The organism is Anaerococcus kampingae, from assembly GCF_046365475.1.
Lineage (GTDB): Bacteria > Bacillota > Clostridia > Tissierellales > Peptoniphilaceae > Anaerococcus > Anaerococcus kampingae.
In genome coordinates, this window is the sequence record NZ_JBGMEF010000019.1 from 1 (window position 1) to 115343 (window position 115343).

Genomic DNA, 115343 nt, shown 5'->3' on the forward strand with positions numbered 1-115343 from the left:
GGGCTAGATCTTAGCCCCTATTCGATTGGTCAAGTGACCAAGGTCACATACAAGAAAACTTTTTCCATATATAATATAGACAGAAAATAAAAAAGCATTGCTTTTAAAAAATATATTAGGAGGAAGTATGGAAAAATTAGCATACGATGGATTTAAAGGACAAAAGTGGAAGGATGAAATTAACGTTCGTGATTTTATCCAAGAAAACTACACACCTTATGAGGGAAGTGATGAGTTTTTAGCTCCAAAGAGTGAGAGAACAAGGAAACTGTTTGACCAAGTAGAAGAATTAATTAATAAAGAAATAAGAGATTCTTACAGAAATGCAGATACAAGCAGGTTTTCTTCTATAGATGGGTTTGACGCAGGCTATATTGACAAGGAAAACGAAGTTATAGTTGGTCTGCAAACTGATGAAGTCCTTAAAAGAATAGTTAACCCTTATGGTGGCTACAGGATGGTTGAGCAGTCTCTTGAAGCTTATGGTCAAGAGATGGATCCTGTTCAAGCTAAGTATTTTAAAGAATTTAGAAAAACTCATAATGAGGGTGTTTTCGATGCCTATACAAAAGATATGAGAAAGGCAAGAACTGTGGGACTTTTGACAGGTTTACCAGATGCCTATGGTCGTGGTAGGATAATCGGCGATTACAGGAGAGTTGCCCTTTATGGTATCGACAGGCTAGTTGAAGAGAAGAAAAAAGACTTAGATAAGATTGAAATTGACGAAAATAACCTAGAAGCAAGTATAAGACTTAGGGAAGAAGTTAGTGAGCAAATAAGAGCCCTTGGCAAGATCAAAAATATGGCGGCTAAATATGGTATTGATATTTCAAATCCAGCTACAGATGCTAGGGAAGCTGCACAATTTTTATACTTTGGCTACCTAGCAGCTGTTAAAGAAAACAATGGGGCTGCCATGTCAATTGGTAGAAATGCAGGTTTCTTAGATATTTATATCAAAAGAGATATGGACAGGGGAATCCTAGATGAACTTGGTGCCCAAGAAATAATTGACCAACTTGTTATCAAACTAAGACTTGTTCGCCACCTTAGAACTCCAGACTATGATGAAGTTTTCGGAGGAGACCCAACTTGGGTAACAGAATCAATTGGTGGTATGGGTCTAGATGGAAGGACTCTTGTTACAAAGACAGCCTTCAGATACCTAAATACCCTTATTAACCTAGGATCTGCACCAGAACCAAACATGACGATTCTTTGGGCTGAAAAACTTCCTGAAGGTTGGAAGAAGTTTTGTTCTAAGGTTTCAATTCTTACAGATTCTATCCAATACGAAAATGATGACTTAATGAGAAATATGTATGGGGATGACTATGCCATAGCTTGCTGTGTATCAGCCATGGAAGTGGGCAAGGAAATGCAATTTTTCGGAGCCCGTGCTAACCTTGCAAAATCATTGCTATATTCAATAAATGGAGCAGTTGATGAAAAGAAAGGGAATAAGGATGGCAGCCTAATAAGAGTATTTGAAGATATTGAGCCAATAACAAGTGAATATCTAGACTATGATCAAGTCCTCACAAATTATAAGAAAGTCTTATCAGAATTAGCAGGACTTTATGTTAAAACCCTAAATGTTATCCACTTTATGCATGACAAATACGCTTATGAAGCTGGACAAATGGCCCTTCATGATACCTATGTAAAGAGGAATCTTGCGACAGGAGTGGCTGGACTTTCAATAGTAGCTGATTCCCTATCTGCAATAAAATATGCCAAAGTTAAAGCAGTAAGGGATGAAAATGGAATAGCTGTAGACTTTGAAACTGAGGGAGACTTCCCTAAATATGGCAATGATGATGATAGGGTAGATGAAATAGCTGTAGAAATATTAACCTACTTTAGCAATGAGCTTAAAAAACACGCAACCTATAAAAATTCTAAGATAACCCTGTCAGCCTTAACCATAACATCAAATGTAATGTATGGTAAGAAAACTGGATCAACACCAGATGGAAGAAAGGCAGGAGAAGCCTTTGCACCAGGTGCAAACCCAATGCATGGTAGGGATGAGTCAGGTGCACTAGCAAGTCTAAACTCAGTAGCTAAGCTTCCTTACGAATGTGTATGTGAAGATGGCATTTCAAATACCTTCTCTATAGTGCCAGATGCCCTAGGTAAGGAAGAAGAGGTAAGGATAGAAAATCTAGTAAATATAATGGATGGCTACTTCGGCCAAGACGCCTTCCACCTAAATGTAAACGTCCTACAAAGGGAAAAATTACTAGATGCCTACCATAACCCAGATAAATATCCAAACTTAACAATCAGAGTGTCAGGATATGCTGTTCACTTTAACAGGCTCACAGATGAGCAAAAGAGAGAAGTCCTAGAAAGAACCTTCCATCAAACAAGATAGGAAAATATTTTAAAAATAAATGTAAGGGGGACTCAGTAGAGTCCCTTGGACTTTTCTTTTATAAGATAAGTAGATTTTACTATATACAAGAGAAATAATTTTAAATAAGGATAATTTTAAGGAGTTTATATGAAAGTTCATTCTATAGAAACAATGGGACTAGTTGATGGACCTGGGATTAGGACTGTATTTTTCCTATCAGGTTGCCCTTTAAGATGTGCTTTTTGTCACAATCCCGACACCCAATCTCCTACTTTTGGTAGGGAATTTAGCCTGGATGAATTGGTAAAGATGGCCCTTAGGATGAAACCTTATTATAAAAATGGAGGCGGCGTTACCTTATCAGGTGGTGAGCCTCTTTTTAGTGGAGAATTTGTCCTTGATGCCATAAGAGCTCTTCATAAGGAAGGAATCCATGTGGCAATTGACACTTCAGGTATAGGAAATCCAAAATATAATAGGGATATAGTAAGGGAAGCTGACCTCATTATCCTTGATATAAAACACTATGACCCTTACTTTTTTAAGGCCCTTACAGGAATTGACCAAAAGCCTCTTCGCGAATTTATGAAACTAATAGAAGACTCTTCTACCAGGATTTGGATTAGGCATGTAATGATGCCTTTTGTGACAGATACAAAAGATGATATGGAAAAACTTATCGAATTTATATCTCCCCTCAAGAAGAATATTGATAAGTTTGAAATCTTGCCTTACCATACCATGGGTGTCGATAAATACAAACTTTTGGGGAGAGATTATAGGCTTAAAAATATGGAGCCTATGGATAAGGATAAGGCTAAGGACCTTGAAAAATATGCTAGAGATATGATAAAATCCTTATAGGAGTATTTTATGGATAGAAATGAAATAAAAATTTTATCATATCTTGATGAAAAAGAATTAAATAGCTTTCGAATAAGGCCTCAGATTTTAGAATATAGGAAGGGAGATATCATATTTTCCTTTGGTGATGAGCCTAATTTTATGTATGTCATAATAGAGGGTTTTGTAAAAATTTCTATGTATCTTACAGATGGAAGGGAGCAGATTTTATATACTTACAAGAAGGATGATTTTGTAGGGGCCCACAATCTGTTGACTGATGAGAATTATTTATATGAGGCCACAGCCCTTGATAAGACAAGGGTTCTTCTTATATCAAAAATGGATTTTGATAATATTTTAAAAAAGAACAATGACATCCTCCTTAAGATTTTGGACCAATCCTTTAGGAGGATTAGGAGGAGTGAGGAGCTTATTGATAGGCTGGTTGGCCTAAATGCTGATATGAAGGTGGCCAAGCTCTTGCTTGATCTGGCCTATGATATAGGAGTTGTCAAAAAGGATGGGGTTTTGATTAGATCTCACCTAAGCCGTGAGGAACTTGGCTCTTATTCGGGAGTTGTGAGGGAGACCTTATCTAGGAAGCTTTCTAGCTTTGAAGATAGGGGTCTTATCAAGATTATTGCTAGGGGTAAGATTTTAATTACAAATATAGAAGCTCTAGAAAAGATGACTTCATAATTTGTATAAATGAGGGGAGATGATTTTATGAATTATTACATAGGATATTTTTTTGTCTATGCCTTTATCGGTTGGATAATGGAGGTGGCCTTTCAAGGAGTCCACAGGGGTAGGTTTATCAATAGGGGTTTTTTGAATGGCCCTCTTTGCCCAATTTATGGCTTTGGGGCGTTGGGAGTTATTTATTTTCTGACAGATATAGCAAAGACTAATAAGTTAATCTTATTTCTGGGTTCAGTCTTTATTGCCACAGCCCTAGAACTTGTGGGAGGTTTTTTGCTTGAAAAAATCTTTCATAAGAAGTGGTGGGACTATTCTGGGATGCGTTTTAACCTTGGTGGCTACATATGCCTTGAGTTTTCAATACTTTGGGGCCTAGCTTGTTTTGTCTTATATGAGGCAGTCCATCCTATGGTTGTAAGGTTTTTTACATTCTTGCATCCTAAATTTATTTTTTACACCAATCTCATCTTACTTATAATTTTTGCTATAGACCTTGCCCAAACTATCCTCACCCTTGTCGGCTTAAATAAGAAGTTTAAGAAGCTAGAAGCAGCTAGTAAGGATATTAGGGAAGTTTCTGATGATATTGGTAAGCGTGTCTATGATAGGACTATGGCTATAAAAGAAAAGGGCGAAGAGATTTCTGAAAGACCTGAAATCAAAGAACTTGAAGGAAGGCGTGCTAAGGTTCGCTCTGACCTTAAGGACATAGAAGCAAGGAGAGCTAAGCTTCGTGCTGACCTTATTGATAAATTTGATAAGATGGGTGAGAGAAGAATTATTAAGGCCTTCCCTAACTTACTAGATGATTTGCTTGATAAGATAGATAAGAAATAAACTTAAATATATAATATCTTTGAAATATAGGCAAAAACAAGTATTATCGTTAAGTGGAGGAATTATGAATAAGAAAACAATAACGATAATGCTTGCCTATGTGGGAGTCTTGACCGGAGCAGGACTTGCATCTGGCCAAGAACTCATGCAATATTTTGTATCCTTAGGGATTTCAGGCATGGTCGGCATATCTATAGTAGCAGTTTTACATATGCTCATAGGTGGCGTCCTACTTATACTAGGAAGTCATTATCTAGCAACAGACCATTCAGATGTTTTTAGCAAAATAACTAACCAAGTTATTTCGAAATTTATGGACTTTTCTCTTATATTTACCTGTTTTGTAATAGGTTTTGTAATGATAGCAGGGGCAGGTTCTAACCTTAACCAGGCCTTTGGAGTAAATATAAATGTCGGTAGGGTAATATGTGCCTTAATGATTGTAATAATAGGCATGATGGACTTTGATAAGGTTAGTAAGATAATCGGATCCTTTACACCTTTTATTGTCGTGCTTAGCCTAATTGGAGGAATTTATACCTTTACAACAGCTGATATCAATTGGCAAGAACTTGATAATTTCGCAAGGACCCTACCATCAAATTTCAACTCACTTAGCCTTACAGTTTTAAACTATTTTGGTATGTGCCTGATGACAGCGGTATCAATGGGCTTTGTCCTAGGTGGAGATGAACTTGCAAGCGAAGATGCAGGTAGGGGCGGCCTTTTAGGAGGAGCCATAGCTGGAATCATGGGTATAATCATTGCCTTTACCTTATTTATCAGGATAGAAGATGTTTATAGTCTTGATATACCAATGCTTGAAATAATCAAGGAAATCAATCCATATCTTGGAATCTTCATGGCCCTTATAATTTTTGGCATGATTTTTAATACAGGAATTTCTTTGTTTTATGCCCTTGCCAGAAGATTTTCAAAGGGAGAAGAAAAGAGATTTAGGCTAATGCTTATAGGCCTTACCTTAGTAGGCTTTATCCTATCTTTTGCAGGCTTTAAGAAGTTGGTTTCTATATTTTATCCAATAATCGGCTATGTGGGAATCTTTATGATAGGCCTTTTAGTCTATGCCTACTTTAAGGAAAGACAAGAAATCAAAAAAGAATCCCTAAAAAGAGTCGGAATTAAGCACTATATGAGAAAGAAGCTTGATGAAGATGTAGAATTTACAGAAAATGATGAGTTTAGGCTAAAGAAGCTTATAAACTCTTCTCATATTGATAATAAGGAAATCCTCGAAAAGGCAGAAGAAACTGTACAAGAAGAAATCGACGCTGAAAATGAAGATTATGATATAGAAGATGCCAAAGAAGAAATTTCAGATCTTAAAGAAGAGATTAGTAAACTAAAAGAAGAAATTGACCTTCTTAAAGAAGGCAAATAAAAAGAAGCTTAAGCTAGTGGCCCAACCCTTATTTGGATTGGGACCACCGGTTTGGCTTCTTTTTTATTCAGCAGATAAGGCTTCCACTGGGTCCTTGTTTGCAGCTATCCTTGATGGGATGAGCCCTGCTATTAGGCTTAAGGCTACCGAGATTAGGATTAAGATAAGGGCTGCTTCTAGAGGAAGTTTTGCTCCGATATCAGCAAATCCTGACATTTTTACCATTATCCTTGTTATAAAGATATTTAATATATAGGATAGGCCGACTCCTATGAGACCTGATAAGAGGCCTATTATCATGGTTTCTGCCATAAAGACCTTGTAGATATCTTTTTTGCTAGCACCGATTGCCCTTAGAATTCCAATTTCTTTGGTTCTTTCAAAGACTGAGATATAGGTGATAATTCCAATCATGATTGATGAAACTATTAGGGAAACTCCCACAAAGGCTATGAGTATATAGGAAATTGCTCCAATTATATCTGTGATAGACTTTGAAATTATCCCGATTAGGTCGGTAAAGGAGATTTGATTTTCAATATCTTTTCCTTGGTTATATTCGTCGATAAAGACTTTGACCTTGTCCCTATTTTCAAAATTGTCTACATAGATTGAAATCTTTGATGGATTTTTTTCTTCTATATATCCTAGGTTTTCCAGGTTTTTCTTGTAGGAAAAGTCTTTTAGAAACTCATCGTAAATTTCAAGGAAGGTATTTTTATCATCTTCTTTTAAAAGATAATCTACCATTTGCTTGTTATTTTGAGACTCGTTTGTACTAGCAAGACCCTTGCCTGCCATGGCAAGTTTTTTGCTTTCCTCTTGCATTTTCTTCACCAAATCTTCCTTATTTTGAAGAATCCATCCATTGACTCTTGCAAGGTCAGTTTCGGTTAAATTATTTAGGTAGTCCTTACTTTGCTTTATTTTTTCATCGTCATTTGCTGCCCTAAATTTTAGGCCGTTTAGGACATTGGTATCTTGGTTTTCTATTTGTTTTTTGATAATCTCCTGATTATTTACATAGGCAATCATATCCTTGGTAAAGCCCTCCGTATAGGCTAGGGGAGTTTGAATTATCCTATTGTCATCGTCCTTTGTCTTTTTTGCTATGCCTACGATTTTAAGGGTCTTGGCGTCTTTGATTTTCTCATCTACTTTTGCCTGATTCTCCTTAATAGATACAAAGTTATTGCCTTCTTTTTCGTAATAATCGGAAGGGCTTAGGATTTTATATTCCTTGCCGAGGATTTCTTTTGAATCTAGACTGACCTTTTTGATGTCAACTTTTTTCTTATCATCCAAATCTCTTAGTATATCTTCATATTCTTTTTTTGGAAGAAAGCCTAATTCATAAAATTTGGACCTTAGGATCTGATTGTTGTAGTCGGTGAAAAGGATTAGTTCATTAGGATTTTCTGGCCAATGACCTGCTACAATCTCGTATTCATCCTTGACCATAGGGGAGATTTGTCCATCCTTAGTAGTAATTAGTTGGGATATATTTGGGTTTTGCTTAGAAGCTCCAAAGGCAAATGGAAAATTAAAACCAGCAGGTCTTGAATTTTCAAAATCAGACCCATCTGTATTTACAAGCTCTCCCTTAGGGTCCTTTGTGAAGATGTCAAATTTGCCATCGTAGGTGTAGGAGATAAAGTGGTTTCCGACTTCATTAGATAATTTTTGGTCATTAGCCTCTAAATATGACTTGAATTTCTCAAGGTCATTTTCTAAGCCGCTGCCAGAAAGCTTGGACCTATTTTTAAGGCCTATGTCATTTGATGCGACCTTACTTTGATCTGTGTTTTTATTTTCATCTTCTCCCATTTGGCCGAGGGAAGCTAAGTCGACTGAGCTCTTCTCAATTTCTATAGGATAGGATTTGAGGGCATTTTTCTGGTTTTCTTCGATAAAGTCGCTTGCCCCATTTGATATAGATAAGATTAGAGCAATGCCTATTATCCCGATTGATCCAGCAAAGGCTGTAAGGAGGGTCCTGGCTTTTTTGTTTAGAAGATTGTTAAAAGAAAGGCCTAGGGCTGTCTTAAGCTTTAGGGCAATCTTAGAAATCTTGAAATTATCGGATGTATCAGTATCCTCGTAAGGATTTGAATCTGATATAATTTGACCATCTTTGATACCGATTATTCTTGTTGAATACTCTTCGGCAAGGGACTGGTTGTGGGTTACCATGATTACAAGCTTATCCTTAGCAATTTCCTTTAAAAGGTCCATGATGGCAAGGGATGTTTCGCTATCAAGGGCACCTGTAGGCTCATCAGCCAGAAGGATTTGTGGGTCATTTACTAGGGCCCTGGCAATGGCGACACGTTGCATCTGTCCACCGGAAAGCTCTGAGGGCTTCTTATAAATATGGTCTTTTAAGCCAACTCTTTCTAGGGCTTTGATGGCCTTATCCTTCATATTACCCGTATCCTTATTAGATAGGGTAAGGGAAAGAATTACATTATCAAGGACCGTTTGGTGGGAAATAAGGTTATAGGATTGGAAAATAAAACCTATTCTAACATTCCTATAAAAATCCCAATCCTTGTCGGTAAATTTCTTAGTTGATCTTCCGTCTATAATAAGATCACCTTCATCATAACGCATAAGACCGCCAATTATATTAAGGAGGGTAGTCTTGCCGCCTCCAGACTGGCCTAAGATTGAAACAAATTCATTTTCTCTAAAAGAAATAGATACACCATCAAGGGCCTTTTGTGAAAAGCCTTGAGTGTGATAAATTTTTGATATATTTTTAAGTTTTAACATATTTTTCCTTTCTGGTCTATTATACATTTTTTCAAACTTATGCAAAGGAGTATAATCTAAGCAAAAAGTACTTATAATAAGTGAGTTTTAATCTTGGAGGAGACAATGCTAGATAATAAAGGCTTTGACTTATGGGCAGGAACTTATGATCAGACAGTAGAAGAAACTGATGATGAAAAGTCCTATCCCTTTGCCGGTTATAAGGAAATTATAAATGAGATTTATAAGAGGATTTTAAATTCTAAAGTTCATAGAGTATTAGACCTGGGCTTTGGCACAGGAAGGTTAGCTAAGGCCCTATATGACCAGGGTCTTGAAATTTTCGGTCAAGATTTTTCAGAAGAGATGTTAAAGCTAGCTAAAGAAAAGATGCCAAAGGGAAATTTATACCTAGGAAATCTTGCTGATGGCCTAGCTAGTGATTTGATTGATAAAAAATATGATGCCATTGTTGGAACATATTCCCTCCACCATTTGGATGATAAGGAGAAAGTAGTCCTCATAAAGTTTTTACTTACTCTCCTTAATGATGGCGGAAAAATATATATTGGTGATGTGACCTTTGAAAGCCGTAGGGATTTGGACGCTTGCAAGAGAGAAGCGGAAAAATATTGGGATGATGATGAGATTTATTTTGTATATGATGAAATAAAAAAATCCTTTCCTGATATAAACTTTGAAAAATTTTCCTTTTGCGCAGGTCTTTTGACTCTTGCTAAATAAATTTAAGAAAAATAGAAAGATGATATGGGCGATATAATAATTATAGGGACTGATCTAAAAGATTTTAAGAAATTACAAGTAAATACAAGGTTTTATAAGTCTTTGGGTGCTGATTATATAATTTTAAGGCTCTCTGATAAGCTTAATGAGGCAGGGATAAAAGAACTTTTTAATCTTAATGATTATTATAATAAGCAAGGTCTGGGGCTCGGCCTAGGCTTCGACCTTAGGGATTTGATGGCAGCTTTACTTTCTAAACCTGCTTCAGCCATTGATTTTTCTGATCCGAAAATTAGAAAAAGCCTTTATCATTTTATTGAATATTTAATTAAGCATGGGATTTCATTTTTAAATTTAGAAGGTCTGGAAAATTTAAAAAGTTCTAGTTTGGGACTTTTTGAAGCTATAAGAGAGCTTAACAAAAATACCTTTTTTAATAAGGAAATTACAAGCCTTGGAACCTTTAAAAATCAGAATCTAAGTATGAGGTCCCTATCAAATCCCAAGCTTCCTGGCCTAAGCCTAATTGGCTATGATGGGCAGGTAAGAGATTTACTTAAGCTTAGTTTAAATTTTAGGGAAACTGGGTCTGGACTTTGTTTGACTTATTCAAATTTTTGGCAGGATGGAATTAATTACCGAAATTATCCAATCTATGCTAAGAGGATGATTTACATGACCTTATTTTTCCTGAAATCTAGCCTTTATGTAAATGAGAGTGATTTAGATTTTGATGATGTGATATTTTTACGAAAGCTATTTGATCTTAAAAGCAAAATCGCTAGGGTAAGAGGCCTTAGGAAAATTCTCCCAAAAGAATCTGAAATTATAGCCTTTATTAGGCAGCAAGATGACGAAAAGATTTTATTCTTAGCAAATAGGGGCCAAAATGAAGTCTTAATTGATATAGGCTACCAGGTTATGGATTACAAAGAATATAAATATTTGCTAGGTTCTTATACATCAAGGAGTCTTTATAGAAATATCCTCTTAAGACCCTACGAAGCTGTCGCTTTTATAAGGTCTAAATAATTGTAAAAGTCGCTAAATATTGTAAAATCTAATATAGATAAGTCAGAAGACATCAGGAGGAAATATGAAAATTGTTGTACTTGGCATGGGCTATGTGGGCCTTTCAAATGCTATTTTGCTAGCTCAATCAGAAGAGGTGGTTGGGGTAGATATAAGTAAAGAAAAAGTTGACCTTATCAATAACAATATATCACCAATTAAGGATGATTACATAGAAAACTATCTTAAGAACAAAGAATTAAATCTAGTGGCAAAGACTAGTGGAGTAGATGATTTTAAGGACAGCGACCTAGTAATCCTTGCTCTTCCTACAAATTATGATGAGGAGGAATCTTATTTTGACACATCTTTCTTAGACGATGCTATAAAGGAGATTAAGGCTATAAGGAAAGACTTGCCAATTCTTATAAAATCAACTATACCAATAGGCTACACCAAAAAAATAAATGACTTATATGGATGTGACAATATAATATTTTCGCCAGAATTTTTAAGAGAGGGCAGGGCACTTTACGATTCTTTGAATCCTTCTAGGATTATTGTTTCAAATGAAGGGGGCTTTGGAGAGAAAATCGGAAGTCTTTATAAGAAAGAAGCCCTAAATGACCCAGAACTTATTCTTATGGGCTCAAGCGAGGCTGAGGCTGTAAAGCTATTTGCCAATACTTACCTTGCCCTAAGGGTGGCCTTTTTTAATGAGCTAGACTCCTTTAGCTTGGCCAAGGGACTTGACTCTAAAAATATTATAAGGGGTGTCTCAGCTGATCCAAGGATTGGCGACCATTACAATAACCCATCATTTGGTTATGGCGGTTATTGCTTGCCAAAGGACACCAAGCAGCTTTATGCCAACTTTGCCGGCATACCAAATGCCTTATTTAAGGCAATTATTGATTCCAATGATATCAGAAAAGATTATCTAAGCAAGGACATTATGGATAAGAAGCCAAACTTAATCGGCATCTATAGGTTGGTTATGAAAAAGGGTTCAGATAATTTTAGAAAGTCTGCTATCTTTGATGTGATTGAAAATCTCAAAAAAGAGGGAGCAAATTTAATTATATATGAGCCAAATATTGACGGCGATGATTTTGAAGGCATGAAGGTCGTTAATAATTTAGAAGATTTTAAAAAGGCAGACCTAATCTTAGCAAATAGGCTTGAAGACGAGCTTATAGATGTAAGAGAAAGGGTCTACACTAGAGATTTATTTAACAGGGATTAATATTATGACAGATAAAAAATTCGTACCCGAGGTACATTCCAAACTTAGAAAATCATTTATATCAGTACCAGAAGAAATTTATAAGGCAAGCGGGATCAAGATTTTTGATAAGAGAATTAAATCTCTGCTATTTACGACAGACCTTGCAATAATTAGAAATTCAAACGCCGACTCAATTATGGCAGTATATCCATACACACCCCTTAATTCTATAACAGAATCTATAATTTCTATTGCAAGCGTGCCTTGCTTTATAGGAGTGGGTGGGGGAACAACTCAAGGACCAAGGTCAAGGGCGATAGCCTATTATGCTGAGCTTGCAGGAGCCTATGGAGTGGTAGTAAATGGGCCAATTCCTCACGAAGATATAGAAGAGATTTCTAAATTTGTAGACATACCAGTCATAGCCACTGTGACATCCCTTAAGGATGATTACAAGGCAAAAATTGCGGCAGGAGCAGAGATTTTAAATGTATCAGGGGGCAAGTATACAGCAGATTTAGTTGCCCACATTAGGGCTGATATTGGAGATAAGTTCCCTATAATTGCCACTGGTGGTAAGGACGGCAAATCCATCCTAGAGACCATCGATGCAGGGGCAAATGCTATTTCCTACACCCCACCTTCATCATCAGATGTCTTTGGGTCAATGATGGATAAGTATAGAAACGAGGATATCTAATGTATGGTGGATATTTTACTGATGTTGGAAATATAAAATTAGGTCACGCCCAAGACTTAGAGGGAGGCACAGGCCTAAGCATAATCCTTCCAGATCCAGGTAATACCGCAGGAGTTGATGTAAGGGGAGGGGCGCCAGGCACTAGAGAGACTGACCTATTAAATCCTCTAAACCAAGTTTCAGAGCTAAGCGGCCTTATCCTTTCAGGAGGGTCTGCCTATGGACTTGAGGCTTCCTCGGCTTTGATGAAAATCCTTGAAAATGAAGGGATTGGTTTTAATGTAGGTGTGGGAGTCGTGCCAATAATTAGCCAGGCGGTTTTATTTGACCTAGCCTATAAAAGTTCTAAGGCAAGACCAAACAAAGCCATGACTCAAAAGGCTTATGAAAATGCAAACTATGAAGATAAGAGCCAGGGACTAGTTGGAGCAGGGACTGGAGCAACAGTTGCCAAGGGCCTTGGTCCAGACCATTTGATGAAATCAGGTCTTGGCCAAGCTTCAATAAAAAGGGGTGACCTAGTTGTATCTGCAATCGTTGCTGTAAATGCCTTTGGAGATATCTATGACTACCATAAGGGCCTTCAAATCGCAGGACCAACTATAGATGGCAAGATGGTAAAAACCATGGATTACCTAGACCAAATCCTAGGATCTTTTGCTGATATCAAGCCAACTAACACAACAATTGGGGCAGTAGCAACCAATGCGACCTTTACTAAGACTGAGCTTACAAAAATTGCCGGCATGGCCCATGATGGCTATGCTAGATCGATTAATCCAGTCCACACAATGATGGATGGGGATACAATATTCTCCTTAGCTACCAATAAAATCAAGGCAGATATTAACCTGGTTGGCGCCTTGGCAGCTGATGTCATGAGCAAAGCCATTGCCAATGCTATTTATAGCTTAGGAGAAATTGAAAATTAATGCTGATATTCAAGAGGCTAGGAACTCCTAGTCTTTTTCTTTGCCTATAAATTGACAAGATTAGCTTATATTTACTTAAATAGTATAATATATATGTATTATAATATATCTTATAAAATTATGAAATAAGGATGGAGGAGGATTTTATTGGATATTCAGATTAAATTAGCCCTGATGATTTTTTTGGGAATTATTGGAGGCAAGATTTCACGAAGGTTTAAATTGCCAAATGTCACAGGTTATATAGTGGCTGGTTTGTTATTAGGACCTTCATTTTTAAATGTTTTAAGTGAGGCTAACCAGCCTATGGTCGACTTTGTAAATGAGTTTGCCCTAGGAATTATTGCCTTTTCGATTGGAAGTGAGTTTAGGCTAGAAGATTTGAAAAAGCTTGGCAAGGACGTCTTTGTAATCACTGTTTTTGAGGTCCTTGGGGTCTTGATTTTAGTATTTTCAGTCATGTATTTTATTTTGGACAAGTCCTTTGTTTTTTCAATTATCATAGCTTCTATGTCAGCAGCTACTGCTCCAGCAGGGACAATGATGGTTATTAGGCAATTTAGAGCCTATGGGCCACTTACCAAGACAATTTTACCAGTTGCAGCCCTTGATGATGTCCTTGGAATTATAAGCTTTGGAGTTTCTATGTCCTTGGCCAAATTTGCCATTGGAGAAAAGAGCTTATCAATACCTATGATGATACTTAGTCCGCTGATAGAAATTGCCCTGTCATTTTTATTAGGACTTTTAATTGGCTTAGTATTTACCTATTTAATTAAGAAAGTTAGGTCAAAGGATGATGAGCTTTCGGCAATTATTACAGTAATTTTATTATCAACTGGTCTTGCAAATTTCTTCAAGCTTTCATCACTTTTGGTGAATATGGTTGTGGGTGGAGTGCTTGTAAATTATCATAACAATTCAAGAAAGGTTTTTGATAATATAAATAATTTTGCCCCACCTATCAATCTCTTGTTTTTCACTTTTGCAGGGGCTAAGCTTGACTTATCAGTCCTTATGTCAATAGGATCACTTGGAATATTTTATGCCCTGTCTAGAGCAGCTGGAAAAATATCTGGAGCATCGCTTGGCGCTAAGCTTGTGGGTGCCGAAGAGACAGTTGTCAAATGGCTAGGTCTATCTCTCTTATCCCAAGGCGGGATTTCTATTGGTTTATCAATGATTGTAGCAAGAGAATTACCAGACTTTGCGAACGAGATAATTACAGTTATTTTATTTTCAGTCTTGATATTTGAAATCCTAGGGCCAATCCTTGCCAAGGTATCAATTACAAAGGCAGGCGAAGTGGACGGTTTAAAAAGAAAGCTAGTAAAGGAGAAAAAGTCATGAAGGCGTTATTTTTAGTTTTAAATAAGACAGAAAAATTAAATGACATCTTAGAAAAATTTGTGGATGTGGGTGTTACAGGGGCGACAATCCTTGATTCTCAGGGTATGGGATCAGCCCTTATTGAGGGAGATATACCGCTTTTTGGTGGGGTTTTAAGGTCGGTTATGGATAATAATAGACCTTATAATAAGACGATTTTTACCCTTCTTGATGATGAAGATCTAAGGGCTGCCAAGGATGCTGTTAAGGAAGTCCTAGGAGATATGAATCAGCCTGGAGTAGGCTTGATGTTTAGTATAGATGTGGGAGATGTTGTTGGAATATAAAGATTAAGAGGCTTGGGCCTCTTTTTTCTTGCCCAAATAAAAAATTCCTAATCCAAAAATGGACCTAGGAATTTTTAAATAAAAGCTACATAAAGGTTGCCCCGTCACAGTAGAGGATTTCTCCTGATACGTAGGAAGCCATATCGCTTGCTAAAAATAGGACGGCATTTGCCACATCTTCTGGTTCGCCAATCCTTTTTAGTGGAATCATTTGTTTGACAGGTTCGATTTGGTCTTTAGGAAGGACTTTTACCATGTCTGTGTTTGTAACACCAGGAGCAACTGCATTTACCCTAATTCCATAAGGACCAAGCTCTCTAGCAAGGGATATGGTTAGGCCATTTATAGCAAATTTACTTGCCGGATAGGCAACTCCAAGTTGTTGGCCATTTTTACTTACCATTGATGAGAAGTTTACAATTACCCCACCCTTCTTCTCTATGAAATGAGGAAGGATCTTGTGGATCATATTGTAGGTTCCATTTACATTTATATTCATTACATTGGCAAAATGAGCAAGGTCAGCATCAAGGCTTGGGATATTATCTGAAACTCCTGCACAGTTTACTAGGATATCAACCTTGCCGAAGTCACTTAGGACTTTTTCTACAAATTCTTTTACACTTTCTTCATCGGTAAGCTTTGGCCAGTAACCCTTAAAATTTTCCTGATCATATTTTTCACTTAAGCTTGCAAGAGCCTTGTTAGCAGATTCTTCTTTTGAACCAAGAACAGCAACTTTTGCTCCATTATCTAAAAATTTTTCCGCAACAGCATAACCAATACCTCTTGATGAGCCAGTTATGATTGCAACTTTTCCTTCTAATAATTTCATATTTGCCTCCTTTATTTCTTAATTAATACTTACCCCTTTTAGAAAATAAATATCCCTAAAGATATTATTTGACATAAGGATGCTAAAGGAGTATTATTACTAGGAATTCTCTACTCCGTAGTATAAACGGGGTCAATAGTCCATAGGGAGGTGAAAATATGAATATATATGAAGCAGTATTGATTTTCAAAACTGACTTAGCTGATGCTGACAGAGTAGCTCTTCTTGATAGATTTAAAGGTCATATCGAAGAAAATGGCGAAGTTGTATCAGTTGATGATTGGGGAAAGAGAAGACTAGCATATGAGATTAACGATCTTAAAGATGGTTACTACTATATCGTAGACTTCAAAGCTGAACCAGATCACATCAAAGAATTCGAAAGAAGATTAAGACTATCTGATTCAATTCTTAGATACATGGTTATAAGAAAAGAGGACTAATTTGAATAAGGTTATACTGATAGGTCGCCTAACAAGGGACCCAGAGTTAAGGTACACACAATCAAACCAAGCGGTTTGTACATTCAATTTAGCTATTGATAGAAGATTAAGCAGAGAAAGAAGAGAAGAAGCGGAAGCATCTAATCGTCAAACAGCGGATTTTCCAAGAATCACAGTTTGGGGTAGACAAGGCGAAAATGCCTCTAAATACCTCAGCAAAGGAAGTCAATGTGCAGTAGAAGGTAGGATTCAAACAGGAAGCTACCAAGATAGAGAAACAGGTAAGACTGTTTATACAACAGATGTTGTTGCTGATAATGTTGAGTTTTTAGGCTCAAGAAATGACGGTCAAAGATCAGCTAATAGTGGATCTTTCCCAGGTGACAACCAAGATACCTATAATAACAATTATTCTCAAACTAACAACTACCAGAATCAAAATTATAATCAACAAAACCAAGGCTCAAATAACTTTGGCGGCAATGATGACTTTTTTGATGATGACTTTACTGAAATCCAAGACGATGGTAGAATTCCCTTCTAGATTATAGAGAAAGGAATAACAATGGCAGTAAGAAGATTTAAACCAAGAAAAAAGGTTGATCCATTTGTTAAAGACCCATCTAAAGTAATAGATTACAAAGATATCGAAACTCTTAAAAGATTTATTACTGACAGAGGTAAGATTCTTCCAAGAAGAGTTACAGGTCTTAACGCTAAACACCAAAGAGAAATAACAAGAGCAATCAAAAGAGCTAGACAAGTAGCTTTATTGCCTTACGAAGAACAATAAGAATAATAAAAAATATATAAATTTCAATAAGCAATTAGAAGGGGTGCGCCGGCATCCTTTTTTATTTGTGACATTTAGTTTTTTTAAGAAAAATCTTAAATTTATCAAAAACTTTCACTTTTATGATAGTTTTTGGTTAAAAAATAAGTATAATTAAGTATATAATATGAGGCAGTATGATTTTAAGGATTTTTCTTTTTGGAATATTATTAAGAAATTTCTTTTTGGAAACTTTTATATTTATAATTTGAATCATACAGCCCATAAAAATTTAATAACATTAGGAGGAAATATGTTTATAGAAATTTTATCCCTCTTTGTAGCTATTTTGGCTTTAGTCCTAATGGCTTTCAACATAAGAGAGAGGATATTACCTGTTTCTAAAGGCTCAGAAAGAATGAGCGAGATATCAGGTTATATCAAAAATGGAGCTATGACTTTTATTTCAAGTGAGTATAAGTTTATCGCTATTTTTGTAGTTGTAGTTTCAATCCTTATAGCTATTTTCCTAGATTATAGGATTATGATTTGCTATATAGTAGGTTCAGCTTTTTCAATGCTAACAGGCTTTATAGGAATGCTTACAGCTACAGAATCTAACGCAAGATGCACTAACGAAGCTATGGAGGGTGGTAGATCTAGAGCCCTAAAGCTTGCCTTTACAGGTGGTTCAGTAATGGGACTTGCTGTTACAGGACTTGGATTTTTAGGTCTTGTAGTAAGCTTTATGATCTTTAGAGATCCAGCAATTGTAATGGGTTATTCCCTAGGTGCCTCATCTGTAGCTCTATTTGCTAGAGTTGGTGGTGGTATTTATACAAAGGCTGCTGACCTTGGTGCAGACCTTGTAGGTAAGGTTGAAGCAGGAATTCCAGAAGATGACCCAAGAAATCCAGCAGTAATTGCAGATAACGTTGGAGATAACGTAGGTGATGTTGCAGGTATGGGAGCAGACTTATTTGAATCCTATGCAGGAGCAATCATCTCAGCCATAACCCTAGGTCTTGTATCTTATGGTGAAGTAGGACTTAAATTTACCCTACTATTAGTATCAATCGGAATCCTTGCATCAATTGCATCAACAATTCTTTTCCTAGGAAAGAAACACAAGAGTCCACAATCAGCTTTAATGCAAACAATCTACTTATCAGGATCTATAGTTATTGTAGCAGCCCTTATCCTTTCCTTATCATATTTTGGAAACTTAAGAGCAGCCCTAGCTATAATTACAGGCATCATAGTAGGTATTTTGATAGGACTATTGACAGAAATTTATACATCAGACCATTATAAATTTGTAAAAAATATAGCAGAAGAATCAAAAACAGGTGTTGCAACAAACATCATAGCAGGTCTATCAACAGGAATGCTTTCAACAGTTTATCCAATAATCCTTATAGGACTTGGAATAATCGTAGCCTTCTGGGCAGATGGAGTCTTTGGTATAGCCCTATCAGCAGTAGGAATGCTTTCAACAACAGCAACAACTGTAACAGTAGATGCTTACGGACCAATCACAGATAATGCTGGAGGAATCGCCGAAATGGCAAAACTTCCAAGTCATGTTAGAGATATAACAGACGAATTAGACTCAATTGGTAATACAACAGCAGCCATAGGTAAGGGTTTTGCCATAGGATCAGCAGCCCTAACAGCCCTATCACTTTTTGTAACATATTCTGAAACTCTAAAGCTAGAAACAATCTCAATCCTAGATTCTAAGGTAGTAGCAGGAATGTTCGTAGGTGGTATGCTACCATTCTTATTCTCAGCCCTAACCATGAACTCAGTAGGTAAGGCTGCAACAGAAATGATTGAAGAAGTAAGAAGACAATTTAAAAACGACCCAGGTCTACTAGAAGGAACAAGCGAACCAGATTATCAAAAATGTATTGAAATCTCAACAGCAGCATCCCTAAAAGAAATGATTATACCAGGCGTACTTGCTATAGTAGTGCCAATATTTGTAGGCAAGGTCTTTGGACCAGAAACCCTAGGCGGCCTTCTTGCAGGAGCTTTAGTAACAGGAGTATTACTTGCAATATTCATGTCAAATGCAGGTGGTGCTTGGGACAATGCTAAAAAACACATCGAAACACTTGATGGAGAATTTGGTAAAGGTTCAGAAGCTCACAAGGCAAGCGTAGTGGGAGATACAGTAGGTGATCCATTCAAAGACACCTCAGGCCCATCACTAAACATCCTAATCAAGCTAATGACAGTAGTATCAGTAGTTTGTGCAGGCTTATTTATCTAAAACATCAAACGGCGGTTTAAAAACTGCCGTTTTTTTGATATAATCAAATAAAGGAGCAAGTCATGAGCATATATTTATTTGAATACCTAGTCCAAATCCTAGGTGGCCTTGGCCTAAGCTATTTTAGGGGCTATAGAGACCTAGAATTCATATTTTTTATCATATACATAGCAGGCATCATAATGATGGTCTATCACAACTACAAAATCATGGACAAAAGCTGGATGGCCTATATAAACTTTGATCTAATCTTTGTAATAATAGTAATAGGAATCCCCAAATTATTTGATTTAAACGGATTTGAAATCCCAATCATGGTAATTGTGGGCCTAATCTATGCCTATTTGATGGATAAGAAGAAGCATAAAGAAGTTGAAGATAAGGGTGATATTTAAATTAGATATAGATTAATTTTATGTAAAATATTGTAAATAGGAAAAACTTTATCTAGGTTTAAAATATGGCGAATTAAAAAATGTAAATACATTAGCAAATTATAAAATTAGAAATATAACTACAAAAAAAGAAGGTCAACGCCTTCTTTTTTTATGTTAATTAAGTTTGGTGCGGGATAGAAGATTTGAACTTCCACGACCTAAAATCGGTCACAAGATCCTTAGTCTTGCGCGTCTGCCAATTCCGCCAATCCCGCTTAGTATCACTATTAAATGATACTATGATTTTTATCTTTTGTCAAATTATTTTTCCTAAGAAATCTTTAGCCCTATCTGTTTTTGGATTTGCAAAGAAGTCCTTTGGGTCCTTACTTTCTTCGATAATTTTTCCTGCATCCATAAAGATTAGCCTGTTTGATACTTCTCTTGCAAAGGCCATTTCGTGGGTTACTACAAGCATTGTCATGGCATCATTTGCAAGATCTGCCATTAGATTTAGGACTTCTCCTACCATTTCTGGATCGAGGGCGCTGGTTGGTTCATCAAAGAGCATGATTTTTGGATTCATCATGAGAGCTCTTATTATTGCTATCCTTTGCTTCTGACCACCTGAAAGCTCATCTGGATAGGAGTCTTTCTTATCTGATAGACCGATTCTTTCTAGGAGCTCTTTTGCCTTTAATTGGGCTTGCTCCTTATCTAGCTTGCCCCTTAGGACTGGAGCTAGGGTTAGGTTGTCTATTATTGTCAAGTGAGAAAAGAGGTTGAAATTTTGAAATACCATACCTATTTCTTCTCTAAGACTATTTATATTTATATCTTTTACATTTTCTCCTAAAAATAATATCTCGCCGCTATCTATCTCTTCTAGGAGGTTTAGGCTTCTTAAGAAGGTTGATTTTCCTGAGCCTGAAGGGCCAATTATTGATATTACATCACCCTTATTGACTTTTAAGTCTATTCCTTTTAGAACTTCGTTGTTTGCAAAGGACTTGTGGAGATTTTTAACTTCTAACATGTTTTACCTTCCTTTCCATGGCTTTGAAGGCTTGCTCTATTAGAATTACTATAATTAGATAGATTAGGGCTGCCGCAAGGTAAGGGACACTGGCCTTAAAGGTTTTGGATATTATTATTGATGCCCCACGAGTTAGGTCTGCTAGGCCTATGAATCCTGATATTGATGTCTCCTTTAGGAGGGTTATTACTTCGTTGCCTAGGGCTGGGAGGGCATTTCTTAAGGCTTGGGGAAGGCTTATCTTAAAAAGTGCTTGGCTATATGATAAGCCAAGGCTTCTTGCTGCTTCTACTTCTCCTTTAGCCACTGAATTTAGTCCGCTTCTTATAACTTCAGACATATAAGCTGCTGAGTTTAAGGTGAAGGTTGCTATGGCAATGATTACCAGGTTATCAAGTCCTACTAGGATTACGTTAAACATAATTAGTAGTTGGATGGTTGATGGAGTCCCCCTTATTATTGTTATAAATAGGCCTGCTAGTTTATCAAGAAGATTAAGGGCAAAGCCTTTTGGATTGTCCCATTTTGGATTGAGGTCTAGCTTGGACTTTTTGATTATAGCAAGGATTAGGCCTAGGATGAAGGATAATATCAGGGATACTATACTCACTAGAAGGGTTATTTTAAGCCCTTCTAGCAGGTAAACATATAGGTTATCATCTAAGAGATTTGTCTTAATTAAGTCAAACATTAGGGCCTACTTATATTTTTTGACAATTTCTTCGATTGTGCCATCGTCTTGTAGTTCTTTGATAGCTTTATTTATTATCTCTTTTGCTTCATCTTCTTCCTTACCAATAGCAAAGGCATAGTCTTCAGATTCGTAGTCAGCTTCCATTATTTCTAGGTCATCGTTGGCAGCTAGGAATTTTTCTGCTGAAGTTTTGTCCATTAAGATTGCATCGACTTTTCCATTTTGAAGGGCAAGAACTGCATCAGGATATTTGGCAAAGGCGGATACTTTATCAAATTCTTCTTCAGCTATCTCATTTCCTACTGTACCAAGTTGGCTACCAATTGTTTTATCTTTTAGGTCATCTTTTGATTTGATTCCGCTATCTTTCTTTATTAAGAATATTTGAGTACTAGATGCGTAAGTATCTGTAAAGTTAACATTTTCAAGCCTTTTTGGATCTACAGTCATACCAGCAGCACCTATATCGGCCCTGCCCGAACCAATTGATGCTATGATGTTGTTAAAGTCCATATCTTTAATTTCTACGTCAACTTTTAATTTTTCACCAATAGCCTTTACAATTTCTGGGTCGATACCAACAATATCTTCGCCCTCATAAAATTCATATGGGGCAAAGTCTGCACTAGTTGCTACAGTTAATTTTCCATCTGCAAGGATACCTGGTAATTTATCTGCGCTTTCTGCCTCCTTAGCATCCTTAGTATTATTATTTGATCCACATCCTGTCATTAGTCCTGCTAATAGGACACCGATTAATAGTTTTTTCATTATAAATTCCTTTCTTTTTTGGGCATAAAAAAAGCTCCTCCCTATAGGGACGAGTTTACCGTGTTGCCACCCAATTTTTCTTATTTCTCACAAAATAAGACTTAATAAGTACTATCATACCTTATGCTGTAAGGGGCACACCCCTAAGGCCCTACTCTTATTTCAGGTCTTAAGCTCAAAGACTCTCTTCATCTTACCCTTACCTGTCTTCTTCCACTGTACAAGACTCGCTAGAGGATTTATGTAAGATTACTCTTCCTATCATCGCTTGTTATGCTTTATTATATACCCTTTATTTTTCATGTCAAGCTATTTAGATAAAGTATAGAAAAAATAATCATAAAGGATATAATAATTTTGAGGTATATATGATTAAAAAATGTTTTGCAAAAGTGAATTTAAGCCTTGATATTCTAAAGAAGAGAGCCGATGGCTATCACGATATAGATACAATCATGGCAAGGATTAGCTTATATGATAAGTTAGAAATTAAAAAGACATGGACAGGTGAATTGGAGTACCAGTCTAATATAGATTTAGGTCATTTGACAGATAATTTGATCTACAAGGCTTACAAAAAATTAGCTCCTTTAGCTTATGAGAAGGGAGAAGACCTAGGAGTAGCTATCAAACTTAAGAAAAATATTCCCCTTGCAGCAGGCCTTGCGGGAGGGTCTACAGATTGTGCTGAAACAATCAAGGCCTTAAATGAGCTCTGGGACCTGGGTCTTTCAAAAAAAGAAATGGCTGAGATTGGAAAAACCCTAGGGGCTGATATTCCATTTTTCTTTGAAGATAGCCTGGTAAGGGCTGAGGGAATTGGCGAGATAATAACACCTTTCACCAATAAAGTTAAGATGAAACTCCTCCTTATAAATGATGGGACAGAAATCGCATCATCTTATGTCTATAGGAGGACAAAAACCTATGGTCATATCGATAATGAGGCAATCATTGTAGGTTTAGAAAAGGGTAAGTCTGAGATAATCGATAGTTTTGAAAATGTGATGGAGGAAGTAGTCCTCAGAGATTTTCCTCACTTAAATACTATCAAAGAAAATATTTTGGCCAACGGAGCTTCTAGGGCCCTTGTTTCAGGTTCTGGAGCTACGGTGTTTGGGATTTTCTTTGACGATGAGACTCTTGATAAGGCCTATGAGAATCTCAAAGATGCCTATGACTTTGTAGAAAAGGTGGACCTTATAGATGACTAATATAGGCGTGTTTGATTCAGGACTAGGTGGAATTGCTGTTTTAAATGAGCTAGCTAAGAAAAATGACGCCAATTTCTATTATCTAGGGGATAACCTAAGAGTCCCTTACGGCAATAGGCCAAAAGAAGAAATTAAAAAATTTGCTATAGAGCTTGTCACATTTTTAGAAAGATTTGATATAGACTTCTATATAATTGCTTGCAATACAATCTCAGTTACTTGCAAGGATTACCTTATAGAGCATTTCAAAAAGAAATTTATTGCCATTACAGATATGGCTGTTGAGGCAAGCCTTGAATATGAGGGAGATTACCTAGCCCTTGCCACCAAGGCCACAATATCAAGTCATTATATAAAAAATAAGATAGAGGCAAAAAAAGATGCCACAGTCTATGAAATGGCAGCTCTTAAGCTTGTAGATTTAATCGAAGAGGGATATCTTGAGGGACCTGACCTTGATGAGGCACTTAGAGAATATTTATATCCTGCCAATGACAAGGCTCTTGAAAATATAATTCTAGGATGCACTCATTACCCGCTGATTAAAGACCAAATACAAAAAAATCTCACTTGCCAGGCAAATATCATAGATCCTGCAATTTATTTAGCAGATAAATTAGACCTAAGATCTGGCGAAAAAGGGGTAAATATATTTATGACAAAGAAATCAGCCAAGACAGAAAGACTGATTGACCAAATAATGGAAGTTGATTACAAATTAAATTACCTAGGAGATATCAAATGATTTATGCAATAATGGATATTGGTTCAAATACCGTAAGGCTATCAGTTTATAAGGAAAAAGATGGCGAAGCTATTAATCTATTTTCAGAAAAAGAGCAAGTTTCTCTAAAATCTTTCGTTAAAAAGGGCAGGCTTACAGAAAAGGGCATTTCAAGACTCTTACACACTTTAGGGAAATTTAAGGCAGTTGTGGATAATTTTGATGATATTGATGGTGTTTATCCTTTCGCCACAGCTACTGTAAGGGATGTGGCAAATAGGGCAGATGTCTTAAATCTGATCAAGGATAAGCTGGACCTAGATGTAGAAATACTTTCAGGCGAAGAAGAGGCTAAGCTTGCCTTTGTAGGTGCGGCTATTTCAACAGAAGTAGCAGAGGGTGTACTTACAGATATAGGTGGCGGTTCTTCAGAAATTGTCCTAATTGATCAAGGAAAGGTTATAAAATCAGTTTCCTTGTCAATTGGCTCTTTATCAGCCTTTAATGACTATGTCGATGGCTTATTTGCAGACAAATCTGATAAGAAAGAAATTGAAAAACGCATTGATCAGCTTCTTGAAGATAGCCTTATGTATGCAGAAGATCAAAAAATTCTTGCAGCAGTAGGTGGATCTGCTAGGGCTAGCTTAAAATTCTACAAGGAATATTATAAGCTTGATGATAGCGTTAGAAGCATGGATGCAAGCGAATTTAATAAGATGCTTAAGGAAATCTTAAAGGCAGATGACAGGTCTAAGCTAGATATGATTCTTGCTGTCAAACCTGATAGGGTTCACACTCTCTTGCCAGGAATGATAATTTTAAATAAAATTTGTAAATTTTTCTCAATCGATACAATAAATGTTAGCCAAACAGGTGTTAGGGAAGGGTATGTCTATAGCAAACTTTTAGGAAGGAAATAGCTATGACAGATATAAGCTTTACGCAAAATAGGGAGTTATCTTGGCTTGAATTTAACAAAAGAGTCATAGATGAAGCAAGGGATAAAAATGTGCCCCTACTTGAAAGGTTTAAGTTTTTATCCATATATGACAGTAACTTGGAAGAATTTTTTATGGTAAGGGTAGGATCTCTCACAGACCTATCTCACCTTAAAAAAGAACCTGTAGATGGCAAGTCAAAGATGACGGCCAGCCAGCAGATTGATGCGATTTTAGCAAAACTTGTACCAATGTATGAACAAAAGGATGATATCTACGAAGACCTTGTTTATGACTTGGCTGAAGAAGGGATAAAAATATCAAGAGTAAAAGATTTATCAGAAAGAGAGAAGAGTAGTTGTCAGATTTATTTTGATTCAAAAATCGAACCTATTCTTTCCTTTCAGATAATAGATAGGGTCCACCCAATGCCAAGACTCGCAAACTTAAGCCTTTCGGTAGTGTTTGATCTAGAAAAAAAGAAGGTCAAAAGTCAAAACCCAAAGGAAACAGTCGGAATAATTTACGTACCTGATAGGCTAGATAGGTTTGTTAGAATATCTGAATCAAATTATGTTTTTATCGAAGAGATAATCAAAGAATTTGGAAAAGAAGTCTTCGAAGGATACAAATGCCACAATTCCTATGTTATAAGCCTAACCCGCAATACCGATATAAGTTTTGATGATGATGATTACGATGTTGATATGGATTTTAGGTCCTATATGAAGGGAAAACTTAAAAAAAGAAAGAGGCTAGAACCAGTTAGGTTAGAGGTTGACAAGGACTTAAGTCTTCTAGATATAGATTTTTTATGCAAAAGCTTCGCTTTAGACAAAAAATCAATCTTCACATCAAGAACACCTATGCAATTAGGCTTTATCTATGATTTTATAAGTGCCCTTCCAGAAGATTTTCAAAAAGAACATTCATTTGAAGAATTTAGCCCACAAGCATCAGCCATGGTCGATCCTCAAAGGCCAATGATAGAACAAATTCTAGAAAAGGACCTAATTTTATCATATCCTTATGAGTCAATGGATCCTATGATAAGACTTTTAGAAGAGGCAGCAGAAGATCCAAGCGTTGATTCCATAAAGATAACCTTATATAGGATAGCCAAGGATTCAAAGATTGCAGCAGCTCTAATAAAGGCAGCAGAGGCAGGCAAGGAAGTCATCGCCCTAATGGAATTAAGGGCAAGATTTGATGAGAACAATAATATCTTGTGGTCATCAAGGCTAGAAGAGGCTGGTTGTAAGATTGTTTATGGCTTTGACCACTACAAGTGCCATTCAAAAGTATGTCTAATAACCAGGTATGAAAATGAAGAAATATCCTTTATTTCACAAATAGCTACAGGAAATTACAACGAAAAAACAGCCAAACTCTACACAGATTTTTCCTTCATGACAAGTGATATGGTAATTGGCCAAGATTGCAAAGATCTTTTTGATAATATCCTAATAGGAAATCTCGAAGGTACTTATAAAAAGCTCTTGGTTGCCCCAAAATCAATGCAAGTAGGACTATATGATCTAATAGATGATCAGATAGATAAGGCTCAAAGGGGAGAAGAAGCCTATATAAGGTTAAAAATGAATTCCATTTCTGATAGGGTTTTAATTAATAGGCTGGCAAGGGCATCTCAAGCAGGAGTTAAAATAGAAATGATGGTAAGGGGCATAACTTGCATCCTGCCAGGAATTGAAGGTAAAACTGACAATCTTGAAATTTACCAAGTAGTGGGAAGATTTCTAGAACATCATAGAATCTACCAATTTGGCAAGACTAATCCAAAAATTTATATATCATCAGCTGATTTTATGACAAGAAATATTAGAAATAGGATGGAAGTAGCAGTTCCAATAGAAGATTGTAGGATAAAGAAATATATATTAGACTTCACCGATCTAATGTTTTCTGATGATGTAAAGATGAGAAAAATGGATAGGTCAGGTTTTTATAAAAAGGTAGACAATATTAAAAATATTAATGCTCAAGAAGTTCTTATGATAAAATCCATTGAAGCTTCTAAAAATGTAAAAAATAAAAATCAATCAGACAATAATATAAATATAAATAAAAAGATTGATAAAAAATTGCAAGAGAAAAATATGAAAAACAGAAGCTTTTTAAGCTATATCGTATCAATTTTTAAGAAATAGTCAAAATAAAACTAAAAAATGTAAAAATCCGACAAATAAGTCGGATTTTTCTTATAAAACATCAAAAAATCCACATTTTGCCCTAGGTTTTTTTTCCAAAAGATGTTATAATGAATATAGCAAATGGTAAAACAGCGCTAAAGCTATGAATTGAAATATATTTATAATTATGCAAAATTTTACTTATCCAAAAGACTCACAAAAATATTGAAATAAATAGAGGATTGAAAATGTCAAACAAAGGAATAAGAGAGCTTAAGAGACGCAAAAGACGCGAAGCAAGAAAGAAAAGAAAAAGGGCGATTTTGCTTGGGGTAGGTGCACTACTTACAATCACCACCATCAAATTTGCCATACCTGAAAAAGATACCTACCAAATCAAAAGGCCAAGTGAATACAGAATGGCTTCAGGTGATCTTGTCAGAGCAACTAACGAAGATAAGAAAACGCAAGAACGTGATGTTCATGTAGCCACAGAGATTGGTTTTAAAGATACAGATATAGCAGATGAGCTAAAAATAGAAGATAGCTCATACCAAGATCAATTAATTGAATATGTCAAATGCATGCAAACCCAATATGCCTACCAATTTCCTAATGATTATTCAAAAACAGATAAATTCATTAAGGAAGGCGCATATTTAGGTTTTTATGGCTGTGAAAATGGCTTTGCCAAGGTAAAGATAGATGACACCTATTATTATGTAAATAAGTATGGACTTGCAAGGCTAGGTAAAAATGAACAGATAAAGGTTGTAAATGGCTTAGCTTATGTAAGTGAAGCCTACCCACTATCAGCTAATTTTGATCCAGGGGTAGATAAGACAGCCAGACGTGCTTTTGAGACAATGCGTCAAGATATGGCAAGGGAAAACCTAGACCTAAGGATAGCATCTGATTATAGAGGCTATGATCTTGAGCAAAAGATGTTTGAAGCAGGTGAGGTAGATGCCTCAAAACCTGGAACAAGTGAGCACCAACTAGGTGTGGCCTTCGATTTTTTTACCGAAGGCAGCAAATATAACGATAAATTTGAAGCGACAGCTCAATACAAGTGGCTAGCAGAAAATGCCTATAAATACGGCTTTATCGAGAGATATCCAAAAGGCAAAGAAAACATAACCCACCACAAGGCCCAACCATGGCACTTTAGATTTGTGGGTGTTGAAAATGCCAAAGAGATCTATGATAACAAGCTAACCCTTGAAGAATTCTTAAAAATTAACTAGGAGGAAATATGAAAGCAATCAATACAGAGAAAGCACCAGCAGCAGTAGGAGCATACGTACAAGCAATAGCAACAGATAATTTAATATTCACATCAGGCCAACTCCCATTAGATCCAGCAACAGGAGAACTTGAAAGTGATATCAAAAAGGCTACAAAAAGAGCTCTAGAAAATATCAAAGCTATAGTAGAAGAAGCAGGTTCATCAGTTGATAAAATAATAAAATGCAATGTATTTTTAGATAAAATCGAAGACTTCGCAGCCTTTAATGAAGTATACGAAGAATTCTTCGGTGACCACAAACCAGCAAGAAGCGCCCTAGAAGTAGCAAACATACCAAAAGGAGCAGTAATAGAAATCGAAGCTATAGCATTGTCCTAACGAGCACGAAGTTCGAGTTATGGAAATACTTATGCAGAGGTATGAACTTGTCCTCTTTTTCTGAAAGAAAATGAGCAGAAAGTTCCACCGATGCTATAGCCTTGTCCTAATTTGTCCTGAAGGAAAATTATGGAAAGACTTATGTAGAGGCATGAACTTATCTTTATTTTCTGAAATAAAATAATCAGAAAGTTCTGCCGATACTATAGCCTTGTCCTAGCGAGCACGAAGTGTGAGTTATGGAAAGACTTATGTGGAGGCATAAACTTGTCTTTATTTTCTGAAAGAAAATAAATAGAAAGTTCTGCCGACACTATAGCTTTAATTAAAAAAAGTTTTTGGCAAAAAGCAGTTGGTTGTGCCCAATTTTGAGCATATATTCTTAGAATTTGCGGATACATTTCAATAATTTTGTCAAAGCAATTTGAGTTTAAAAATACTTATAAAACGAGATTTTTAGCTTTTTTGATAATAAAATCATTTTATGATTTGTTTTATGATTCATTAAATAAATTGTTTAAAAATTCTCATTATATAAAAATCAAATCTAAGAAAAAACAAAGTTGACCCATCCGGGTCATTTTTGTTTTTGTGGAAATTGAAAATAGAGTTAGGGGAGATAGAGATGGATCAGGATTGTGGATTTAGAAAAGGTAATAAGCGGTTTAGGTATAGGGCGGCTGCCATTATAGTTGAAGAAGATTGCCTTTTGTTTGCGGGAAATGAAGTAGAGGACTATTACTATTCCGTTGGTGGCGGAGTACATCTGGGGGAAAGTTCTGAAGAAGCTGTAAAAAGAGAAGTATTCGAAGAAACAGGAATTAATTATGAAGTGGATTATTTGGCTATAATCCATGAGAATTTCTTTGTAGGAAGTTCTAATTTAGAAGGCGTCGATTGCCATGAGATTTGCTTTTATTACATGATGAAGCCTAAGGGCAATAAGAATCTTAAGAGTAATAGCTACACCATGGAGGGGCTTAAAGAATCTATGCACTGGATTCCAATTGATGAACTTGATAACTATAAAGCATATCCATCTTTTATTAAAGAATATCTTAAGTCAGATCATTGCGGCTTAGAACATATAATTACAGATGAGAGATCCTAAGATTTTTTGCCAATTTCTTAAGATATCCTCTTTATTTAGAAAAACTTTTCATTAATAAAAAAATTGATAAACTAAAAACTTATTTATAAGGAAAGTTTCGATTTTCATTGACAAAAAAATCATTTTATACTAACATAGGTATAGACAAGGGAGTTCTTTAAAGATCTGAGAGGAAGTTAATCTTCGACCTTAGCTGATTTGGATAATGCCAACGTAGCTAGTCGCAATCTTTTTTATGAGTTGATTCTTATCATGAATTTTTTTGAAACAGTCTTTGTGCTGTTTCTTTTTTTATTTCACTTTTATCTTTGATTAAACTTTCTTGTGAAGATCGTTTAGCGGTAGATCGGGCAGACCACTTTCTATCGCTTAAGAAAAGATGCTTACAAAGAAAGGTTGTAATTTAAAAAGAGATGAGCATTTACCACTTTAAATAATGCAGTGGAGGCGCTGGAATCTAAGTTTTTAGTTGACTTAGGTTTTTATAGGCTAAGTGGAGGATATAATTGTAGCAAGAATTTATCGCTATTTTTAATACCTTGCACCAAATTTCAAAGATATAGGAGGAGAATTTGTCGAGTCTATAGAAAAAATTAGCCAATATATAAAAATTAGACCCAAACTCCTCAAAAGGAGAGTAAAATGAAAGAAAAAAACAAAACTTATATCATGATAACTTTATCCATGTTTGTAACAATTGGAGTAGTAATTTCACCCATCCTCAGATTTGAAGGCTTTGCGCCAACGGCTCACTTTGTAAATATAGTTTGTTCAGTCTTTATGGGACCTTGGTATAGCCTTGCAAATGCAATCCTCACTGCCTTTATCAGGATGACTTTTTTAAGTATTCCACCACTTGCAGTGACTGGCCAAGTATTTGGGGCTGTCCTTTCTGGAATTTTATATAGAAAGACCAAGGGCTCAATAATAGCAGCAGTCATAGGTGAAATAATAGGAACAGGAATAATCGGGGCAATAATATCAGCACCTGTAATGACCCTATTTTTGGGAAATAAAAACATTGCCTTATTCTACTATATTCCAAGCTTTTTTATAGCAACTCTCTTAGGAGGCTCAGTAGCTTTTATCTTCTTAAAGACCCTCCAAGGTTCAAATATGCTGATAAAGATACAAAATTCTTTAGGAATCCAAGCTTATGAAAAATCTAAAAGACCTAGTAAAAATTAGGGCAGAGATAAGAAAAAAAGAACCCCTAATCCATGCCATTACCAATCCCATAGCCATAAATATGGTTGCAAATTCAATCTTATTTGTGGGTGCTAAGCCAATTTGCGCTGAGCATCCACAAGAGATGGAAGATATAACCCCAAAGGCAGATGCCCTATCAATAAATTTGGGCAATATCAATCAATCAAGGATGGAAGCTATGGATAGGGCCTCTTTTTTTGCAAGTAAGAAGGGGCTACCTATAATAATAGACCTGGTAGGAATTGGGGCAAGTAGGTTAAGACTTAACGTTGCTAAAAATTTGCTTGATAAATATAAATTTTCTTTACTCAAGGGTAATGCCTCAGAAATTATAGCCCTAGCCAAGGGAGCTTCTTCTGCCAAGGGAGTCGATGTTGGTAAAGATGATGAGGATAAGAGCCTAGAATATGTGATAAAAACCTGCCAAGACTTAAGTAAGAAATACCAGGCGGCAGTTCTTCTTACTGGTAAGATTGATATTTTAGTCAAAGACAATAAATATTACCTAATAGAAAATGGTTGTCCAGAACTATCTAATATAACTGCAACAGGCTGCATGCTTACAGGCTTAATTTCAGCCTTTATAGCGGTGACCGATGTCATAAATGCAAGCCTACTTGCTATGCTAATTATGGAAATCGGTGCAGAAATGTCGGATAAAGATAAGCCTTACAGCTTTTTTGTAGATCTTATGGATAAGATTGGGACAATAAGTGATGAAATTATAATTGATCATGCAAAAATCAAGGAGGGAGAAATTTGAAAAAATTATATCTGGTGACAAATTCTGATAAATACACAGAAGAAGAATTTCTTAGAAGAATAGAGGAGGCCCTTAGGGGAGGAGTGGATATCCTCCAACTTAGGGAAAAGGAAAAAACTGATGGGGAAATACTTGACCTTGGCAAAAAGGTTAAAGCTCTTTGTGATAAGTATAAGGTCCCTATGCTAATAGATGATAAGCCACATTTAGCCTGGGCACTGGCTTGTGGGGTCCATGTGGGATACGATGATATGCCAGTTGGACTTTGTAGGAAGCTCTTAGGTCCTGATGCCTTAATAGGAGCAACAGCTAAGTCGGTAGAAAAGGCCAAAGAGGCAGAGGAAGCTGGTGCTGATTATTTGGGAGTGGGGGCGATTTTTGAAACCAAAACCCATGTCAAAACCAGAAGGACCTCTGTAGAAACCCTAAAAGAAATCAAGGAAAAAGTAGCTATAGATGTCTATGCTATAGGCGGCCTTAATTTTGACAATGTAGATGTGTTAGAAGGTTCTGCTGTCGATGGGATTTGTGTCGTAAGGGCTATAATGGATGCAGAAAATGTTTATGAAGAGACAAAGAAATTAAAGGGAAAAATAGAAGAAATTTTATAATAAGAACCCCAGGGCCAATCATTTTTTAGGATAGACCTGGGGTTTTGTTAATAAGAAAATATATTAAATTTCTGTATTTTTGATATCTTCAGCTATAACCTTAGCAAGTTCTTTAAGTTCTGCTATTTGTGGTTCTTTTACTGCTGAATTTATTTTTACATCTTCGCCGATGTATTTACATTTAGCCGGTTCTAAGATTTCTTTTGAAATCTCAAGGGATTTTCCGCCCCATGACCAGTTGTTTAAGAAAGAAACTGTTCTATTTTTATAGCCTGTACCTACAAGCTCTCTTAGGAAGGCATCCATTTTGTAATAAAGACCAGCATTGTAGTTGATTGGTGCAAATACTTGGTGGCTGAATCTATGGCAATCTGCTATTGGATATGATGGGTCCCAATCACTTACATCATATAAAACTATGTCTTCTACACCAAGCTTAGCTAGCTCTGCGGCAAGGATATCACTTGCTTGTTCTGTATCTCCATACATTGATGAGAATACTATAGCAACACCCTTATCTTCTGGAATAAATCCTGCCCAACGGCTGTATTTTTCAAGGATAAATTCGATTGATTCCTTATCCTTATAAACAGGTCCGTGTAGTGGAAGGATAGTGTTGATTGGAAGTCCTTCAACCTTTTTAAATAGGTTTTGAACCATCTTTCCTTGTTTACCAACTATATTTATATAGTAACGTCTAGCTTGTTCTAGCCAGTCACCCTTGTGGATAACCTTGCTAGCTTCGATATTACCAGCTATAGCATTGAAAGCACCAAAGGCATCTGCTGAGAAGAAGAGTCCTTCGTTTGTTTCATAGGTCATAAATACTTCTGGCCAGTGAACCATTGGAGCAAAGACAAATTTAAGATTTCTCTTACCAATATTTAGCTCATCGCCATCTTTGATTTCATAATACCTATCTTTGAAATTATCATTATAGAATTGTTCGTATAATTTAAATGTTTTTGCATTACCAACAAATTTACAATTTGGGTATTCCTTTAGGACAAAGTCTATGTTTCTACAGTGGTCAGGTTCCATGTGGCTTATAACTATATAATCAAGATCTTCACCATCAAGGGCTGCCTTGATATTTTCTAGATATTGTCTAGTAAAGGCTCCCTCAACAGAATCCATTAGAACATTTTTCTCATCCTTGATTACAAAAGAGTTATATGAAACTCCATTTGGAACTTCAAACATATTCTCAAATCTTGCAATTCTGCGGTCATTTACTCCGACCCAGAATATATTATCAAGTACCTCTATTATATTGTACATACGCACTCCTTTATTATTATTTCAACTTAACTATACCAGTTTTTTGAGAAATAGAAACATTTTCTTGACAATAAATGAACAATTGCAAATAATTATCATTTTTATGTTTGGATTGATAAAATATGGGTATCATTTTATTAGGATATAAAAGTTACAACACTTTATACAATATAATTTATCTAATAAAAATAAAAGGAGAGTATATGTCATTTAATTTACCAAGAGATTTAGAAGAATTTAGAAAAGTCGTTAGGGCTTTTGCTGAGGAAAAGGTTAAACCTATAGCCTTCCACTTAGACCAGACTAAAGAATTCCCTGCAGAAATTGTAAAGGAAATGGGTCAAATGGGCCTTATGGGAATACCTTTCGATGAAAAATACGGTGGAGCAGGCTTAACTAACGAACACTATTCTATAGCAGTCGAAGAACTATCAAGAGTAGATGGTGGCGTAGGTGTAATTTGTTCAGCTCATACCTCACTAGGTACATGGGGAATCAATGAATTTGGTACTGAAGAACAAAAAGAAAAATATCTAAGACCTCTTGTAGATGGAACTTATATCGGTGGTTTCGGTCTTACAGAAGACAATGCTGGTTCAGACTCAGCAGGAACAGAAACAACTGCAGTAGATAAGGGAGATTACTACCTATTAAATGGTAAGAAAATCTTTATAACAAACGCACCAGAAGCCCAAACCTATCTAGTAACAGCAGTTACTGAACCAGGCAAGGGTAATCACGGTATATCAATGTTTATAGTTGATAAGGACTTTGAAGGCTTTACCTTCTCAGAACCATACGACAAACTAGGTATTAGATCATCAATTACAGCTGAGCTTCACTTTAAAGATGTAAAAGTTCCAAAAGAAAACCTACTTGGTGAACTAAACAAGGGCTTTAAATACGCAATGATGATCCTTGATGGTGGTAGAATTGGTATAGCAAGTCAAGCCCTAGGTATAGCTCAAGGTGCTTATGAATCAGCTCTAGAATACTCAATGAATAGAATTCAATTTGGTAAGGCAGTAGGTCATTTCCAATACAACTCTTTCACCTTAGCACAAATGGCTACAGAGCTTAAGGCAGCTAGACTATTAGTTTATGATGCAGCTAAGAAGAAAGATGCTCACGTAAAAGGCTATGGTAAGGATGCTGCAATGGCTAAACTTTACGCATCAGACCTTGCTGAAAAACTTACATCTAAAGCCCTACAACTATATGGTGGTTCAGGCTTTATCAAGGGTGTAGATGTAGAAAGACACTACAGAGATGCTAAGATTACTCAAATTTATGAAGGAACAAATGAAATCATGAAACTTGTAATCTCAGGCTACATCCTACCAAAAGATAAGACAGCTAAAAAGGTTGAAAAACCAGTAGCTCAAGAAGCAGAAAAGAAACAAGAAATCTTCACAGGAGATCCAAAAGAAGCAGCTAAGAAATTAGTAGCAGCTCTTGTAGCTGATGGTTATAAACTAAAGGCTGAACCAGTAGATCTAGAAGGTTCAGTTGAAGAAGCTGACAGAGTAGTAGCTATAGGTATGGGTATTGGTGAAGAAGGCAACGTAGAAATTGCTAAGAAGCTTGCAAATCTAACAGGTTCAGTTCTAAGCGGATCAAGACCAATAGCAGAAGTTAAAAAATATATACCACTTAGACAATATATCGGACTTTCTGGTAGGAAATTTAAGGGAGACCTATATATAGGAATCGGTATATCTGGAGCAATGCAACACTTAAAGGGAGTAGAAGAAGCTAAAACTGTTGTAGTAATAAACAATGATGAATCAGCTAAGTTCTTCAAACACGCTAAATACGGTATAGTTGGTGACTTCCACAAGGTTGTTCCTGCCCTAATCGAAGAAATAGAAAAACTATAAAAATTTTAAGATGGGCCCTCCGGGGTCCTCTTTTTTTGTCCATAAGGGGTAAAATAAGATTAGGTGATAAAATGAAAAGAAAAATAAAAATTACGGCTAAAAATTTCCCAGTAGCTCTTGGAAATGTAAAAGCCAATCTTAAAAAAATAAAAGAAATAATTAAGAATTGTGAAGAAGAGAAAGTAAATATTCTATGTTTGCCAGAGCTTTGCCTAACAGGGGCAAGCCTTTACGACTCATATTTAGAAGGCGACCTTCTAGAGGCGGCTGAGAACGGCCTAAGGGACTTAGTTGAATTTAGTAAGAACTTTGATTTGGCCTTTACTATCGGTCTACCAATTAAGACAAAATTTGGTATTTACAATGCGGTAGCCCTAATTAAGGGTGGAGACCTACTTGGACTTGTGACTAAGTCTGAACTTAAAAATTATGAAAAAGCCATATTTTCTGATAAGCCTCAAGGCACCTTTAAGGCCTTTGATTATGAACTAGATTACGAACCTTTTGTAAACTTTGTATCAGGCCTTAAAATAGGAATATCTGTAGGTGAAGATGACAATGCATCCTACCCAAAAGCCTTTGACCTCAAAAAGATGGGAGCTGATATTATTCTGAACCCATCAGCTTTTACTAGAACAATTAGCTCTGATGATGATCTTAGAAAGGATATAGAGTATTTATCAAAAGACCTTATTTATGTTAACGCCTCATCAGGCCCTGGTGAGTCTTCAACAGATTTTGTCTATAGTGGAACAAAAATTCTAGCCAAAGACGGTGAAATTTTAGAGGGTGATACAGGAATATTTCTCATGAACATTCAGGAAATAGAATATGAGCCAAACTTCCATAATTTTACAGAAGAGAAGATTGATGTAGAAAAATTTCCATACCTACCTAAGGAAGAATTTTCTTATGAATTTATGAAGGAAGCCCTAGAAATAGGAGCCCTTAGCCTAATAAAAAGACTTGAGGCAATAGGTGCTGACAGGGTATTTCTAGGCCTATCAGGCGGCATTGATTCGACCATGGCCCTTCTTTTTATAAATAAGGCCTATGAATTGGCTGGCCTTGATAAGGATAAAATAGGCCTTTACACCATGCCAGCCTTCGGAACAAGCGATAGGACCAAGTCAAATGCTTATAAACTTGCAAAAAGCCTTGGCCTTGACCTAAAAGAAATAAATATTAGCAAGTCTGTAAGTGCGCACCTTGCTGATATTGGCCACAATGGAATAACAGCAGACACAGCCTATGAAAATGCCCAGGCCAGGATGCGCACTCAAGTCCTCTTTAACCTAGCCAATATGTATGGGGGTCTTGTAATAGGGACTGGAGACTTATCTGAGTGTATGCAGGGCTTTGCCACCTACAATGGCGACCACATGTCAAATTATTCCTTAAATGCTAGCCTAATGAAAACTGAGCTTAGGTATATAATTAAATCCTATGCCCACTTTACAGATAATAAGGACCTAGCAGAAGTCCTAACTGATATTTTAGCAACCCCAGTATCTCCAGAGCTTAAGAGCGAGGATAAGGGAGAAATCAGCCAAAAAACAGAAGAAATCATAGGGCCTTACGAGCTATTAGATTTCTTTATTTACGAGCATCTAACCTACCACAAAAAGGCTAAGGAAATCTTAGCTGATGCAATAATTGCTTTTGCTGATAAATATGATGAAAAAACTATCAAAAAATGGTTGATATCATATTTTAAACGCTTTACAGCAAGCCAATTTAAAAGGTCATGTGCAGTAGATGGGCCAAATATCACAGGCAGGTCCTTTTCAGCAAGAGCAGGCTTTAGGATAGCCTCAGATATGTCTTACAAGATGTATTTGGAGGATTTAGCAGATGAAAACTAAAAATAAGGTGATTTTGGCAAGCCTTGCTTTGGCAGCAGGGCTTGGCCTAAAATATAACCACGACCAGTGCTTTGTAGCCAGGGAAAAGATAGAAACTTTTTATTCTGATAAGGTCGATTCAGATATAAAAATAACCCATATATCAGATTTCCATTCAAATGTCCTTTCAAATTTAGATGAGGTCCTAGGAAATATAAAAAAATTTGACCCAGACCTTATATTTTTAACCGGGGATATGATAGATTATCCTACAGATAACAAAATTAAAAGAACTATGTATTTTATTAACAAGCTAGATGAGCTTGGCATAAAAACATACTTTGTAAGCGGAAATCACGAAGAGGCAAGCCAAGATTCAGAAAAATTCTACGCCCAAATCCAGGATTTAGGCATAAGATTTTTGCAAAATGATGGAGAAAAGATTAAAATAAGAGATAATGACCTATATATTTATGGGACAAGTTATTTTGGGGCAAATTTAGATGCCTTTGATCCAAATAATGATTCCCTAAACCTAGTCTTATCTCATTTTTCAAAGAAAATCAGGGATAATTACGACCCAAGAATTGACTTTATATTTTCAGGTCACACCCACGGAGGCCAGGTAAGAGCACCTTTTATAGGAGCACTAGTTGCGCCAGGTGAGGGTTATTTTCCAAAATACGATAGAGGAGAATTCAAATATGGCTCATCCACAATCTATATAGAAAGCGGCCTAGGCAACACCTTCTTGCCACTTAGGTTTCTAAACCCAATCTCCTACACAAACATCACAATCAAGCGTCCTTAGTTTAATGGCAAAATAGGGGTGTCCGAAGCCCAAGATCAGGGTTCGATTCCCTGAGGGCGTGCCAAAGAAAAAGAACTGCACAAAATAACCGAATCCCCAAATCAGCAATACGGATGGGATAGGTCAATTGATGCAGTTCTTTTATTTTGCTGGCCTAAAACCAGCTTTTTTAGCTTCTTCTTCGCTATCAAAAATTATAGCGTTTTTATCTTTTGTGTTTTTATAGCCATGGCTTCCCTCTAGGTGGTAGAGGCCTGAGTTTTTGTTAGCTTTTACTTTTTTCTTGGCATTTTTCTTTCCATCAGACCAGATTCCTATAGCCTTATCCTTGGCTTGATCTTCTAGGGCTTCTAGCTGGTCTTGGTATTTGGTATCTGGCTTATAAAAGTTAGAAAAGGCAAGTCCTTCCTTAACCAGGATTCCATTTAAAGTTTTTTTGCCAATATCATCTGTGTTGGGGTTTACTACTGGCTTTTCTAGCCAGATATAACGCAAAAGTCTGTCGTACTTATCCCTGTCTGATATATCTTTTTCTAGGTAAATTTCCCTATCTTTTAGAGCTTTTTCTGTAAAATCTTTGGCCTCTGGCCCCATAAATTCATCTGGATGGTCTCTATTTGCAATCTCGGGTGTATTAATTCCAACAAAGCGGACTTTTTCTATATTTCCGTTTATATTTACCCTGATTGTATCACCATCGATAATTTGAATGACCTGGGCTTTGACATAGGGGCTTTGATTTTCTTCAACCTTGCTAGGTTGATTTTCTAAATCACAAGAACTAAGACTAAGCGCAAGGCAAAGGTATATTAATATCTTCCTAAGCATTTATCTTGGCCTGGCAGTCTGGGCAAATACCATAAAATTCGAAATTATGGCCTTCGATAATAAAGCCAGTTTCTCTTTCGATTTGGCCTTCAAGCTCATGAATTGGGCAATTTTCTATTGTAAATTTCTTATGGCAATGGCTGCAAGTTATAAAATGCTTGTGATTTTCCTTCTTTATTTGGTAATAATTTATTCCGTCAAGATCGCTTGTCTTAAAAAGAAGATTGCTCTCTTCTAAGATATTTAAGTTTCTGTAGATGGTAGAAAGGTCAATTGCAAGTTCATCTTTTATTCCGTCATAGATATTTTGGCTAGAAACAGGGCTATCAGCCTCTAAAATATATTCAAGTATTATCCTCCTAGCCTTGGTAATTCTTAGGTTTTTGTCTTTTAAGAGTTCGTTAAGTTTCATATTATCACTCCTTAGGATATTATTATACTTTTTATTTGACAGAGGGGTAATTTATTATATAATACTTAATGCAAATAACTTGCATAAAGGAGAATTATATGAAAAATAAAAATATATTAATGTTAATGGCCCTAAGCTTAGCCTTCACAGCTTGTGGTAATCAATCACCAAAAGAAGCAGATACTAAGACTCAGGTAGAAGAGCCTCAAAAAACAGATAAGGAAGTAGCAAGCGATGAAATTTATGGATCTTTTTATCCAATCTATAATCTAGCTAAACAAATAGCTGGAGATAAATTCAACGTAAAAGCTTTCAACTCCCTTACAAGCGAATCTCACGGCTGGGAGCCATCTGCTAAGGATATGGCAGAATTATCTGAAGCTAAATTATTATTTATAAATGGTGCTGGCATGGAAGAATGGAAAGATTCTGTAGAAGAAAGTCTCGATATAGAAATGGTAGATACTTCAAAAGATTTAGACCTAATCAAGGCAAGTGAAGAAGACCACGACCATGACCATGACCACGAAGATGCAGACCACGATCACGACCATGAAGAAGGCGAAGAAGGTCACCATCACCACCATCATGGAGAATTTGACCCACACACCTGGCTATCTCCAGTAAATGTCAAAGCCCAAGCTAAGGTAATAGCTGATAAATTATCAGAAATTGACCCAGCAAATAAGGATTATTACCAAGAAAATTACGAAAAAATCGCAGCAGACCTTGATGGAATAATCGAAGAATACACAGACAAATTCTCTAAAGTAGAAAATAAGAAATTTATAGTTCCTCACCAAGCTTTCGGCTATATAGCAAGAGACTTTGGCCTAGAACAAATTCCGCTTGCAAGCCTAACATCAACAGATGATCCAGATGCTAAGGCTATGAAGGAAGTTACAGACCTAGCTAAGGCAAATAAGCTAAACACAGTATTTTATGAAGCAGGCGGTTCAGATAAAGCAGCAAAGACCATAGCTGATGAAATCGGCGCAAAAGTAGCTCCACTTAACACTATGGAATTTGCAAGCAAAGAAGAACTAGATAAGGAAGTTAAAATCCAAGATATAATCAAAGAAAACCTTGAAAATATCTACAAATCTCTAGCATAATTCTATATTAAAAGCATAATATATACATGAAGCTTATAGAAATAGAAAATCTGAAATTTGGATATAATGAAAATTTAATATTAAAAGATGTAAATTTAAGTCTTGAAAAGGGTGACTTTGCCGTAATTTCTGGAGAAAATGGATCAGGCAAGTCAACCCTCATCAAGCTAATCCTAGGTGGACTTAAAAAGGATGAGGGGTCCATAAGGCTTTTTGGTATAGACATAGAAGATTTTAAAAATTATGACAAGCTTGGCTATGTCCCACAGGTCAATGATTCTATAAAAATAGCCTTTCCTGTCACCTGCAGGGAATATGTAAGCCTAAACCTCTACAAGGATTTTAACATCTTCAAAAAAATCAAAAAACCTAACAAGGAAGATGTAGAAAATATCTTTACCAGCCTAAATATCAAAAACCTAATAGATAGGCCCTTCAACAAACTATCAGGCGGACAAGCCCAAAGAGTAATGATAGCAAGGGCCCTAGTAGCAAACCCTGACCTTTTAGTCTTAGATGAACCAACAGTAGGTATTGACCAAAAGTCCAAAGACGACTTCCTAAAACTCTTAGTCCACCTAAACACCAATCACGGGATTTCAATTTTAATGATAACCCACGAGATGGAAATTTTAGGCGACTATGTGGATAAGATATTTAGATTAAGGGAGGGAGTCATATGTTAAACTATGATTTTATGAGAAGGGCCCTAGGGGTAGGAATAATGCTTGCCCTAATCATTCCCATGATAGGTATGGTCATGATAAATAGAAAGACATCCATGATAGGAGATGCCCTTTCCCACTCATCGCTTGCAGGTATAGCTATGGGATTAATTATGTCAATAAATCCCATGTGGACATCCCTTATAATCTGTATAATATCAGCCTTTGCAATAGAATTAATCAGGAAAAAATTTAAAGAATTTGGCGACATGGCCACAGCCATCATAATGAGCCTAGGCATAGGCCTTGCGGCAATCCTTTCAGACTTTGCCCCAGGAGGCAAATCCTTTGAATCATACCTATTTGGCTCAATAACAACAGTATCATCTAGTGATTTGATCATGGTTAGTATAATATTTGTCCTAGTAAGCCTAGCATCCTTCTACCTCTACAATGCCCTGCTTTATATATCAATCAACCCCCTAATGGCAAGGCTAGCAGGAGTAAGGGTGGCACTTATTAATTCAATATTTACAGCCCTAACAGCCCTAACAATTGCAATTTCAGCAAAGATAGTAGGAGCCTTGATGATCACATCCTTAATGGTAATACCGGTAGCAAATGCACTGATAATAGCCAAATCCTACAAGCAAACCTACATCATATCCCTAATATTTTCCCTAATATTCATGGTCTTAGGAATTACCATATCCTACTACGGCGGCCTAAAACCAGGCGGAACCATAGTAGTACTCGCCATAATCTCATTAATGATTACAGGCCTAATAAAGTTAATAAGCGACAAGTTAAAGAAAAAGATCTCTAAATAAAAAGGGGTCTTTTTTGTGTCCTCATATGTTATAATATTAATATATAAAGAAAGGATTTTTATGAAGATTATTATTTCACCAGCCAAGAGTTTTAAACATTTTGATAATATAGAGACAGAGGGACTGATTTTTCCTGACAAGACTAGGATTTTAGTTGATAAAATAAAGAAGCTTTCTATGAATGAGATGGGTAACCTCAATATGACCAACGATAAATTGACCGAGAAGGCTTATTACGATTTTCAGGATTTTGATTTTGAAAAGCTTGATAATCCGGCGCTTTATTCATATGATGGCCTTGTTTTTAAGCAATTTAAGATGGATGATTTTGATGATTTAGCTTATCTAAACGATCATGTTTATATCCTATCAGCCCTATATGGCCTTCTTAGGCCGATGACAGGGATTCGTGATTATAGGCTTTATTTTGACAATACCATGTATGACCTTTATGAATTTTGGGGCAAGGACATCTATAATAAGCTTTTTGAAGATGATGACCTGGTTTTAAATCTGGCATCTAAGGAATATACCAAGACCATCAGGCCATTTCTAAAAGATGAGGATAAGTTTATCACAGTTGATTTTAAGGAAAATCGTGATGGCAAGCTTAAATCAATTGTCTCCTACATGAAGCAGGCTAGGGGCGCTATGCTTAGAGAGATTATTAAAAATAAAATCGAAGATATTGACCAGGTTAAAGAGCTTGTTATCAATGATTATAAGTATGACCCTTATAATTCTACGCCTGATACCCTTACTTTTGTGAGGGATAAGAGATGAAACTCCTCCACCTATCTGACCTTCATATTGGCAAAAGTCTGGGTAATTTTTCACTCTTGGAAGATCAGAAATATGTCCTTGATCAAATCTTAGAAATTATTGAAGAGAAAAAGGTCGAAGCTGTCATGATTGCAGGAGACATCTTTGATACAGCCCTTGCAAGTGCAGAGGCTTTAGACCTTTATAATTATTTTATAGAAAAAATCGTCTTTGATCTTGATATCCCAGTCCTTGCCATAGCAGGTAACCACGATTCAGCCAAAAGGCTTGATGTCAACAAAAGATTTTATAAGACTAATAAATATTACCTAGCAGGTGAATTTAATAGGGATAAGGTCACCCTTTTTGATGATGAGGGCCCAGTTAATTTTTACCTCTTGCCTTTCATGTCCCTTGCCAAGGGAGAGGTTCTTTTTGGGGAAAAGCTTGATGATTTTACTAGGCTTTATGAGCTTGCACTTGAGGGGATAGATTATAATGATAGAAATGTCTTAATCACCCACTGCTATGCTTCTTATAGTGAAAGTACTCTAGAGACAGCCTATAATGAGGGCCAAAAGCCCCTAGTTATTGGCGGGTCTGACATGATGGATGCTAGTCTTTTTGATAGATTTGACTATGTGGCCCTAGGCCACCTTCATTCTGCCCACTTTGTTAAGGAAGAAAAAATAAGATATGCCGGGACCTTTATGCCTTATTCCTTTGATAAGAAGGATATTAATAAGTCTGTGACCCTAGTTGACCTAAAAAAAGATAGTCTAGAAATAGAAAAAATTCCTATAAAGCTTCTTAGAGAATTTGAAGTAAGGCAGGGGCTTTTTGATGATTTGATTAGAGAAGATCCGTCTGATTCTTATATCAAATTTATCTTAGATGATGAGGCGACAGTTGAAAATGCCATGGCAAAATTTAAGGCCAAATTTCCAAATGCAGTCCTTATAAATTATGCAAATAAGTCTGTCTTTGATTTGGACGGGGAAAGCCTTGACATAGATTTAGACAATAAAAATCCCCTAGAGCTTTTTGCTGACTTTGTCGATTTTAAGGACAGTAGAAAGCTTACAGGGGCAGAAGTTGAAATCTTAAAAGAAGTGATTGGAGAAGATTTTGAAGGCTAAGAGACTAAAAATGCGAGGTTTTTTGACCTACAAAAATGAAATAGAAATAGATTTCACTAAGTTTTTTGATAAGAAAATCTTTCTCATATCAGGCCCTACAGGCTCAGGTAAGACTACGATATTTGATGCCATATCCTTTGCCCTTTATGGGTCTATTCCAAGAGAAATCAGCCAGGAAAATATGAGGAGTGACTATCTTAAGGAAGATGATCCTGATACTTTTGTTGAATTTGAATTTGAAATTGGGTCAAAGACTTATCTTATAGAAAGATATCCAAATCAAAGGTCCATGGGGGCTAGGGGACCAAGGAATCTGGGCCATAAGGCGATCCTATTTGATATAAGCGATGAGAAGAAGCTCTTGGCAGATAAGCCAAGAGATGTAGAGCCCATGGTTAAGGAGATAGTGGGTCTTGATGTAGACCAATTCTCAAAGGTAATGCTCCTAGCCCAGGGCAAGTTCCAGGAGTTTTTATCAGCCAAATCAGATGTAAAGGCAGCCCTACTTTCTGATATTTTTAAAACCAAAAAATACAGGGATATAACTGATAAGCTCAAGGAAAAAGCCAAGATAAGCAAGAATAAAATTAATGAAATTGATGATAAATTATCAAATATTATATCTTATGATGAAATTTTAAAAGAAGTCATAAATGGGGATTATATCCTAGCCCTTGATTTTAAAATTATCCTTAAAATAATAGGGGACAATGAAAAGGACCTTAGCTCTCAATTAAGCGAACTACAAAAGGATGAAGATAGCCTAGATAAAAATATTAAAGATTCCTATAGAAATTTAGAGAAGTCTAAAAATACTAATGAGAATATAAGCTCTTATCAAAAATCACAAGCGGCTTACAATCTTTTGTATAAGAATTTTGAAGAAAAATCTAAAGAAAAATCTGACTTAGACCTAGCTAGCTTTGCCAAATCAATCAAAATCTATGAAGAAAGAATAGAAAAGACTCAGGATTCTATAGAAAATTTGACTAAAAACCTAGAGGCAGATAAAAATCTTTTGGAAGAGAAAAATGCTGAAGCAAAAAATCTAGAAAAAGACTTGGCAAAGATAGACGACCTTGCCAAAAATTTAGATAAAAACAAACTTGGCCTAGCGGAAAAAGAAAAGACCTACCAAGCTCTTGGTGAATTTTTATCAAATAAAAAAGCCTACGAATCTATAAAAACTATTGAAAAAGAAAAGCAAGACTTAGAGGAAAAGATAAAAAATATAGATGAGAATCTAGAAAACTTAAGAAAAACCTATGGACAAGCCCGTGAAGATAAGGCGAAACTTAAGGAAGAGGGCCTAGAACTTAAGGAAAAATTAAGGGCCAGAGAAGATAAGCTTCTTAGCCTTAAGAAAGACCAGGCAAGGCTTCTAGAAAACAAGGCCTATGAGAAAGATATTGAAAGCTTAAGCAAGGAAAGAGAAAATTATCTTAACTTAAAAGATAAAGCGAGCCTAGATAGGGAAATTGACCAGCTGAATTATTTTATTGAAAGATTAAATCACGATGGGATATGCCCTGTTTGTGGGACTAGGCATGAAGAAAAATTCCCCCTTCACAAGTCAGAGGGCTTAGATTTTGATAAGATAGTTGAAAAGCTAAATGACCTTAACCTATCCTTTGAAAAGATTAGGCTACTTATTGATAAAAATATCAAAGATTTGGAAATGGACGATAGTCTTGAAAATATAAGGGGTCTTATAAAGGATAATGAAGACCTTATCAAATCTTATGGGGACCTATTAGGAAAAAATCAAAAGGAGATTGACCTTAAAGATAAGTTATTACAAAAGACAGAGGAAGAGGGGAAGATCTTGGGCCTTGAAAAAGAAAAGCTAGCCCAAGCTTTAAAAGAAATAAATGTTAAGCTTGACCGCCTCCAAGAGTTAAAAATCGCATACCTTGGGCAGAAGGAGAAAATGGAGGGCCTTAAAGAAGAAGCCCTATTAGCTGAAATAAAGTCATTTGAAAAAAATATAAAAGAAGCAAGTGATTTTATAGAAAGGACTAAGTCCCATGATCAAGAAATAAAACTTGCCCTTTCAAGTCTTAAGGCAGAAATTGGATCTTTTGAAAAAACTCTTTCAGAAAATAAAGAAAATCTCACAGCCTACCAAAAAGAATTCGAGGACAAAGTAGCCGAGAAATTTGAAAATCAAGAGGATTACAGGTCCTATCTAGATAAATTTAATGACCTTGATCTTATAAAAATAGAAAACCAAGAATATTTCAAAAATCTTGACAGGTTAAAGGCAAATCTTGACAATCTAAAGGATTTTAAAGACCTTGACCTCATAGATTTAGAAATATTTAAAGAAAAAATTACAGACCTTGAAGAAAAGGCAAAATCTCTGGCTGATAGAAAACTATCCCTAAACCAAGGCTTATCTTCCTTTAAAAGAGCGGGCCTTGAGATAAGAGCCATAAGCCAAGAATTTGAAAAGGAAAAAAATAAATCTCTCAGCCTTACAAGACTTGCTGATCTTGCAAGCGGGACAAGTGGAGCCAATAAGGGGAGGGAGAAGATTGACTTTGAAACCTACATCCTAAGCGTTTACTTTGATAGGGTTCTTAACTTTGCCAACAAGAGATTTAACAAGATGACAGAAGGCCAATTTACCATGCTTAGAAAGAAGGAAGCGACCGATAATAGGTCTAAGGCAGGTCTTGATATAGAAATCCTAGATGCAAATACAGGTAAGCGCCGCCCAGCCACAAGTCTTTCAGGTGGGGAATCCTTCCTTGCAAGCCTATCCCTTGCCCTTGGCCTTTCTGATGAAATTGGAGCAGAAAATGGGGGAATCAGGATAGATACCCTATTTATAGACGAGGGATTTGGAACTCTTTCTAAGGAATTTTTGGACAATGCCATAAGAGCCATTGAAGAAATTTCTAAGGATGACAGGTTTGTTGGCCTAATTTCTCACGTGGATGAATTAAAAGATGCCATCGATGCCAAGATTTTAATAAGTTACGAGCCAAGCGATGGATCAAAGATAGAGGTGAAAGCATGATTTCATTAATACTAGCAAAAAAAGACCAGGATAAGAGCCTATATATTTACAAGGAAATAGAAAAAAGGCTTGAAGCTGGTCAAAAATCAATTCTTATAGTTCCTGAGCAATACACCCTAGAAACTGATATAGACTTCATAAACAATATCAGATTTTCTTCAGTAATGGATTCTAAGGTCCTTTCCTTTTCATCCTTTGCTGCATTTTTCCTAGATATGGCGGGCCTTGATAAGCTTAAATTCCTAAATAAGGAAGGCAAGCTCATGATCCTTACGAATATAATGCACGATTTAAATGATAAGCTCACTCTTTTCAAAAATTCCTATGGAAATATCGACTTCATCAATTCGATTACAGATTTGATTGCAAATTTTAAGGATAATAATTTCGACCAAGATTTTTTTGAAAGTATTAAGGATGCTGAAATAGATGAGGCCAGCAGGATAAAATTTGAGGAAATAAGGATAATCCTTGGTGCCTACCAGGAAGCTCTTTCAGGAAAATTTATTGATAGTGAGGATATGACCTCTCTTTTAGCAGAATCCATTAAGGATGCAGACTTTCTAAAGGACTATCACTTTTATTTTGATAAGTTTGACTATATGGAAGAAAGGAAACTTGAGCTTATATCTGCCCTTGTAAGGGAAGAAATTGACATCACTATTGGCCTTAATCTAGATCCTAAAAATCTAAATGAAGCCCTTCCAAGAGCAGAAATATTTGACCCAGCCTTTGGCTTTTATAAAAAACTTAGATCTAATTTTAATTGTGAAATTATAGAAATGGAAAATACGGAAAATAAGGCAGACCTTGACCACTTCTTAGATAACTTTGATATTTTTAACCCAAGGCCATATCTAGATAAGCCTAATAATATTAGGGTTTTAGAGTCTATATCGACAAGGACTGAGGTGGAAAATATTGCCCTTCTTATCAATAAATTAATAAAAAGTAAGGACCTAAGATATAATGATTTTGCCATCTACATGACAGAAAATAGCGAATATGAAAATATCATAGCCAAGACATTCGATAGGTATGACATCCCTATATTTTTGGATAAGCGTAGGAAGATGAGTGATAATCACATTATAAAGACCTTTCTTGCCCTCCTTAGGCTTAGGGTTAATAAATACAGAAAAGAAGACCTCTATTATATCCTAAATTCTAAGCTAATTGATTTTGGTGAAACTTACGAGGAAGATTGCCACATCTTCATCAAATTTATTGGCAAAAGAAATATAGCGGGTGCCATGTTTGAAGATGATAAGTATTTTATTCTGGATTATGATTTCTATGAAAAGTTTTTGGAAAATGATCCAAAAAGAGAAGAAAAGCTTAAGAAAAAGGAAGAAGAATACCAGGCCATAAATAGGGTAAGGGATAAGATTTTAGACCTTTTAGGAAATTTAGCTAATGAAGGGAAGATACGAGACCTTGTTGAAGGTATCTATAAGATGATTTCTGATTCATCAATAAGACTTGCCATTACAAGTTTTCAGGAAGAATTAAAGGACCTTGCAGCCCTTGATGATTATAGAGAAAATGAGCAAATTTGGGATAAATTTATAGAGATTTTAGACCAATTAGTTTTAATTATGGGTGAGAGAGATACAAGTCTTTCTAGGATTTATAGCCTAATAGAAGCAGTGACTAAGGATATTAAAATTGGCCTAATTCCACCATCTAAGGACCATCTTATAGTAAGTGATTTTAAGAGGGAGAGGGTTTCAAATAAAAAGATAAATATAATTTTAGGCCTTAATGATGCCTATTTTCCATCGGGAGAGTCTAGGGATTTTATCATAAATGATGATGAGAAGGAAGACCTAAAAAAGCGTGGGATTGACCTTAAATTATACGATAAAGATAATGAAAGTCTTGAAAAGCTAAGTCTTTATAAGATAATTGTAGGATCTGACAAGCTAATATTTTCCTACGCTCTTTCTGATAAGTCAGGAAAAGAACTCAAGAAAAGCTTGGTTTTAAATGATATTTTAAATATTTTCCCTCAGATGCAAGTAAAATCAATTACAAAACTTGAGCCTAATCTTGCCGCTTATTCTAAGGAAGGCCTTAAGAAATTTGCCCTAGAAAATCTAGAAAAGATTAAGAAAAACGAAAAAATAAGCAAGGAAGATTTGGACTTAAGCCTAGATTTCATCAAGTATTTAAAAGATAATTTAGAAAAAAACGACAATCAGAAAATCTATGATTCAATTTTCAAGGGACTCTTTTTTACCAATGACAAGGCTCCGCTTAATTTAGACCTTGCTGGCAAGCTTTATGGGAAAAGGGCATATTCAGTTTCAGAAATTGAAACTTATTCACGTTGTCCTTACAAATATTTTATCTCCTACGGCCTAAGACCTGACGTGGAAAATGATTTTGACATTGACCAGATGGAAATAGGAAATATCGTCCACAAGTCACTTGAAGAGCTTTCAAGATTATTAAAAGAAGAAAATATCGACGATATCACAGATGAAAAACTAGATACGCTTTTAGAAGAAAATTTCAAAGAAGGCATAGATTTAAACCTGGAAGCTTTGAGAAAAGATTCGCCTAAAAATGCCTATATCCTTGAAAATATGCTAAATTCTGCTAAGAGAAATGCAAGGGAAATCAAAAGAGGTCTTAAAAGGTCAGACTTTAAGCTCTTTGCCTTTGAGGAAAGCTTTGATAAGGGAGGATTTTTTGACCAGGTCGATATAGATGGGGAAAACTACCTAAGGGGTAGGATTGACAGGATAGATAAGGCAGGAGATTTAATTAGGATTATAGATTATAAGACAGGGGCCAAGAGCTTTAAACTTGTAAATGTCCTAAATGGTCTTGATCTCCAGCTTATTGTCTACATGATGGCAGCAAGTGATAAAGATTTTAAACCTGTAGCCTCTTTCTACTTGCCACTTAGGGATGAGATTGAAAAGATGGATAAGGTTTCACTTACAGATCAAGAAAATCTCAAGGAAATCCTAGCAGATAAGTTCCAGATGACAGGCCTTTTGCTTAAGGTTAATGAAGAAGTTATAAGGCTTATGGATAGGGATTATGACAAGGATAAGCTTGCTGTCTTTGACCCAAAGAAAAATGAAATTGTAAATCCTGAAGACTTTGAGGTTTTGACACACTTTACCAAGGATTTGATAAAACAAATAATTGAAAATATCAAAAATGGCCTAATCGACCTAAGGCCTGTCAGGGAAGATAAGCAAAGAAAAGAATGCACCTATTGCGATTATAGGGGCATATGCAAGTTTGATGAGATAATTGATTCAGATAGGTTTAGGGATATAGACAAGTCCCTAAAGATAGAAGATGTAAAGAGGGATGCTTATGACAGAGATTAAAAAAACCAAGGCCCAAGAAGCTGCCATAGACACAGAAGATAAAAATATAATAGTTTCAGCTGCAGCAGGATCCGGCAAGACCTTTGTCCTAGTTGAAAGAATCATCAGCCTAATGAAGAAATATCATATAGATATTGATAACATGATAATTGTAACCTTCACCAACAAATCTGCAATCGATATGAAAAATAAGATAAGGGCAAGGCTAGAAGAGGCGGCAGATGACTTTGATCCAGATTTTCTTAGAAGACAGATAAGGCTCTTAAAGACTGCCCAAATTAAAACCCTCCATGCTTTTTGCTCTGATATGATTAGGGAAAATTTCTATTATTTTGATAAGTTAAGTCCTAATTTTAAGGTCCTAACAGAAAATACATCTATTATTATGAGGGCAAATGCCATAGATGAAATATTTGATGAAGAATATGAAAAGATGACAGATGGCTTTAGGATCTTTTTAGAAAATTTCGCCCAAAATAGAAATGATTCTCCTGCCAAAGGTCTTATTCAAGATACTTACAACATGATAATCGGCCAAATTGACCCACTTGCTTGGCTTGATAAAAATACAAGGTCAGCAAATATCGGTGACAAGCTTAAGGAGATTTCAAAAAAATCTCTGAGGGACATGAAAGATAAGGCTTTTAAGCTAACAGTCATGGCCAATGAAAATGACATGAGAGAAAAACTCCAAGAGCTTGTGACAGAAGATTATTCAATATTTTTAGACCTTGAAAATAATCTTGACTCTTGGGATGAATTTTTAGAAAAAATAGAAAAGGTAAAGTTTGGCAGACTTTCTTCATCCAAAAATGATGCTAAATTCCTTTACAATATCCTAAGAACTGACAGAAATTCCTATAAAAATTCTCTGGATAAGCTCAAAAATCTGGTAAGAAATACATCTTCTGACCTTATAAGCCTTACAAGCCATAAGGAAGAAATCCTCTTAGGAGAAATTAATAGGCTTACAAGGCGTTTTATGGAAGTTTTTGATCAGAAGAAAAAGGCCGAATCTTATCTAGATTTCAACGATCTCGAGCAATATTTTATAAGGCTATTAGATAATGAAACTGCAAGAAATAAGCTTGTTGATAAATTTGAATATATCTTCTTCGATGAATACCAAGATTCAAATGAAATTCAAAACTATATAATAGAAAAGCTTAAAAGGGAAAGAAGGCTATTTTTCGTAGGAGACGTCAAGCAATCAATCTATGGTTTTAGGAGGGCAAGGCCTGACTTATTCCTAGAAAAGCTTGATATATACGAAAGGGAAGAAGATTCTGTTAGGATAAATCTAAATGAGAACTTCAGAACTGATAGGCTACTCTTAGATTTTAATAACTATATCTTTGATAGGATAATGACCAAAGAGACAAGTGGCATTGACTATAAAAACGGCGGCCACAGGTTAAATTTCGGAAGAGATAAGGAAAATCCAAATGCCAAAGTAGGCCTTACAGTTCTTGATAAGGCAGTAAATGAGGAAGATTACCTGGTTAGACTCATAAGAGATTTAGTAGGGGAAGGCTATGCTTATAAGGATATAGCGATTCTTTTAAGAAGCGGAAATAAGTCTTATGTATATGAAGAAGCCTTCAAAAGGGCAGATATTCCTTATTTTAACGACATATCAAAGGTATCATTTTTGGCAGCAGAGGTTAATTTTTTCATAAATCTTTTAAAATATCTGGCCAATCCTAACGACGATATTGTCCTTCTTTCTGTCCTAAGAAGTGAAATTTTTAACTTCAGCGAAGATGACCTGGTAGAAATAAAGCTTAAGACCCAGTCATATAGATTCTATGATTGCTTTGATAATTATGATGGGAATGAGCAAATAAAAGCAAAAATTGATACTTTTAAGGCTGTCATAAAGGATTTAAAAAATAAACTTGCCATTTATTCCCTATTTGATTTTGCTAACTATCTTTTTGAAAAAACTGGCCTTTACGACTTCCTCATGGCAAGGGATTTGGGAGCTGATAGGATAAATAATATAGAATCCCTAATCGACCTCATGGCAGAATACGACTCGGCCAATGACAATGGTCTTTACGGATTTTTAACCTATTATGAAAATATTTCAAAGACCCAAAAAGATAGCATAGACCAGTCAAGAGATTTATCTGAAGAAGAGGACCTGGTAAGGATAATGACCATCCACAAGTCAAAGGGGCTTGAATTTAAGGTGGTAATACTTGCAGATTCTTCAAGGACCATAAGAAACATGCACTCATCAAAACTTGCGATTTTTGATGATAAGCTAGGTATTGGAATTGATGTGGCAGATTATGATAGCAAGGTCAAGGTCTCATCTATAAATAAAAAGCTAATTGAAAATAAGCTTATCGAAGAAGACAAAAAAGAAGAGATGAGAATCCTCTATGTAGGTCTAACCAGGGCTGAGGAAAGGCTTTATATAACAGGAACAAAGTCAAAAAGCTCTCTAGCTAAGCTTTATCAAAATGTAGATTATCTTGAAATGTCAAGCCACCTAGATTGGATTCTCTCAAGCCTATCCTTCGATAAGATAGGTGAGGAAATTTTTGCTAAAGACTACTTTACAGATGCTTTTGATAAGCGAGTAGATATATCATATCTTGAAAGCCTAGAAGATGAAAGAGTCAAGGAAAGCAGGGATATAGGTAAAATATTTGAAAACATTAGACCTAGTGCAAATTATAAAAAAATAGAAGACCTAATGGATTTTGTCTATAAGGGGGCAGATGATATAGGCGAAAGCCTTAAAAAATCAGTAACAGAGATAGCCAAAGACTTCAACAAAGAAGAGGAAGGCTACGAAAGATCATCCTTTGGGGAAAATTATTCAAATATAGACTTCAAAAAACCAGACTTCATAGAAGAAGAAAAAACCTACTCAGCCACAGATAAGGGAAGCCTAATCCATAAAGTCTTTCAAAAACTCCCAATGAAAGAATATGATAAAAAAAGCCTAAAAGCAGAAATAGAAATCTTAATAGAAAACCAAATAATAGAAAAAGAAGGGGCCAAACTTTTAGAAGTGGATAAATTTTTAGGATTTTTCCAAAATGATCTAATAAAAGAATTAATCAACAAAGAAACACCATACAGAAAAGAGGAATCCTTCCTAATGCAGTATGAGGATTATTACGTAAATGGACAGATAGACCTAATCTTTGAAAAAGAAAACGAAATAATCCTAATAGACTTCAAGACAGATAGGATAAAAAGAGAAGAAGCCTACAAAAAGCAGTTAGAAATCTACAAAAAAGCCTTAGAAGAAGCCTTGGGCAAAAAGGTAAGCATGGGGCTTATATATTGGTATAATAGTGGGGAGATTAGTGTTTACAATAAATAATGGGTATTTTAGGGGAGCTTCCCCTAAAACCCCTTTTTTTATTATCCAAGATAATAGTATTTTAGACTTTGATTCTTCGTAACTTAACCATTTAATATTTAATTTCTATTTACTATTGAATCTTCGTAATAAGGGGAGGCCCAAGGACCCTTTCGCATGGGTCCTCATCGGCCTCCCCTTAAACCCCTCCCCGTTACACCCCACAAGCGACTCCTTAGCGGAGTGCGAACAGAGAAGATTGCCTAACGGCAATCCTATCTTGGTAGACAAATCTCTTTGTTTTAGATTTCCTTATTCTTACTGATTTTGACATTCTGATGCCTAAAAATCTCAATCTAGTCCAAATATTTATTTTGTATACACTCTACATCTCAGCACTTACAAAATTTAATTTGTACTCGTGCGTCAGGAGATTTTCTTAACGGCATCTCCATTTACAAAATATTCCGACCATGGGAGAATTATTCTGTATTCTGAGAGGATATTGACATCTAAGTAAGTATTGGTCTCGTTTGCCATTGGCAAACATTGCTATTGGTGGGTCTAAGTAAGAGAGCTTTGATATTTACTGAATTAAAATCGTCAATTATTTTAAATAGAGGAAGCGTTAAGAAAATTTTGTTGAGCGTAACGAAGTGAAGCGAATCTAAATTTTTAGCTGACGAGATTTGAAATAATAGATTTTGAACCAGGATGAATAGCCGTCAGGTCTAATATAGAAGATTGCTAGAAGCAATCTTCAGTTTGCCCTCTGCAAGAGTCGCTTGCGGGGTGTAACGAAGAGGGGGTGTAAGGGGGAGGGCGATGAGGACCCATGCGAAAGGGTCCTTGGCCCTCCCCCTTTGGCGAAGTCATCAGCTTGATGACAATTATTTATTATGAGATAAAATTACAAGAATAAAAGTAAATAATAATTTTATCTTGGATAAAAAACCCCTAATAACTAGTATATTAATTACTGTAATTAATAAAACCCCCCATTTATATGAATAATATCCCCAGTTATATAAGAAGCCTCATCAGAGATCAAGTACCTCACTAGGCCTGCGATTTCTTCTGGCTTTGCTAGTCTTTTTATGCCTACTTCTTCTTTTAACTGATTTATTTCTTCTGGGCTAAAGTCTCTTTTCATCATGTCTGTATCTACCATGCCTGGGGCTATGGCGTTTACTCTTATATTTGATGGGGCTAATTCTTTGGCCATGGCCTTGGTGAAGGTATTTATGGCGCCCTTGCTTGTAGAGTAGGAAGATTCCATGCTTGCTCCGAAGTCTCCCCAGATTGAGCTGATATTTATGATTACTCCCTCTTTTTTCTCAATCATTTTTGGTATGGCTCTTTTGGAGTTTAGAAAGACCGAATTAAGGTTGGTATTTATTACATCCAGCCACTTGTCAAAGGGAGTGTCTTGGATTAGGCCAAAGTAGGATATACCTGCGTTATTTATTAGGATGTCAACATTTTTGAAATTGTCTTCAATGATTTTAAACATCGCTTCTACCTGGTCTTCATCTGATACATCTGCCCCTATGGCTATTACCATGGGATTTATTTCTCTTAATTCTTTTAGAAGGTTCATGGCTTCATCTTTGCTCTTATTATAATTTATTACGATTTGATAATCTTTTGCGAGGTTTTTGGCAATTGCAGCACCTATTCCCCTGGAAGATCCTGTTATTAATACTGTTTTCATAACTTTATTATAACATATTTGTTAAATAGGGTATAAATTTATTGATGGTATGATGATTAGAATTCTAAGGAGTAGATATGAAATATTTTAAATTAAATGATGGAACTAAGGTTCCTGCAATTGGTTTTGGTACTTTTAAGATTACTGAAGAAGCTGATATGGAAAGGTCCATTGGCTCTGCAATAGAAGCAGGCTATAGGTATTTTGATACTGCAAAATACTATGAAAATGAAGACTTAGTTGGTAAATACCTTAAGGGTTCTGGTCTTAAAAGGGAAGAAATACAAGTAGCTACTAAGGTTTGGCCTGTAGATTTTGATCCAGAGGCTTGCAAAAGATCAATTGAAAATTCTCTAAAAAAGCTTGACCTCGATTATATAGATGTTTTATTGCTTCACTGGTATGGAGAAGATTTTGATAAGGCTTGGAAAGTTTTTCAGGCCTATAGGGACCAAGGCCTTGTTAAATCTATAGGTGTGTGTAATTTTACAATTCCACAGCTTACAGAACTTATAAGTCTTGGCGAAAAGCCAGTCCTTGACCAATTAGAAAGTCATTTATATTTACAAGATACAGATAATAAGAATTTCCTAATGGAAAATGGCATCCTCCACCAAGCTTGGGGACCACTTTCTCAAGGTAAGTCCAATCTTTTGGATGAGCAAATCCTAAAAGAAATAGGGGATAAGTACGGAAAAACTCCTGCCCAAATTGCCCTTAAATGGAATATAGAAAGGGATACTATGGTCCTTGTAAAATCTTCAAATGAGGGAAGGATTAAGGAAAATATTTCGATTTTTGACTTTGACCTTAGCGAAGAAGACATGAACGCCCTTGCCAGCCTTGATAGGAAGGAAAGATTTTCAAATGACCCAGAAAATAAGGAGTGGCTTGATAAGATAAGAAGAGGATAGGAAAATATATTTAAGGAATCGGCGATTATACTTGCCGGGTTTTTAATAAATATAAAAGGAAGAAATATGATTTACAAAAATGATCTAGCAATTTTGGAGTTTGACGATAATATCGAATCGGTGATTATGCCGAATCACGAAAATCTAGACATAAATTTACCTGTTAAATGCGTTTATGCTTTTTTGGAAGATGAGATTGACAGATATGTCGTGAGAAATGAAGGGGAGATTTTAGGTCATTTTGAATCGGCAACAAAGACTTATCCTATTTATAAAATTAATCATAAGGGCCATGACCTTTGTCTTGCTCAAGCCCCAGTTGGCTCTGCTCCAGCAGCCCAACTTTTGGATTGGCTTATTGGCTATGGTGTAAGGGAAATAATTTCCACTGGAACCTGCGGATCTCTAATAGATATAGCAGAGTCGACTTTTCTTGTTCCTGTGAGGGCCTTAAGGCAGGAAGGGACAAGCTTTCATTATGTTTTGCCATCTAGGTATATTGACATAAATCCTAGAGCAGTTTCAGCTATAGAAAGAGTATTTAGACAAAGAGGACTCAAATATAAGGAAGTCATGACCCGGACTACTGATGGATTTTATAGGGAGACAAAAGATTTGGTAAATTATAGAGTTGATGAAGGCTGTGCTGTTGTTGAGATGGAATGTTCTGCCCTTGCAGCTGTTAGTCAAATGAGAAAGGCTATCTGGGGAGAAATTCTTTTTACTGCTGATACCTTGGCAGATGTAGAAAATTATGATCAGAGAAACTGGGCTAGAAATTCCTTTTCCTATGCTTTAGAGCTTGCTATGGATGCAGTGATTGAAATTTAAATAAGGATTATTCCAATTAAAAAGGCGAGGATTTTAGTCCTTGCCTTTTCAGATGTTTAATTTTATTAGTCTATAAATTTTTTAGCAAAGTCTACGAAAGCATCGCATGCGCTCTTTACAAATGGTCTAGTTTCTTCGATTAGTTTGCCGTCTTTATCAAATAATTCGTTAATCTTAGCTAGGTATACTTCTGGTTTGCTCATGGCTATGAGGTCTACACAGGTGAAGGATTGCTTTAGGGCAAGGTTACTTGATACACCGCCCATTGTACCTATGGTTGAGCTAAATACTGTAGCAGGTTTTCCGGCCCAAAGATTGCCTTCTGGTCCACGAGATGCTATATCGATTGCATTTTTTAAAACTGGAGCAAGGGACCTGTTGTATTCTGGTGTGATAAAGATAAAGGCATCACATTTTTTAACATCTTCTCTAAGCTTTGTGTAGGCTGGGTGAATTTCTCCCATGTCTAGGTCTTGGTTATAAAAAGGTGTCTCGCTTAGGTCGATTTTATATGTTTCAACATCAAGCAGTTCTGCTACTTCCTTGGCAAGCTTTTTATTCCATGAATTCTTTCTAAGTGATCCTACTAATAATCCTATTTTCATTGATAAATCCTTTTTTTTTCTTTAATTAAATTATACCCTAAAGTCTAAATTATAAGCAAAAAGAGCCAGCTAAAGCTAGCTCTAATGTTTAATCATTTTTATTTCTTATATATTTATCAATATTTGCTGCAGCTTTTTTACCTGCTCCCATGGCAAGGATTACTGTAGCTGCACCACTTACAGCATCACCACCTGCAAAGACCCCGTCTTTTGTGGTCATGGTTGTATCATCTATTATGATTCCGCCCCAAGATTCTGTTTCTATGTCTGGGTTGGTGTGTTTTATAAGTGGGTTTGGAGATTGGCCAATTGAAATTATTACTGATTCAAATGGGACTTCTTCATATTCTCCAGTTGGAAGTGGCCTACGTCTGCCTGATGCATCTGGCTCACCTAGGACCATTTTTTCTACCTTAACAGCCTTTACCCAACCATTTTCGCCGATAATTTCTACTGGATTGTGGAGGTTCATGAAGTTGATGCCTTCTTCAATGGCGTGATGGCTTTCTTCAGCCCTTGCTGGCATTTCTTCAAAGCTTCTACGATAGACTACTGTTACATCTGCCCCAAGTCTTTTGGCTGATCTTGCAGCATCCATTGCCACGTTTCCGCCGCCTACTACACAGACTTTTTTGCCTACGTGGACTGGTGTGTCATATTCTGGGAACTTGTAGGCCTTCATGAGGTTCATACGGGTTAGAAATTCATTTGCTGAGTAGACTCCATTGTAGTTTTCTCCTGGAATGCCTAAAAATGAAGGAAGACCTGCACCTGTCGAGATATAGATTGCTTCATAGCCCTTTTCCTTTAGGTCATCAAGGGAGAGGGTTCTACCGACTATGACATTTGTTCTAAGCTTAACACCTAGGCCAATTACGTTTTTAAGTTCTGTATTTACAAGCTTTTTAGGAAGTCTAAATTCTGGTATACCATACATCAATACTCCTCCAGCTGTGTGGAAGGCATCAAAGAGGGTTACCTTGTAGCCAAGTTTGGCAAGATCTGCTGCAGCAGTTAGGCCAGAAGGTCCAGCACCTACAACAGCTACCTTTTCCTTGTTAGCATAGACTTCTACTGGTTTTTTATATTTTAAATTATTGTGATAGTCTGCGACAAATCTTTCAAGCCTACCGATTGCAACAGGTTCGCCTTTTCTGCCTCTAGTACATACACCCTCGCATTGGTTTTCTTGAGGGCAGACCCTACCGCAGATAGCTGGGAGGTTGTTAGTTTCAGAAATTTTTTGGTAGGCTGCCTCTATATCTCCTTCTGTGATGAGGTGGATAAATTCTGGAATCTTTACAGAAACTGGACAGCCATCCATACAAGGTTTGTTCTTGCATTGAACACAACGCATGGCCTCTTCTTGAGCCATTTCAAGAGTATAACCCTGGGCTACTTCTTCAAAGTTTTTGTTACGAACATTTGGGTCTTGTTCTGGCATTTTGACTTTTTCTTGACTCATATTAAATTTGGCCATTTCTAACCTCCCCAGTTAGGTTGCAGATGTGTTCTCTTTCTTCTGTAGCATAGTTTCTGGCTCTATTCATAGCTTCATCAAAGTCTACTAAAAATCCGTCAAAGTCAGGTCCATCTACGCAGGCAAATTTCATTTTTCCGCCTACAGTTAGCCTGCAACAGCCACACATGCCAGTTCCATCTACCATTATAGAGTTCATTGAAACTGTTGTAGGAATATTGTGTGGTCTTGTGACAGCTACTACATTTTTCATCATAATAGCAGGGCCAATGGTTAGGACGTGGTCGTATTTTTTACCTTCATTTATAAGATCTTCAAGTACTTGGGTTACAAAACCTTGTCTGCCATAAGATCCATCATCTGTTGTTATGTATAAATTATCTGAACAAGCCTTTAGCTCGTCTTCAAGTATGATTATGTCCTTATTTTTAAAACCCATTATTACATCGACATTGGCGCCTACTTCATGAAGGTATTTTGCCTGTGGATAGGCTATAGCAGTACCAAGTCCTCCGCCCACAACGCATACGTTTTTACCCTTAAGGGAATCTAGGTCTGTTGGCACACCAAGTGGACCTACAAAGTCTAAGAATCCATCGCCAGCCTTAAGGCTATCCATCCTCATAGTTGTACCACCGACAATTTGTACAATGATAGTTACGTTTTCTTCATCAGTTGATGATATGGTAAAAGGCACTCTTTCGCCCTTTTCATCAAGCCTTAGGATAATAAATTGGCCTGGGAGAGCTTTTCTTGCAATCTCTGGGGCTTTAACAACAAATTTGATAGTGTTAGCATTCAAATTTGTCTTTTCAATAATTCTTGCCATTATTCCTCCTCAAATTGAAATTAAAAGCTTGTAGATATAAGCTTTTCTTTACTGATAATATACTATTTTGACAAGGATTAAGCAATGAGCCTGTAAAAAGCAATTTGAGGTGATATATTTATAAAATATAGTATTATAAAGCTATTGTTAATAATAAAAGAAGGGAGTTTTATGGAAAAGCAAAAGAGAAAATACACAACCAAATACCTTTTGAAACGCTTCATACCATACTATAAGCCATATAAAAAGGTACTTATACAAGATTTAATAGCGGCAAGCCTTACAACCCTATCAGAGCTAATCCTTCCAATTTTATTATCCTACCTCACAGATTGGGCACAAATTGGGATTTTGGATGGGCCAAGGATAGTAAAGGTTGCTATAATATATGCCATAACTAAGTCAATATCAGTAATAGCCAGATACTTCATGCAATCAAGGGGCCACATAATGGGAGCCTTCATCGAAAAGGACATGAGAAGGGACATTTTCAACCACCTCCTAGAGATGGATACAGAATTTTTCAACGAATCAAAGGTCGGTCAACTAATGACAAGGCTTACCTCAGATTTGTTTGAAATAACAGAATTTTCCCACCATGTTCCAGAAGAATTCTTAGTCGGGGCAATCAAACTAATCATATCCTTTATAGTATTGATAAATATTGATATCAAACTATCTTTAATAATATATTTAATGATTCCAATCATGTATATCATGTCAAGAAGGTCCAGGGAAAAATTTAGACAGGCTACATTTGAGACCAAACGTCAAATAGGGGCAATCAATGCAGGAGTAGAAGATACTTTACTTGGCATAAGCGTAGTAAAGTCCTTTGCCAACGAAAGAGTCGAAAAGGGTAAATTTGCCAAGGAAAATTCCAAATTTGCCGACATAAAATCTGACAGATACTATGCCATGGCAAGATTTTTCATGGTCAAGGATTCTTTTTCAGGGATTATGTATCTACTTTTGATAAGTTTTGGTGGCTACTTTGTAGTAAGTGGCGAGATAAGCCCTGGAGATCTTATTGCCTTTACCATGTATCTAAATATGCTAATTGCAACAATTGAAAGGCTAATTAACTTCACCGACACCTTTGAAGCAGGGACTACAGGAATAGAAAGATTTGTAGAAGTTATGAGCCTTGATAAGGATATATTTGATAAGGAAAATCCAGAAAATCTTGATGATGTGAAGGGTAAGATTGAATTTGAAAATGTATACTTCAAATATCCAAACACACCAGATGAGGACCCATATGTATTAGAAGATATGTCATTTAAGATAAATGTTGGCGAAAACATAGCCCTAGTAGGCCCATCAGGAGCTGGAAAGACAACTATCTCAAAGTTAATACCAAGATTTTATGATGTTGATAAGGGGTCTATAAAAATCGACAATACCGACATTAAGGACCTATCAATAGAATCACTTAGATATAATATAGGAATCGTCCAACAGGATGTCTACCTATTTTCAGGCACAGTTAGGGAAAATATAGCCTATGGTAAGGATGATGCTACTGAGGCTGAAATAAAAGAGGCTGCAAGACTTGCTGGGGCAGATGAATTTATAAAAGATTTGCCAGATGGACTTGATACTTATATAGGCGAGCGTGGAGTAAAATTATCTGGCGGTCAAAAACAAAGGATATCAATTGCCAGGGTATTTTTGAAAAATCCACCAATCCTAATCCTAGATGAGGCTACAAGTGCCCTAGATAATAAGAGTGAAGCAATTGTCCAGGCTTCTCTTGAAAAATTATCTAAGGGTAGGACAACCCTCACCATAGCCCACAGGCTATCAACCATAATAAATGCCGATGAAATCTTAGTTTTAACCTATGATGGCATAGTTGAAAGAGGAAACCACAAGAATCTTTTAGAGAAAAAAGGCGTCTATTACAATCTATATAATTCCAATAACACAGACTTATTTGGATAAAATTGGCGGAAGGAAGCTTCCGTCTTTTTATTGGTAAAAATCCTTTAAGATGTATAATAAAGGGAGAAAGGGTGACATATGAAGAAATTTTTTGGAAAGTTCCTTCACGGACTTGCAACAGTAATCGGGACTATTTTTACAGTCCTTATAAATATTATGAATATTTTAGTAATGACCTTTGAGGGCATCAGATCTCTCCTTGCAGTTGTATTTATGCTGGGTTGTTCAACTTTTATATTTTTGCCAACCTTGCTCTTATTTTTACCATCAAAGGTGTGGATGGCAATTTTTATAATTATGATAATACCAGTCCTTGGACCAAGCTTTATATCATTTTTAAGATATGGCAACTATGTCCTAACTGAATGGATGTATGACAGGGCCAACTCCTTAATTACAGGAGAAAAGCAAGGATTTGACTCTCTTGGTGATTATTCAGAAAAATATATAAATGATAGGCAAAAGGAAAGACAAAGAGCTGCCGAAGAAGAGGCTAGGGCACGCCAAGAGAGGATGAATGATTACTTTGAAGATATATTCGGTAACTTCACCTACTATGAAACAAGAGATTTTAGCCAAGGAGATTTTTCTGGCTTTGGTAACTATCAAAATCAAGGCGGATATCAAGGTGGATATCAGAATTATGGAGTAAATGACCTAGGTTTTAAGGAAAAATACGAAAAATCTTGTCAAACTTTAGACCTACCTTTAAATACAGACATTTACCAGGTTAAGCTTAATTATAGAAAGCTTGCAAAAAAATACCATCCTGACCTAAATAAAGAGCCAGGAGCTAAGGAGAAATTCCAAGAGGTAAATGCAGCCTATGAGTTTTTGAGTGAAGATAATATCAAAAAGTATAAGAATACTTACCTATAGGAAAAATTATGCACGATCAGATAAGAAATGAAGAATCAGCTGTCCTATTATCAGAAATAGCCAGCGATGCTGGTGCCATCATGCTTGAAAATGGTGCTGAAGTTTATAGGGTAGAAGATACAATTGAAAGAATTATAAGAAGTAAGAAAAATACTAAGGATGTGGATGTTTACTCAACTACCAATGTTATAATCCTAAGCTTTTCTTACAAAAATGAAGTCCATACCAATGTTAGAAGGGTCAAAGCTAGGTCAAATAACCTTTATTATATAGATAAGGTCAATAGCTTTTCCAGGTCCTTCTGTAGGGGAGAGATGAGCCTTGAAAATGCCCTAAGGGAGCTTAAAAACATTAAGGAATCACCAGATAAACCCCTAATTTTTAAGATTGTCGGTGCAGGCATTGCAGCTGCTGCTTATTCACTCCTTTTAAAGGGTGGTATAAATGAGATGTTAATTTCCTTTATTGTAGGAAGCTTATCCTACTATTTTGCTCATTTTCTTGAAGAAAATAGTTTGGGATATTTTGTTGTTAATTACCTCTACGGAGTAATGGTTTCACTGGTAACTATCCTTGCCCTTAACTTTATTGGAGGGATTGAGTCATCTAAGGTTATAATTTCATCAATGATGGCTTTTGTCCCTGGAATAATGCTTACAAATTCCATGAGAGACTTGATGAGTGGGGATTCAACCTCTGGTCTAACTGGAGCGGTTATTGCAATTTTAATTTCAACAGCCCTTGCCATGGGCGTAGGTACACCGATTACTATTATGAAGCTTTGGAGTTAAGATGTTATATATAAAAGAATTTATAATTTCAACTATATCTGCCTTTGGATTTTCATATGTGTTTAATTCGCCAAAAAAGTCAGTCTTAGTTTCAGGACTTAATGCGGGCTTTGGCTGGGTTATATTTAGGCTTGTTGAGCAATTTAGCGAATCTGTCTATATAGCTTCTTTTATGTCAGCCTTATTTATAGCCATTAGTTCAGAAGTTTTGGCAAGGATTTTTCATTATCCAGCCAGCATATTTATCTTCCCTGGCATAATAAATCTTTGCCCAGGAGAAGCAATTTACAATACTATGAGATATTTTATAGCAAATGAGACACCTATGGCTATAATTTCACTTTATAAGGCCCTTGGTATAGCAGCAGCTATTGCCTTTGGAGTCTTATTGTCATCATCATTTTCCTTATCTTTAAGGACTTATAAGGAAAGAAGCCACAGGAGAACAGATTTTTTAAGCATATTATTAGGGAGAAAAAAATGATAGAAGTATATTTAGCAGGTGGGTGCTTTTGGGGAGTTGAAGCCTACTTTTCAAATCTTGATGGAGTAATTAAGACAGAAGTAGGCTATGCCAATGGTAAAACTGCCACAACCACCTATGAAGAGTTAAAAGTCACAGGCTTTGCGGAAACAGTCAAGGTAACATTTGATGAAGAAATTATAAGTTTAAATGAAATATTTGAACATTTTTACTATATAATTGACCCAACTAGCCTTAACAAACAGGGCAATGATGTTGGAAGCCAATATAGGACTGGAATTTATTCTAGGTCTGAAGCAATTTTAAAGGCAGCAAGAAACTTTTTAAATATTAAGCAAGAAAAAGAAAAAGAGAAAATTATGGTGGAAGTCAAGGTCCTAAATAATTATATCAGGGCTGAAGAATACCACCAAGACTATTTAAAGAAAAACCCAGCTGGCTATTGCCATATAAATCTGGATGATGTATTGGAGATATAAAATGAAAATTAGAAAAATATTAGGCCTAGGCCTGGCCCTCCTTTTAGCTGGACCAAGCTTATCCTTTGCAGATGAAATAGTTTATTACGATAATAGCAATTTGGATAAGGTCTTAGTAGAAAATGGAATAAAGGTTGATACAAATATAATTTCAGCAAGACGTCAAGCAGAAATAGCCAAAAATAATGATCAGGGCAGGCAAAATCTTACAAAAGAGACTAAAGAAGCAATTAAAGAAGTCAAAGAAGAAAAAGCTCCAGTTCTTTATCCAAAGACAGCAGTTTACTCAAATGTAGTAGATATTTCAGAGCACCAAAAGCCAAGTGCTATCAATTACGACAAGTTTGCCAAAGACATAGAGGGAGCAATCCTCCGTTCATCAATAACAACTTTCAAGGAAGATGAAAAAACTAAGGAAAAGACCTATTATCTTAGAAAAGATTTCACCGTGGATACCCATTATGATAATCTTAACAGAAGGGGAGTCCCAATTGGATTTTATCACTATTCAAGGGCTACAAATGAAGAAGAAGCTAGGAAAGAAGCCAACTTCGTCCTAGATTTTGTTAAAGGAAAAAATGTATCTCTTCCAATCTATATAGATATAGAAGATAATCTAAGGCAGGCCAAGGCAGGCAGGGAAAACTTATCAAGGGCAGCAGATGCTTTTATAAAGACGATGAAAGCCAAAGGATATCTTGCAGGAATTTATTCTTATCCACACTTTGCCAAAAACCACCTAACAAGAGAAGTTAGAAATAATAATGAATTTTGGATAGCTGATTATAAGGCAAAAAACTATACAGGCTATACAGATACAGACTTTGATGTATGGCAATATGCCCACACAGGCAGGGTAAATGGCTACAATGGTAACATTGATAAAAATATCCTATACAGAGATTATCCATTAATAATCAAAGGCAGATCTTATAAGGATATGGATAAGCTTGTCCAAGAAATCATGGATGGCTATTGGTCCTATGGTAAGGAAAGAGAAAGACGCTTGACTTATGCAGGCTACGACTATAATATAATACAAAAAGAAGTAAACAAAAGATTGAGAGGTTAATTATGGCAATTAAATATGATATAGTAGAAAATATCGGAGTATTATCAACAAATGCTAAGGGTTGGACCAAGGAGCTTAACCTAGTAAGCTGGAATGAAAGAGATCCAAAATACGATATCAGAGATTGGAATGAAGATCACACAAGAATGAGCAAGGGTATAACCCTAAGTGCTGAAGAAGCGGGAGTACTTAAAAATATCCTAGCTGACGAATTTGAAGACTAAAAGCCTCTCCCTAGCTGGGAGAGTTTTTCTATAAGGAGAAAAAATGACATATTTTTACGCTCTAATATCTGCAATATTTGCAGCTCTCACATCAATCCTCGCCAAGTTTGGCATAGGAGATATTAATTCAAACCTAGCCACAGCCATAAGGACTTGCGTAGTCCTAGTATTTTCCTGGATAATGGTTTTTGTTGTAGGTGGCCAGCATGACCTAAGTCAAATATCCAAAAAATCCCTCATATTTTTGATTCTTTCAGGTCTTGCCACAGGCATCTCCTGGCTAGCCTTCTATAAGGCAATCCAACTAGGAGATGTATCAAAGGTAGTGCCGATCGATAAGTTAAGTGTGGTCTTTACGATAATATTTGCCTTTTTATTTTTAGGAGAAGTAGCCAGCAAAAAGGCTATAATTGGGACAATTTTTATCACCATAGGCACCCTTGTCATGGTTTTATAAAATTTGGGTAAATATAAAAATAAAGGAGATTTTATGGAAAAAGAATTAAAAAATAAAAAAATTTATTTACAAGTAAATACAAATGGGGCCTACATAGAAAAATTCACCTATGATGAGAAAGATGTATTTTACCCAAAATTTCAAAGGGAAATTAATGGCAAAAATAAAACAAGAGGTGGCAGCCACCCATGCCTTCCATCCTTTGGTCCAAGCGAGATAAACGACCTTAAAGATCATGGCTACGGAAGAGATAAGGAGTGGGAAATTAAAGAGATAAGCGATAAAAAAATCGACCTCTATCTTGCAGGAAGATGTGGCTATGAAGGAGTAGATTCCTTTATAAGCTACGAGTTGGGAGAGGATTATTTATTAGCTGAGATAAAGATGGTAAATGGGTCTGATAAGGACTTGCCAGTAGCACCAGGCTTTCACCCATATTTTAAAGCAGGAGAAAGCTTTAAAGTAGAGGGCCTAGATTTTGGCGACTTTAACCTAGAAGACACTTATTTTTTGGATGCTAGTGAAGTAAAATTCAGGGCAGAAAATTTTAATATAAAAATCACAAGCGATAATTTCCACAAATTTGCCATCTGGACAGATTTCCTAGAAGATTATAGATGTGTAGAACCTTGCTACAATGGCAAGTCTTTCATCAAGGGCGGTGACCCATTTATCCTTAAATCTGGCCAAACTTTTAAGGCATCAATGAAAATTAAAATCGAAGAATAAGCAAAATATCCAGGCTCAGGCTTGGATATTTTAAAATCAGTAAATATTTTTCGAAAGAAATTTATGAAAAATCAAAGTAGAAAATGCCGCCATAGGGCGGTTTTCATTTGTCTAAAAGCTTGATATCAAGCTTTATAAAAGTATATTCAAAGAATGAAGAAGATATATTTTGACTATGCTGCAACTAGCATTAAAAGAAAGAAAATTTTAGAAGATATATTAGAAAATGCTGATAAGTTTGACGGCAACCCTGATTCAAGCCACAGCTTTGGCAGAGAGGCTAAGAAGATTTTGGAAGAATCAAGAGGGAAAATTGCAAAAAGTATAAATGCAAATCCATCTCAAATTATTTTCACATCAGGGGCAAGTGAGTCAAATAATACAGTTTTATCAGCCTTTGCTGATAAGAAAATCATTACAACAAATATAGAGCATGACTCTATAGAAAATACTTATAATCCAGAAAAAACCATCCTCTTGAAGATCGGTGAAGATACCAACATCCTTGATCAGCTTAAGGAAAAGCTTACTGATGAGGTTAAGCTTGTATCAATAATGATGGTTAATAACGAAACTGGTTTGATTTTTCCTATCAAGGAAATTGGAGAATTTTTAAAAGATAGGGATGTGTATTTTCATGTAGATTGCGTTCAAGCCTATGGTCACCTTGATATAGACGTTAATGCTATGAACATTGATTTTTTATCTCTTTCTGGTCATAAGATTGGCGGGATAAATGGTTTTGGAGTGCTTTTTGCAAGAGAAAACCTCCCTTCTTTTATAAAAGGCGGCGAGCAGGAAAAATACCGCAGAGCTGGCACTTCCTTTGTAATAGGGGCTTATTCCATGGCCAAGTCTTTCCCTTATATGATTGAAGAAAGGGAAATGATAAGAGAATTAAAGAATTATTTGATAGAAAGCCTTGGAAAAACTGGATTGGCTTTTGAGATAAATGACAATCCAGAAAAATATGTCGATCATATTATAAATATTTATTTTAAGGACTACAGAGCAGATTTTCTCCTTACCTATTTGGACATGTATGGTATAGGGGTTTCTGCAGGATCTGCATGCAGGGCTGGTGCTGTGATTCCTTCAAAAGTTGTTGAAAGAATTTATGGGTCAGAAAGGGCGAAAAACTCCCTTAGGATAAGCCTGGGTTTTGAAAATTCTAGAGAAGATATAGACAAACTCATAGAAGTGTTAGGAGCTTTGAGATGACAGACAAAAAAGATATAAAGGTAATAGTAGGTATCTCAGGTGGGGTGGATTCTTCTGTTGCAGCGCTTCTTTTAAAGGAAGAGGGATATGATGTGACAGGAATCTTTATGAAAAACTGGGATGATACCGATGAAAATGGCTTTTGTACTGCTGAAGAAGACTTTGAAGATGCAGTAGCTGTTTGCAATCAAATCGGAATTCCCTACTACTCAATAAATTTCGAAAAAGAATACTATGACAGGGTATTTTCCTATTTTCTTGAAGAATATAAGAAGGGTAGGACTCCAAATCCTGATATCATGTGCAATAAGGAAATTAAATTTAAGGCCTTTTTGGACTTTGCCAAAAATCTTGGGGCTGACTATCTAGCTACAGGACATTATGCCAGAGTCGATAGGTCTAGCGGTGAAACAAAAATGCTTAGGGGACTTGATTCAAACAAGGACCAGACCTATTTTCTAAGCCAGCTTTCTCAAGAGCAGATAAAGGATGTTTTATTTCCTGTAGGAGATTTACAAAAATCTGAGGTAAGAGAAATAGCTAAAAAAGCAGGCCTTGCTACAGCTAATAAAAAGGATTCGACAGGCATTTGCTTTATAGGTGAAAGAGATTTTAATGAATTTTTATCCCACTATCTGCCAGCTCAACCAGGAAATATTGTTGATACAAAAGGTAATGTTTTGGGAAGACATGACGGTCTTATGTATCACACCATAGGCCAAAGACGTGGACTTGGTATAGGTGGAGAGGGTGAAGCTTGGTTTGTATATGGCAAGGATTTAGAGAAAAACGAGCTTCTGGTTTGCCAAGGCAAGAAAAATCCCCTCCTATTTTCAAATAAGCTTTTAGCTTCAGAATTTTCTACAATTTCTGATGAAGAATGTCCAAAAGAATTTGACTGTACTGCTAAATTTAGATACAGACAAGCAGATATCAAAGCCCATGTAAAAGTTCTTGGAGATGGCAAGGTAGAGGTAACCTATGATGAAACCAAGGCAGTTACACCAGGCCAAGCTGCAGTTTTCTATGACGGGGAAGTGTGTTTGGGATCTGCAATAATTGACGAAGTATATATGAATGATAAAAAGTTAAGAGTATAAAAATAAACCTTGAAGGCCATTTTAAAATGGATGCTTCAAGGTTTTTTCTTATATGTTGATTTCTAGAACAATAGGTGTGTGGTCTTGCCTTTCACCTGAGTTAATCATATCAGAATCTGTGATTAAATCCTTTATTCTATCAGAAACTAGGAAATAATCAATCCTCCAGCCTGAGTTGTTGATTTTACTTGTCTTTACCCTTTGGGCCCACCAGGTGTACTTGCCTTCGACATTGCCGTGGATGTGCCTAAAGGTGTCTGCAAAGCCCTTTGCTAAAAGGTTAGTAAAGCCTTCCCTCTCCTCGTCTGTAAAACCAGCTGACATGTGGTTGTTTTCTGGATGGGCTAGGTCAATTTCCTCGTGGGCTACATTGTAATCGCCACAGGCAATTACTGGTTTATTTTTGTCAAGACTAGATAGATAATCTGCATAAAGCTTGTCCCATTCTTGTCTTTCAGCTAGTCTTGCAAGCTCACCACCCGCATTTGGTGTATAGACATGGGTGAAGTAATAATTTTCAAACTCTAAAGTAATAATCCTACCTTCCAAATCCATAGTAGATGGGGCCCCGATTACAGGAAAGTCTACCTCAGGCTTTAGTCCTTTTTTATAAAGAGTCATGGTGCCTGCATAGGATTTGCGAGCGCCTTCCTGGCTTGATAGCCAAACATAATCATAATCAGGGAAATATTCGGCAAGTTTTTCCTTATGTTTCTTGCTAGGGCCTCCGTGAGGAAGTTTAGTCTCTTGAATGGCGATTATATCCGCATCTTCCTTGACGATAGTATCTAATACTAAACGGCTCATTACAGCCCTAGCTGAATCGCTTGTAAGGGCTGCATTTAGTGAATCTATATTCCATGAAATAAATTTCATTTAAATCTCCTTTGCTATTTTCTTCTTATATTAGTATACAACTTAAAAAAAACTTTCAAAATTTCTACAAAATTAACACAAATTTAACACCCTATTGGGTATTATATAATTAAGAAAGATACCAATATATTTTAAGGAGGGTGTCATGAAAAAATCTAAATTATTACTAGCCCTAGCAATCTCAGCTATGTTAATTAACACTGCTTATGCTAGCGAACAAATCCAAAATCAAAAAGTAAATGAAATCGAAGCAGAAGACTCAATTACAAATCCAAAAGTAGCAGAATATAAGATTAAAAAGATTTATGAGGAAGGTGTTGACCTTGCAGCAGTTAATAACGAAGCAGAAGTCTACAATGTGCCAAAATCTTATTTTAAGGGAATGGACCTTAAGGAAGGAAAAGTATTTACCCTTTACACATCTTGGGAAATTCTAGAATCTGATCCTGCAAAATTTGTAAAAGTATATAGGGTCATAGAAGGTAAGGAAAGCCACGTAATAACTGACACTTATGTAATTAAAAAAATAAATGCAGAAGGGGTAGACTTATATAAAAAATCTAACCCAGATGATTTATACAATGTTCCTAAGAGTGAATTCAAAAATATTGACCTTGTAGAAGGTAAAGAAGTTGAAATAACAGCCGATGATATTCTAACAGCCTCTGACCCTGCAAAATTTATTAAAATACATCAAATAAAAGAAGTGAAATCTGAAGAAGAAAAAATTGTTAAAGATTATGTAGTAAAAGAAATTCACGAAGAAGGCGTAGACCTTTATGAAGTTGGAAATGAAGAAAATGTCTACAATGTCCCTAAAAAAGAATTTAAGGACATGAAGCTTGAAAAAGGCAAGGTCTTTACAATTACAACTAACGATGTAGTTATGACTTCTAATCCAGCCCAATTTGGTAAAATCTATTCAATAGTTGAAAAAGAAGAAGCTAAAAAAATGACCAAAGAATATATCGTAGAAAAAGTAAATGGCGATTTTGTAACAGTCTATGAAAAAGGAAACAAAGAAGACAAATACAATCTAAATAAAAAAGACTTTGGCAAGGTAAATCCAGAAGTAGGCAAAACTTACAAGATAGAAACATCTGAAGAAATCCTAACATCAGATCCAGCTCAATTTGCAGCCGTATATAAGGTTGAAGAAGTAAAAGAAAAAACAAAAAAAGAAGAGAAAAAAGAAAAAGCTAAAGAAACTATGCTTACAGACACCTTTGTAATAGAAAAAATCGATGAGGAAGGAGTCACAGTAGCTAGAAAATCAAATAAGGAAGATAAGTATTTAGTCCCTAAAAAAGAATTTGGCAAAAGCGAATTAAAAGTAGGAAAGGAATATAAAATCACTACAGATGATGTAATCCTAACTTCTTATCCAGCCCAATTTGGCAAAATATTTAAGATAGAAGAAGTAAAGGCAAAAGATAATAAAAAAGAAGATAAAAATTCTAAAAAAGGCAACAAGGCTTCTGCTAAAAACCCAAAGACAGGTTTAATCGGATCATCAATGGCCCTAATTGGACTAATCGGAGCAAGTCTTGCCTATAAAAAAACTAAATAAGATTTTTTAACTCTATTACAATCCATTCCTCAGGGGTGGATTGTTTTTTTGCTTATTTACGATAAAGTTATCTTAAAAGAAGGGATAGGCAATGAGAAAAAAGATTAAAATTTTTATAATAATATTTATAAGCATCATTGGTCTAATTGCGATTTTCAACCTAGCTTTAAATAGACTTAGGGAAAATTCTCAGCTTAAAGACCTAAAAGAAATAGGAGATAGGTTGTCTTCTTATCAGTTAGAATATTATAGTGAGCGTGGCTTTGGAAATGATAGGGAGGATGTATATTCCTTTAGCCTAAAAGATGCAGATGATATAAAAGATTTTAAGAAAATTAATGAATTTTTTGAAAAACGCTATGAAAATCTCACTGACCTTATAAAAAGAGAAAATCCTGACCACCATATCCTAAATGACCTTGAGAAATTTAGGCAAAATGACGATATTTATTATATGGACCTAGATCTAATGAGTGAGGAAAAATTATATTTTTATTCTCCAAAGACTAATAAGGGCTTCCTAATTATTTTCACTATCTAGACTTTGATAAGCAGAATGTGATAAGATTAGTAATAAGGAGAATATATGAAAAAGATTTTAAAACTAATTCTAATAATCTTTGGACTTTTTATAAGTTTTGGGAAAGACACCTTTGCGGATGAAAATTCCCTCACAGAAGATATCCATGATGCAATTTATAATACTATTGATGGCAAGCTTACTTATGACATAAATATTAAATCAATCGGTGGAGAAAGTGATGTTGATATAAGGATGTCAAATGCTGATACGCCTTATCTTCCATCAGCATCGACTATAAAAATTTTCATAGGTCTTACCATGAGAGATGCCATATATGATGGAGATTTTTCGTATTCTGACGGTATAAAAGAAGACCTTGACCTAGCCTTAAGAAATTCTGATAATGATGCAACAAACCGCCTCATAGAAAAATTAGGTTTTGACAGGATAAATAGAACGATTTTTAAATATACTTTGTCAGATAAAACTAGGCTTAATAGGTTAATGCTTGGCCAAGGAGATGAAAATATAACAAATTCTAAGGACCTAAGTAAGGGACTCATTGAAATATATAAGTCAAATGATGAAATATCTAAAGATATGATAAAATCAATGGAAGATTCATCATCAAAAAGAGTCAAGCTTTTAAAAGATATAAATCCAAGCTTATATTGCCTAAACAAAACAGGCGAGCTAAAAAATATTGAAAATGACTTAGCCCTTATAAATACTGGAAAGTCTAGCTTTATCATAAGCCTGTTGACAGAAGATAGGGCAAATCTTGGTCGTGATATGCAAATAAAGCTCATAAATAACTTAGGTTTAGAAATAACGGAAGCCTTCGTTAATTATGATAAGGATATGACTCTTCTTAAGGAGCAAAAAGAAAGAGCAGAGATTTCTAGGATGGATACGACAGAGAAGAAACTTGCCTATGCAATTTATAAAAATCAGATAAGTTATGATGCAGCAAGCCTTTTATTAAAGACAAATTCTGTTGATAATATTAGAGAAAATTTAGAAAGATCAAACAAGAAATCAGAATATTTAGTAATAAGAGCAAGTGATAGCCTCGCCAAGCTTACAAAAAATAAAATAGAAAGTAAGGATGATAGGACCCTTAACCTAATTAGACTTATCTATACAGACAAGGAAGATATTAGACAAATAAATACCAGCCTTGCCCTAGCCTTTTATAACAACAACAGGAGCCTAGAAGCTGCAAAGACTCTTCTAGAAAAATCTCCAAGGGCAAGTCTTGATATTAGGTCAAAGCTATTGGCTAATATCAAAAACTCAGAAGAAATGGTAGAAAAAGCCAAAAAAATCCTATAGAAAAGAAATAAACATGATATTAATTGCAGATGATACGATAAGAGTAGATAAGTATATATCCGACGAACTTGATGAAATACCAAGGGAGAAGATAAAAGACTTTATCAAGGATAAGCTTATAATAGTAAATGAAAATCAAATAAAACCATCTTTCAAGCTAAAAGAGGGCGATGAAATCTTTATCGACGATAGCCTATTTGAAGTACCTGAATTAATAGCAGAAGACATCCCCCTAGATGTGGTCTATGAAAATGATGACTTAGCAGTCATTAACAAGCAAAAAAATCTCATAGTCCATCCGGCAGGATCAATTGTGACTGGCACCCTTGTAAATGCCTTACTTTTTAAGTATGGCTATGAAAACCTCTCCCACATTGGTGGCGAAGATAGGCCAGGTATTGTCCATAGACTTGATAAGGATACGACTGGTCTAATGGTAATTGCCAAAAATAATGACTCCTACCGCTACCTTAAAAATCTTTTCGAGACAAGGAAGGTCAGAAAGGAATATTTGGCAATAGTCTTTGGGAATTTTAGGGAAAAATCAGCCAGGATAGAAAATTTTATGGGCAGAGACCCTCACAATAGAAGAAAGATGGCTGTTTTAAATTCAGGGAGAAAGGCCATATCTGAATATGAGGTCCTATCTGAGGTCGAGGGATTTTCCCTAGTTAGGGTTCATATAATAACAGGCAGGACCCATCAAATAAGGGTCCACATGACAGATATCAACCATCCCCTCCTAGGAGATCCAGTCTATGGCAATTTCAAGCACAAATTTAACCTAGACCACCCACTTCTTCACTGCACCTACCTAGCCTTTGAAGATAAAAATGGAGAAAAATTAGAATTTAACCAAGCACCACCAGAAGAATTTATGAAGTATCTAAATATTTTAGGCCTTGATGAAGATAAGATAAAAGTTGAGTGAAAGCTCAGCTTTTTTATTTGGTCAAAAGTAATAAACTTTATGATATAATTATATAAGACAGGGGGTTAATATGTATTCAAAAACTAATACAACTTCACTAATTGGCCTTGAAGGAAGGTTGGTGGAAGTTGAAAGCGATATAACAAGCGGCTTGCCAAAATTTAATATAGTCGGCCTGCCAGATTCATCGATAAATGAAGCCAAGGATAGGGTCAGGGTTGCCCTAATAAATTCCGGCTACAAATTTCCAGCTGGAAGGATTACCATAAATTTATCACCAGCTGACTTAAAAAAGGAAGGCACACAACTAGATTTGCCTATTGCCATTTCCCTCCTAAGCTCTATGGGCATCATTGAAAGGATAAATGACGACTTTATCTTTCTTGGAGAACTTTCTCTAGATGGGAGAATTATGCCAATTAGGGGAGCTCTTGCCATGGTTATTTCTATGAGAGAAAAGGGCTTTAATAAATTTATAATTCCTTACGAAAATAGGGATGAGTGTGCCATTATATCTGACATAGAAGTCTATCCTTTTATGAAGTTAGAAGAGATTGTCGGCTTTCTAAATGGAGATATTAGCAAAAGTCCCTATAAGATAAATCCAGCCCTGCTTGAAGATAAGGTATCCTATGACTATGATTTTAAGGATCTTAAGGGCCAGGAAAATCTCAAACGTGCCCTCCAAATAGCAGCTGCAGGCGGCCATAATCTACTCATGATAGGGGCACCAGGATCAGGAAAGACCTTTTCAGCCAAGCATTTGCCTACCATTCTTCCAGATATGAGTTTTGAAGAAAGGGTAGAGGTTACAAAAATTTATTCTATAATGGGACTTCTTGATAGCGGTCATCTTGTAAATGAAAGACCTTTTAGGGCACCCCATCACTCATCAAGCCAGGTAGCCCTTATAGGTGGCGGACATTCGGTGCCAAAGCCTGGTGAGATAACCCTAGCCCATAGAGGTGTATTGTTTTTAGATGAATTTCCAGAATACCAGAAAAATGTTATAGAAGCCCTAAGAGAACCCCTAGAAAACAAGGAAATAAACGTAGCCCGTGCCCAGGCAAGTGTCAAATATCCTTCGGATTTTATCCTAATTGCAGCCATGAACCCATGCCCATGTGGCAATTATGGTAACCCTCTTAAGGAATGCACTTGCTCCATCAATGAGATTAGAAGATATTTAAATAAAATTTCTTCCCCAATCCTAGATAGGATTGACATCCATATAGAGATAAAACATGTCAAATACGATGATTTAAGGGGAGATACTAAGTCTAAAACATCAGCTGAGTTAAAAAGCGAGGTGGTAAGGGCAAGGAAAATACAAAGTGCTCGATACAAGGACGAAAAAATAAAGACCAACGCCCTACTTTCAACCAGACAGATGAAAAAATATATCAAACTAAGTCCAGACGTTGAAAAAATCGGTCAAGTAGCCTTTAACAAATATAATTTTTCGGTAAGAAGCTATAACAAAATTCTTAAGATGGCAAGGACTATAGCAGACCTTGAAGCAAGCCCAGAAATCACCCAAAAGCACCTCTTAGAAGCCATTAGATATAGATCCTTGGATGATAAATATTGGAGCGTATAATGCTTGACCAAAGAAAGATTACAACTGATATAGATGGCTTTATCAACGATTTATTAAGCCATGCTATAAGGGAAAATGCATCTGATATCCATATCCAACAAGAAGAAACTTATGGCAAGATTAGATTAAGGATAGATGGAATTTTGTTTGATATAATGAGGATTAATAAAACAAATGCCGAGATGCTTATATCGAAAATAAAAGTTGAAGCCAAGATGGATATTTCGGAAAAACGCCTCCCTCAGGATGGGGCTCTAAAGTTAGATAATTTTGAAAATATTGACTTTAGGATATCAACCCTTGCCACAGTCAATGGTGAAAAGCTGGTTTTAAGAATCCTATCCTTAGAAAGATTTAAAAATAGGGCAAGGCTACTGGGCTTCTCTGATAATTCCAAGGAAAAATTGCAAAAGGCAATCAGCAAAAAAAGCGGCATGGTCCTAATAAGTGGACCCACAGGTTCAGGCAAGTCCACATCCCTCTACGGCCTTTTAGAAAGCCTAAATACTGAAGAGGTCAACATAGTTTCAATCGAAGACCCAGTTGAATACAAGATAGAAAATATAAATCAAATATCAGTAAACGAAAAAATTGGCCTAACCTATCCCAAAATCCTAAGGGCTATCCTCCGCCAAGACCCAGACATAATAATGATTGGCGAGATAAGAGATAGGGAAACAGCAGCCATAGCCATTAGGGCAGCCATAACTGGCCACTTGGTAGCAAGCACAACTCACACGACCGATGCTCTATCAGCCTTAGTAAGGCTAAAAGACCTAGGAGTAGAAGAATTTCTTATAAGATCAGCCATAAATGCCCTAGCCAGCCAAAGGCTAGTCAGAAAATTATGTACCTGCAAAAAATCCGACACCATGACAGACTTCGAATACGAACTAGTAAGCAAATACCTAAGGGTGGATAGGAATAAAAAAATCTACAGGCCTGTAGGCTGTTCCAAATGCAAAAAAGGCTACCTTGAACGCCAGGCGGTAGAAGAAGTAATCCTTATAGATGACGAATTTAAAGACATCCTCAAAAATTACGGCCTAGAATCAAAGGAATTAAAGGATAAGCTAAAAAAAGAAAAGTTCAGACCAATGCTAACAAATGGCCTAATCCAAATAATGGAGGGTGAAACTTCTTTTGAAGAAGTATTAAAGGTCCTAGATTATTGAGGGTAAATTATGAAAAAATATAAAAAAATATTACCGTTTGCAATTGCTCTTATAATTGGTCTTTCTCTATCATTTATTTTAAGAGATAGGAAAGAGCATTTTGATTATGAAATTGACCCTAAATATTACTCCAAAACCCAAAGCCCCTTTGAAAATGACTTTGACTATGCTTTTGACACCCTAGAAAACTACTATGCCCTTTTTTATAGGAATGGAACCTATGATTTTTTGGAAAATCGAGATGAGTACAAGAAAGAGTTAAAAAATCTAAGGACCGACAAAGAATTTTTCGATAAGATGAATAAGATTTTGAGAGACTTGGATGATGACCATACTAATCTTTTAGATATTGAGGAAGTTTACGACATGAAGGGTACCTTTGTACTTTCCAATAAGGAGGAAAAGGGAGAGGTAAATGTTGATCTGATAAATTATTTGTTTGGGGCAAAAATTTCTAGTTTAATTGATAAAATTTTTAGACAAGCTAGGGCTGCTACAAAAAATTTAATAACTCAAGATATAAATAAAGATATAGCCTACTTAAAAATCAGGGCAATGATTGACCCAGGTACAGCAGATTTTGAGGAAGACTTGGATCTTTTAAAAACTTACCTAAAAAAATCAAAAAATAAAAAGGCTTTAATTATTGATCTTAGAGGCAATGGTGGGGGCAATTCTGCTTATACAGATACTTATTTGTATCCGATGATTTTGGGTAAAAGAAAATTTAAAGATAGTCATGAATATATTCTATTCAGGTCAGATGAGGTCTTTAAGTATGATCCCCAATATCCGGAATTAAAGGATTCCATAAAGAAAATTAAGGAGTCAGATTTTAAATATTTGGAAGATAATATTCCTTTTCTTAAGAAAGATAAGGAGATGATGGATAATATCAGAAAAAATTACACCTACATAATCTTTAATCCTGGTCTTGAAAATGCTGGCGAATTTGGAGATGAATATAAATTTAATGGCAATCTCTATCTTTTGATAGATGAAGATGTTTATTCATCAGGCCAAATAGCAGCTCACTTTTTTAGGGATAATAAGCTAGGAACAATTATAGGGGAAAAGACAGGAGGAGATGGTATAGGGACAACACCAGCCATGGTAAAACTCCCAAACACTAAATACATCCTAAGATTTTCCCATGAACTTGGACTTAGGGAAACAAAGTCAATGGAAGAATCAACCTATACAATCCCAGATATAGAGATTTCCAAAAAAGATCAATCAGAAATTCCTTCTAATGATGGGTGCGTCAAAAAAGTGATAGAAATAGAAGCTCAAAAAAATTAGCCCACAAACATTAAAATAGTCTGTGGGCTTTTTTTACTTTATTTGAAAAATTTCCTTATACCTATCCTCAGCACCTAGTTTATTGGTTTGAAATTTGCTGATTTCAAGATTTGACCTTGTAAGTATATTCATAAATTCTATATAATTATCTTCATTCATATTTATTTCAAGAATGCTTCTATCAGGATTTTCCTCAAATTTGAATTTTTCATTGCTTTCCAAGATGTTTTTAAAGACTGTAAGATTTTCATGGTTTTTAAATCCTAACAATACTTTTAATATCTTAAAATCATTAATATTTTCATAAATAAGTCTTCCATCTTTTATAAAGAGGATATCATTTGTGACTTGATCTATTTCTAGTAGAGAGTGGGATGATATTATTAGGGTCTTAGCATTTTTATGAAGGTCTGTAATAATATGTCTTGTTTTTAGGATGCTTGTTGGGTCTAGGCCATTAAGGGGTTCATCCATTATTATAAGGTCAGCATCTGGCATTATAGCCATGGCAAGGAGGAGGTGTTGTTTCATACCTAGAGAATAGGAGGCAACTTTCTTGTCCATATAAGAGCCAATATCTAAAAAATCAATCACATAGGAAATTCTATTTTCATCAAGATTATGGCTTTCTTTAATAAATTTCAGATGGTCAAGGCCAGTCAGATAGGGATAGAGTATCGTATTATCTTTAAGGATTGACATTTTTTGAAAAACATCAGGATTTTTATTGGAAAACCCAAAAATATTTATCTCCCCTCTATATGGTATAAGGTTTCCTATACAATTTATTAGGGTAGACTTACCTGCTCCATTTGGACCTACTAGGCCTAGGATTGTAGGCTTTTCTAAATCAAAAGAAATATCTTTCAAAACTTTGTATTTGCCATAAGATTTTTCTAAATTTTTAATAGATAGGATCATTAGCTCTCCTTTACAAAACGTTTGCCTAAAGTATATTTAAATTAATATATTGTTTTTATTAATATTTTCAAATATTTATACTAAAGAATATAAGCTTAGAAAATTGAATTTGTAAATAATATTGGAGTAGCTTATGAAATTTGAATTAAAAAAGATTATAAAAAATAAAATTTTTCTTATTTTTATCCTTGCTAGTCTTATCTTTGCCCTATTTATCTCTTTTATCAAAAAAGCAGATATTGATTATTCTTTAATTGATGGTTTGGAAGATGTGAATGTACTTGATAGGGTTTTAGAAAAGGATAATGATCTTAGCTTTAAACTTTCTGATACTTATCCACCTACAATGGTTTGGGAAGAAGTGACAGATGATTTTAATAAAGATTACCAAAAGATTGTTGGGCAAATTGATTATGATGAAATGGTTCTTTCAAGTGATGAATACCTAGGAGAAAATCCTCCTATTATGAGAGCATCATTTTTCGAGGATATCTTAAATTTTATTGATAAGTATAAGCTTAAGACAAGCCCTCTAAATGAGCAAAAATTAATATTCTTAAGGGAGTTTTATATAAATATTGAAAGTAGAGAATTAAGCCCAGAATCTTTTATAAAAAATATAAGAAAGTCAAGTCAAAATATTTTTTATTCTAATATCAAAATATATTTCGGCTTAGTTCCTGTCCTATTAATAAGCCTATTTGTAGGAGCAAGCCTTAGTAGGGATTATGAAAATGGTCAGGCCTTTTTAAAATTAACTTCTATCAGGAAAAGGATTTGGATTTTAATTGATAAGCTTAGTCTAGGACTTTTTCTAGCTTTTATATATTTTCTTACAATTGTACTAACATCACTTTTAATAGGTAAAATCAATGGAGATTATGATTGGATTTTTACTTTACCAATAGGAAGTTTTGGAGAAAATCAAAACCAGGTTGTTTTTGCTGGATTTCTATGGAAAACTTTTCTTATCTTTATGGCAAGAGTGTTTTTCTTTAGCAGTGCCTTTATAAGTCTAGGACTAATTTTTAAAAACACCAATATTTTCTTAGAAACAGTGGTATTTATAAGTGGAGTTTTGGGTGCTTTGACTGGATTTTATGAAAAATTACAGATTATCTATAATCCATTTTATTTTTCCTATTATGATTTTATTCTCGGCAACAAAAAATTAATGGGGAATATAAAAGGAAGGGTAGATTTTTCTTACCAAAGCCCAAGTTTTAAATTAAGTCTTATAGGTATTTATCTACTTTTTGGGATATTATTTTTGATAATTGCTTATTGTTTTATAAAATTTACTAAGGGAAAGATTTGTAGAAACAAAATTAAAAAAGAAAGAATAGAGGTTAAGGATTTACTTTCTTTTGAAAAACTTAAAATAAAATCTTTTAGCAAAAATACAGGCCTAAGCTTCACTCTTATCGCACTTATATTACTAATTTTCTCTATAAATCTAAGGTCAAAAATGACAAGCAAAGATTTTTATGCTTATAAAAATACCTTTATGAAGATTGCCATGATAAGAGATGGGGCAAATTTTATTGAAAACTCTAATACAAGTGATAAAGGTGAGGATCCCAACTTAGCTTCCAAGACTCAGGCTTATATGGATAAGCTTAATGACCTGGACAGGCTAAAGGAAGCATCTGATTCGGAGAATTTTTATAAAATTTTGTCAAAAGCTAGTTTGTTTGCTGAAAGTCTTGGTGATGAATTAAACCCAAATCTTGCCGATGAGCACTTTAAGGTTTCTGAGGGAAATTTGATAAATGGAAAGATATCTGAGTTTTCAAAACAAGCCAGCCATAGTTTCAGAAAAGAGCTAATAAGTAGAGATATCAAGCCTATGAATTTAATTTTTGATAGAAGCCTTACTTATTATGATAAGTTAAAAGATGAAAGGGTTTTGGATGCTGCTATAAAGGCTCAGATACCTAAGGATACTTCTTCTTTTATACTGTTTTTAAAGCTTATAAATGAATATAAACTTCTTATCGTTCTTATAACGATATGCGTATTTATCTATGGAGGAGCTTATAAATATGAATTTATTAATGAAAATTCCTATGATTTGTTAAGGACTCAGCCTCTTGATTTAAGAAAAGTCTATGATAAAAAATTCCTAGCAAGTCTTACTTTTTGCCTTAAATTTTTACTAGTGACAAGCCTTGTGATTGTAATTTTGGGAATTTTCAATGACCCTAGGCATACTTTAAATTTTCCTATTTTAAAATATTTAGGAAGGGTAGCTGATCCGAATCTTGCTACAGACTATTCAAAGGATTTTACCTATATCTCTCTTGGCAGATATCTATTAGATACGATGATTTTAAGCCTATCTTTTCTAATGTTTTTGCTAAGCATTGTTCAATTGCTAAGCCTTATTGTTAAAGATATGTTTAAGACCTATTTATACCTTGCCTTAATAATCTTAATGATGTTTTTAATTTTATACTTGTTTAGGTCCTATTCATATTTAAATCCCCTCACTTATTTCTTAGCTGAAGAAATTGTTGATGGCAGCCTAAGTGTAAAATATGGTATAAATCATTTTGATAGCTATATAGGATCGATTTACCTTATTTTGTTGGGAGTTTTAATCTATTTAATAGGAAGGAAATTGGCAAGGAAAATTTTATAATAAGTTGGCAGCTTTTATATAAGGCTGCCCTTATTTTTTATAGAAAATTAGCCAGTCTTTGAGTATAATGACTTAAGGAATTTAAGAGAGGACTTATGACTGAATTAAAAATACCATCCCATCTTGCTATCATTCTTGATGGCAATGGAAGATGGGCTAAGAAACAAAATAGGCCTAGGACCTTCGGCCATAAGGAAGGTGCGGAAAATGTGATTAGGATTGCAAGGTCTGCCAAGAAGTTTGGCATTAAGACTTTGACTCTTTATGCATTTTCTACAGAAAATTGGAAAAGACCCGCTAGTGAGGTCGGATTTTTGATGGATTTGCTTATTAAATTTGTAAGATCCAAACTTGATGAACTTATTGCAGAAGATTGTAAGCTTAATTTCTTGGGAGATATTTCTAAGCTTCCAGAAAAAACAAGAGAAGCTTGCCTTTATGCCTTGGATAAAACCAAGGATAACAAGTCTCTGCTTATAAATATTGCCCTTAATTATGGGGGTAGGGATGAGCTTGTCCATGCCTTTAGAGAAATTATGGCCAAGGGATATGGTCCTGATGATATTACAGAAGAGATGATTTCTGATAATTTATATACATCAGGTCAATCTGACCCAGACCTTTTGATTAGACCTGGCGGTGAGCTTAGGTTGTCTAATTTTCTAATCTATCAGATGGCTTACACAGAGCTTTATTTTACAGATGTTTTGTGGCCAGATTTTACTGAGGATGATTTAAAGGATGCAATCCTTGATTTTACTAGAAGAGATAGAAGATATGGTGGCCTATGATTAAGTTTTTAAACAGGGCCTTTGGTGGTGCTGTAATATTAACACTTTTGATTTTAATAACTTACTTGGGCAGGATTCCACTTGCTCTTGGAGTGGCAGCTTTTTCTTATATAGCCCTCCATGAGATGGATAAGGCCCTTAGTAAGATTAAACTCCACCTACCAATGAAGTGCCTTTATTTTACTAATGGGATAATCATGCTTGCGGCCTTTATAAATAATTCTGATATTTATATAGCTTCCCTTGTGGTTTCGGTTTTGTATTTATTTATGTACATCATCCTAACTGGTCACTACAGCCTTTATGATGGCTTTGCTGCAGCCTTTGTTATGCTTTATGTATCATTTTTGATCTCCCATATCCTAAGGATAAAAAATGTGTCCTATGTGTGGATGCTTTATATTACAGCCTGGGGATCTGATACCTTTGCCTATCTTGTTGGCAGCCTTTTTGGCAGGCACAAGATGGAATGGATGGCTCACATTAGCCCGAATAAGACCATTGAGGGGTCAATTGGTGGAATTGCTGGAGCTACGATTTTAAATATTGTCTATTGCCATGAATTTGGCCTTGACACTTATGTTAGAGAGATAGTTATTTTTACAATTATTGCTGCGATTATGTCACAAATTGGTGACTTGATTGCATCTTATATTAAAAGACAAACTGGAATTAAAGATTTTGGTAACCTAATACCAGGCCATGGTGGCATCCTTGATAGGTTTGATTCTATCATGTTTATTGCACCTGTCCTTTATCTTTTTTCTAGGATTTAAGGAGAATTGATGAGAATATTAATAGCGGTAGTACTATTTTTGCTACTAATTGTATTTCACGAGTTTGGTCACTTCCTTGTGGCCAAACTTTCTGGAATCAAGGTAAATGAGTTTGCAGTGGGCATGGGGCCCCTTATTTTTTCTAAAGAAAAGGGAGAGACCCTTTATTCTTTAAGGCTAATCCCAATTGGTGGCTACTGTGCCATGGAAGGTGAGGATGAAGAATCGCCAGACCCTAGATCTTTTGATAGGGCACCGGCTTCTAAGAGATTTCTAACAATCTTGGCAGGCCCTGTAGCTAATCTTATTATAGCTGTCCTAGTCTTTATGACTGTGGGCCTTATGGCAGGGATAATTACTACTTCAATAGGGGATTTTACAGAAAATTCACCAGCTAAAGAAGCTGGCATGCAAGTAGGAGATGAGATAAGAAAAGTTGGAGATAAGGATATCAAAGATTTCACTGATATTTCTGCAGGAATTGCTGATTTTTATAAGGATAAGGATTATGATAAGCCTATCACAGTTCAGTATTATAGAGAAAGTTCAGATACCATCACAGCTGTAGATTTGAAGGTAGAAGTAAAAGATGATTCTGCCTATATTGGTATAATGCCAGCAAGAAAGAGGCCAGGATTTTTTGAAGCTATTGGCCTTGGTTTTAGTGAAACTTGGAAAAATATCAAGATGATTTTTACAGTTCTTGGTAGACTATTTACAGGAAAAATTGCCCTAGGAGCCCTATCAGGTCCAATTGGAGTCCTAAAGGAAATGGGCAACCAAGCCAATAACGGCCTTGCCAATCTCTTATACTTTTTAGGTTATATTTCTGTTAACCTAGCAGTTTTTAACCTACTTCCAATACCAGCCCTTGACGGGTCAAAGCTTTTGACAAGTGGGATAGAGATATTGACAGGCAAGAAAATAAACAAAAAAATCGAAGAAAGAATCACCATAGTTGGATTTATCCTCCTAATGGGACTTATAATTTTGGTAAGCATAAAAGATATAATTAATTTATTTTAAAAGGAAGGCAAAATGAGAAGACAAACTAGGAAAATTTTTGTAGGAGATGTTGCTATTGGAGGCGACTCTCCTATTTCTATCCAATCAATGACAACAGCAAAAACATCAGATGTGGATGCGGTAGTAAAGCAAATAAGGGCCCTTGAGGCTGAAGGCTGCGATATATCTCGCTCAGCCATCAATACCATAGAAGATGCTAAGGCCATCAGAAAAATTAAGGAAGCTACAAATATTCCTTTTGTAGCAGATATACAATTTGATTACAAGCTTGCCCTAGCAGCTGTAGAAAATGGCTGTGATTGCTTAAGATACAATCCAGGCAATATTGGCGGCAAGGATAAGGTAGCTCTTTTAGTTGAAGAATGCAAGAAACGCTCAATTCCAATAAGGATTGGGGTAAACTCAGGTTCTGTTTCAAGAGAAATTGTCGATCGCTTTGGGGGAGTTAATAAGGATTCCCTTGTGGCAAGTGCCCTTGAAGAGGTTAAAATCCTTGAAGACATGGATTTTCACGATATAAAAATATCTGTAAAATCATCTGATGTAAATACCATGATAGATGCCTATAGGCTCTTATCTTCAAAGGTTGACTACCCACTTCACCTAGGAGTAACAGAGGCAGGACCTCTCTATCAAGCCCTTGTCAAATCATCAATTGGTATAGGTTCTTTATTAAAAGATGGAATTGGCGATACGCTTAGGGTTTCAATCACAGGTGATATTGTTGAAGAAGTTAAGGCTGGCAAGGCAATTCTAAAGGCCCTTGGCCTAAGACGAGATGGGCTTGATATAGTATCTTGTCCAACTTGCTCAAGAACTACCGTAGACCTTCCAAATATTGTTGCAGAAGTTGAAGAAAAATCAAAGGGCCTTAAGGTAAATACTAAGGTTGCAATCATGGGTTGTCCAGTAAATGGGCCTGGAGAATCAAAGGAAGCTGACTATGGGATTTCTGCAGCAAATGGCATGGGATTCTTGTTTAAAGATGGAAAGACTATCAAGAAAGTAAAGGAAGAAGAAATAGTAGATACCCTAATAGAAGTTTTGAAAGAAAAGCAAGATGAGAATTGATCTGGGCTCTTTAATAAAAATTGAAAAAGAAATTTTTTATATAATTGAAGCTACCTATTACAAAAAAGAAAATAGGCTCCACCTTTTGATAGAAAGCGAAGACCCACTTTTAAGCAACAAGGAGGAAGACCTAAGAGAATATTTTTCTGACATGGACCTTTCTATAAGCTATAAAAAAATAGAGATAGAAGAGCCTCATGAATTAGAAAATATAAATGAAGAAGTTCCTGAAAATTTAGGTAATAATTACGATTCGTTTGTGGATGATTTTGAAGAAGAAATTGACTATATGGATATACCTCCTTATGAAGACTTAAAGCCTAGTAAGGAAGATATGCCAAGTGATAATTTTCAAAATATTGGCCAAAAGCCTGAAAAAGTAGAAGATGAGCCTTTAAATTCAAATAAGGAAGGAACTTCTTCTCAAGAAGAAAAAACAGCAACGGGAGAAATTCCTCAAAAGGAAGAAAATCCTAATGAACAAGACTCGGCAAAAGACCTAAAAAAAGCCAAGGAGGCCAAGCTCCAAAGGCAAATTGCCAATGCAATTTCTATCCAAAACTCAGCCAAGGAAAAAATCCAAAAGCAAAAGCCAGCTGAGGATGGCCTAAATTTTGGTAAAAAGCAAAGGCTAGAGCCTATAAATATAGAAGATCTTTATGATAAAAAGGGCATGGCAAATGGCCTCCTAGGTAGGATTTTTGGACTATCTTGCTTTGAGACTAAAAATGGATATTTTATCTATACCTTTGACCTTGAAGATAAGACCGATGCCATATCTTGTAAGATTTTTGCCAATAAAAATAACAATTATAAGCTTGAAGGCCTAAAAGATGGGATGGCAGTCCAGGTTGAAGGAACTCTTAACTTTGATGACTTTGCCAAGGAAGATGTCTTTACAATCAATTCTGTGAGGGAGGCTCTAATTGGTAAGAAAGTTGACCTAGCAGCTGACAAGCGTTTTGAGCTCCAGCTTCACACCAAATATACCAACCTCGATGGTTTTGTGGATGATGGAGACCTTTTAGGCACTCTTACAGACTGGGGTTGGGATACAATTGGTATAACCGATACGGAGAACCTCCAAGTCCTACCAAATATCTATGACAAGTACAAGTCAAAAGGTATCAAGGTTTTGCCAGGTGCAGAACTTTTGATGGTAGAAGATGACCTTAGGATTCTTACGAATTTATCAGAAAAGGATCCATCAGATTTTAAAAAGCTTGAAGAAGGATCCTTCGTAGTCTTTGATATCGAGACAACAGGACTTTTAAGATATAGGGATGCCATTACAGAGATTGGTGCAGTTAGGGTTGAAAATGGAGAAATAACCGAGACTTACAACCAGCTAATAAACCCTGAAAGGATGTTACCTGAAAAAATTATAGAGATAACAGGCATAACAGATGCCATGCTTGCCGATAAGCCAAAGATAGATGAGGTCTTGCCAGGATTTTTAGAATTTTGTGGAGATGCTATCCTAGTTGGTCAAAATACTGACTTTGATGTTGGATTTATTAGGGTCAATGCCCAAAGATTAGGACTTAAATTTGACCCAGTCTACCTAGACACCTTGCCAATGGCTAGGGCACTTTTTGATGATATGGGCAAGTTCTCCCTAGATAAAATAGCTAGAAAGCTTGAAATCCCAGCTTTTAACCACCACAGGGCAAGCGATGATGCTAGGGCTACAGCCCAAATTTTTATCAAGATGTTTGAGATGATTACTAATGAAGAAGGCATAAGCCTTCTAAATATCAATTCTCTAACGACTAATTATCCAAAGGCCAAGCACAAAACCTATTCAGTCTTAGCCTATGCCAAGGATAAGATAGGTCTTAAAAATCTCTACCAACTAATTTCAGAATCAAGGATGAACCATATAGCAAATGGTGAAGCGAGGACTCCTTTATCTACGATTCTAAAATATAGGGAGGGCCTAATTTTAGGCTCTGGTGGATCTGAAGGAATCCTTGTCGATTATCTAATAAATCAAAGGTCTGACAGGGATATAGAAAAATATCTAGGGCTCTTTGATTTCTACCAGGTTGAACCCCTATCTATCTATGAAGACATGATAGAAAGTGGGAAAATAGATACCAAAGACCAGGTAAGGTCCATAAATGAAAGGATAATTGCCTATGGAGATCGTGATAAAAAGCTTGTAGCAGCAACTGGTGGGGTAAGATATCTAAATCCTAGGGACTATAAGCTTAGAAATATCCTAAAGAAGGGGTCCTTCTTCTTCTATAAGGAAAATCGTCCTCTATATTACCTAAGGACTACAGATGAGATGCTTAGGGAATTTGCTTATTTGGGTGATAAAATTTCTTATGACCTTGTCATAGCAAATCCTAAAAAAATTGCAGATCAGATTGAAGATTTAAGGCCGATTCCACCTGGCACCTTCCCTCCAAAAATCGAAGGGTCTGAGGAAATGCTTAGGGAAACCTGCTTTAAAAAGGCCCACTCAATCTATGGAGACAAGCTACCAGAAATTGTCGAGGCAAGGCTTGAAAAAGAGCTTAATTCTATTATTTCAAATGGCTACGCGGTTCTTTATATCATTGCCCAAAAGCTAGTTAAAAAATCTAACAATGATGGCTATCTTGTAGGTTCTAGGGGATCGGTTGGTTCATCTTTTGCAGCGACTATGGCTGATATTACAGAGGTAAATCCGCTTTGCCCTCACTATGTGTGTCCGAAGTGCAAGCATTCAGAATTTTTCCCAGAAGACCTCTTGGGTTCTGGTATAGATTACCCAGATAAAGCTTGTCCAGAATGCGGGACAGAGATGAAAAAAGATGGTCACAACATACCTTTTGAGGTATTTTTGGGCTTTGAAGGAGATAAGGAACCAGATATAGACTTAAACTTCGCAGGCGAATACCAACCTACAATCCACAAATATACCGAAGAGCTCTTTGGTAGGGGCCATGTATTTAGGGCAGGAACAATTGGGAAAATCCAGGACAATACAGCCTTTGGATATATCAAAAAATACATGGAAGAAAATAATCTAAATCTAACTAATGCTCAGATTAGAAGCTTTCAGAGGGGGCTAAAGGATGTCAAAAGGTCAACTGGCCAGCATCCTGGCGGCCTTATAGTTGTGCCAAATGATATTGATGTTTTTGACATAACCCCAATCCAGTATCCAGCAGACGATCCGAGGGGAGATATAAGGACGACTCACTTCCCATATTCAGTAATGGAAGAAACCCTCCTTAAGCTTGACCTTCTTGGCCACGATGTGCCTTCAATTATAAGGGCCCTCCAGGATTTAACAGATACAGATCCTTTAAATATAAAGATGGATGATAGTAATGTAATGAAGATATTTTCATCTACAGAACCCCTTAAGATTAAGCACGATTTTTCAAATAATGACATAGGAACCCTTGGCATACCTGAGTTTGGAACAAACTTTGTAAGGGGCATGTTAAAGGATACCTATCCTAAGAAATTTTCAGAGATGGCTAGGATTTCTGGTCTCTCCCACGGAACAGACGTGTGGCTTAACAATGCCCAAGACCTTGTAAAATCAAATACCGCATCCTTTGACGAAATAATTTCAACTAGGGATGATATCATGAATGCCTTAATCACTGAAGGCCTTGATAAGAAAAAATCCTTCCAAATCATGGAAAGGGTCCGTAAGGGAAAGGGCCTCGATGATGAGACTATTGCCTATATGAAGGAAAATGGGGTCAAGGATTGGTATGTGGAATCTTGCCTAAAGATAAAATATCTTTTCCCAAAGGCCCACGCCGTTGCCTATTGTCTGATGTCTTATAGGATAGCCTACTACAAGGTTTATTACCCAGAAGCCTTTTATGCTTCATATTTTAATTCCAAGCTAAATGACTTCTCCTATTCGACAATCCTATCTGGCTTTGATGCTGTAAGGTTAGCTCTTGATTCCTACAAGGATAGGTTTGACCTTACCCAAAGGGACAATGCCATAAAGACAGTCTTAGAAGTAGCTGAAGAGATGCATGCTAGGGAGATAAAAATTAAAAAGGCTGACATCTACAAGTCAGATTCTAGGAAGTTCTTGATTGAAGATGGGGCAATTCTCCCACCACTTGCGGCAGTGGATGATGTAAGTGAAGCCATGGCAAAGGACATAGTAGAAGAGCGTGAAAAGGGCAATTTTATATCAATAGAAGATCTAAGGTCTAGAACTTGCCTAAATAAAAACGCCATCAAAAGCCTAAAAGACTTGGGAATCATAGATGGTATCCAAGAAGAAAATCAAATGAGCCTATTTGATGGCTTGTTCTAAAATAAAAAAGCTGACCCCAAAACTATTTTAGGGCCAGCTTTTTTATTTATTCTATATGGTAAAAGATAAAAGATATCTCAAGGCCAGGCTTTTTATTTTCAATAAGAAAAGCACCGTCATGCAATTCGGCGATTTGTTTTGAAATAAAAATCCCCAAACCATGTTTGGTTATATTGGTCAAATCTTCCTCATTAATTCTCCTAATAAGGTCATAGGAAATCCCACTTCCCTCATCACTTATTGTAATTATGAGCCTATGGTCAGGATTTGTGAGCCTGACAAGAATCTCCCCTTCTGTATAAGTAAGGGAGTTTTTTAGGATATTTTCAAGCATCCTATAAAATAAATTCTCATCCATTCTTATTTTTAAATCGCTCACTTCTAGCTTATTTTCAAAAATAATTTCCCTATCAGGATTCTCATTTAGCTTATCGACAATTACTTTTCTAATAATTTTGACAGGATTTTTAGACTTAAAGTCTTTTTTGTCAATATTTGAAAGGGATATGGTAAGGTTTAGGCCTTCTAGGATATTTGAAATTTTTAGGACTTGGTCTTGGATATTTTGGATATCGAGGTCATTTTTATTGTTTTTGCTAACTTCCCAGGAAATCTTAGCAAGAGGAGTTCTTACATCGTGGCTAAGACCCCTAATCCACTTGCCTTGAGCAATTTTTAGATTGTTGAACTTTTCATTAGCCTTGTTTACAGAAACAGCAAGATCTTTCAAGTCTCCATATTCATCTAGCCTTTCAAAATCATCTTCGTAGAGCCTATCAAGAGCCTTTTGAAAGGGGAGGGTATTTTTTAAGATATTTTTGATATCAATCATATAAAAAATATAGACAAGGGCTAAAAACAAAATTACAAATCCTATAAAGAGTTTTACATTAAATATTAGGTTCTTATAATTGTAATAATTAAAGGGAAACTTGTCTAAGGAATTTTTAGGATAGGCAAAAATTATCAGCCCATCGTCTAGGATGTAGGTAAATACGGGATAATCAGCTAGATAATATCTTGTAAAGCCTGCCACATCAGTGATTTCAAATTTATCCTTGACTTCCTTTGGCTTAGAAATAGATTCTATGACCTTCCCATCCTTATTTATTCTTATAGCCCAAATATCATTTTCTTTAAGGAATTCCTTATTTGTATCATTAAGGTAGGTCCTAGTTTTATTAGTTTCTACATAAGAAAAAACATCGTTAGGATTTGGGTATTTATTGTTAAGCCTGTAGTTTAGGTAGAGGAAGGTCATAAATAAAAATATTAGGAAAAATAGCAAGACCAATATTCTGATTACAATTTTCTTAAATCTTTTTAAAATATAGTCAAACATCTAATCCTCTTTAACAAGCTTATAACCAAGGCCTTTTATGGTTATCAAAATCTTTGGCTCTCTAGGATTATCCTCAAGCTTTTCTCTTAGCCTATAGATGTGGGTTATTAGAGTGTTTTCATAACCATAGGAATCTTCCCAAATATGATCTAAAATCCTATCTATAGAGACAATCATATTTATATTTTCAGATAAATAGGCTAGGATTTTGTATTGGGTGGCTGTAAGGGCGATTTCCTCGCCATTTTTGATGAGGACACCCTTGGACATATCAAAAATTACCTTGCCTAAATTTATTTTATCAACAGATTTAACTTTTTTACTTCTTCTTAAGATAGCATCTACTCTCCAAAGGAGCTCTTCAGGGAAGAAGGGCTTGACTAGATAGTCATCGGCCTTATTTTCAAAGCCTTCTTTTCTGTCATCAAGGCCATCTAGGGCAGATAAAATTATAACAGCCATGTCTGAAGTCTTTCTAATTTCCCTTAACAAATCAAAACCACTCCCATCTGGAAGCATCAAGTCTAAAACAACCAGGTCAATTTTTAAATTTGAAATTTTAAATCTAGCTTCCTTTAAGTTTTTGGCAGTATAAACTTTTTTAAATCCCTTATCTTTCATAAAATTATATAAATTTTCTAGTAAGGTCTTTTCATCATCAACCACTAATATTGAAAAATTACTCCTTATATCCATCTAAGCCTCCTTGTTATCCTTATTATACACCAGATTCGAGCCTTATATGCTTTTGTGATGTAAAAGTGACCTAACTAAAACTTTATCTTTATCAGGTTTTGGTATTATGGTTTTAGGAGGAATGATTATGAAAAAAATACTTGAAGTTAAAAATTTACAAAAATCATATAACAATAAAAAGGTCTTAGATATCGACTCTTTAGAAATTGAAGAAGGTGCAATTTATGGCCTAATAGGAAAAAATGGAGCAGGAAAATCTACTTTAATGAAGAGTATCTTGGGTCTTGTTAAAAAAGATGGAGGCCTTGTTAAGGTTTTTGGTCAGGAAGTAAATCCTAAGAACCAAAAAGATTTAAACAAAAATCTAGGTGCTTTAATCGAAAATCCATCCTTTTATGACCACCTAACAGGCTATGAAAATCTTGAAATAATATGTAAGCTTAAGGGGATAAAAATAGAGGAAATCCCAAAAACCTTAGCTATGGTTGGCCTTAATAATGTAGGCAAAAAGAAAGCAAGAGAATATTCACTTGGTATGAAGCAAAGACTAGGCATTGCTATGGCCCTAATCGGAAGTCCTAAGCTTTTAATCCTTGATGAGCCGATAAATGGTCTTGACCCTCAAGGAATAGAGGAGATGAGGAACTTATTTAAAAATCTTGTCAAAAACACTTCTACAAGCATCTTGATATCTTCACACATTCTTGATGAAATGGAAAAAATAGCTACTCACATAGGAATCCTGATAAATGGAAATTTGACCTATAATGGAAGCCTAGAAGATTATAGGAAGCTTCATCCACCATTTATATCCTTACTAACTTCAGATAATAAGAAGGCCCTAGGGCTTTTGGGTCTTGGTCAAGATAGGATGATGGATAAAAAAATTATTTTAGGTAAGATTTCAAACCAAGACATAGGAGATATTGTAAATTTCCTCCATGGCAAGGTTGATATTTACAGGATAGAGGAAGAAAAAGAAAGTCTTGAAAAGCTATTTATAGAAGAAAGTAGGTCATAAGATGGCAAACTTAGAAAGAAAAAAATATAAAAGGCTTGGAATAAATTTCTTGATGCTAATAGTATTTTTAGGGCAGATGTTAATAGTCCTAGGAGCAAGTTTTAATAAGTCTTTTTCTCAAAGCTCTTATCCACTGGCTTACATTTTAGACACCTATTTATTTATTTCTTTGCTGATAAATCCAATACTAATATCATCATTAGTAAAAAAAGTAATAGAGATTGAAGAAAAAAATAAGATGTGGCAAATGCAGATAATCCTTGGAGAAAAAGTTGATTCCATACTTTTTGATAAATTTAAGATTTTAGCTTTAAGGCTAGTTTTCTTACAAATAATAGAAGGACTAGTATTTTTAAGCCTAGCAAAAAGATCAGCTAATTTTAATTTTAGCGGTGACATGGTCTTAAGATTTGTACTTGTAAACCTAACAGCCCTTATAATAAATTTATTTTTCGTAAGTATATTTATGATTATAGAAATGAAGAGTAAAAAAGTCTACACCCTATCATTTTTATCAATAATAGGAGGTCTTACCGGCATAATAACAATGCTTAGTTCAGAAACTTTATCTTTTGTAAATCCCTTTGCATGGATGGCAAGTCTTCTTAATATTTCTTATTTAAATGAGGGAGGTAAATTTATTCAGGTATTAAATCCGATAAATTTCTACACGCTAATCATCTCCCTAATATTTCTACTAGGAAGTCTTTATTATTTAAAATCCATGAAAACTTATAGTTTATACAAGGACTAGGAGGAAAAATGTTAAAATTAGAAATTAAGAAAATAAAATTTGTAAATATTTTGCTAGTAAGCTTAATAATTCCTTTACTAGCCAACGCCTTTGGCCTAATAAATTATTTGGGAAATAAAGGTGCATTAACTAATCAGTGGCAATCTTTGTGGACACAAGTAAGTTTGTTTTACTTTTCCTTTTTCTATATCCCCTTAATTGCAATAATAATTGCAAGCCTATGGGCAACAGAACACAAGTCAAGCCTTAAATTTATAAGGCTAAGCCCAAAGAAAAATATAGACTTTGTAATAGCTAAGTTAGGTTTAGCCTTTATCCTAGTAAGCTTTTGTCAAATATATTTCCTAGGTCTATTTTACCTTTCTGGCAAATTCATAGCAGGCTTTGCAAGTATTGACTTTAGCATATATATTTACTATATGATCCTGTCCATACTTTTATCTCTTCCTATAATTGGGATATTTGGAGCCCTTGCTATAAGGATTAAGTCCTTTGGTATAATAGTCCTCTTATCAACTATCTTTACAATCTTTGGCTTTGCCACAGCCTTTAAGTCTCTAAAAATTGTAGGACTTAGCTTTTTGGCAATTGAAGCCAATAATTTAAGATATATAGGAATCAATGATTTGGCCTTATTAGCTCTTTTTGGCCTTGGAGAACTAATTATTTCCCTATACCTATCTAATAAATTTTTAAAATTTGAAAATAAATGATTTCAAAATAAAACTGCCCTCCTTAAGGAAATTTAGGGGGCAGTTTTATATTTTTCAAAATCTTTATCCATTAATAACTTTTAATTCCTTAACCATATCAATTTTTGAAATCTTAATTTTTTCCAGTAGTTGAACTATTATAAATATAATTAGGCTTAGAGCGATTGCTTTTATGAAGTTAGATAGGGGAATATTTACTTCTACATAGGCATCTAGTTTAGTAAGGGCATAGCTTGTCATGAGTCTAATTAAAAAGTCCATGACAGGTATCATTACGATTTCAAATAATATAAGGATTAGAAAAATAGGACTAGTATAAATAGCCGCATTTTCTTTATCTTTTATTCCGAAAACTTTAAGATAGGATATATTTGTCTTAGATTTATCTATTATTAGGCTTGTTACAAGGTAAGAAATTATTAGGTAAAAAGCTAGGGCAATAAATAGCAGACTATCAAATACTCCGCCAAAGGAATCTAGGAAATGAGTCATAAATTTATTCATTTCTTTTTTATCAATTTCGTTAACTAAGAGATTTTTGTCGATATTTAGGATCTTATCAGACCCATAAGCATTAAAATATTCCTTTTCTTGACCTATTATTTTATTTAAGTCCTCTCTTTTACCTATGATTTGGAATTTGGTATTGTTTTTTTCTATAGCTTTTACCTTTAATTTTACTTTTTTATTATTGAAGTTTTCTATAGCCTTGATTTCATCATCTATTTTTAGTTTATATACCTTAGCAAGTCCATTTGAAATTATTATGTCATTAGAACTAAGGTCTTTTATATTTAGGTCCTTATATTTAGAATCAGGATCTACTCCCAGACATTGGATTTTTTTCATATTAAAATCTGCTAACTCAAAGCTCATCATAGAGATTTTATCGGCTTTGATGTTTGAATCAGGAGCTTTTATGAGGTAAGTATGTTCGTATTTCATCGAATCCTTCACTTTTTGTGCATAATCTGTAAAGACAGGTTTAACTCCTAGAGAATAAATTAAAAGTATATTTGCTAGGCCTATTCCAAAGATTAGACTAATAATATTTGCTTTATTTGCAAGTAAAACTCTAATTCTAAACTTGTTAATGAAGGAGAACTTATCAAGTTTTATCCTCATTTTTGCTTTAGGTGATTTTATTGTATTTCTAAGAAAGTCAATAACCTTGCCTTTAAGTGCCCTTCCAATTACAAGGTAATTGATTATTAAATATATCAAAAGTGGGATAAGACTTGTAAGGAAAAATGACCTTAAGTTAAATGAAACTACAAATTTTGGCAGGTCATAGGACTTGTAATAAAGATCTGTATAGGTCTTGTATGTATGGCTATAGGCGATTAAATTACCGATAAGGGATGAGATTAAGCTAATGAAGATTGGCATTAGCATATAGTTTTTTTCTAGCTCTCGTTTTTTATAGCCTGAAGCAAGTAGGGTACCAATTATTGGAGCTTCTTCTTCAATCATACTTTTAACCTGGATTGCACTTATAAAGGCAATGGCTAAAACCAAAACTACCATAATTGCAGTCATCATAGGCACATCGCCACCCATATCTTCTATGAAATATCTAATGCAGTGATTATCATAGTTTAATAGAGCATCTATAACCATATTTTTTTGATTAACAATTTTAATAATATCTTTCTGCTTATCTCTAGCCTTAGACTTTGGTAAATTTTCTTGGTCTTTGTAGGAATATTGGTAAGAAATTTGTTCAGATAAATCTTTTAGTCCATCTTTGCAAACAAGACCTACACCAAAATAGCCTGTATCCATTACTAGGTCGGAGTTATTTTTAAGAAGGGTTGAATAATCAGGAAGTGCTATAAGACCAACTATCTTAAAACTTTTTCCTTCAAGTTTAACCATATCTCCTACTTGTATTTTATTTGCCCTGGCATAGTTTGCAGAAATAGCTAATTCATTTTTTTCCTTAGCCAGTCTTCCATCAAGTATAGATGGAATATTTATCCTATCTCTATTTTCAAAAACTCTTATTTTTTTATTATCTGTAGACTTGGCGTTAACATAAAAATTTTCATAAAGACTGATATTTTTAGTTTCTATTTCTATTTTTGTATCTTCATCTAATTTTTCAAGACATGTAAAGTTACCATCTTCGACCTTTCCATTTTCTATAAGTTTGTAATAGATTTTTTTTGTTGAATCTTGTGCTATAAAAAATGATGAAGAAAAAATTATTATAAAGCAAAGAGCAAGGAAAATCGGCAAGACTCTTGATGGGTGAAAGTAAATTTGCCTGTAGGCTCTTTTATAAATTGGGTTTTTCATTACCAGGTCACATCCTTTGCTAGAATTTTTTCATCATTTTTAAGGTAAGATTTAACCTTGCCATCGTGGATTTTTAGAATATAATCGCACATTTTGCTTATCTGAACGTTATGGCTAGCAATAAGAATTGTTGATTTATATTCCTTGTTCATTTTTTCAATCAAATTCAAAACGTCTTTTGCACTTTCATAATCAAGAGCGCCTGTAGGCTCATCACAGATTAAAATCTGTGGACTTTTGATGAGGGCTCTAGCAATCGAGGTTCTTTGGGCCTGCCCACCTGATATTTCATTAGGATATTTGTATAATTGATCCTTTATTCCCAAATCTTCAACAAGCTTATCTATATCAAGGGGATTTTTTGCTAAATACTTGCCTAATTCAATATTTTCTAATACATTTAAGTCGCTGATTAGGTTGTAAAATTGAAAAACAAAACCTAACTTATCTCTTCTATAGGATTCCAAATCTTTCTTGGTCATATTAGAAAGGTTTTCCCCATAGATATCAACTTGGCCTGAATCAATTGTTTCAATACCACCTATAATATTAAGTAGGGTAGACTTGCCTGAGCCTGAAGGTCCTAAAATACAAATTATTTTACCATCTTCAATTTCAAGGTCAATATTTTTTAAAACGTCAATTTTCGATTGGCCTTGCCCATAACTTTTACATAAATTTTTAATTTTTATCATAAGACCTCCTTTGAATATGATAATCTTTATCATAATTATATCACAATTGAAATATCCCTACAATATGTAAATATACATTTTTTAATTAAGAATTTTTCGACTAAAAAAGCTATTAAATTTTGCCATGTATATATAAACCGAAAAGGTTTATATGATAAGGCATTTAATTTAATAGCTTATTTTTCTACTTTTGATATTTGTTTTTTGATAAATTTGCCGGCAGCAGATGATATTCCAGATGGATCATCTATTTTTATAAAATTGTTGCGATAAAGGACTTTAGCATTGTCTAGCTTATTGCCATTTATGATAGCCGCTATACTAAGGCCCTTTTTTCTTAGATAGGCCAAACTTTTTTTGGTATCATCAAGAGCAGGCTCTTCTTGGTAGGGCCTATTTAATTTAAAACCATCGCTAATTAAAGGTTTTAGGTCTTGGGGATTGGCATCTGTTAGTATTAGGCTTAGGGTGTTTTTGATATCCTTATCTAAAATTGCCCTGTAGGCCCTAAAGATAAGGCCGTCCCTATTCCAACCCATGGCCTTAAAACGAAAGATTCTTTTCATCTCTGCCTTATCATCATAATCCTTGAGTATGGATAAAATAGTAAAGTCATTTACAGTTTGAAAGGCTATGACTCTGTTTAGGATATTATTATTTTCTAGAGATTTTGCTAAAATATAGGCTTCTATGGCAACCTCTGATTCCTTATCAAGGAGGGAGGCAGACCCATCTATAAGTAGATCTACCTTCATAGAAGGATTGGCCTTAAGGGTATTTTTCATAAAAATTTTTGCCCTGTCACTAATTTCTACCTTATAGGCGAGCCTTGGCACGAGCCTTCCTCTATGGCTTAGGTCTTGATCAAGTGAGCTGGTTAGATTTAATTTTAACTTTATTTCCTTAGATAAGACAGATATGGCCCTATTGTAGGATGCCTTATGAGCCTTAAATTTTAAAAGGTGTCTTGCTATGGTCTTTTTATTAAGGTCTTGGTCAAGGTCCTTGTCATTTTCATCAATGCCTCTAGAAAAGTAAAGTTTTGATCTTTTGTGGGAACCTGTGCACAAATCTCTTTCAATGCCAAGTCTAATCTCTTCATCAAATATTGACTTGCCAAAAGTCTTTTCTATAAATTTTAGACTTGCCTTACGTTTTTTGTTTCCATAAGCAAGGACTAGGCTAGCAAACCCGTGAGATTTTTCTCCTTTGGCCTTAAAATCAGCTGGCAAGTTTGATCTTTCAAGGCTCAGCATTCCTGAATTTTCAAAGAGAGAAATGTTTAGGGCTGGGAGGTTTTTAAGGATGTTATTTTCCTTATATCCTAAATACTTTTCAAATAAATCCTTAACCCTAGCTTCTAGATTATCTTTATTTGTATCAGCTTCTAACCTTAGGGCCAGGTAGAGGTCCCTATCTTTTTTGGAAATTGTGGCCTTCTTAAGATTTAGAATTTCCCTCATTCTTATTTCTTCTAGGCGGTAGATTTTGTTTTGCCTTAGGGCAAGATTTCTTCTTTGCAAATCATACTTATCATCAAGAAATTTTTTGGCATAGGATTTTCTAAGAGATTCTAAAACTGGCCTTATTACGACTTCTTTATTATAGGTGAAGTCTTCTATTATATAAATAAAGGCAAGGTCGTACTTATCTCTTTTAATATTATAGGCCCAAGAGTCAAAGAGCTTTTTAATTTCAATATAACCTAGGTATTTAATTGCAAGGCCAATTATTAAATTTAGGTAGAAGTCAGGGTTTCCATCTATATTTGAACCTGAAATAAAATTATCAAAGTCATAAGACTCTGCTCCTGCCCATTGAAGGTTGTTTATTCGGTTTTCATTTATCTCTTCGTTATATTTATTCATTGGTCATATCTTTGTGATAAATATCATCCTTAAATCTTGCCTTTAGTAAATCTTCGATAAGTTCTGCTTCATAGTCATCAAAGACTTTATTTACTAGGCAGAGCCTCATAGCTTCTTTTAATTCAAGGCCTTCTTTAACTAGGTCAAGGCCATCGAACATTCCCCTTAAATCTGGAGCACTTTCAGAAATTTCGTGTGCCTCTGCCTTATCTTTTAGGTCCCTAAAAAAGTTTGTGAGGTCTTTAAGGTAGGATTCTCTTAGGTAAGGATAATGGGTTTTTATAAGATATTTTAGGTCATCATCAGATATCCTTGGCATCTTTATGATGACAAATCTTGATAAAAGGGCCTCATTTAGGTCGCGAGTTCCTTCGTAGCCGTAGTTCATGGTTGCTATAAAGCGGGTGGCAGGGTGGACTTTTATTAGCTTATAGCCAGGTATGTCAATCATTCTCCTGTAGTCTAGGATTGAGTGGAGGACTGCCATAGCCTCGTTTTTAGCCATATTTATCTCATCAAGAACTGCAAAGCCTCCATGAGTACTTGCAAGGCTTATTGGCCCTTCCCTAAACACAACATTACCTGATTTTAAAGTATCATCGCCGATTAGGCTTGAGGCATCAAGGCTTAGGTGGAAGGAAACATTCCACATAGGCCTATTAAAAAGATAGGCCAGGTTTTCTGCAAGGACATTTTTGCCTGTAGACTTCTCACCAACAAGCAAGATATTTTTGCCTGAAAGTATGGCAGAAATTGCCTGGGTTAAGACCTTATTTCCCATATACCTAAATTTAGGATTAGGAATTCTAGATTCAAGGTCATCTGCAAGAGGGTATTTGTTTTTAAAGTTTTCTATTTTTTTATAAATCTCATCCATTTTATCTCTCGATTGTGTTTATTTCATTTTTTATATAAAATTTTTTAAAAGATCCTAGGCCAAAGGCTGATATTTCAATTTCCTCATCGTCTTTTATAAAGGCATAGATATTAGGATTGACATAAATTTCAATATTTTCATCATCATATTTATGGTAGCTTTCAAGCTTGCCTACTTGCTTTGTGCTTACATCAAAATCTACAGTTCCAATTGTGCAGCAGGATTCCTTGCTATCTAGGTCAGGATTAATAAATAAGGCCTTAATGTCTTTTTTAGCTGCGAATTCTCTTCCTTTTTTATCTAATTTTATTTTCATAAGTCTCCTTTTTGAATAGAAAAAAGGTGGCCTAAGCCACCTTTAAATTTATCTTAGTCTAAAACTATTGATTCAATTCTAGATCTATTCTTCTTTCCACATCTTACTACAAACCATGCATAAGCAACGGTAATGACAGCTGCTATTGGATAAGCAATTGTGTAAGGTTGTCTAAATCCTATTGGGTCAGCATTGATTATAAATGAGAATACTATGAAGCAGTAGAACATTCCTGGTATAAGTGTAATAAAGTAGTTTTTGTTATTATACATTAGGTAAATTGTTGCAACTGCCAGGGCAAAGATTGCTACGAATTGGTTAGTAAATCCGAAGTATCTCCAAAGAATGTTAAATCCATTAGGATTTGATTTTGCAAAGTATAGGATAGCTGATGCTGGAATAAATAGACAAGCAGCTAGACCAGCTCTTTTTGAACCATTTCTTTGGTCTATATTTAACTCTTCTGAAATTATTAGTCTTAGAGATCTAAATGCTGTATCACCTGATGTGATAGGAAGTGCGATTACACCTACTACTGCTAGTAGACCACCGATATTACCCATAAAGAATTTAGAAATATTACCAACCATGATTGTACCAGCTGTATCTAGTGGAGCTTCTCCTGTTGAGAAAAGAACCATAGCACCTGCTGCCCATATCATAGCTATAAAGCCTTCTGCTATCATTGTAGAATAGAAGGTTGTTCTTGCTTCTTTTTCACTTTTAACAGTTCTTGATACAAGGGTTACTTGGGAACCGTGGAAACCTGATAGGATACCACAAGCTACAGTAATGAAGAATGCTGGGATGAATTTTTGTCCCTTTGGATGTTGAGCTAGAAGTCCTTGGCCTTCAAAGGATAGGTGAGCTTGTCCTTTCATAAAGATACCGATTAAAACACCAATAGCTGATATGATTAGGAAAGCACCAAAGATTGGGTAAATTCTACCGATAAGCTTATCGATAGGCATTACTGTTGATAGGATATAATAAGCAAATATTACAGCATATATAATCCAAATTACAGTGCCTTCTGGTTCTTTACCAAGTACAAATTTAGCAATTAAGTCACCAGGTGTATAAACAAATACAACACCAGTTAGGAGTAAAAGAACAGCAATAACAATATTGTAGAATTTTCTAACTCCATCGCCTATGTATTTACCAACTAATTTTGGAACTTGGCTACCACCATTTCTCATTGAGATAAAGCCTGTCATGAAATCATGAACTGCACCTGCAATAACACAACCTACTGGAATAGCGATAAAGGCAATAGGTCCAAATAAGATACCTTGGATAGGTCCAAGAATAGGGCCTGTACCTGCTATGTTAAGTAAGTTGATAAGCCAGTTTTTAGCCTCACTCATTACTACAAAGTCGACACCGTCGGCTTTTTTAACTGCTGGAGTTTCTCTATCGTCAGGTTCTAGTTGACTTTCAACATATTTTGAATATAGAAATCCTCCTCCAAATAAAATTATAAGTCCAATAATAAATAATGTCATAATATCCTCCTTCATTTATTATCTTATATTTATTATAAAACATTATTTTTAAAAAAGCAATAGTCTATTGTAAAATGGACCTTACAATCATTTTCATAATAATATAGAATAATGTAATATAATTCATTAATGGTCTTATAAATTATGTATAATGAATAAATTAAAATATTGAAATCATCTTGATTTAAAGTATAATTATCTTAGTAAGAAGTGGGGCGCAAATTCCACTTTTTTTTAATGTTAGGGGGAGTGGTATGAATTTAACTGAAAAATTAAAAGAATTACTAAATGATGATATAGAAAATTTAGGCTATGAACTCGTTGATATAGAGTTTATAGGACCTAAGAATGAAAAGAGACTGATTTTCTATATATATAATGAAAGCGGCATAAACATAGACGACTGTGAAAAAGTAAGTACTTTTTTGGATGAGAAGCTAGATCAACTAGATTTAATTTCTACTTCATACTACTTAGAAGTATCCTCTCAAGACTTATCAAGGCCACTAAAGACTGACAGAGACCTAATTAGAAATATGAATGAGCTACTTAAGGTAAAACTTAAAGATGGCAGCGAGTTTATCGCCTTCACAAAACAGGTCAATGCTGATAACATTTTATTTATAAGTCAAGATGACGAGGAAATTAAAATAGATAAGTCTGATATCAAAGAAATTAAAATTGAGATAGTATTTTAAAAGGAGAAGTTATGAACAAAGACTTTATGGCAGCCCTTGATGAGCTTTGTAAGGATAAAAATATTGAAAAAGATGTAATCCTTGAAGCCCTAGAAAAGGCGCTTGTAAAAAGTTATCAAAAGAATTATGACAATCAAGAAAATGTTGATGTAGTCATAGACCACGAAACGGGTGAGATAGGGGTATTTGCCCTAAGAGAAGTAGTTGATGAAGTAGAAGATAAGGTAAGCCAAATCAGTCTAAAAGATGCAAAGGAAGTAGACCCTACTCTTAGCATAGGTGATGTGGCCAGGATAAAACTTGTGCCTAAAAACTTCGGCAGGGTTGCAGCCCAAACTGCAAGAAATATCGTAATACAAAAGATAAGAGATGCCCAAAGAGAAACACTATTTGGGGATTATCTAGATAGAGAAAATGAGCTTATAACAGGCTCTATCCAAAGACAAGATAAATATAATGTCTATGTTAACCTTGATAAGATAGAAGGAATTGTTCCACTAAAAGAGCAAGTTCCTAATGAGGTCTATGCTCCAAATGAGAGAATGAAATTTCTTATAAAAGAAGTAAGAAACTCAGGAAAAGATCCTCAAATAGTCCTATCTAGAGCAAGCGAAAACCTAGTAGTAAGACTTTTTGAGCTAGAAGTACCTGAAATAACTGATGGTATAATAGAAATTTACTCTATAGCAAGAGAAGCAGGCTCTAGGACAAAGATGTCTGTATATTCAAATGACGAAACCATAGATGCTGTAGGAGCCTGCATTGGCTATAAGGGAGCTAGGGTAAATTCAATAGTAGAAAGTCTTCAAGGCGAAAAGATTGATATAATCAATTATTCAAAAGATGCAGAAACTTTCATATCAAATGCCCTATCACCTGCTGATATAATCAAAGTCCTAATAAATGAGAAAAATAGACAATCTCTTGTAGTAGTAGATGATAGCCAACTTTCACTTGCCATAGGCAAGGAAGGTCAAAACGCTAGACTCGCAGCAAGGCTTACAGGTTGGAAAATCGACATAAAATCAGAGTTAGAATTTGATAGCCTAAGCCAAGAAGAAATCGATGATATCTTAGGCTTAAATAATGAAGAAGAAATCATTGAAAATAATGATGAAGTAAGTGATGAAAGCCTAGCTGAATCTGCCGCAGATGCTGAAGAAGATATAGTAACAGAAGAAGCTAACACAGATTTAGAAGAATCTGATGAAAATGAGGCTGATGAGGAAGATTTTTTAGAAAATCTTGACCAGGCTGATGAAAGCCTTGAAAACTAGGCCTTATGCTAAAAACTTTATAAATGAATAATAAATATTCAATTTGAGGTTAAAAATGAAAAAAACTCGAAAGATACCACAGAGAAAATGTATAGTATGTGGTTCTCTAAAAGATAAAAAAGACCTTCTTAGAATAGTAAATAACAAAGAAGAAGGAATCTTGATAGATGAAAGTGGAAAAGTAAATGGAAGAGGCGCTTATGTATGCAAAGATGAAGCATGCCTAAAGGGCCTTAGAAAGTCTAATAAGCTAAACCAAGCCTTCAAAATGAAAATAGATGATGATATTTATGAGGAGTTAGAAGCTTATGAAGTAAAATGAGGTGATTAAATGGCTGACAAAATAAGAGTATACGAATTGGCTAAAGAAAATGGGATGGAATCAAAGGAAATGATTAAGATTTTAAACGAAGAGTTTAATCTAAATATCAAATCCCATATGTCAATGATTAGCGGAGAAGACCGCAAATTAATAAATGAATATCTTACAGAATTAAATGAAGATTCTTCAGAAGAAGCAGAAATAATTGATCAAAAGCCTAAGGCTAAGAAACCAGTTGAGAAGAAAAGGGAAAAGAAAAAGATTGACCCTAAGATGATAGCAAATGAAGATGACGAAGAAGCAAGACCAACTGGTAAGAATAGAAAAAAGAAAAATAAGAAGAGAAAATCAAAGAAAAATAATAGGCAAGAGAAAAATATGAAAGCTAAGAATGAATCAAGAATAGAAATACCAGAAACTGTAAATGTAAAAACTTTTGCAGATAAACTTGGAGAAAATCCAAATTCTGTAATAGGAAAACTTATAGGTCTTGGCATAATGGCAGGACTTAATGATCAAATAGACTTTGATACAGCAAATCTAATAGCTATGGATTTTGGCAAGGAAGTCTTTAAAGAAGAAGCTTATGATGCCCTAGAAGAGCAATCATACGACCTGGATTATGAAGATAAACCGGAAAATTTAGTGGAAAGACCACCAGTTGTATCAGTAATGGGTCACGTTGACCACGGCAAGACAAGTATACTAGATGCCATAAGAAATACATCTGTAACACGTGGAGAGGCTGGAGGAATAACCCAACATATAGGTGCTTACACCGTTGATGTAGATGGTAAGCAAATTTCCTTCCTAGATACACCAGGCCACGAAGCTTTTACAGAAATGAGAATGAGGGGAGCTCAGTCGACAGACGTAGCAATCCTAGTAGTAGCAGCAGATGATGGTGTAATGCCACAGACCATAGAGGCTATAAACCACGCTAAGGCTGCTGAGATTCCAATAATAGTAGCAATAAACAAAATAGATAAGGACACAGCAGATCAAAATAGGGTTATGCAAGGACTCATGGAACATGGCCTTGTACCTGAAGAATGGGGTGGAGATACCATCATGGTACCAGTATCAGCTCATACTGGCCAAGGTATAAAAGAACTTCTAGAAATGGTGCTTTTAGTAGCTGAAGTTAGAGAGCTTAAGGCAAATCCAAATAGGGCGGCAGTAGGCATAATAATAGAAGCAGAGCTTGATAAATCAAGAGGACCAGTAGCAACAGTTCTTGTTCAAAAAGGAACCCTTCATGCTGGAGATTATGTAGTAACAGGATCTTCATCAGGTAGGATAAGGGCAATGTTTAACTCAAAGGGTAAGCCAATCAAAGAAGCTGGTCCATCAATACCTGCACAAATCCTAGGACTATCAGATGTAGCAGAAGCTGGAGATAAGATTTATGCTGTAGCTGATGAAAAAGTCGCACGTGAATATGCAGACAGGGCAGCAGAATTTAAACGTGAAGAGCGCCTAATAGCTAAGGCTAATACAAATCTAGAAGATATGTATTCAGACATAGCTGAAGGCGAACTAAAAGAGCTAAACATCATAGTTAAGACAGATGTAAAGGGTACTGTAGATGCGGTAAGCACATCCCTAACAAAACTATCAAATGAAGAAGTCAAAGTATCAGTAATAGCAGGAGCTGTAGGTGGTATAACCGAATCAGATATCCTACTTGCCCAAGCATCAAATGCTATAATTATAGGATTTAACGTAAGACCAACCCAAGGAGCCTTAGAAAGAGCAAAGGATAATAACATTGAAATTAGAACCTATAGCGTAATCTATGAAGCAATCGAAGATGTAGAAAAAGCTATAAATGGTATGCTCGAACCTGAATTTAAGGAAAATGTACTTGGTAGGGCAGAAGTAAGAGAAACCTTCAAAATACCAGGAGCAGGAACAATTGCAGGTGTAATGGTAACAAACGGCCTTGTAACAAGAAAATCTAAAATCAGACTTCTTAGAGATAATATCGTAGTATTTGATGGTGAAATCTCATCAATGAAGAGATTTAAAGATGATGCAAGTAAACTTCAAAGTGGCTATGAAGGCGGTATAGGTCTTGAAAGATTTAACGATGTTAAGGTAGGCGATGTAATGGAAGCCTACGAAATGGTTGAAGTAGAAAGAAGTTAATAGATGAATAGTAAAAGAACCGCAAGGATATCACAAGAAGTCAAAAGGGAAGTCTCTAAAATACTTAGAGATGACCTTTCTGATCCTAGACTATCAACTGAAGCAATGGTATCAATTACAGATGTCGAAGTAACAAATGACTTATCATATGCAGATGTTTATGTATCTGTTCTTGGAGATAGCAAAAACAAGGAAGATGCCATGCTGGCTCTAAACCAAGCAAAAGGATACATCAAAATCCTAATAGGTGAGAGGATGAGATTAAGGTCCATGCCTGAATTTAGGTTTAAATTTGATGATTCAATCGAACGTGGTGCCTATATGAATAAGCTAATTGAAGAAACAATCGCAAAGGATAAAAAAGCAAATGAAAATAGACAGGATTAGTAAAGATAAATTAGAAGAATTTATCAAAATGGTAGATGAAGCAGAAACAATCGCTATAGCAAGCCATGTCAACCCAGATGGAGACAATCTGGGTTCAACCCTTGCCCTAAGAAGGTCCTTAGAATTATATGGCAAGGATGTTGAAGTAATCGCAATAGACACAATAGATGATTACCTACTCTTCCTACCAGAAATAGAAAATTATAAGGAAGCAAGCAGAGATTTTTATGATCTTTTCATAATAATGGACTGCTCAGAATTTGATAGGATAGGAAGTGCAACACCTATTGCTAGAGCTTCAAAGAAAACCATAGTAATAGACCACCACGTAGGCGGTAAAATCAATTGTGATTTAAACCTAATCTATGACACAGCGCCAGCAACATGCGAACTAGCTTATGAAATCATAGATAAGCTAGACCTACCAATAGATGAAACCATAGGAACCTTACTATTTACAGGTCTTTGCACAGACACAGGTAGGTTTATGTATGCAAACATCAACGAATACACCTTTAATGTTGCTGGTAAGCTCATCACAGCAGGTGTAGACTATGAATATATCTACAGAAATCTTTATCAATCACAACCAGTAAAGGTAATGCAATTTCATAACGAAGTTATATCTACAGCTCAGTTTTTCGACAAAAAGGCCTTTGCTATTGCAAGCAAGGATTTAGTTGAAAAATACCATGTTCAAATGGGGGATGCTGAGTCAATTGTAAATAAATTAAGGGACCTAAAGGAAGTAGAAATATCCATGATAGTAAAAGAATATGATGATGGAGAATACAAGGTATCCTTAAGAAGTAAATTTGCAGATGTGTCAAAAGTTGCAAGAGATAATGGTGGCGGTGGCCACATCAAGGCAAGTGGATTTTCAATATTTGATGATTCTTTAGAATCAGCAGCTAAGAAGGCTTTGGAGATATTAAAAGAAATATGAGTCTTAAGGGAATCCTTAACATAGACAAAGAAAAGGGCATATCATCAGCAAGGGTAGTAAGCCTTGTAAGGCGTGCTTTAGATATGAAAAAGGTAGGCCACACAGGTACCTTGGACCTTGAAGCAAGTGGAGTCCTTCCAATAGTAGTTGGCAAGGCAACCAGGGTATCAGACTATATGATGACTAAGGATAAGGTCTATAAGACAGACCTAATCCTTGGTATAAGGACAGATACCCTAGATGCAGCAGGAGAAGTAACAGCAAGGTCTGATAAACCAATAAATAAAGATGAATTTATAAAAGTAATGGAATCTTTTAAGGGTCAAATAGAACAAATACCACCTATGTATTCAGCCCTAAAAGTAGGTGGCAAAAAGCTTTACGACCTGGCCAGAGAAGGCATAGAAATAGAAAGAAAAATCCGTAAGGTAAAAATTTATGACATCAAGCTTTTATCCTTTGACTTTCCGAAGGCAAGTATAGAAGTAACATGCTCAAAGGGTACTTATATAAGGACTTTGGTAGATGATATTGGAATAAGACTTGGGACTTTCGCCCATGTAGAAAACCTAGAGAGATCTAGGGTTGGCAAACTTGATATAAAAGATTCGATAAAGAGTGCAGATATTTTAGAAATTCCAAAAGAGGAACTAATCAAGAAACTAATTCCCCTAGATATAGCCCTTGACCATTTGGAAATACTAGATATAGATAAAAAATATCTAGAAAATCTAATAAATGGGCAAAAAATCTTAACAAATAAGCAAATAGATGGGGAAATTAGGATTTATATAGACAATGATTTTATAGGCCTTGCGAAAATTGCAAGCGAAGATGGTAGAAATTTCCTAAAAATGGAGAAGGTATTTTATGAAAGATAAGATAAGAATATATGATTTAAATAGTGACTTGCCAGATCTTGAAAAAAAGGCGGTTGCCCTAGGTTATTTTGACGGAGTCCATCTTGGTCATCAAAAATTAATGGAAAAAAATATATACTTATCTAAAAAGTACGGTCTCACACCATCTGTCTTACTCTTTAAAGAAGATGGTAAGAGGACTGTAAAAGATGAGGATAAATACCTATCAAGCCTAGAAGATAAGATTGAAATCCTATCAGAAATAGGAATAAAAACTTTCTGTCTGGTTAATTTTGATAAGACCTTTATGGAATTATCCCCTAGAGAATTTATCAAAACTGTGATTGCAGAAAAATTAAACGCAAAGGCTGTAATAGTTGGCAGTGATTACCGTTTTGGCTACAAGGCCAAGGGAACTACTGACACTCTCAGAGAATATGAAAATATATATTCCTATAAGGCTGAAATTATTGACTTTGAACTAGAAGATGATAATAGTAAGATTTCATCAAAACATATCAGAGAGTTAGTAAAAGATGGGGAAATTTCAAAGGCTAATAAGTATCTTGGAAGGTACTACAAGATTAGAGGGGAAGTAGTCCATGGAAAACACAGGGGCAGGACCCTAAATTTCCCAACAGCTAATTTAGAGCTTAATTTCCCTTATGTAATACCGAAAGATGGGGTCTATCTTACAAGAATACTTGTAAGAGATAAATATTATTATGCTCTTACAAATATTGGCTCAAATCCAACCTTTGAGACAAGCCAGGATAAGAAAATAGAATCTTATATCTATGATTTTAATCAGCATATATATGGGGAAAATATAAGCGTAGAATTTATAGAATTTTTCAGACCTGACTTTAAATTTAATTCTGCTGAGGAATTGATTGAGCAGATGGATAAGGACAAGGCCCAAGGCTTAGAATATATAGAAAAACACTTAAAATAAGTTTACAAAAGAAAAATAGGGCGTATAATAGTATAGCTAGCTTTGCTGGGTATATGAAACCTCGACTAATACTCGGTAAGGCCAAATCAAATAAACGGAGGAAATTATGAACGCAGAACAAAGACAAGAAATAATCAAAAACTACCAATTAGACGAAAAAGACACAGGCTCACCAGAAGTACAAATCGCTATCCTATCAAAAAGAATAGCTGACTTAACTGAGCACTTAAAAGCAAATAAAAAAGATCACTCTTCAAGACGTGGACTATACAAGATGATTAGACGTAGAAGAGGTATGCTTACTTATCTAAGAGACAATGATATCGAAAGATATAGATCAATTGTTGAAAGACTTGGACTAAGAGGTTAATTACTGGCGGGGATAACCCGCCTTATTTTATAGGAGATTAAATGATCAAAAATTACAACTACACTTCAAAAAACGGATACGAATTAGAAGTAACCATTGGTAAGTTTGCAGAACAAGCCAATGGAGCATGCTACATAAAAAGTGGGGACACCTCCCTTCTAGTAACAGCAGTAGCAAGTGAAAAACCAAGAGAAGGTATAGATTTCTTCCCACTTATTTGTGATTTCCAAGAAAAGCTATACGCTGTAGGTAAGATCCCAGGAGGCTTTCTAAGAAGAGAGGGTAAGGCAAGCGATGGAGCAACTTTGATCGCTAGACAAATGGATAGGCCTCTTAGACCACTTTTCCCAGAAAATTACTACAATGACGTACAAGTTATAGCTACAGTCCTATCAATGGACCACGACCACCTTCCAGACCCACTAACAACAATAGGTGCATCAATTGCCCTAGGTATCTCAGATATACCATTTGACGGACCGGTTGGTGCTTGTATGGTTGGAAAAGTTGATGGCAAGCTAATAGTAAATCCAAAAGAAGAGGATAGAAAAAAATCTGACCTTGAGCTAACTGTAGCTGGTAAAAAAGGCGCAATCAACATGGTAGAAGCAGGAGCAAATGAGCTTGATGAAGCTGAGATGCTTGAAGCAATGCTGCTTGCCTTAGAAGAAATAGGTGATATTTCCGACTTTATCCAAACAATCATAGATGACATTGGTAAGGAGAAAAAAGAAGTAGAAGCTCACGAAGAGACAGAACTTGATAGACTAATTTCAGAAAATTTTGAAGAAGAAATCAAAAACTCAATCAGAACAACAGATAAGACTGAAAGAGAAGATAACATCTTTAGGATAGAAGAAGAAGCTAAGGAGAAATTCCTTGAAGACTATCCAGAAAGTGAAGATGAAATTCATAGAAGAATAGATGATATCATGAAAAAAGAAGTAAGAAGAATGATATCAATCGATAAGATAAGACCTGATGGCAGAGACCTTACTGAAATTAGACCACTATCAGCAGAAGTTGAAGTGCTTCCACGTGTACACGGTTCAGGTTTATTCCAAAGAGGCCAAACACAAGTTTTATCTGTAGTAACTCTAGGTTCTCCAGCAGATAGTCAAATAATTGACGGCTTAAATGTAGAAGATATACAAAAAAGATACATGCACCAATATAATTTCCCACCATTCTGTGTAGGAGATGTTAGACCATTAAGAGGACCAGGTAGACGTGAGATAGGTCACGGCCACCTAGCTGAAAGAGCCCTTGTCCCAGTATTACCAGATGAAAAAGACTTCCCTTACACAATAAGAGTCGTATCTGAAGTATTATCATCAAATGGTTCAAGCTCTCAAGCTTCAATCTGTGGTTCAACCCTTTCCCTAATGGATGCAGGTGTTCCAATTAAAAAGCCAGTAGCAGGTATTGCTATGGGTCTAATCAAGGAAGATGATTCTATATCAATTCTTACAGATATCCAAGGCCTAGAAGATCACCTTGGCGATATGGACTTTAAGGTAGCAGGTACTCGTGATGGTATTACAGCCCTACAAATGGATATGAAAATATCAGGTATAACAAAAGAAGTTCTTGAACAATCCCTAGCTGATGCAAAGGATGCTAGATTTAGAATACTTGATGTTATAGAAAAAGCTATAGATAAGCCAAGAGCAGAACTTTCAGAATATGCACCAAGACTTTACACAATAGACATAGACCCAGATAAGGTGCGTGAAGTAATTGGTTCTGGTGGAAAGACCATAAATAAGATTATTGATGCAACAGGTGTAAAGATTGACACAGAAGATGATGGTCATATAACAGTAGCAAGTGATAATGGAGCAAGCGGTAAGAAGGCTATAGAGATGATAAAAGCTATAGTTACCGATCCAAAACCAGGAGATATATACGAAGGAAAAGTCGTAAGAATTATGAACTTTGGTGCCTTTGTTGAAATTGCTATCGGTAAGGAAGGTCTCTTACACATTTCACAAATTGCCCACCATAGAGTAGGCAAGGTAGAGGATGAACTAGCTATTGGCGATACAGTAAAAGTTAAGGTTACAGAAATTGACAGACAAGGGAGAATTAACCTTTCAAGAAAGGCTCTTTTAGAAAAGCCAGAAAAAGCTGAAGCCTGGCCAGTAGATGAATCACCTTATAAGAATGATAAAAAAGAACAAAACTAGTAATTAAAAAAATATACTGTCCTCTGGGCAGTTTATTTTTTGCCCTTATTACTATATAATAATAATGAGGTTAATATGACAAATAAAAATCAAGGAAGGGTAAGGAAGAAGTCATCTTCCAGAGCCCCTAACAAAAGTAAACAGAAAAAAATTAGAGAAAAAAATTTCAACCTAAAGACCTTTTCTATGGTTATGATGGGACTTGCGGTATTTTTATTTATCTTTATCATCTCATCAAACACAGGTTTTTTGGGAGATAGGATAGGCGATATATTTGCCAAGCTTTTTGGAAAACTTTCAATATTATTTCCACTTGGCTTATTTGTATCCTTTTTCATGGTTTATAAGGGAATATTTAAGCGAAACTTATCAAGGATGCTTCTAATTTATGGAATATTTCTATTAACCCTTGCCATCCTTTCTAAAGACTTTGTAAGAAATGAATTAGCCTGGTCTGTAGAATACTCTGCCTTCAAAAAAAGCCTAGGAGGTGGATGGTTTGGTGGATTAGTAGGATTCTATATTCTAAACTTTATCGGTCCACTTGGCCTATATATCCTTTATATAACACTTATAGGTTCATTTATAATAAATGTAAGTCCATATTCCTATAGGGAATTTTTCCTCAAAATTAGGGATGGCTTTATAATTCTAGGACTTGGCATCAAACACTTGACTATAAAGACTTATAATAAATTCAAGGTGTTTTTAGCTGATAAGAGAGAAGATAGGCAAATCCAAGCTAAGGAAGAACCAAGAAAAATTCCAAGGCTTGAAAAAAATCCTGATCAAGAACCACGAAAAGCTGTAAAAAGAAGAGTGGCTCAGAAAAAAGAGCCACAAGCTAAAAATATAGAAATAATCAATGATTACAAGTCTAAGCAGGTTGAATTTGCAGACCTTAATGAAGATTTAAAAAGAGAGTTTTCAAACTATTCTTATCCATCAGTTGATTTATTACATGACATCGACACGGATAAGGGAATTGATAATGACGAAATCAGAGAAAAGGCTGAAATAATCGAAGAAACCCTCGAATCCTTCGGCATAGAAGGAGAGGTTGTCCAAATAGATGTGGGACCAACAGTAACCTGCTATGAACTAAAACCACAAAGAGGGGTCAAGGTTTCAAAAATTGTAAATCTTGCAGATGACCTGTCCCTATCCCTTGCCACATCAGGCATAAGGATAGAAGCCCCAATACCTGGCAAATCCCACGTAGGAATAGAGGTGGCAAATGATACAAAGGAAATGGTTGGATTTAAGGAGATAATTTCATCAGCAAGCTTTATTAAAAGCAAGTCAGCCATACCTTTTGCCATGGGTAAGTCCATATCTGGTGAGGTAATTGTATCAGCAATTGAGAAGATGCCCCATCTTTTGGTATCAGGTGCTACAGGATCAGGTAAATCTGTTTGTATCAATACCATAATCATGTCTATTCTATACAAGCATTCACCAGATGAGGTCAAACTTCTTTTGATAGATCCAAAGGTTGTAGAATTATCAGTTTATAATGGGATTCCACATTTGATAATGCCGGTTATAACTGATCCTAAAAAGGCTGCAAGCTCTCTATTTTGGGCGATTTCTGAGATGGAAAAAAGGTATAAACTCTTTGAAGAGCACCATGTAAGAGATATAAAGGGTTATAAAAAGGCAAGCGAGACTGACGAATCTATGGAAAACCTACCTTATATAGTAGTAATAGTAGATGAGCTTTCAGATCTAATGATGACAGCTGCAAGTGAGGTAGAAGACTACATCACCAGGCTTGCCCAAAAATCAAGGGCTTGCGGTATACACCTTATTATAGCGACCCAAAGGCCAACAGTAGATGTAATAACTGGTACAATTAAGGCCAACATTCCATCAAGGATATCTTTTGCTGTAACAAGCCAAATAGATTCAAGGACAATCCTAGATGCCCAAGGAGCAGAAAAACTTCTAGGCAAGGGTGATATGCTATATCTATCATCTGATGCCATGAAACCTGTAAGAATCCAAGGCGCCTTCGTATCCGATGATGAAGTTTTAGATGTGGTTGACTTTATAAAAAATAATTCAAAGGCCGATTATAATGAAGAAGCCATTGAAAAGGTAGAAGAGAAGACCAACACCGAGGAGCTAGAAGATGAAGATGAGCTTTTAGATGAAGCTATAAGGCTCATTATCGAGGATAATACAGCAAGTGTATCCATGCTTCAAAGAAAGCTTAAAATTGGCTATGCAAGGGCTGGTAGGATAATTGATCAATTAGAGCAAAAGGGACTTGTAGGGGGTTATGAAGGAAGCAAACCTCGCAAGGTCTTAGTTGATAGAACATATTTGGAGGAAGATTAATGAATATAGCAAATAAAGTAACTATGGTGAGGTTATTTTTAATACCAGTTTTTGTCCTAGTTTACTATTACTATGGCGCATCCTATAATGTAGCAGCTATAATATTCATAATAGCATCCCTAACAGATGCCATTGATGGACACTTA

At 35.5% G+C, this 115343-nt stretch carries 101 protein-coding genes, 2 tRNA genes and 1 other annotated feature (1 of these 104 running past the window's edge); of the genes, 80 read left to right on the forward strand and 23 right to left on the reverse strand.

Annotated elements, in window-relative coordinates:
- Positions 1-127 precede the first annotated feature (127 nt).
- From pflB to ACCQ42_RS05545, 5 genes are all read left to right on the forward strand, one after another.
- Complete coding sequence (gene pflB, locus ACCQ42_RS05525; RefSeq protein ID WP_410035600.1) at positions 128-2383, forward strand: formate C-acetyltransferase; 2256 nt, start codon at positions 128-130, stop codon at positions 2381-2383.
- Positions 2384-2512: 129 nt separating this feature from the next.
- Positions 2513-3229, forward strand: coding sequence for a pyruvate formate-lyase-activating protein (pflA, locus tag ACCQ42_RS05530; protein ID WP_106459863.1), 717 nt, complete (start codon positions 2513-2515; stop codon positions 3227-3229).
- Between the two features lie 9 nt (positions 3230-3238).
- Positions 3239-3910, forward strand: a complete 672-nt coding sequence (locus ACCQ42_RS05535; RefSeq protein ID WP_106459864.1) for a Crp/Fnr family transcriptional regulator — start codon at positions 3239-3241, stop codon at positions 3908-3910.
- Between the two features lie 27 nt (positions 3911-3937).
- Complete coding sequence (locus tag ACCQ42_RS05540) at positions 3938-4750, forward strand: putative ABC transporter permease (RefSeq protein WP_106459865.1); 813 nt, start codon at positions 3938-3940, stop codon at positions 4748-4750.
- Between the two features lie 64 nt (positions 4751-4814).
- A complete protein-coding gene (locus ACCQ42_RS05545) occupies positions 4815-6152 on the forward strand; it encodes a hypothetical protein (protein WP_234025813.1) in 1338 nt (445 codons plus the stop codon).
- A 63-nt stretch (positions 6153-6215) separates the two neighbouring features.
- Here ACCQ42_RS05545 and ACCQ42_RS05550 read toward each other — a convergent pair whose 3' ends face one another.
- Complete coding sequence (locus ACCQ42_RS05550; RefSeq protein WP_106459866.1) at positions 6216-8927, reverse strand: ABC transporter ATP-binding protein/permease; 2712 nt, start codon at positions 8925-8927, stop codon at positions 6216-6218.
- Positions 8928-9032: 105 nt separating this feature from the next.
- Here ACCQ42_RS05550 and ACCQ42_RS05555 point away from each other — a divergent pair, with 105 nt between their 5' ends.
- The 7 genes from ACCQ42_RS05555 (at position 9033) to ACCQ42_RS05585 (ending at position 15197) form a co-directional block, all read left to right on the forward strand.
- A complete protein-coding gene (locus ACCQ42_RS05555; protein WP_106459867.1) occupies positions 9033-9650 on the forward strand; it encodes a class I SAM-dependent methyltransferase in 618 nt (205 codons plus the stop codon).
- A gap of 24 nt (positions 9651-9674) precedes the next feature.
- Positions 9675-10682 carry a hypothetical protein gene (locus ACCQ42_RS05560; protein WP_106459868.1) on the forward strand — a complete coding sequence of 336 codons (1008 nt, stop codon included), beginning with the start codon at positions 9675-9677 and terminating at the stop codon, positions 10680-10682.
- A 64-nt stretch (positions 10683-10746) separates the two neighbouring features.
- Positions 10747-11907 carry a nucleotide sugar dehydrogenase gene (locus ACCQ42_RS05565; protein ID WP_106459869.1) on the forward strand — a complete coding sequence of 387 codons (1161 nt, stop codon included), beginning with the start codon at positions 10747-10749 and terminating at the stop codon, positions 11905-11907.
- Between the two features lie 4 nt (positions 11908-11911).
- Positions 11912-12589 carry a beta/alpha barrel domain-containing protein gene (locus tag ACCQ42_RS05570; RefSeq protein WP_265214994.1) on the forward strand — a complete coding sequence of 226 codons (678 nt, stop codon included), beginning with the start codon at positions 11912-11914 and terminating at the stop codon, positions 12587-12589.
- A complete protein-coding gene (locus ACCQ42_RS05575) occupies positions 12589-13521 on the forward strand; it encodes a P1 family peptidase (protein WP_410035601.1) in 933 nt (310 codons plus the stop codon). Before ACCQ42_RS05570 ends, ACCQ42_RS05575 begins: the two co-directional genes overlap by 1 nt.
- A gap of 147 nt (positions 13522-13668) precedes the next feature.
- The gene (locus ACCQ42_RS05580) at positions 13669-14871 is read left to right on the forward strand and encodes a cation:proton antiporter (protein WP_410035602.1); all 1203 of its coding nucleotides are present in this window, start codon (positions 13669-13671) and stop codon (positions 14869-14871) included.
- A complete protein-coding gene (locus tag ACCQ42_RS05585; RefSeq protein ID WP_311532050.1) occupies positions 14868-15197 on the forward strand; it encodes a P-II family nitrogen regulator in 330 nt (109 codons plus the stop codon). Before ACCQ42_RS05580 ends, ACCQ42_RS05585 begins: the two co-directional genes overlap by 4 nt.
- Positions 15198-15282: 85 nt before the next feature.
- Here ACCQ42_RS05585 and ACCQ42_RS05590 read toward each other — a convergent pair whose 3' ends face one another.
- Positions 15283-16032, reverse strand: coding sequence for an SDR family NAD(P)-dependent oxidoreductase (locus ACCQ42_RS05590; RefSeq protein ID WP_410035603.1), 750 nt, complete (start codon positions 16030-16032; stop codon positions 15283-15285).
- A 158-nt stretch (positions 16033-16190) separates the two neighbouring features.
- Between ACCQ42_RS05590 and rpsF the strand changes: the two genes are divergently transcribed.
- From rpsF to ACCQ42_RS05615, 5 genes are all read left to right on the forward strand, one after another.
- On the forward strand, positions 16191-16475 hold the full coding sequence (rpsF, locus tag ACCQ42_RS05595) for a 30S ribosomal protein S6 (protein ID WP_106459874.1): 285 nt from the start codon (positions 16191-16193) through the stop codon (positions 16473-16475).
- 1 nt (position 16476) lies between these two features.
- Positions 16477-17019 carry a single-stranded DNA-binding protein gene (locus ACCQ42_RS05600; protein ID WP_106459875.1) on the forward strand — a complete coding sequence of 181 codons (543 nt, stop codon included), beginning with the start codon at positions 16477-16479 and terminating at the stop codon, positions 17017-17019.
- 21 nt (positions 17020-17040) lie between these two features.
- Positions 17041-17268 (forward strand): 30S ribosomal protein S18, encoded by a 228-nt coding sequence (gene rpsR / locus ACCQ42_RS05605; RefSeq protein ID WP_106459876.1) that lies wholly within the window; start codon positions 17041-17043, stop codon positions 17266-17268.
- 292 nt (positions 17269-17560) lie between these two features.
- Entirely contained in the window at positions 17561-19525 is a 1965-nt protein-coding gene (locus ACCQ42_RS05610) for a sodium-translocating pyrophosphatase (RefSeq protein WP_106459877.1), read from the forward strand.
- A 62-nt stretch (positions 19526-19587) separates the two neighbouring features.
- Positions 19588-19920 carry a hypothetical protein gene (locus ACCQ42_RS05615; protein ID WP_106459878.1) on the forward strand — a complete coding sequence of 111 codons (333 nt, stop codon included), beginning with the start codon at positions 19588-19590 and terminating at the stop codon, positions 19918-19920.
- Between the two features lie 167 nt (positions 19921-20087).
- On the opposite strand, the gene ACCQ42_RS05620 is transcribed toward ACCQ42_RS05615, so the two are convergent.
- From ACCQ42_RS05620 to ACCQ42_RS05635, 4 genes are all read right to left on the reverse strand, one after another.
- Positions 20088-20177 (reverse strand) — tRNA-Leu (locus ACCQ42_RS05620).
- Positions 20178-20218: 41 nt separating this feature from the next.
- Positions 20219-20938, reverse strand: a complete 720-nt coding sequence (locus ACCQ42_RS05625) for an amino acid ABC transporter ATP-binding protein (protein WP_410035604.1) — start codon at positions 20936-20938, stop codon at positions 20219-20221.
- Entirely contained in the window at positions 20925-21629 is a 705-nt protein-coding gene (locus tag ACCQ42_RS05630) for an amino acid ABC transporter permease (RefSeq protein WP_410035605.1), read from the reverse strand. Before ACCQ42_RS05630 ends, ACCQ42_RS05625 begins: the two co-directional genes overlap by 14 nt.
- Before the next feature lie 6 nt (positions 21630-21635).
- The gene (locus tag ACCQ42_RS05635) at positions 21636-22403 is read right to left on the reverse strand and encodes a transporter substrate-binding domain-containing protein (protein WP_106459881.1); all 768 of its coding nucleotides are present in this window, start codon (positions 22401-22403) and stop codon (positions 21636-21638) included.
- 42 nt (positions 22404-22445) lie between these two features.
- Positions 22446-22677: a binding site (T-box leader), on the reverse strand.
- A gap of 94 nt (positions 22678-22771) precedes the next feature.
- Between ACCQ42_RS05635 and ispE the strand changes: the two genes are divergently transcribed.
- The 10 genes from ispE (at position 22772) to thiE (ending at position 32753) form a co-directional block, all read left to right on the forward strand.
- Positions 22772-23617 carry a 4-(cytidine 5'-diphospho)-2-C-methyl-D-erythritol kinase gene (ispE, locus tag ACCQ42_RS05640; RefSeq protein WP_410035606.1) on the forward strand — a complete coding sequence of 282 codons (846 nt, stop codon included), beginning with the start codon at positions 22772-22774 and terminating at the stop codon, positions 23615-23617.
- Entirely contained in the window at positions 23610-24362 is a 753-nt protein-coding gene (gene murI / locus ACCQ42_RS05645; RefSeq protein WP_410035607.1) for a glutamate racemase, read from the forward strand. Before ispE ends, murI begins: the two co-directional genes overlap by 8 nt.
- The gene (locus ACCQ42_RS05650; protein WP_106459884.1) at positions 24359-25264 is read left to right on the forward strand and encodes a Ppx/GppA phosphatase family protein; all 906 of its coding nucleotides are present in this window, start codon (positions 24359-24361) and stop codon (positions 25262-25264) included. Before murI ends, ACCQ42_RS05650 begins: the two co-directional genes overlap by 4 nt.
- A gap of 2 nt (positions 25265-25266) precedes the next feature.
- On the forward strand, positions 25267-27450 hold the full coding sequence (gene ppk1 / locus ACCQ42_RS05655; RefSeq protein ID WP_410035608.1) for a polyphosphate kinase 1: 2184 nt from the start codon (positions 25267-25269) through the stop codon (positions 27448-27450).
- Between the two features lie 230 nt (positions 27451-27680).
- Entirely contained in the window at positions 27681-28679 is a 999-nt protein-coding gene (locus ACCQ42_RS05660; protein ID WP_410035609.1) for a M15 family metallopeptidase, read from the forward strand.
- A gap of 8 nt (positions 28680-28687) precedes the next feature.
- Positions 28688-29059, forward strand: a complete 372-nt coding sequence (locus ACCQ42_RS05665; protein ID WP_106459887.1) for a RidA family protein — start codon at positions 28688-28690, stop codon at positions 29057-29059.
- A 625-nt stretch (positions 29060-29684) separates the two neighbouring features.
- A complete protein-coding gene (locus ACCQ42_RS05670; RefSeq protein WP_106459888.1) occupies positions 29685-30170 on the forward strand; it encodes an NUDIX hydrolase in 486 nt (161 codons plus the stop codon).
- Positions 30171-30812: 642 nt separating this feature from the next.
- Positions 30813-31358: an energy coupling factor transporter S component ThiW gene (thiW, locus tag ACCQ42_RS05675; RefSeq protein WP_106459889.1), complete on the forward strand. Its 546-nt coding sequence runs from the start codon at positions 30813-30815 to the stop codon at positions 31356-31358.
- Entirely contained in the window at positions 31327-32142 is an 816-nt protein-coding gene (thiM, locus tag ACCQ42_RS05680) for a hydroxyethylthiazole kinase (protein ID WP_410035610.1), read from the forward strand. Before thiW ends, thiM begins: the two co-directional genes overlap by 32 nt.
- Positions 32139-32753, forward strand: a complete 615-nt coding sequence (gene thiE, locus ACCQ42_RS05685) for a thiamine phosphate synthase (RefSeq protein WP_410035611.1) — start codon at positions 32139-32141, stop codon at positions 32751-32753. Before thiM ends, thiE begins: the two co-directional genes overlap by 4 nt.
- 63 nt (positions 32754-32816) lie before the next feature.
- Here thiE and ACCQ42_RS05690 read toward each other — a convergent pair whose 3' ends face one another.
- On the reverse strand, positions 32817-34034 hold the full coding sequence (locus ACCQ42_RS05690; protein WP_265212971.1) for an FprA family A-type flavoprotein: 1218 nt from the start codon (positions 34032-34034) through the stop codon (positions 32817-32819).
- A 203-nt stretch (positions 34035-34237) separates the two neighbouring features.
- On the opposite strand from ACCQ42_RS05690, the gene ACCQ42_RS05695 reads away from it, so the two are divergent.
- The 4 genes from ACCQ42_RS05695 (at position 34238) to ACCQ42_RS05710 (ending at position 38633) form a co-directional block, all read left to right on the forward strand.
- Positions 34238-35914 (forward strand): acyl-CoA dehydrogenase family protein, encoded by a 1677-nt coding sequence (locus ACCQ42_RS05695; protein ID WP_265212972.1) that lies wholly within the window; start codon positions 34238-34240, stop codon positions 35912-35914.
- A gap of 71 nt (positions 35915-35985) precedes the next feature.
- On the forward strand, positions 35986-37779 hold the full coding sequence (nadE, locus tag ACCQ42_RS05700; protein ID WP_410035612.1) for an NAD(+) synthase: 1794 nt from the start codon (positions 35986-35988) through the stop codon (positions 37777-37779).
- Complete coding sequence (locus ACCQ42_RS05705) at positions 37769-38569, forward strand: metallophosphoesterase (RefSeq protein WP_410035613.1); 801 nt, start codon at positions 37769-37771, stop codon at positions 38567-38569. Before nadE ends, ACCQ42_RS05705 begins: the two co-directional genes overlap by 11 nt.
- Positions 38560-38633 (forward strand) — tRNA-Arg (locus ACCQ42_RS05710). The genes ACCQ42_RS05705 and ACCQ42_RS05710 overlap by 10 nt, the downstream gene beginning before the upstream one ends.
- A 77-nt stretch (positions 38634-38710) precedes the next feature.
- Here ACCQ42_RS05710 and ACCQ42_RS05715 read toward each other — a convergent pair.
- A complete protein-coding gene (locus ACCQ42_RS05715; RefSeq protein ID WP_410035614.1) occupies positions 38711-39397 on the reverse strand; it encodes a thermonuclease family protein in 687 nt (228 codons plus the stop codon).
- Complete coding sequence (locus ACCQ42_RS05720; RefSeq protein WP_265212979.1) at positions 39390-39809, reverse strand: Fur family transcriptional regulator; 420 nt, start codon at positions 39807-39809, stop codon at positions 39390-39392. Before ACCQ42_RS05720 ends, ACCQ42_RS05715 begins: the two co-directional genes overlap by 8 nt.
- Positions 39810-39907: 98 nt before the next feature.
- Here ACCQ42_RS05720 and ACCQ42_RS05725 point away from each other — a divergent pair, with 98 nt between their 5' ends.
- The 8 genes from ACCQ42_RS05725 to ACCQ42_RS05760 are packed head-to-tail and all read left to right on the forward strand — an operon-like array spanning position 39908 to position 54044.
- Positions 39908-40924 carry a metal ABC transporter solute-binding protein, Zn/Mn family gene (locus tag ACCQ42_RS05725; RefSeq protein ID WP_410035616.1) on the forward strand — a complete coding sequence of 339 codons (1017 nt, stop codon included), beginning with the start codon at positions 39908-39910 and terminating at the stop codon, positions 40922-40924.
- 26 nt (positions 40925-40950) lie between these two features.
- Positions 40951-41610: a metal ABC transporter ATP-binding protein gene (locus tag ACCQ42_RS05730; RefSeq protein WP_410035617.1), complete on the forward strand. Its 660-nt coding sequence runs from the start codon at positions 40951-40953 to the stop codon at positions 41608-41610.
- Positions 41604-42419 (forward strand): metal ABC transporter permease, encoded by an 816-nt coding sequence (locus ACCQ42_RS05735; protein WP_265237555.1) that lies wholly within the window; start codon positions 41604-41606, stop codon positions 42417-42419. The genes ACCQ42_RS05730 and ACCQ42_RS05735 overlap by 7 nt, the downstream gene beginning before the upstream one ends.
- Positions 42420-42479: 60 nt before the next feature.
- Positions 42480-43202 carry a peroxide stress protein YaaA gene (gene yaaA / locus ACCQ42_RS05740; RefSeq protein WP_410035618.1) on the forward strand — a complete coding sequence of 241 codons (723 nt, stop codon included), beginning with the start codon at positions 42480-42482 and terminating at the stop codon, positions 43200-43202.
- Positions 43199-44320 carry an exonuclease SbcCD subunit D gene (locus tag ACCQ42_RS05745; protein WP_410035619.1) on the forward strand — a complete coding sequence of 374 codons (1122 nt, stop codon included), beginning with the start codon at positions 43199-43201 and terminating at the stop codon, positions 44318-44320. Before yaaA ends, ACCQ42_RS05745 begins: the two co-directional genes overlap by 4 nt.
- The gene (locus ACCQ42_RS05750; RefSeq protein WP_410035620.1) at positions 44310-47345 is read left to right on the forward strand and encodes an AAA family ATPase; all 3036 of its coding nucleotides are present in this window, start codon (positions 44310-44312) and stop codon (positions 47343-47345) included. Before ACCQ42_RS05745 ends, ACCQ42_RS05750 begins: the two co-directional genes overlap by 11 nt.
- The gene (locus tag ACCQ42_RS05755) at positions 47342-50698 is read left to right on the forward strand and encodes a PD-(D/E)XK nuclease family protein (protein ID WP_410035621.1); all 3357 of its coding nucleotides are present in this window, start codon (positions 47342-47344) and stop codon (positions 50696-50698) included. Before ACCQ42_RS05750 ends, ACCQ42_RS05755 begins: the two co-directional genes overlap by 4 nt.
- Positions 50685-54044: a UvrD-helicase domain-containing protein gene (locus ACCQ42_RS05760; protein WP_410035622.1), complete on the forward strand. Its 3360-nt coding sequence runs from the start codon at positions 50685-50687 to the stop codon at positions 54042-54044. The genes ACCQ42_RS05755 and ACCQ42_RS05760 overlap by 14 nt, the downstream gene beginning before the upstream one ends.
- A 964-nt stretch (positions 54045-55008) precedes the next feature.
- Here ACCQ42_RS05760 and ymfI read toward each other — a convergent pair.
- Complete coding sequence (ymfI, locus tag ACCQ42_RS05765; protein WP_106459906.1) at positions 55009-55737, reverse strand: elongation factor P 5-aminopentanone reductase; 729 nt, start codon at positions 55735-55737, stop codon at positions 55009-55011.
- 77 nt (positions 55738-55814) lie between these two features.
- On the opposite strand from ymfI, the gene ACCQ42_RS05770 reads away from it, so the two are divergent.
- Positions 55815-56651: an aldo/keto reductase gene (locus tag ACCQ42_RS05770; protein WP_106459907.1), complete on the forward strand. Its 837-nt coding sequence runs from the start codon at positions 55815-55817 to the stop codon at positions 56649-56651.
- 66 nt (positions 56652-56717) lie between these two features.
- Positions 56718-57482: a nucleoside phosphorylase gene (locus ACCQ42_RS05775; protein ID WP_106459908.1), complete on the forward strand. Its 765-nt coding sequence runs from the start codon at positions 56718-56720 to the stop codon at positions 57480-57482.
- Between the two features lie 65 nt (positions 57483-57547).
- Here ACCQ42_RS05775 and ACCQ42_RS05780 read toward each other — a convergent pair whose 3' ends face one another.
- The 3 genes from ACCQ42_RS05780 to ACCQ42_RS05790 all read right to left on the reverse strand — a co-directional run bounded on the left by ACCQ42_RS05780 (position 57548) and on the right by ACCQ42_RS05790 (position 60396).
- The gene (locus tag ACCQ42_RS05780; RefSeq protein WP_265213003.1) at positions 57548-58087 is read right to left on the reverse strand and encodes an NADPH-dependent FMN reductase; all 540 of its coding nucleotides are present in this window, start codon (positions 58085-58087) and stop codon (positions 57548-57550) included.
- A gap of 88 nt (positions 58088-58175) precedes the next feature.
- Positions 58176-59567: an NADPH-dependent glutamate synthase gene (gene gltA / locus ACCQ42_RS05785; protein ID WP_410035623.1), complete on the reverse strand. Its 1392-nt coding sequence runs from the start codon at positions 59565-59567 to the stop codon at positions 58176-58178.
- The gene (locus ACCQ42_RS05790; RefSeq protein ID WP_410035624.1) at positions 59554-60396 is read right to left on the reverse strand and encodes a sulfide/dihydroorotate dehydrogenase-like FAD/NAD-binding protein; all 843 of its coding nucleotides are present in this window, start codon (positions 60394-60396) and stop codon (positions 59554-59556) included. The genes gltA and ACCQ42_RS05790 overlap by 14 nt, the downstream gene beginning before the upstream one ends.
- Before the next feature lie 171 nt (positions 60397-60567).
- Between ACCQ42_RS05790 and ACCQ42_RS05795 the strand changes: the two genes are divergently transcribed.
- The 11 genes from ACCQ42_RS05795 (at position 60568) to mnmA (ending at position 69779) form a co-directional block, all read left to right on the forward strand.
- Entirely contained in the window at positions 60568-62343 is a 1776-nt protein-coding gene (locus ACCQ42_RS05795; RefSeq protein WP_410035625.1) for an ABC transporter ATP-binding protein, read from the forward strand.
- A 78-nt stretch (positions 62344-62421) separates the two neighbouring features.
- Entirely contained in the window at positions 62422-63222 is an 801-nt protein-coding gene (locus ACCQ42_RS05800) for a J domain-containing protein (RefSeq protein ID WP_410035626.1), read from the forward strand.
- A gap of 8 nt (positions 63223-63230) precedes the next feature.
- Positions 63231-64013 carry a threonine/serine exporter family protein gene (locus ACCQ42_RS05805; RefSeq protein ID WP_265213008.1) on the forward strand — a complete coding sequence of 261 codons (783 nt, stop codon included), beginning with the start codon at positions 63231-63233 and terminating at the stop codon, positions 64011-64013.
- Between the two features lies 1 nt (position 64014).
- Positions 64015-64497 (forward strand): threonine/serine exporter family protein, encoded by a 483-nt coding sequence (locus tag ACCQ42_RS05810; RefSeq protein ID WP_106459914.1) that lies wholly within the window; start codon positions 64015-64017, stop codon positions 64495-64497.
- Entirely contained in the window at positions 64494-64976 is a 483-nt protein-coding gene (gene msrA, locus ACCQ42_RS05815; protein ID WP_265213009.1) for a peptide-methionine (S)-S-oxide reductase MsrA, read from the forward strand. Before ACCQ42_RS05810 ends, msrA begins: the two co-directional genes overlap by 4 nt.
- Position 64977: 1 nt before the next feature.
- Positions 64978-66048 (forward strand): GH25 family lysozyme, encoded by a 1071-nt coding sequence (locus tag ACCQ42_RS05820; RefSeq protein ID WP_410035627.1) that lies wholly within the window; start codon positions 64978-64980, stop codon positions 66046-66048.
- A 2-nt stretch (positions 66049-66050) separates the two neighbouring features.
- A complete protein-coding gene (locus tag ACCQ42_RS05825) occupies positions 66051-66272 on the forward strand; it encodes a YdbC family protein (RefSeq protein WP_410035628.1) in 222 nt (73 codons plus the stop codon).
- 43 nt (positions 66273-66315) lie between these two features.
- Entirely contained in the window at positions 66316-66729 is a 414-nt protein-coding gene (locus ACCQ42_RS05830; protein ID WP_265213014.1) for an EamA family transporter, read from the forward strand.
- A 33-nt stretch (positions 66730-66762) separates the two neighbouring features.
- Complete coding sequence (locus ACCQ42_RS05835; protein WP_265213016.1) at positions 66763-67458, forward strand: aldose epimerase family protein; 696 nt, start codon at positions 66763-66765, stop codon at positions 67456-67458.
- Between the two features lie 153 nt (positions 67459-67611).
- Positions 67612-68679 carry a cysteine desulfurase family protein gene (locus ACCQ42_RS05840; protein WP_410035629.1) on the forward strand — a complete coding sequence of 356 codons (1068 nt, stop codon included), beginning with the start codon at positions 67612-67614 and terminating at the stop codon, positions 68677-68679.
- Positions 68676-69779, forward strand: coding sequence for a tRNA 2-thiouridine(34) synthase MnmA (gene mnmA, locus ACCQ42_RS05845; protein ID WP_410035630.1), 1104 nt, complete (start codon positions 68676-68678; stop codon positions 69777-69779). The genes ACCQ42_RS05840 and mnmA overlap by 4 nt, the downstream gene beginning before the upstream one ends.
- A 48-nt stretch (positions 69780-69827) precedes the next feature.
- Here mnmA and ACCQ42_RS05850 read toward each other — a convergent pair whose 3' ends face one another.
- A complete protein-coding gene (locus tag ACCQ42_RS05850; protein ID WP_410035631.1) occupies positions 69828-70655 on the reverse strand; it encodes an exodeoxyribonuclease III in 828 nt (275 codons plus the stop codon).
- Between the two features lie 145 nt (positions 70656-70800).
- On the opposite strand from ACCQ42_RS05850, the gene ACCQ42_RS05855 reads away from it, so the two are divergent.
- The 7 genes from ACCQ42_RS05855 to ACCQ42_RS05885 all read left to right on the forward strand — a co-directional run bounded on the left by ACCQ42_RS05855 (position 70801) and on the right by ACCQ42_RS05885 (position 79091).
- A complete protein-coding gene (locus ACCQ42_RS05855) occupies positions 70801-72225 on the forward strand; it encodes a hypothetical protein (RefSeq protein WP_410035632.1) in 1425 nt (474 codons plus the stop codon).
- 91 nt (positions 72226-72316) lie between these two features.
- The gene (locus ACCQ42_RS05860) at positions 72317-72766 is read left to right on the forward strand and encodes a hypothetical protein (protein WP_410035633.1); all 450 of its coding nucleotides are present in this window, start codon (positions 72317-72319) and stop codon (positions 72764-72766) included.
- Positions 72767-72811: 45 nt separating this feature from the next.
- Positions 72812-74083, forward strand: a complete 1272-nt coding sequence (locus tag ACCQ42_RS05865) for a serine hydrolase (RefSeq protein WP_410035634.1) — start codon at positions 72812-72814, stop codon at positions 74081-74083.
- Positions 74084-74096: 13 nt separating this feature from the next.
- Complete coding sequence (locus tag ACCQ42_RS05870) at positions 74097-75014, forward strand: RluA family pseudouridine synthase (protein WP_410035635.1); 918 nt, start codon at positions 74097-74099, stop codon at positions 75012-75014.
- 70 nt (positions 75015-75084) lie between these two features.
- The gene (locus ACCQ42_RS05875) at positions 75085-76614 is read left to right on the forward strand and encodes a YifB family Mg chelatase-like AAA ATPase (protein WP_410035636.1); all 1530 of its coding nucleotides are present in this window, start codon (positions 75085-75087) and stop codon (positions 76612-76614) included.
- Complete coding sequence (locus ACCQ42_RS05880; RefSeq protein ID WP_410035637.1) at positions 76614-77789, forward strand: GspE/PulE family protein; 1176 nt, start codon at positions 76614-76616, stop codon at positions 77787-77789. The genes ACCQ42_RS05875 and ACCQ42_RS05880 overlap by 1 nt, the downstream gene beginning before the upstream one ends.
- Before the next feature lie 9 nt (positions 77790-77798).
- Positions 77799-79091, forward strand: a complete 1293-nt coding sequence (locus tag ACCQ42_RS05885; protein WP_410035638.1) for a S41 family peptidase — start codon at positions 77799-77801, stop codon at positions 79089-79091.
- Positions 79092-79124: 33 nt separating this feature from the next.
- Here the strand turns inward: ACCQ42_RS05885 and ACCQ42_RS05890 are convergent, their stop codons facing one another.
- Positions 79125-80012 carry an ABC transporter ATP-binding protein gene (locus ACCQ42_RS05890; protein ID WP_410035639.1) on the reverse strand — a complete coding sequence of 296 codons (888 nt, stop codon included), beginning with the start codon at positions 80010-80012 and terminating at the stop codon, positions 79125-79127.
- Between the two features lie 133 nt (positions 80013-80145).
- Between ACCQ42_RS05890 and ACCQ42_RS05895 the strand changes: the two genes are divergently transcribed.
- The 6 genes from ACCQ42_RS05895 to ACCQ42_RS05920 all read left to right on the forward strand — a co-directional run bounded on the left by ACCQ42_RS05895 (position 80146) and on the right by ACCQ42_RS05920 (position 90608).
- Complete coding sequence (locus ACCQ42_RS05895; RefSeq protein WP_410035640.1) at positions 80146-82656, forward strand: hypothetical protein; 2511 nt, start codon at positions 80146-80148, stop codon at positions 82654-82656.
- A 95-nt stretch (positions 82657-82751) separates the two neighbouring features.
- Complete coding sequence (locus tag ACCQ42_RS05900) at positions 82752-83447, forward strand: isoprenyl transferase (RefSeq protein ID WP_410035641.1); 696 nt, start codon at positions 82752-82754, stop codon at positions 83445-83447.
- Positions 83444-84223, forward strand: coding sequence for a phosphatidate cytidylyltransferase (locus tag ACCQ42_RS05905; RefSeq protein ID WP_106459934.1), 780 nt, complete (start codon positions 83444-83446; stop codon positions 84221-84223). The genes ACCQ42_RS05900 and ACCQ42_RS05905 overlap by 4 nt, the downstream gene beginning before the upstream one ends.
- Before the next feature lie 6 nt (positions 84224-84229).
- Positions 84230-85249, forward strand: coding sequence for an RIP metalloprotease RseP (gene rseP / locus ACCQ42_RS05910; protein ID WP_106459935.1), 1020 nt, complete (start codon positions 84230-84232; stop codon positions 85247-85249).
- A gap of 12 nt (positions 85250-85261) precedes the next feature.
- Positions 85262-86320 (forward strand): flavodoxin-dependent (E)-4-hydroxy-3-methylbut-2-enyl-diphosphate synthase, encoded by a 1059-nt coding sequence (ispG, locus tag ACCQ42_RS05915; RefSeq protein WP_106459936.1) that lies wholly within the window; start codon positions 85262-85264, stop codon positions 86318-86320.
- Entirely contained in the window at positions 86310-90608 is a 4299-nt protein-coding gene (locus tag ACCQ42_RS05920) for a PolC-type DNA polymerase III (RefSeq protein WP_410035642.1), read from the forward strand. The genes ispG and ACCQ42_RS05920 overlap by 11 nt, the downstream gene beginning before the upstream one ends.
- A 46-nt stretch (positions 90609-90654) precedes the next feature.
- On the opposite strand, the gene ACCQ42_RS05925 is transcribed toward ACCQ42_RS05920, so the two are convergent.
- Together ACCQ42_RS05925 and ACCQ42_RS05930 are read right to left on the reverse strand one after the other, a co-directional pair.
- On the reverse strand, positions 90655-91950 hold the full coding sequence (locus tag ACCQ42_RS05925; RefSeq protein WP_410035643.1) for a sensor histidine kinase: 1296 nt from the start codon (positions 91948-91950) through the stop codon (positions 90655-90657).
- Positions 91951-92646, reverse strand: a complete 696-nt coding sequence (locus ACCQ42_RS05930) for a response regulator transcription factor (protein WP_410035644.1) — start codon at positions 92644-92646, stop codon at positions 91951-91953. It lies immediately after the preceding gene.
- Positions 92647-92773: 127 nt separating this feature from the next.
- Between ACCQ42_RS05930 and ACCQ42_RS05935 the strand changes: the two genes are divergently transcribed.
- Genes ACCQ42_RS05935 through ACCQ42_RS05945 form a run of 3 tightly spaced genes read left to right on the forward strand, consistent with a single transcriptional unit; the run spans position 92774 to position 95134 of the window.
- Complete coding sequence (locus ACCQ42_RS05935) at positions 92774-93667, forward strand: ABC transporter ATP-binding protein (protein WP_265237634.1); 894 nt, start codon at positions 92774-92776, stop codon at positions 93665-93667.
- A 1-nt stretch (position 93668) separates the two neighbouring features.
- Positions 93669-94421 carry a hypothetical protein gene (locus tag ACCQ42_RS05940; RefSeq protein ID WP_410035645.1) on the forward strand — a complete coding sequence of 251 codons (753 nt, stop codon included), beginning with the start codon at positions 93669-93671 and terminating at the stop codon, positions 94419-94421.
- Positions 94422-94429: 8 nt separating this feature from the next.
- Positions 94430-95134, forward strand: coding sequence for an ABC transporter permease (locus ACCQ42_RS05945; protein WP_410035646.1), 705 nt, complete (start codon positions 94430-94432; stop codon positions 95132-95134).
- Positions 95135-95197: 63 nt separating this feature from the next.
- On the opposite strand, the gene ACCQ42_RS05950 is transcribed toward ACCQ42_RS05945, so the two are convergent.
- From ACCQ42_RS05950 to ACCQ42_RS05975, 6 genes are all read right to left on the reverse strand, one after another.
- On the reverse strand, positions 95198-97435 hold the full coding sequence (locus ACCQ42_RS05950; RefSeq protein WP_410035647.1) for an FtsX-like permease family protein: 2238 nt from the start codon (positions 97433-97435) through the stop codon (positions 95198-95200).
- Positions 97435-98130, reverse strand: coding sequence for an ABC transporter ATP-binding protein (locus tag ACCQ42_RS05955; protein ID WP_106459944.1), 696 nt, complete (start codon positions 98128-98130; stop codon positions 97435-97437). Before ACCQ42_RS05955 ends, ACCQ42_RS05950 begins: the two co-directional genes overlap by 1 nt.
- 176 nt (positions 98131-98306) lie before the next feature.
- Complete coding sequence (locus ACCQ42_RS05960) at positions 98307-99998, reverse strand: vWA domain-containing protein (protein ID WP_410035648.1); 1692 nt, start codon at positions 99996-99998, stop codon at positions 98307-98309.
- Positions 99991-100875: an AAA family ATPase gene (locus ACCQ42_RS05965; RefSeq protein ID WP_106459946.1), complete on the reverse strand. Its 885-nt coding sequence runs from the start codon at positions 100873-100875 to the stop codon at positions 99991-99993. Before ACCQ42_RS05965 ends, ACCQ42_RS05960 begins: the two co-directional genes overlap by 8 nt.
- A gap of 1 nt (position 100876) precedes the next feature.
- A complete protein-coding gene (locus ACCQ42_RS05970; protein ID WP_106459947.1) occupies positions 100877-101191 on the reverse strand; it encodes a hypothetical protein in 315 nt (104 codons plus the stop codon).
- A 53-nt stretch (positions 101192-101244) separates the two neighbouring features.
- Positions 101245-102699, reverse strand: coding sequence for a carbon starvation CstA family protein (locus ACCQ42_RS05975; RefSeq protein ID WP_410035649.1), 1455 nt, complete (start codon positions 102697-102699; stop codon positions 101245-101247).
- Positions 102700-102953: 254 nt separating this feature from the next.
- Between ACCQ42_RS05975 and ACCQ42_RS05980 the strand changes: the two genes are divergently transcribed.
- From ACCQ42_RS05980 to pgsA, 12 genes are all read left to right on the forward strand, one after another.
- Positions 102954-103397 (forward strand): ribosome maturation factor RimP, encoded by a 444-nt coding sequence (locus ACCQ42_RS05980; RefSeq protein WP_410035650.1) that lies wholly within the window; start codon positions 102954-102956, stop codon positions 103395-103397.
- 11 nt (positions 103398-103408) lie between these two features.
- Positions 103409-104674: a transcription termination factor NusA gene (gene nusA, locus ACCQ42_RS05985; RefSeq protein ID WP_410035651.1), complete on the forward strand. Its 1266-nt coding sequence runs from the start codon at positions 103409-103411 to the stop codon at positions 104672-104674.
- A gap of 55 nt (positions 104675-104729) precedes the next feature.
- Entirely contained in the window at positions 104730-104996 is a 267-nt protein-coding gene (gene rnpM, locus ACCQ42_RS05990; protein ID WP_106459951.1) for an RNase P modulator RnpM, read from the forward strand.
- Positions 104997-105005: 9 nt separating this feature from the next.
- Complete coding sequence (gene infB / locus ACCQ42_RS05995) at positions 105006-107147, forward strand: translation initiation factor IF-2 (protein ID WP_265214580.1); 2142 nt, start codon at positions 105006-105008, stop codon at positions 107145-107147.
- A gap of 3 nt (positions 107148-107150) precedes the next feature.
- Positions 107151-107534: a 30S ribosome-binding factor RbfA gene (gene rbfA, locus ACCQ42_RS06000; protein ID WP_106459953.1), complete on the forward strand. Its 384-nt coding sequence runs from the start codon at positions 107151-107153 to the stop codon at positions 107532-107534.
- Positions 107515-108480: a DHH family phosphoesterase gene (locus tag ACCQ42_RS06005; RefSeq protein ID WP_410035652.1), complete on the forward strand. Its 966-nt coding sequence runs from the start codon at positions 107515-107517 to the stop codon at positions 108478-108480. Before rbfA ends, ACCQ42_RS06005 begins: the two co-directional genes overlap by 20 nt.
- On the forward strand, positions 108477-109361 hold the full coding sequence (truB, locus tag ACCQ42_RS06010) for a tRNA pseudouridine(55) synthase TruB (RefSeq protein WP_410035653.1): 885 nt from the start codon (positions 108477-108479) through the stop codon (positions 109359-109361). Before ACCQ42_RS06005 ends, truB begins: the two co-directional genes overlap by 4 nt.
- A complete protein-coding gene (locus tag ACCQ42_RS06015; protein WP_410035654.1) occupies positions 109351-110295 on the forward strand; it encodes a bifunctional riboflavin kinase/FAD synthetase in 945 nt (314 codons plus the stop codon). The genes truB and ACCQ42_RS06015 overlap by 11 nt, the downstream gene beginning before the upstream one ends.
- Before the next feature lie 106 nt (positions 110296-110401).
- Entirely contained in the window at positions 110402-110665 is a 264-nt protein-coding gene (gene rpsO / locus ACCQ42_RS06020) for a 30S ribosomal protein S15 (protein WP_199792137.1), read from the forward strand.
- 41 nt (positions 110666-110706) lie between these two features.
- Positions 110707-112854, forward strand: coding sequence for a polyribonucleotide nucleotidyltransferase (locus ACCQ42_RS06025; RefSeq protein ID WP_410035655.1), 2148 nt, complete (start codon positions 110707-110709; stop codon positions 112852-112854).
- A gap of 75 nt (positions 112855-112929) precedes the next feature.
- Positions 112930-115197 carry a DNA translocase FtsK gene (locus ACCQ42_RS06030; RefSeq protein WP_410035656.1) on the forward strand — a complete coding sequence of 756 codons (2268 nt, stop codon included), beginning with the start codon at positions 112930-112932 and terminating at the stop codon, positions 115195-115197.
- Positions 115197-115343, forward strand: the start of a protein-coding gene (pgsA, locus tag ACCQ42_RS06035) for a CDP-diacylglycerol--glycerol-3-phosphate 3-phosphatidyltransferase (RefSeq protein ID WP_410035657.1). It continues 384 nt past the right edge of the window; only the first 147 of its 531 coding nucleotides appear in the window; its start codon is at positions 115197-115199; its stop codon lies off the right edge, out of view. The genes ACCQ42_RS06030 and pgsA overlap by 1 nt, the downstream gene beginning before the upstream one ends.

Coding starts and splice junctions, on each gene's coding strand:
- pflB (WP_410035600.1), top strand. CDS start 128: ATGGAAAAATTAGCATACGATGGATTTAAAGGACAAAAGTGGAAGGAT.
- pflA (WP_106459863.1), top strand. CDS start 2,513: ATGAAAGTTCATTCTATAGAAACAATGGGACTAGTTGATGGACCTGGG.
- ACCQ42_RS05535 (WP_106459864.1), top strand. CDS start 3,239: ATGGATAGAAATGAAATAAAAATTTTATCATATCTTGATGAAAAAGAA.
- ACCQ42_RS05540 (WP_106459865.1), top strand. CDS start 3,938: ATGAATTATTACATAGGATATTTTTTTGTCTATGCCTTTATCGGTTGG.
- ACCQ42_RS05545 (WP_234025813.1), top strand. CDS start 4,815: ATGAATAAGAAAACAATAACGATAATGCTTGCCTATGTGGGAGTCTTG.
- ACCQ42_RS05550 (WP_106459866.1), bottom strand. CDS start 8,927: ATGTTAAAACTTAAAAATATATCAAAAATTTATCACACTCAAGGCTTT.
- ACCQ42_RS05555 (WP_106459867.1), top strand. CDS start 9,033: ATGCTAGATAATAAAGGCTTTGACTTATGGGCAGGAACTTATGATCAG.
- ACCQ42_RS05560 (WP_106459868.1), top strand. CDS start 9,675: ATGGGCGATATAATAATTATAGGGACTGATCTAAAAGATTTTAAGAAA.
- ACCQ42_RS05565 (WP_106459869.1), top strand. CDS start 10,747: ATGAAAATTGTTGTACTTGGCATGGGCTATGTGGGCCTTTCAAATGCT.
- ACCQ42_RS05570 (WP_265214994.1), top strand. CDS start 11,912: ATGACAGATAAAAAATTCGTACCCGAGGTACATTCCAAACTTAGAAAA.
- ACCQ42_RS05575 (WP_410035601.1), top strand. CDS start 12,589: ATGTATGGTGGATATTTTACTGATGTTGGAAATATAAAATTAGGTCAC.
- ACCQ42_RS05585 (WP_311532050.1), top strand. CDS start 14,868: ATGAAGGCGTTATTTTTAGTTTTAAATAAGACAGAAAAATTAAATGAC.
- ACCQ42_RS05590 (WP_410035603.1), bottom strand. CDS start 16,032: ATGAAATTATTAGAAGGAAAAGTTGCAATCATAACTGGCTCATCAAGA.
- rpsF (WP_106459874.1), top strand. CDS start 16,191: ATGAATATATATGAAGCAGTATTGATTTTCAAAACTGACTTAGCTGAT.
- rpsR (WP_106459876.1), top strand. CDS start 17,041: ATGGCAGTAAGAAGATTTAAACCAAGAAAAAAGGTTGATCCATTTGTT.
- ACCQ42_RS05610 (WP_106459877.1), top strand. CDS start 17,561: ATGTTTATAGAAATTTTATCCCTCTTTGTAGCTATTTTGGCTTTAGTC.
- ACCQ42_RS05615 (WP_106459878.1), top strand. CDS start 19,588: ATGAGCATATATTTATTTGAATACCTAGTCCAAATCCTAGGTGGCCTT.
- ACCQ42_RS05625 (WP_410035604.1), bottom strand. CDS start 20,938: ATGTTAGAAGTTAAAAATCTCCACAAGTCCTTTGCAAACAACGAAGTT.
- ACCQ42_RS05630 (WP_410035605.1), bottom strand. CDS start 21,629: ATGTTTGACTTAATTAAGACAAATCTCTTAGATGATAACCTATATGTT.
- ACCQ42_RS05635 (WP_106459881.1), bottom strand. CDS start 22,403: ATGAAAAAACTATTAATCGGTGTCCTATTAGCAGGACTAATGACAGGA.
- ispE (WP_410035606.1), top strand. CDS start 22,772: ATGATTAAAAAATGTTTTGCAAAAGTGAATTTAAGCCTTGATATTCTA.
- murI (WP_410035607.1), top strand. CDS start 23,610: ATGACTAATATAGGCGTGTTTGATTCAGGACTAGGTGGAATTGCTGTT.
- ACCQ42_RS05650 (WP_106459884.1), top strand. CDS start 24,359: ATGATTTATGCAATAATGGATATTGGTTCAAATACCGTAAGGCTATCA.
- ppk1 (WP_410035608.1), top strand. CDS start 25,267: ATGACAGATATAAGCTTTACGCAAAATAGGGAGTTATCTTGGCTTGAA.
- ACCQ42_RS05660 (WP_410035609.1), top strand. CDS start 27,681: ATGTCAAACAAAGGAATAAGAGAGCTTAAGAGACGCAAAAGACGCGAA.
- ACCQ42_RS05665 (WP_106459887.1), top strand. CDS start 28,688: ATGAAAGCAATCAATACAGAGAAAGCACCAGCAGCAGTAGGAGCATAC.
- ACCQ42_RS05670 (WP_106459888.1), top strand. CDS start 29,685: ATGGATCAGGATTGTGGATTTAGAAAAGGTAATAAGCGGTTTAGGTAT.
- thiW (WP_106459889.1), top strand. CDS start 30,813: ATGAAAGAAAAAAACAAAACTTATATCATGATAACTTTATCCATGTTT.
- thiM (WP_410035610.1), top strand. CDS start 31,327: ATGAAAAATCTAAAAGACCTAGTAAAAATTAGGGCAGAGATAAGAAAA.
- ACCQ42_RS05690 (WP_265212971.1), bottom strand. CDS start 34,034: ATGTACAATATAATAGAGGTACTTGATAATATATTCTGGGTCGGAGTA.
- ACCQ42_RS05695 (WP_265212972.1), top strand. CDS start 34,238: ATGTCATTTAATTTACCAAGAGATTTAGAAGAATTTAGAAAAGTCGTT.
- nadE (WP_410035612.1), top strand. CDS start 35,986: ATGAAAAGAAAAATAAAAATTACGGCTAAAAATTTCCCAGTAGCTCTT.
- ACCQ42_RS05705 (WP_410035613.1), top strand. CDS start 37,769: ATGAAAACTAAAAATAAGGTGATTTTGGCAAGCCTTGCTTTGGCAGCA.
- ACCQ42_RS05715 (WP_410035614.1), bottom strand. CDS start 39,397: ATGCTTAGGAAGATATTAATATACCTTTGCCTTGCGCTTAGTCTTAGT.
- ACCQ42_RS05720 (WP_265212979.1), bottom strand. CDS start 39,809: ATGAAACTTAACGAACTCTTAAAAGACAAAAACCTAAGAATTACCAAG.
- ACCQ42_RS05725 (WP_410035616.1), top strand. CDS start 39,908: ATGAAAAATAAAAATATATTAATGTTAATGGCCCTAAGCTTAGCCTTC.
- ACCQ42_RS05730 (WP_410035617.1), top strand. CDS start 40,951: ATGAAGCTTATAGAAATAGAAAATCTGAAATTTGGATATAATGAAAAT.
- ACCQ42_RS05735 (WP_265237555.1), top strand. CDS start 41,604: ATGTTAAACTATGATTTTATGAGAAGGGCCCTAGGGGTAGGAATAATG.
- yaaA (WP_410035618.1), top strand. CDS start 42,480: ATGAAGATTATTATTTCACCAGCCAAGAGTTTTAAACATTTTGATAAT.
- ACCQ42_RS05745 (WP_410035619.1), top strand. CDS start 43,199: ATGAAACTCCTCCACCTATCTGACCTTCATATTGGCAAAAGTCTGGGT.
- ACCQ42_RS05755 (WP_410035621.1), top strand. CDS start 47,342: ATGATTTCATTAATACTAGCAAAAAAAGACCAGGATAAGAGCCTATAT.
- ACCQ42_RS05760 (WP_410035622.1), top strand. CDS start 50,685: ATGACAGAGATTAAAAAAACCAAGGCCCAAGAAGCTGCCATAGACACA.
- ymfI (WP_106459906.1), bottom strand. CDS start 55,737: ATGAAAACAGTATTAATAACAGGATCTTCCAGGGGAATAGGTGCTGCA.
- ACCQ42_RS05770 (WP_106459907.1), top strand. CDS start 55,815: ATGAAATATTTTAAATTAAATGATGGAACTAAGGTTCCTGCAATTGGT.
- ACCQ42_RS05775 (WP_106459908.1), top strand. CDS start 56,718: ATGATTTACAAAAATGATCTAGCAATTTTGGAGTTTGACGATAATATC.
- ACCQ42_RS05780 (WP_265213003.1), bottom strand. CDS start 58,087: ATGAAAATAGGATTATTAGTAGGATCACTTAGAAAGAATTCATGGAAT.
- gltA (WP_410035623.1), bottom strand. CDS start 59,567: ATGGCCAAATTTAATATGAGTCAAGAAAAAGTCAAAATGCCAGAACAA.
- ACCQ42_RS05790 (WP_410035624.1), bottom strand. CDS start 60,396: ATGGCAAGAATTATTGAAAAGACAAATTTGAATGCTAACACTATCAAA.
- ACCQ42_RS05795 (WP_410035625.1), top strand. CDS start 60,568: ATGGAAAAGCAAAAGAGAAAATACACAACCAAATACCTTTTGAAACGC.
- ACCQ42_RS05800 (WP_410035626.1), top strand. CDS start 62,422: ATGAAGAAATTTTTTGGAAAGTTCCTTCACGGACTTGCAACAGTAATC.
- ACCQ42_RS05805 (WP_265213008.1), top strand. CDS start 63,231: ATGCACGATCAGATAAGAAATGAAGAATCAGCTGTCCTATTATCAGAA.
- ACCQ42_RS05810 (WP_106459914.1), top strand. CDS start 64,015: ATGTTATATATAAAAGAATTTATAATTTCAACTATATCTGCCTTTGGA.
- msrA (WP_265213009.1), top strand. CDS start 64,494: ATGATAGAAGTATATTTAGCAGGTGGGTGCTTTTGGGGAGTTGAAGCC.
- ACCQ42_RS05820 (WP_410035627.1), top strand. CDS start 64,978: ATGAAAATTAGAAAAATATTAGGCCTAGGCCTGGCCCTCCTTTTAGCT.
- ACCQ42_RS05825 (WP_410035628.1), top strand. CDS start 66,051: ATGGCAATTAAATATGATATAGTAGAAAATATCGGAGTATTATCAACA.
- ACCQ42_RS05830 (WP_265213014.1), top strand. CDS start 66,316: ATGACATATTTTTACGCTCTAATATCTGCAATATTTGCAGCTCTCACA.
- ACCQ42_RS05835 (WP_265213016.1), top strand. CDS start 66,763: ATGGAAAAAGAATTAAAAAATAAAAAAATTTATTTACAAGTAAATACA.
- ACCQ42_RS05840 (WP_410035629.1), top strand. CDS start 67,612: ATGAAGAAGATATATTTTGACTATGCTGCAACTAGCATTAAAAGAAAG.
- mnmA (WP_410035630.1), top strand. CDS start 68,676: ATGACAGACAAAAAAGATATAAAGGTAATAGTAGGTATCTCAGGTGGG.
- ACCQ42_RS05850 (WP_410035631.1), bottom strand. CDS start 70,655: ATGAAATTTATTTCATGGAATATAGATTCACTAAATGCAGCCCTTACA.
- ACCQ42_RS05855 (WP_410035632.1), top strand. CDS start 70,801: ATGAAAAAATCTAAATTATTACTAGCCCTAGCAATCTCAGCTATGTTA.
- ACCQ42_RS05860 (WP_410035633.1), top strand. CDS start 72,317: ATGAGAAAAAAGATTAAAATTTTTATAATAATATTTATAAGCATCATT.
- ACCQ42_RS05865 (WP_410035634.1), top strand. CDS start 72,812: ATGAAAAAGATTTTAAAACTAATTCTAATAATCTTTGGACTTTTTATA.
- ACCQ42_RS05870 (WP_410035635.1), top strand. CDS start 74,097: ATGATATTAATTGCAGATGATACGATAAGAGTAGATAAGTATATATCC.
- ACCQ42_RS05875 (WP_410035636.1), top strand. CDS start 75,085: ATGTATTCAAAAACTAATACAACTTCACTAATTGGCCTTGAAGGAAGG.
- ACCQ42_RS05880 (WP_410035637.1), top strand. CDS start 76,614: ATGCTTGACCAAAGAAAGATTACAACTGATATAGATGGCTTTATCAAC.
- ACCQ42_RS05885 (WP_410035638.1), top strand. CDS start 77,799: ATGAAAAAATATAAAAAAATATTACCGTTTGCAATTGCTCTTATAATT.
- ACCQ42_RS05890 (WP_410035639.1), bottom strand. CDS start 80,012: ATGATCCTATCTATTAAAAATTTAGAAAAATCTTATGGCAAATACAAA.
- ACCQ42_RS05895 (WP_410035640.1), top strand. CDS start 80,146: ATGAAATTTGAATTAAAAAAGATTATAAAAAATAAAATTTTTCTTATT.
- ACCQ42_RS05900 (WP_410035641.1), top strand. CDS start 82,752: ATGACTGAATTAAAAATACCATCCCATCTTGCTATCATTCTTGATGGC.
- ACCQ42_RS05905 (WP_106459934.1), top strand. CDS start 83,444: ATGATTAAGTTTTTAAACAGGGCCTTTGGTGGTGCTGTAATATTAACA.
- ispG (WP_106459936.1), top strand. CDS start 85,262: ATGAGAAGACAAACTAGGAAAATTTTTGTAGGAGATGTTGCTATTGGA.
- ACCQ42_RS05920 (WP_410035642.1), top strand. CDS start 86,310: ATGAGAATTGATCTGGGCTCTTTAATAAAAATTGAAAAAGAAATTTTT.
- ACCQ42_RS05925 (WP_410035643.1), bottom strand. CDS start 91,950: ATGTTTGACTATATTTTAAAAAGATTTAAGAAAATTGTAATCAGAATA.
- ACCQ42_RS05930 (WP_410035644.1), bottom strand. CDS start 92,646: ATGGATATAAGGAGTAATTTTTCAATATTAGTGGTTGATGATGAAAAG.
- ACCQ42_RS05935 (WP_265237634.1), top strand. CDS start 92,774: ATGAAAAAAATACTTGAAGTTAAAAATTTACAAAAATCATATAACAAT.
- ACCQ42_RS05940 (WP_410035645.1), top strand. CDS start 93,669: ATGGCAAACTTAGAAAGAAAAAAATATAAAAGGCTTGGAATAAATTTC.
- ACCQ42_RS05945 (WP_410035646.1), top strand. CDS start 94,430: ATGTTAAAATTAGAAATTAAGAAAATAAAATTTGTAAATATTTTGCTA.
- ACCQ42_RS05950 (WP_410035647.1), bottom strand. CDS start 97,435: ATGAAAAACCCAATTTATAAAAGAGCCTACAGGCAAATTTACTTTCAC.
- ACCQ42_RS05955 (WP_106459944.1), bottom strand. CDS start 98,130: ATGATAAAAATTAAAAATTTATGTAAAAGTTATGGGCAAGGCCAATCG.
- ACCQ42_RS05960 (WP_410035648.1), bottom strand. CDS start 99,998: ATGAATAAATATAACGAAGAGATAAATGAAAACCGAATAAACAACCTT.
- ACCQ42_RS05965 (WP_106459946.1), bottom strand. CDS start 100,875: ATGGATGAGATTTATAAAAAAATAGAAAACTTTAAAAACAAATACCCT.
- ACCQ42_RS05970 (WP_106459947.1), bottom strand. CDS start 101,191: ATGAAAATAAAATTAGATAAAAAAGGAAGAGAATTCGCAGCTAAAAAA.
- ACCQ42_RS05975 (WP_410035649.1), bottom strand. CDS start 102,699: ATGACATTATTTATTATTGGACTTATAATTTTATTTGGAGGAGGATTT.
- ACCQ42_RS05980 (WP_410035650.1), top strand. CDS start 102,954: ATGAATTTAACTGAAAAATTAAAAGAATTACTAAATGATGATATAGAA.
- nusA (WP_410035651.1), top strand. CDS start 103,409: ATGAACAAAGACTTTATGGCAGCCCTTGATGAGCTTTGTAAGGATAAA.
- rnpM (WP_106459951.1), top strand. CDS start 104,730: ATGAAAAAAACTCGAAAGATACCACAGAGAAAATGTATAGTATGTGGT.
- infB (WP_265214580.1), top strand. CDS start 105,006: ATGGCTGACAAAATAAGAGTATACGAATTGGCTAAAGAAAATGGGATG.
- rbfA (WP_106459953.1), top strand. CDS start 107,151: ATGAATAGTAAAAGAACCGCAAGGATATCACAAGAAGTCAAAAGGGAA.
- ACCQ42_RS06005 (WP_410035652.1), top strand. CDS start 107,515: ATGAAAATAGACAGGATTAGTAAAGATAAATTAGAAGAATTTATCAAA.
- truB (WP_410035653.1), top strand. CDS start 108,477: ATGAGTCTTAAGGGAATCCTTAACATAGACAAAGAAAAGGGCATATCA.
- ACCQ42_RS06015 (WP_410035654.1), top strand. CDS start 109,351: ATGAAAGATAAGATAAGAATATATGATTTAAATAGTGACTTGCCAGAT.
- rpsO (WP_199792137.1), top strand. CDS start 110,402: ATGAACGCAGAACAAAGACAAGAAATAATCAAAAACTACCAATTAGAC.
- ACCQ42_RS06025 (WP_410035655.1), top strand. CDS start 110,707: ATGATCAAAAATTACAACTACACTTCAAAAAACGGATACGAATTAGAA.
- ACCQ42_RS06030 (WP_410035656.1), top strand. CDS start 112,930: ATGACAAATAAAAATCAAGGAAGGGTAAGGAAGAAGTCATCTTCCAGA.